At 72.4% G+C, this 110,750-nt stretch carries 109 protein-coding genes, 1 other RNA gene and 5 pseudogenes (2 of these 115 only partly in view); 59 read left to right on the plus strand and 56 right to left on the minus strand.

Annotated elements, in window-relative coordinates:
- Nucleotides 1-353, minus strand: the 5' portion of a protein-coding gene (locus ACH5AO_RS20720; protein ID WP_398926657.1) for an O-methyltransferase. It extends 325 nt beyond the left edge of the window; only the first 353 of its 678 coding nucleotides appear in the window; the start codon lies at nt 351-353; its stop codon lies off the left edge, out of view.
- 77 nt (nt 354-430) lie between these two features.
- The gene (gene proP / locus ACH5AO_RS20725; protein ID WP_398926659.1) at nt 431-1,855 is read right to left on the minus strand and encodes a glycine betaine/L-proline transporter ProP; all 1,425 of its coding nucleotides are present in this window, start codon (nt 1,853-1,855) and stop codon (nt 431-433) included.
- Nucleotides 1,856-2,246: 391 nt separating this feature from the next.
- On the opposite strand from proP, the gene ACH5AO_RS20730 reads away from it, so the two are divergent.
- The 3 genes from ACH5AO_RS20730 to ACH5AO_RS20740 are packed head-to-tail and all read left to right on the plus strand — an operon-like array spanning nt 2,247 to nt 5,188.
- Nucleotides 2,247-4,325, plus strand: coding sequence for a bifunctional glycosyltransferase 87/phosphatase PAP2 family protein (locus tag ACH5AO_RS20730; RefSeq protein WP_398926661.1), 2,079 nt, complete (start codon nt 2,247-2,249; stop codon nt 4,323-4,325).
- A gap of 24 nt (nt 4,326-4,349) precedes the next feature.
- On the plus strand, nt 4,350-4,538 hold the full coding sequence (locus ACH5AO_RS20735; RefSeq protein ID WP_398926663.1) for a DUF397 domain-containing protein: 189 nt from the start codon (nt 4,350-4,352) through the stop codon (nt 4,536-4,538).
- Complete coding sequence (locus ACH5AO_RS20740) at nt 4,535-5,188, plus strand: maleylpyruvate isomerase N-terminal domain-containing protein (protein WP_398926666.1); 654 nt, start codon at nt 4,535-4,537, stop codon at nt 5,186-5,188. The genes ACH5AO_RS20735 and ACH5AO_RS20740 overlap by 4 nt, the downstream gene beginning before the upstream one ends.
- A 100-nt stretch (nt 5,189-5,288) precedes the next feature.
- Here ACH5AO_RS20740 and ACH5AO_RS20745 read toward each other — a convergent pair whose 3' ends face one another.
- The 8 genes and pseudogenes from ACH5AO_RS20745 to ACH5AO_RS20780 all read right to left on the minus strand — a co-directional run bounded on the left by ACH5AO_RS20745 (nt 5,289) and on the right by ACH5AO_RS20780 (nt 14,297).
- On the minus strand, nt 5,289-5,708 hold the full coding sequence (locus ACH5AO_RS20745) for a transglycosylase SLT domain-containing protein (RefSeq protein ID WP_398926668.1): 420 nt from the start codon (nt 5,706-5,708) through the stop codon (nt 5,289-5,291).
- 307 nt (nt 5,709-6,015) lie between these two features.
- Nucleotides 6,016-6,858, minus strand: coding sequence for an ECF transporter S component (locus ACH5AO_RS20750; protein WP_398926670.1), 843 nt, complete (start codon nt 6,856-6,858; stop codon nt 6,016-6,018).
- Nucleotides 6,855-8,534, minus strand: a complete 1,680-nt coding sequence (locus ACH5AO_RS20755; RefSeq protein ID WP_398926672.1) for an ABC transporter ATP-binding protein — start codon at nt 8,532-8,534, stop codon at nt 6,855-6,857. Before ACH5AO_RS20755 ends, ACH5AO_RS20750 begins: the two co-directional genes overlap by 4 nt.
- Nucleotides 8,531-9,763: an energy-coupling factor transporter transmembrane component T gene (locus ACH5AO_RS20760; protein ID WP_398926674.1), complete on the minus strand. Its 1,233-nt coding sequence runs from the start codon at nt 9,761-9,763 to the stop codon at nt 8,531-8,533. Before ACH5AO_RS20760 ends, ACH5AO_RS20755 begins: the two co-directional genes overlap by 4 nt.
- On the minus strand, nt 9,753-10,391 hold the full coding sequence (locus ACH5AO_RS20765) for an SCO2322 family protein (protein ID WP_398926676.1): 639 nt from the start codon (nt 10,389-10,391) through the stop codon (nt 9,753-9,755). The genes ACH5AO_RS20760 and ACH5AO_RS20765 overlap by 11 nt, the downstream gene beginning before the upstream one ends.
- A complete protein-coding gene (locus ACH5AO_RS20770) occupies nt 10,388-11,623 on the minus strand; it encodes a prenyltransferase/squalene oxidase repeat-containing protein (protein WP_398926678.1) in 1,236 nt (411 codons plus the stop codon). Before ACH5AO_RS20770 ends, ACH5AO_RS20765 begins: the two co-directional genes overlap by 4 nt.
- A 468-nt stretch (nt 11,624-12,091) precedes the next feature.
- Nucleotides 12,092-13,284, minus strand: a pseudogene (locus ACH5AO_RS20775) (endo-1,4-beta-xylanase); the annotation flags it as partial.
- Between the two features lie 227 nt (nt 13,285-13,511).
- Entirely contained in the window at nt 13,512-14,297 is a 786-nt protein-coding gene (locus ACH5AO_RS20780) for a TetR family transcriptional regulator (RefSeq protein ID WP_398926681.1), read from the minus strand.
- 206 nt (nt 14,298-14,503) lie between these two features.
- Here ACH5AO_RS20780 and ACH5AO_RS20785 point away from each other — a divergent pair, with 206 nt between their 5' ends.
- The 3 genes from ACH5AO_RS20785 to ACH5AO_RS20795 are packed head-to-tail and all read left to right on the plus strand — an operon-like array spanning nt 14,504 to nt 17,873.
- Nucleotides 14,504-16,018, plus strand: a complete 1,515-nt coding sequence (locus tag ACH5AO_RS20785) for a glycosyltransferase family 4 protein (RefSeq protein ID WP_398926683.1) — start codon at nt 14,504-14,506, stop codon at nt 16,016-16,018.
- Nucleotides 16,012-16,800, plus strand: a complete 789-nt coding sequence (locus ACH5AO_RS20790) for a class I SAM-dependent methyltransferase (protein ID WP_398926685.1) — start codon at nt 16,012-16,014, stop codon at nt 16,798-16,800. Before ACH5AO_RS20785 ends, ACH5AO_RS20790 begins: the two co-directional genes overlap by 7 nt.
- Entirely contained in the window at nt 16,797-17,873 is a 1,077-nt protein-coding gene (locus ACH5AO_RS20795) for a prenyltransferase (protein ID WP_398926687.1), read from the plus strand. Before ACH5AO_RS20790 ends, ACH5AO_RS20795 begins: the two co-directional genes overlap by 4 nt.
- 22 nt (nt 17,874-17,895) lie before the next feature.
- On the opposite strand, the gene ACH5AO_RS20800 is transcribed toward ACH5AO_RS20795, so the two are convergent.
- The 5 genes and pseudogenes from ACH5AO_RS20800 to ACH5AO_RS20820 all read right to left on the minus strand — a co-directional run.
- Entirely contained in the window at nt 17,896-18,189 is a 294-nt protein-coding gene (locus ACH5AO_RS20800; protein WP_398926689.1) for a hypothetical protein, read from the minus strand.
- 246 nt (nt 18,190-18,435) lie between these two features.
- Nucleotides 18,436-19,242 carry a hypothetical protein gene (locus tag ACH5AO_RS20805; RefSeq protein ID WP_398926692.1) on the minus strand — a complete coding sequence of 269 codons (807 nt, stop codon included), beginning with the start codon at nt 19,240-19,242 and terminating at the stop codon, nt 18,436-18,438.
- Between the two features lie 158 nt (nt 19,243-19,400).
- The gene (locus ACH5AO_RS20810; protein ID WP_398926694.1) at nt 19,401-20,351 is read right to left on the minus strand and encodes an N-acetylmuramoyl-L-alanine amidase; all 951 of its coding nucleotides are present in this window, start codon (nt 20,349-20,351) and stop codon (nt 19,401-19,403) included.
- Between the two features lie 9 nt (nt 20,352-20,360).
- Nucleotides 20,361-21,020: a class I SAM-dependent methyltransferase gene (locus tag ACH5AO_RS20815; RefSeq protein WP_398926870.1), complete on the minus strand. Its 660-nt coding sequence runs from the start codon at nt 21,018-21,020 to the stop codon at nt 20,361-20,363.
- 105 nt (nt 21,021-21,125) lie between these two features.
- Nucleotides 21,126-22,855: pseudogene (locus ACH5AO_RS20820) on the minus strand (MFS transporter); the annotation flags it as partial.
- Nucleotides 22,856-23,122: 267 nt separating this feature from the next.
- Between ACH5AO_RS20820 and ACH5AO_RS20825 the strand changes: the two are divergent.
- The 3 genes from ACH5AO_RS20825 to ACH5AO_RS20835 all read left to right on the plus strand — a co-directional run bounded on the left by ACH5AO_RS20825 (nt 23,123) and on the right by ACH5AO_RS20835 (nt 25,241).
- Nucleotides 23,123-23,377, plus strand: coding sequence for a WGxxGxxG family protein (locus tag ACH5AO_RS20825; protein ID WP_398926696.1), 255 nt, complete (start codon nt 23,123-23,125; stop codon nt 23,375-23,377).
- 140 nt (nt 23,378-23,517) lie between these two features.
- Nucleotides 23,518-24,948: an MFS transporter gene (locus ACH5AO_RS20830; protein WP_398926698.1), complete on the plus strand. Its 1,431-nt coding sequence runs from the start codon at nt 23,518-23,520 to the stop codon at nt 24,946-24,948.
- Nucleotides 24,949-25,097: 149 nt separating this feature from the next.
- Nucleotides 25,098-25,241, plus strand: coding sequence for a hypothetical protein (locus ACH5AO_RS20835; RefSeq protein ID WP_398926700.1), 144 nt, complete (start codon nt 25,098-25,100; stop codon nt 25,239-25,241).
- Nucleotides 25,242-25,413: 172 nt separating this feature from the next.
- Here the strand turns inward: ACH5AO_RS20835 and ACH5AO_RS20840 are convergent, their stop codons facing one another.
- Both ACH5AO_RS20840 and ACH5AO_RS20845 read right to left on the minus strand, forming a co-directional pair.
- Complete coding sequence (locus ACH5AO_RS20840) at nt 25,414-25,590, minus strand: hypothetical protein (protein WP_398926702.1); 177 nt, start codon at nt 25,588-25,590, stop codon at nt 25,414-25,416.
- Between the two features lie 828 nt (nt 25,591-26,418).
- Nucleotides 26,419-27,529, minus strand: a pseudogene (locus ACH5AO_RS20845) (hypothetical protein); the annotation flags it as partial.
- 314 nt (nt 27,530-27,843) lie between these two features.
- Between ACH5AO_RS20845 and ACH5AO_RS20850 the strand changes: the two are divergent.
- Genes ACH5AO_RS20850 through ACH5AO_RS20860 form a run of 3 tightly spaced genes read left to right on the plus strand, consistent with a single transcriptional unit; the run spans nt 27,844 to nt 31,073 of the window.
- Entirely contained in the window at nt 27,844-28,701 is an 858-nt protein-coding gene (locus ACH5AO_RS20850) for a Nif3-like dinuclear metal center hexameric protein (protein ID WP_398926704.1), read from the plus strand.
- Nucleotides 28,698-29,441: a zinc ribbon domain-containing protein gene (locus tag ACH5AO_RS20855; protein ID WP_398926871.1), complete on the plus strand. Its 744-nt coding sequence runs from the start codon at nt 28,698-28,700 to the stop codon at nt 29,439-29,441. The genes ACH5AO_RS20850 and ACH5AO_RS20855 overlap by 4 nt, the downstream gene beginning before the upstream one ends.
- Before the next feature lie 18 nt (nt 29,442-29,459).
- A complete protein-coding gene (locus ACH5AO_RS20860) occupies nt 29,460-31,073 on the plus strand; it encodes a bifunctional RNase H/acid phosphatase (RefSeq protein ID WP_398926706.1) in 1,614 nt (537 codons plus the stop codon).
- Here the strand turns inward: ACH5AO_RS20860 and ACH5AO_RS20865 are convergent.
- The 5 genes from ACH5AO_RS20865 to ACH5AO_RS20885 form a co-directional block, all read right to left on the minus strand.
- Nucleotides 31,048-31,710 (minus strand): bifunctional 4-hydroxy-2-oxoglutarate aldolase/2-dehydro-3-deoxy-phosphogluconate aldolase, encoded by a 663-nt coding sequence (locus tag ACH5AO_RS20865; RefSeq protein WP_398926708.1) that lies wholly within the window; start codon nt 31,708-31,710, stop codon nt 31,048-31,050. The genes ACH5AO_RS20860 and ACH5AO_RS20865 overlap by 26 nt on opposite strands.
- 65 nt (nt 31,711-31,775) lie before the next feature.
- Nucleotides 31,776-32,558: a peroxide stress protein YaaA gene (yaaA, locus tag ACH5AO_RS20870; RefSeq protein ID WP_398926710.1), complete on the minus strand. Its 783-nt coding sequence runs from the start codon at nt 32,556-32,558 to the stop codon at nt 31,776-31,778.
- Nucleotides 32,559-32,584: 26 nt separating this feature from the next.
- Nucleotides 32,585-33,238, minus strand: coding sequence for a TetR/AcrR family transcriptional regulator (locus ACH5AO_RS20875; protein ID WP_398926712.1), 654 nt, complete (start codon nt 33,236-33,238; stop codon nt 32,585-32,587).
- Nucleotides 33,207-33,872, minus strand: a complete 666-nt coding sequence (locus ACH5AO_RS20880; RefSeq protein WP_398926714.1) for a hypothetical protein — start codon at nt 33,870-33,872, stop codon at nt 33,207-33,209. The genes ACH5AO_RS20875 and ACH5AO_RS20880 overlap by 32 nt, the downstream gene beginning before the upstream one ends.
- Complete coding sequence (locus tag ACH5AO_RS20885) at nt 33,869-34,624, minus strand: MerR family transcriptional regulator (protein ID WP_398926716.1); 756 nt, start codon at nt 34,622-34,624, stop codon at nt 33,869-33,871. Before ACH5AO_RS20885 ends, ACH5AO_RS20880 begins: the two co-directional genes overlap by 4 nt.
- Before the next feature lie 172 nt (nt 34,625-34,796).
- Between ACH5AO_RS20885 and ACH5AO_RS20890 the strand changes: the two genes are divergently transcribed.
- From ACH5AO_RS20890 to rnpB, 4 genes and pseudogenes are all read left to right on the plus strand, one after another.
- A complete protein-coding gene (locus ACH5AO_RS20890) occupies nt 34,797-35,366 on the plus strand; it encodes a Uma2 family endonuclease (RefSeq protein WP_398926873.1) in 570 nt (189 codons plus the stop codon).
- Nucleotides 35,367-35,389: 23 nt separating this feature from the next.
- Complete coding sequence (locus tag ACH5AO_RS20895; protein WP_398926718.1) at nt 35,390-36,220, plus strand: AraC family transcriptional regulator; 831 nt, start codon at nt 35,390-35,392, stop codon at nt 36,218-36,220.
- A gap of 82 nt (nt 36,221-36,302) precedes the next feature.
- A pseudogene (locus ACH5AO_RS20900) lies at nt 36,303-37,019 on the plus strand (DMT family transporter); the annotation flags it as partial.
- Between the two features lie 115 nt (nt 37,020-37,134).
- Nucleotides 37,135-37,542: RNase P RNA component class A (rnpB, locus tag ACH5AO_RS20905), an RNA gene on the plus strand.
- 201 nt (nt 37,543-37,743) lie between these two features.
- Here the strand turns inward: rnpB and ACH5AO_RS20910 are convergent.
- Entirely contained in the window at nt 37,744-37,890 is a 147-nt protein-coding gene (locus tag ACH5AO_RS20910) for a hypothetical protein (RefSeq protein WP_398926720.1), read from the minus strand.
- A 99-nt stretch (nt 37,891-37,989) separates the two neighbouring features.
- Here ACH5AO_RS20910 and ACH5AO_RS20915 point away from each other — a divergent pair, with 99 nt between their 5' ends.
- From ACH5AO_RS20915 to ACH5AO_RS20940, 6 genes are all read left to right on the plus strand, one after another.
- Nucleotides 37,990-39,042 (plus strand): alpha/beta hydrolase family esterase, encoded by a 1,053-nt coding sequence (locus tag ACH5AO_RS20915; protein ID WP_398926722.1) that lies wholly within the window; start codon nt 37,990-37,992, stop codon nt 39,040-39,042.
- A gap of 373 nt (nt 39,043-39,415) precedes the next feature.
- The gene (locus tag ACH5AO_RS20920; RefSeq protein WP_398926724.1) at nt 39,416-41,218 is read left to right on the plus strand and encodes an ATP-binding protein; all 1,803 of its coding nucleotides are present in this window, start codon (nt 39,416-39,418) and stop codon (nt 41,216-41,218) included.
- 141 nt (nt 41,219-41,359) lie between these two features.
- Nucleotides 41,360-41,779 carry a roadblock/LC7 domain-containing protein gene (locus ACH5AO_RS20925; protein WP_398926725.1) on the plus strand — a complete coding sequence of 140 codons (420 nt, stop codon included), beginning with the start codon at nt 41,360-41,362 and terminating at the stop codon, nt 41,777-41,779.
- A complete protein-coding gene (locus ACH5AO_RS20930) occupies nt 41,776-42,132 on the plus strand; it encodes a DUF742 domain-containing protein (protein WP_398926727.1) in 357 nt (118 codons plus the stop codon). The genes ACH5AO_RS20925 and ACH5AO_RS20930 overlap by 4 nt, the downstream gene beginning before the upstream one ends.
- Complete coding sequence (locus ACH5AO_RS20935; protein ID WP_391789580.1) at nt 42,113-42,730, plus strand: ATP/GTP-binding protein; 618 nt, start codon at nt 42,113-42,115, stop codon at nt 42,728-42,730. The genes ACH5AO_RS20930 and ACH5AO_RS20935 overlap by 20 nt, the downstream gene beginning before the upstream one ends.
- Nucleotides 42,727-44,007: a cytochrome P450 gene (locus tag ACH5AO_RS20940; RefSeq protein WP_398926729.1), complete on the plus strand. Its 1,281-nt coding sequence runs from the start codon at nt 42,727-42,729 to the stop codon at nt 44,005-44,007. Before ACH5AO_RS20935 ends, ACH5AO_RS20940 begins: the two co-directional genes overlap by 4 nt.
- A gap of 149 nt (nt 44,008-44,156) precedes the next feature.
- On the opposite strand, the gene ACH5AO_RS20945 is transcribed toward ACH5AO_RS20940, so the two are convergent.
- Both ACH5AO_RS20945 and ACH5AO_RS20950 read right to left on the minus strand, forming a co-directional pair.
- The gene (locus tag ACH5AO_RS20945; RefSeq protein WP_398926731.1) at nt 44,157-45,383 is read right to left on the minus strand and encodes a cytochrome P450; all 1,227 of its coding nucleotides are present in this window, start codon (nt 45,381-45,383) and stop codon (nt 44,157-44,159) included.
- A 384-nt stretch (nt 45,384-45,767) separates the two neighbouring features.
- On the minus strand, nt 45,768-45,932 hold the full coding sequence (locus tag ACH5AO_RS20950) for a hypothetical protein (RefSeq protein WP_398926733.1): 165 nt from the start codon (nt 45,930-45,932) through the stop codon (nt 45,768-45,770).
- Nucleotides 45,933-46,416: 484 nt separating this feature from the next.
- On the opposite strand from ACH5AO_RS20950, the gene ACH5AO_RS20955 reads away from it, so the two are divergent.
- Both ACH5AO_RS20955 and ACH5AO_RS20960 read left to right on the plus strand, forming a co-directional pair.
- Nucleotides 46,417-46,746, plus strand: coding sequence for a hypothetical protein (locus tag ACH5AO_RS20955; RefSeq protein WP_398926736.1), 330 nt, complete (start codon nt 46,417-46,419; stop codon nt 46,744-46,746).
- Nucleotides 46,743-47,228 carry a hypothetical protein gene (locus ACH5AO_RS20960; protein WP_398926738.1) on the plus strand — a complete coding sequence of 162 codons (486 nt, stop codon included), beginning with the start codon at nt 46,743-46,745 and terminating at the stop codon, nt 47,226-47,228. The genes ACH5AO_RS20955 and ACH5AO_RS20960 overlap by 4 nt, the downstream gene beginning before the upstream one ends.
- A gap of 948 nt (nt 47,229-48,176) precedes the next feature.
- Here the strand turns inward: ACH5AO_RS20960 and ACH5AO_RS20965 are convergent.
- Entirely contained in the window at nt 48,177-49,067 is an 891-nt protein-coding gene (locus tag ACH5AO_RS20965) for a hypothetical protein (RefSeq protein ID WP_398926740.1), read from the minus strand.
- A gap of 662 nt (nt 49,068-49,729) precedes the next feature.
- Between ACH5AO_RS20965 and tgmA the strand changes: the two genes are divergently transcribed.
- The 7 genes from tgmA to ACH5AO_RS21000 all read left to right on the plus strand — a co-directional run bounded on the left by tgmA (nt 49,730) and on the right by ACH5AO_RS21000 (nt 55,715).
- Nucleotides 49,730-50,041: a putative ATP-grasp-modified RiPP gene (gene tgmA / locus ACH5AO_RS20970; RefSeq protein WP_398926742.1), complete on the plus strand. Its 312-nt coding sequence runs from the start codon at nt 49,730-49,732 to the stop codon at nt 50,039-50,041.
- Complete coding sequence (gene tgmB / locus ACH5AO_RS20975; RefSeq protein ID WP_398926744.1) at nt 50,038-50,991, plus strand: ATP-grasp ribosomal peptide maturase; 954 nt, start codon at nt 50,038-50,040, stop codon at nt 50,989-50,991. Before tgmA ends, tgmB begins: the two co-directional genes overlap by 4 nt.
- Nucleotides 50,988-52,124 (plus strand): ATP-grasp peptide maturase system methyltransferase, encoded by a 1,137-nt coding sequence (tgmC, locus tag ACH5AO_RS20980; RefSeq protein WP_398926746.1) that lies wholly within the window; start codon nt 50,988-50,990, stop codon nt 52,122-52,124. The genes tgmB and tgmC overlap by 4 nt, the downstream gene beginning before the upstream one ends.
- 82 nt (nt 52,125-52,206) lie before the next feature.
- Nucleotides 52,207-53,076, plus strand: a complete 870-nt coding sequence (locus tag ACH5AO_RS20985) for a helix-turn-helix domain-containing protein (protein WP_398926748.1) — start codon at nt 52,207-52,209, stop codon at nt 53,074-53,076.
- A complete protein-coding gene (locus ACH5AO_RS20990) occupies nt 53,073-53,273 on the plus strand; it encodes a DUF397 domain-containing protein (RefSeq protein ID WP_398926750.1) in 201 nt (66 codons plus the stop codon). The genes ACH5AO_RS20985 and ACH5AO_RS20990 overlap by 4 nt, the downstream gene beginning before the upstream one ends.
- Before the next feature lie 142 nt (nt 53,274-53,415).
- The gene (locus tag ACH5AO_RS20995) at nt 53,416-54,147 is read left to right on the plus strand and encodes a hypothetical protein (RefSeq protein WP_030859330.1); all 732 of its coding nucleotides are present in this window, start codon (nt 53,416-53,418) and stop codon (nt 54,145-54,147) included.
- Between the two features lie 503 nt (nt 54,148-54,650).
- Complete coding sequence (locus ACH5AO_RS21000; RefSeq protein WP_398926752.1) at nt 54,651-55,715, plus strand: alpha/beta hydrolase; 1,065 nt, start codon at nt 54,651-54,653, stop codon at nt 55,713-55,715.
- Nucleotides 55,716-55,787: 72 nt separating this feature from the next.
- Here the strand turns inward: ACH5AO_RS21000 and ACH5AO_RS21005 are convergent, their stop codons facing one another.
- Nucleotides 55,788-56,504 (minus strand): LysM peptidoglycan-binding domain-containing protein, encoded by a 717-nt coding sequence (locus tag ACH5AO_RS21005; protein WP_398926754.1) that lies wholly within the window; start codon nt 56,502-56,504, stop codon nt 55,788-55,790.
- A gap of 273 nt (nt 56,505-56,777) precedes the next feature.
- Nucleotides 56,778-57,131 carry a MazG-like family protein gene (locus tag ACH5AO_RS21010; RefSeq protein WP_398926756.1) on the minus strand — a complete coding sequence of 118 codons (354 nt, stop codon included), beginning with the start codon at nt 57,129-57,131 and terminating at the stop codon, nt 56,778-56,780.
- 92 nt (nt 57,132-57,223) lie between these two features.
- On the opposite strand from ACH5AO_RS21010, the gene ACH5AO_RS21015 reads away from it, so the two are divergent.
- Nucleotides 57,224-58,213 (plus strand): aldo/keto reductase, encoded by a 990-nt coding sequence (locus tag ACH5AO_RS21015; protein ID WP_398926758.1) that lies wholly within the window; start codon nt 57,224-57,226, stop codon nt 58,211-58,213.
- 242 nt (nt 58,214-58,455) lie between these two features.
- Here ACH5AO_RS21015 and ACH5AO_RS21020 read toward each other — a convergent pair whose 3' ends face one another.
- Both ACH5AO_RS21020 and ACH5AO_RS21025 read right to left on the minus strand, forming a co-directional pair.
- On the minus strand, nt 58,456-59,457 hold the full coding sequence (locus ACH5AO_RS21020) for a Gfo/Idh/MocA family protein (protein ID WP_398926760.1): 1,002 nt from the start codon (nt 59,455-59,457) through the stop codon (nt 58,456-58,458).
- Nucleotides 59,458-59,593: 136 nt separating this feature from the next.
- Nucleotides 59,594-59,815, minus strand: coding sequence for a hypothetical protein (locus ACH5AO_RS21025; protein WP_398926879.1), 222 nt, complete (start codon nt 59,813-59,815; stop codon nt 59,594-59,596).
- On the opposite strand from ACH5AO_RS21025, the gene ACH5AO_RS21030 reads away from it, so the two are divergent.
- The 3 genes from ACH5AO_RS21030 (at nt 59,808) to ACH5AO_RS21040 (ending at nt 63,417) form a co-directional block, all read left to right on the plus strand.
- Complete coding sequence (locus ACH5AO_RS21030) at nt 59,808-61,010, plus strand: multidrug effflux MFS transporter (RefSeq protein ID WP_398926875.1); 1,203 nt, start codon at nt 59,808-59,810, stop codon at nt 61,008-61,010. The genes ACH5AO_RS21025 and ACH5AO_RS21030 overlap by 8 nt on opposite strands.
- Nucleotides 60,980-62,140, plus strand: coding sequence for a serine hydrolase domain-containing protein (locus tag ACH5AO_RS21035; RefSeq protein ID WP_398926877.1), 1,161 nt, complete (start codon nt 60,980-60,982; stop codon nt 62,138-62,140). Before ACH5AO_RS21030 ends, ACH5AO_RS21035 begins: the two co-directional genes overlap by 31 nt.
- Before the next feature lie 272 nt (nt 62,141-62,412).
- Nucleotides 62,413-63,417, plus strand: coding sequence for a small ribosomal subunit Rsm22 family protein (locus tag ACH5AO_RS21040; RefSeq protein ID WP_398926762.1), 1,005 nt, complete (start codon nt 62,413-62,415; stop codon nt 63,415-63,417).
- Here ACH5AO_RS21040 and ACH5AO_RS21045 read toward each other — a convergent pair.
- Nucleotides 63,357-63,605 carry a DUF6243 family protein gene (locus ACH5AO_RS21045; protein WP_398926764.1) on the minus strand — a complete coding sequence of 83 codons (249 nt, stop codon included), beginning with the start codon at nt 63,603-63,605 and terminating at the stop codon, nt 63,357-63,359. The genes ACH5AO_RS21040 and ACH5AO_RS21045 overlap by 61 nt on opposite strands.
- Before the next feature lie 100 nt (nt 63,606-63,705).
- Between ACH5AO_RS21045 and ACH5AO_RS21050 the strand changes: the two genes are divergently transcribed.
- The gene (locus ACH5AO_RS21050; RefSeq protein ID WP_398926766.1) at nt 63,706-64,323 is read left to right on the plus strand and encodes a TetR/AcrR family transcriptional regulator; all 618 of its coding nucleotides are present in this window, start codon (nt 63,706-63,708) and stop codon (nt 64,321-64,323) included.
- Between the two features lie 32 nt (nt 64,324-64,355).
- Here the strand turns inward: ACH5AO_RS21050 and ACH5AO_RS21055 are convergent, their stop codons facing one another.
- Nucleotides 64,356-65,228, minus strand: a complete 873-nt coding sequence (locus ACH5AO_RS21055) for a glycerophosphodiester phosphodiesterase (protein ID WP_398926768.1) — start codon at nt 65,226-65,228, stop codon at nt 64,356-64,358.
- A 221-nt stretch (nt 65,229-65,449) separates the two neighbouring features.
- On the opposite strand from ACH5AO_RS21055, the gene ACH5AO_RS21060 reads away from it, so the two are divergent.
- Nucleotides 65,450-66,187, plus strand: a complete 738-nt coding sequence (locus ACH5AO_RS21060; protein ID WP_398926770.1) for a bifunctional DNA primase/polymerase — start codon at nt 65,450-65,452, stop codon at nt 66,185-66,187.
- Nucleotides 66,188-66,256: 69 nt separating this feature from the next.
- Here the strand turns inward: ACH5AO_RS21060 and ACH5AO_RS21065 are convergent, their stop codons facing one another.
- The 4 genes and pseudogenes from ACH5AO_RS21065 to ACH5AO_RS21080 all read right to left on the minus strand — a co-directional run bounded on the left by ACH5AO_RS21065 (nt 66,257) and on the right by ACH5AO_RS21080 (nt 69,293).
- Nucleotides 66,257-67,243 (minus strand): hypothetical protein, encoded by a 987-nt coding sequence (locus ACH5AO_RS21065; RefSeq protein ID WP_398926772.1) that lies wholly within the window; start codon nt 67,241-67,243, stop codon nt 66,257-66,259.
- A pseudogene (locus ACH5AO_RS21070) lies at nt 67,206-67,349 on the minus strand (iron transporter); the annotation flags it as partial. The gene ACH5AO_RS21065 and the pseudogene ACH5AO_RS21070, both read right to left, overlap by 38 nt.
- On the minus strand, nt 67,348-68,214 hold the full coding sequence (locus ACH5AO_RS21075) for a heme ABC transporter ATP-binding protein (RefSeq protein ID WP_398926774.1): 867 nt from the start codon (nt 68,212-68,214) through the stop codon (nt 67,348-67,350). The gene ACH5AO_RS21075 and the pseudogene ACH5AO_RS21070, both read right to left, overlap by 2 nt.
- Nucleotides 68,211-69,293, minus strand: coding sequence for a FecCD family ABC transporter permease (locus tag ACH5AO_RS21080; protein ID WP_398926776.1), 1,083 nt, complete (start codon nt 69,291-69,293; stop codon nt 68,211-68,213). The genes ACH5AO_RS21075 and ACH5AO_RS21080 overlap by 4 nt, the downstream gene beginning before the upstream one ends.
- Before the next feature lie 462 nt (nt 69,294-69,755).
- Between ACH5AO_RS21080 and ACH5AO_RS21085 the strand changes: the two genes are divergently transcribed.
- Both ACH5AO_RS21085 and ACH5AO_RS21090 read left to right on the plus strand, forming a co-directional pair.
- The gene (locus tag ACH5AO_RS21085) at nt 69,756-70,076 is read left to right on the plus strand and encodes a hypothetical protein (RefSeq protein WP_398926778.1); all 321 of its coding nucleotides are present in this window, start codon (nt 69,756-69,758) and stop codon (nt 70,074-70,076) included.
- A 188-nt stretch (nt 70,077-70,264) separates the two neighbouring features.
- Nucleotides 70,265-70,909 (plus strand): PhzF family phenazine biosynthesis protein, encoded by a 645-nt coding sequence (locus ACH5AO_RS21090; protein WP_398926780.1) that lies wholly within the window; start codon nt 70,265-70,267, stop codon nt 70,907-70,909.
- A gap of 57 nt (nt 70,910-70,966) precedes the next feature.
- Here the strand turns inward: ACH5AO_RS21090 and ACH5AO_RS21095 are convergent, their stop codons facing one another.
- On the minus strand, nt 70,967-71,392 hold the full coding sequence (locus tag ACH5AO_RS21095; RefSeq protein WP_398926782.1) for a hypothetical protein: 426 nt from the start codon (nt 71,390-71,392) through the stop codon (nt 70,967-70,969).
- Nucleotides 71,393-71,401: 9 nt separating this feature from the next.
- On the opposite strand from ACH5AO_RS21095, the gene ACH5AO_RS21100 reads away from it, so the two are divergent.
- Genes ACH5AO_RS21100 through ACH5AO_RS21110 form a run of 3 tightly spaced genes read left to right on the plus strand, consistent with a single transcriptional unit; the run spans nt 71,402 to nt 72,236 of the window.
- Entirely contained in the window at nt 71,402-71,659 is a 258-nt protein-coding gene (locus ACH5AO_RS21100) for a hypothetical protein (RefSeq protein WP_398926784.1), read from the plus strand.
- Nucleotides 71,649-72,038: a hypothetical protein gene (locus ACH5AO_RS21105; protein ID WP_398926786.1), complete on the plus strand. Its 390-nt coding sequence runs from the start codon at nt 71,649-71,651 to the stop codon at nt 72,036-72,038. The genes ACH5AO_RS21100 and ACH5AO_RS21105 overlap by 11 nt, the downstream gene beginning before the upstream one ends.
- A gap of 15 nt (nt 72,039-72,053) precedes the next feature.
- A complete protein-coding gene (locus tag ACH5AO_RS21110; RefSeq protein ID WP_398926788.1) occupies nt 72,054-72,236 on the plus strand; it encodes a hypothetical protein in 183 nt (60 codons plus the stop codon).
- 12 nt (nt 72,237-72,248) lie between these two features.
- Here ACH5AO_RS21110 and ACH5AO_RS21115 read toward each other — a convergent pair whose 3' ends face one another.
- Nucleotides 72,249-72,896 carry a heme oxygenase (biliverdin-producing) gene (locus tag ACH5AO_RS21115; protein WP_398926790.1) on the minus strand — a complete coding sequence of 216 codons (648 nt, stop codon included), beginning with the start codon at nt 72,894-72,896 and terminating at the stop codon, nt 72,249-72,251.
- 140 nt (nt 72,897-73,036) lie between these two features.
- Nucleotides 73,037-73,894, minus strand: coding sequence for a type I methionyl aminopeptidase (map, locus tag ACH5AO_RS21120; protein WP_398926792.1), 858 nt, complete (start codon nt 73,892-73,894; stop codon nt 73,037-73,039).
- An 83-nt stretch (nt 73,895-73,977) separates the two neighbouring features.
- On the opposite strand from map, the gene ACH5AO_RS21125 reads away from it, so the two are divergent.
- A complete protein-coding gene (locus tag ACH5AO_RS21125; protein ID WP_398782171.1) occupies nt 73,978-74,208 on the plus strand; it encodes a hypothetical protein in 231 nt (76 codons plus the stop codon).
- A gap of 19 nt (nt 74,209-74,227) precedes the next feature.
- On the opposite strand, the gene ACH5AO_RS21130 is transcribed toward ACH5AO_RS21125, so the two are convergent.
- Nucleotides 74,228-74,842 carry a hypothetical protein gene (locus ACH5AO_RS21130; RefSeq protein ID WP_398926794.1) on the minus strand — a complete coding sequence of 205 codons (615 nt, stop codon included), beginning with the start codon at nt 74,840-74,842 and terminating at the stop codon, nt 74,228-74,230.
- Nucleotides 74,843-74,982: 140 nt separating this feature from the next.
- Here ACH5AO_RS21130 and npdG point away from each other — a divergent pair, with 140 nt between their 5' ends.
- Both npdG and ACH5AO_RS21140 read left to right on the plus strand, forming a co-directional pair.
- Complete coding sequence (gene npdG, locus ACH5AO_RS21135) at nt 74,983-75,708, plus strand: NADPH-dependent F420 reductase (RefSeq protein ID WP_398926796.1); 726 nt, start codon at nt 74,983-74,985, stop codon at nt 75,706-75,708.
- A gap of 75 nt (nt 75,709-75,783) precedes the next feature.
- A complete protein-coding gene (locus ACH5AO_RS21140; protein ID WP_398926798.1) occupies nt 75,784-75,975 on the plus strand; it encodes a hypothetical protein in 192 nt (63 codons plus the stop codon).
- Here the strand turns inward: ACH5AO_RS21140 and ACH5AO_RS21145 are convergent.
- The gene (locus ACH5AO_RS21145) at nt 75,965-76,765 is read right to left on the minus strand and encodes a site-2 protease family protein (protein ID WP_398926800.1); all 801 of its coding nucleotides are present in this window, start codon (nt 76,763-76,765) and stop codon (nt 75,965-75,967) included. The genes ACH5AO_RS21140 and ACH5AO_RS21145 overlap by 11 nt on opposite strands.
- Before the next feature lie 259 nt (nt 76,766-77,024).
- On the opposite strand from ACH5AO_RS21145, the gene ACH5AO_RS21150 reads away from it, so the two are divergent.
- Complete coding sequence (locus tag ACH5AO_RS21150; RefSeq protein ID WP_398926802.1) at nt 77,025-80,303, plus strand: BTAD domain-containing putative transcriptional regulator; 3,279 nt, start codon at nt 77,025-77,027, stop codon at nt 80,301-80,303.
- On the opposite strand, the gene ACH5AO_RS21155 is transcribed toward ACH5AO_RS21150, so the two are convergent.
- The 3 genes from ACH5AO_RS21155 to panB all read right to left on the minus strand — a co-directional run bounded on the left by ACH5AO_RS21155 (nt 80,304) and on the right by panB (nt 83,315).
- On the minus strand, nt 80,304-81,122 hold the full coding sequence (locus tag ACH5AO_RS21155; RefSeq protein WP_398926804.1) for an ABC transporter permease: 819 nt from the start codon (nt 81,120-81,122) through the stop codon (nt 80,304-80,306).
- Nucleotides 81,119-82,147 (minus strand): ATP-binding cassette domain-containing protein, encoded by a 1,029-nt coding sequence (locus ACH5AO_RS21160; RefSeq protein WP_398926806.1) that lies wholly within the window; start codon nt 82,145-82,147, stop codon nt 81,119-81,121. The genes ACH5AO_RS21155 and ACH5AO_RS21160 overlap by 4 nt, the downstream gene beginning before the upstream one ends.
- Before the next feature lie 289 nt (nt 82,148-82,436).
- Nucleotides 82,437-83,315, minus strand: coding sequence for a 3-methyl-2-oxobutanoate hydroxymethyltransferase (gene panB, locus ACH5AO_RS21165; RefSeq protein ID WP_398926808.1), 879 nt, complete (start codon nt 83,313-83,315; stop codon nt 82,437-82,439).
- 190 nt (nt 83,316-83,505) lie between these two features.
- Here panB and ACH5AO_RS21170 point away from each other — a divergent pair, with 190 nt between their 5' ends.
- The 3 genes from ACH5AO_RS21170 to ACH5AO_RS21180 all read left to right on the plus strand — a co-directional run bounded on the left by ACH5AO_RS21170 (nt 83,506) and on the right by ACH5AO_RS21180 (nt 87,032).
- Nucleotides 83,506-85,095 carry a DHA2 family efflux MFS transporter permease subunit gene (locus tag ACH5AO_RS21170; RefSeq protein ID WP_398926810.1) on the plus strand — a complete coding sequence of 530 codons (1,590 nt, stop codon included), beginning with the start codon at nt 83,506-83,508 and terminating at the stop codon, nt 85,093-85,095.
- A gap of 76 nt (nt 85,096-85,171) precedes the next feature.
- Nucleotides 85,172-85,792 (plus strand): TetR/AcrR family transcriptional regulator, encoded by a 621-nt coding sequence (locus ACH5AO_RS21175; RefSeq protein ID WP_398926812.1) that lies wholly within the window; start codon nt 85,172-85,174, stop codon nt 85,790-85,792.
- Between the two features lie 184 nt (nt 85,793-85,976).
- Entirely contained in the window at nt 85,977-87,032 is a 1,056-nt protein-coding gene (locus ACH5AO_RS21180; protein ID WP_398926814.1) for an endonuclease/exonuclease/phosphatase family protein, read from the plus strand.
- 434 nt (nt 87,033-87,466) lie between these two features.
- Here ACH5AO_RS21180 and ACH5AO_RS21185 read toward each other — a convergent pair whose 3' ends face one another.
- From ACH5AO_RS21185 to ACH5AO_RS21195, 3 genes are read right to left on the minus strand one after another with little or no spacing between them, the layout of a single operon-like run.
- Nucleotides 87,467-89,233 carry an NAD+ synthase gene (locus ACH5AO_RS21185; RefSeq protein ID WP_398926816.1) on the minus strand — a complete coding sequence of 589 codons (1,767 nt, stop codon included), beginning with the start codon at nt 89,231-89,233 and terminating at the stop codon, nt 87,467-87,469.
- A 49-nt stretch (nt 89,234-89,282) separates the two neighbouring features.
- Nucleotides 89,283-89,909, minus strand: coding sequence for a DUF305 domain-containing protein (locus ACH5AO_RS21190; RefSeq protein ID WP_398926818.1), 627 nt, complete (start codon nt 89,907-89,909; stop codon nt 89,283-89,285).
- The gene (locus ACH5AO_RS21195) at nt 89,906-90,574 is read right to left on the minus strand and encodes a DUF3105 domain-containing protein (RefSeq protein WP_398926820.1); all 669 of its coding nucleotides are present in this window, start codon (nt 90,572-90,574) and stop codon (nt 89,906-89,908) included. The genes ACH5AO_RS21190 and ACH5AO_RS21195 overlap by 4 nt, the downstream gene beginning before the upstream one ends.
- A gap of 222 nt (nt 90,575-90,796) precedes the next feature.
- On the opposite strand from ACH5AO_RS21195, the gene ACH5AO_RS21200 reads away from it, so the two are divergent.
- Together ACH5AO_RS21200 and ACH5AO_RS21205 are read left to right on the plus strand one after the other, a co-directional pair.
- A complete protein-coding gene (locus tag ACH5AO_RS21200) occupies nt 90,797-91,240 on the plus strand; it encodes an RrF2 family transcriptional regulator (RefSeq protein WP_398926822.1) in 444 nt (147 codons plus the stop codon).
- Between the two features lie 260 nt (nt 91,241-91,500).
- Nucleotides 91,501-92,862, plus strand: a complete 1,362-nt coding sequence (locus ACH5AO_RS21205) for a glutamine synthetase family protein (RefSeq protein WP_398926824.1) — start codon at nt 91,501-91,503, stop codon at nt 92,860-92,862.
- A 39-nt stretch (nt 92,863-92,901) separates the two neighbouring features.
- On the opposite strand, the gene ACH5AO_RS21210 is transcribed toward ACH5AO_RS21205, so the two are convergent.
- Entirely contained in the window at nt 92,902-93,459 is a 558-nt protein-coding gene (locus ACH5AO_RS21210; protein WP_398926826.1) for a DinB family protein, read from the minus strand.
- A gap of 295 nt (nt 93,460-93,754) precedes the next feature.
- On the opposite strand from ACH5AO_RS21210, the gene ACH5AO_RS21215 reads away from it, so the two are divergent.
- Both ACH5AO_RS21215 and ACH5AO_RS21220 read left to right on the plus strand, forming a co-directional pair.
- A complete protein-coding gene (locus ACH5AO_RS21215; RefSeq protein WP_398926828.1) occupies nt 93,755-95,284 on the plus strand; it encodes a polysaccharide lyase family 1 protein in 1,530 nt (509 codons plus the stop codon).
- A gap of 254 nt (nt 95,285-95,538) precedes the next feature.
- Nucleotides 95,539-95,706, plus strand: a complete 168-nt coding sequence (locus tag ACH5AO_RS21220; protein WP_158801176.1) for a hypothetical protein — start codon at nt 95,539-95,541, stop codon at nt 95,704-95,706.
- Nucleotides 95,707-95,773: 67 nt separating this feature from the next.
- On the opposite strand, the gene ACH5AO_RS21225 is transcribed toward ACH5AO_RS21220, so the two are convergent.
- From ACH5AO_RS21225 to ACH5AO_RS21250, 6 genes are all read right to left on the minus strand, one after another.
- On the minus strand, nt 95,774-96,484 hold the full coding sequence (locus ACH5AO_RS21225) for a DUF3618 domain-containing protein (RefSeq protein WP_398926830.1): 711 nt from the start codon (nt 96,482-96,484) through the stop codon (nt 95,774-95,776).
- Nucleotides 96,460-96,879: a phage holin family protein gene (locus ACH5AO_RS21230; protein WP_398926832.1), complete on the minus strand. Its 420-nt coding sequence runs from the start codon at nt 96,877-96,879 to the stop codon at nt 96,460-96,462. Before ACH5AO_RS21230 ends, ACH5AO_RS21225 begins: the two co-directional genes overlap by 25 nt.
- A gap of 10 nt (nt 96,880-96,889) precedes the next feature.
- The gene (locus ACH5AO_RS21235) at nt 96,890-97,528 is read right to left on the minus strand and encodes a hypothetical protein (RefSeq protein ID WP_398926834.1); all 639 of its coding nucleotides are present in this window, start codon (nt 97,526-97,528) and stop codon (nt 96,890-96,892) included.
- Nucleotides 97,529-97,887: 359 nt separating this feature from the next.
- Entirely contained in the window at nt 97,888-98,328 is a 441-nt protein-coding gene (locus tag ACH5AO_RS21240; protein WP_398926836.1) for a PIN domain-containing protein, read from the minus strand.
- Nucleotides 98,325-98,576 carry a type II toxin-antitoxin system Phd/YefM family antitoxin gene (locus tag ACH5AO_RS21245; protein ID WP_398926838.1) on the minus strand — a complete coding sequence of 84 codons (252 nt, stop codon included), beginning with the start codon at nt 98,574-98,576 and terminating at the stop codon, nt 98,325-98,327. The genes ACH5AO_RS21240 and ACH5AO_RS21245 overlap by 4 nt, the downstream gene beginning before the upstream one ends.
- 17 nt (nt 98,577-98,593) lie before the next feature.
- Nucleotides 98,594-99,034 carry a VOC family protein gene (locus ACH5AO_RS21250; protein WP_398926841.1) on the minus strand — a complete coding sequence of 147 codons (441 nt, stop codon included), beginning with the start codon at nt 99,032-99,034 and terminating at the stop codon, nt 98,594-98,596.
- A 241-nt stretch (nt 99,035-99,275) separates the two neighbouring features.
- Between ACH5AO_RS21250 and ACH5AO_RS21255 the strand changes: the two genes are divergently transcribed.
- Nucleotides 99,276-102,275 carry a bifunctional [glutamine synthetase] adenylyltransferase/[glutamine synthetase]-adenylyl-L-tyrosine phosphorylase gene (locus ACH5AO_RS21255; protein ID WP_398926843.1) on the plus strand — a complete coding sequence of 1,000 codons (3,000 nt, stop codon included), beginning with the start codon at nt 99,276-99,278 and terminating at the stop codon, nt 102,273-102,275.
- A gap of 7 nt (nt 102,276-102,282) precedes the next feature.
- On the opposite strand, the gene ACH5AO_RS21260 is transcribed toward ACH5AO_RS21255, so the two are convergent.
- Nucleotides 102,283-103,152 (minus strand): phosphatase PAP2 family protein, encoded by an 870-nt coding sequence (locus ACH5AO_RS21260; protein WP_398926845.1) that lies wholly within the window; start codon nt 103,150-103,152, stop codon nt 102,283-102,285.
- Nucleotides 103,153-103,271: 119 nt separating this feature from the next.
- Nucleotides 103,272-104,318 (minus strand): LacI family DNA-binding transcriptional regulator, encoded by a 1,047-nt coding sequence (locus ACH5AO_RS21265; protein WP_398926847.1) that lies wholly within the window; start codon nt 104,316-104,318, stop codon nt 103,272-103,274.
- A gap of 432 nt (nt 104,319-104,750) precedes the next feature.
- Between ACH5AO_RS21265 and ACH5AO_RS21270 the strand changes: the two genes are divergently transcribed.
- From ACH5AO_RS21270 to ACH5AO_RS21290, 5 genes are all read left to right on the plus strand, one after another.
- Nucleotides 104,751-106,022 (plus strand): extracellular solute-binding protein, encoded by a 1,272-nt coding sequence (locus ACH5AO_RS21270; protein ID WP_398926849.1) that lies wholly within the window; start codon nt 104,751-104,753, stop codon nt 106,020-106,022.
- Nucleotides 106,023-106,119: 97 nt separating this feature from the next.
- Nucleotides 106,120-107,124, plus strand: a complete 1,005-nt coding sequence (locus ACH5AO_RS21275) for a carbohydrate ABC transporter permease (protein WP_398926851.1) — start codon at nt 106,120-106,122, stop codon at nt 107,122-107,124.
- Between the two features lie 13 nt (nt 107,125-107,137).
- Nucleotides 107,138-108,049 carry a sugar ABC transporter permease gene (locus tag ACH5AO_RS21280; RefSeq protein ID WP_398926853.1) on the plus strand — a complete coding sequence of 304 codons (912 nt, stop codon included), beginning with the start codon at nt 107,138-107,140 and terminating at the stop codon, nt 108,047-108,049.
- A gap of 184 nt (nt 108,050-108,233) precedes the next feature.
- Nucleotides 108,234-109,922: a glycoside hydrolase family 13 protein gene (locus tag ACH5AO_RS21285; RefSeq protein ID WP_398926855.1), complete on the plus strand. Its 1,689-nt coding sequence runs from the start codon at nt 108,234-108,236 to the stop codon at nt 109,920-109,922.
- A 166-nt stretch (nt 109,923-110,088) separates the two neighbouring features.
- Nucleotides 110,089-110,750, plus strand: partial view of an alpha-amylase family protein gene (locus tag ACH5AO_RS21290; RefSeq protein WP_398926857.1) — the start only. The gene runs 712 nt beyond the window's last position; only the first 662 of its 1,374 coding nucleotides appear in the window; it begins with the start codon at nt 110,089-110,091; its stop codon lies beyond the right edge, outside the window.

A 110,750-nucleotide genomic window follows, 5' to 3' on the forward strand; every position in this document is an offset into this window, starting at 1 on the left:
ACCCGTACCTCGACCTGCTTGTCGAGCCCCGCGCGGGCGATGTTGCGGACGGCGACCTCGGCGTGGCCGGGGTCGTACTCCAGGGAGATCAGCCGCCCGTCGGCGGGGAGGGCGCGGCCCAGCCAGATGGTGCTGTAGCCGCCGAGCGTGCCGATCTCCAGGATGTGCCGGGCCCCCTGCAACTGGGCGAGGAGCTGGAGCAGCTTGCCCTGCAGCGGTGAGACGGCGATCGGCGGGAGGCCGGCGGCGTCGCTGTCGCGCAGGGCGGCCGCCAGGGCGTCGTCGGGGGCGTCGGGCAGGAGGCGGCCGGTGAAGTAGTCGTCCACCTCGTGCCAGAGCTGTGACTCGCTCATGCGCCTGTACCTTCCGTACGGCTGTCAGCCAGTCTGGCTGGTGCCGCTGACGAAGATACGCCGTGCCCCTCTCCCCGTCAGGCGTTCTCCCGGTGTGTCCCGGCCGCCCCGGCCTCCAGCGACGGCGCCGACCCCGGCAGCGGGCGGCCCGCCGACTCGGCCATGCGCCACACCGCGAAACCGCCGACCACGGCCGCCGCCATCATGTAGTAGGCGGGCATCATCATGTCGCCGGTCGCGCCGATCAGGGCCGTGACCACCAGCGGGGTGGTGCCGCCGAACAGGGACACCGAGACGTTGAAGCCGATCGACAGCGAGCCGTAACGCACCCGGGTCGGGAACAGCGCGGGCAGCGCGGACGGCATGGCGGCGGTGAAGCACACCAGCAGCAGGCCGAGCGCGCCCATGCCGGCGGCGACCGCGAGCAGACCGCCGTCGCGGATCAGCAGCAGGGCCGGCACGGAGAGCACCAGGAACCCGGCGCAGCCGGCCGCGATCACCGGACGGCGGCCGACCCGGTCGGTCAACGCGCCGGCGAACGGCTGGACGACCATCATCAGCACCATCACGCCGAGCACGACGACCAGGCCGTGCGTGGCGTCGTAACCCAGCTCGCTGGTGAGGTAGCTCGGCATGTACGACAGCAGCATGTAGTCGGTGACGTTGAAGACCAGCACCAGGCCCACGCACAGCAGCAGCGCGCGCCACTGGCCGGTGACCATCTCGCGCAGCGGCACCTTCGGGCGCTCGCTCTCGGCCTTGGCGACCTCGGCCGCGAAGGCCGGGGTCTCCTCCAGGCGCATCCGCAGGTACAGGCCGACGATGCCCATCGGGCCCGCGATCAGGAACGGGATCCGCCAGCCCCAGGAGAGCAGGTCCTCGGAGGAGAGCAGCGCCGTCATCAGGGTGACCAGGCCCGCGCCGGCGATGTACCCGGCGAGGGTGCCGAACTCCAGCCAGCTGCCGAGGAAGCCGCGCCGCTTGTCGGGGGCGTACTCGGCGATGAAGGTGGACGCGCCGGCGTACTCGCCGCCGGTGGAGAAGCCCTGCACCAGACGGGCCGCCAGCAGCAGAATGGGGGCGCCGACGCCGATCGCGGCGTAGGAGGGGATGAGGCCGATGGCGAAGGTGCCCGCCGCCATCATGATCATCGTGAGGGCGAGGACCTTCTGCCGTCCCACGCGGTCGCCGAGCGGGCCGAAGACCATGCCGCCGAGGGGGCGGACCAGGAAGGCCGCGGCGAAGGCGCCGAACGTGGACAGCAGCTGGGCGGTGGGGTTGCCCGAGGGGAAGAAGACCTTGCCCAGCGTGACCGCGATGTAGCTGTAGACACCGAAGTCGAACCATTCCATCGCGTTGCCGAGCGCCGCCGCCTTCACGGCGCGCCGGACGAGCGCGGGATCGGTGACGGTGGGCGCGGTGGGGGCGGAGGTGTGCGCGGTGCCGGATTCCGGCGAGGCCTTCCGCGTGGACGGGGGAGCGGCGACCGTGGCAGTGGTCAAAACTTCGCTCGCCTACCTTTCGACGGGAACAGGGGCGGGTCCGCGCGGCGGCGCTGTCGGGCGGGCCGAAAAGACGACGATAGGCGCACTTGTCCCCTCTACGGGCGGTATGCGAATAGCTGCACACTGCACATAAATGTGCTGTACGCAGGGGCGCAGCCCCGCGCCGGGGCGCTCCGTCCGGTGGTTCGTTGTGACCCTTCTCGCGCCGTTCGCGTACAACGTGATTCCCCACGGACTATCGTCATCCGGACAAAAGCGAGAGGGACGTCAGGTGAAGCCGCGGTTTCCCACGTCCCTCTCCAGGGGTGGCGCGAGCCTCACAGGGGTTCGTGAGGTGAATCCCCACGCACGGGACGCAGAGGCGAAACGGGCGGGAGGCCGATGAGGCGTGGCGAACGCGGACCGCGGTGGGCGACCGGCGGAGGCCCTCGGGGCGACAGCGACAACGGCGGCGACAGCGGCAGAGGCGGGCGGCCCCCGGGCGCGGTTGCGCGCCGCGCGCCTGGCCCTGTGGCTGCTGGCCGCCGTCCTCGCCGTACGCCAGGTCGCCGTCGTCCTCACCACACCGAGCGGGGAACGGCTGACCGCCCTGGAGACCTGGGTGGGCCCCGAGGGCGTCCTGCACGTCAGCGGCTCCCTCTACGACTCCACCCGGTTCACCGGCACCCCCTTCGGCGGGCTCGTCCTCAAACCCCTCACCCGCCCCGCCGAACAGGCCCTCGGCTGGGGCTGGACCTTCGGCACCCTGCTGCTGGTCGTCGCCCTCGGACTGATCGCCGCCCGCGCCCTGCCCCAGCCGGTCGGCCGCCGCACCGCGATCCTCGCCGGACCCGTCGCCATCAGCCTGCTCATGCTGTCCCTGCCGGTGCGCAACACCCTCTGGCTCGGCCAGACCAGCATCATCCCGGTCCTGCTCGTCCTGCTGGGCTGCTTTGTCACCCGCGGCCGGCGCGTCAGCGGCGCACTGATCGGCGTCGCCGCCGCCCTCCAGCCCACCCTCCTCCTCTTCGCCCCGCTGCTGTGGTTCACCGACCGCCGCCGGACCGCCGCCGCCACCGGCGTCACCTTCGCCGCGGCCACCGCGCTCGCCTGGGCCGCGATGCCGCACGACTCCCACACCTACTGGGTCCACCACCTGGCGGGCACCGGCCTCGGCGGCCCCGCAGACGACCTCGCCAACCAGTCCCTGCACGGCGCCCTGCTCCGCCTCGGTCTCCGGGGCCCGCTGGAGACCGGCCTCTTCCTGCTGCTCGGCGCGGCCGTCGCGACCCTCGCCCTGCGCCGCGCGGTGCGCTACGCCCACGACGGCCAGCTCCTGCTCGCGGTCGCCGTCACCGGCTGCGCCGTCGTCGCCGTCTCCCCCACCGCGTGGCAGCACCAGCTGCTGTGGGTGCTGTTCACCGTGGCCGGCCGGGTCGGCGTACGCGCCCGCGACCGCCTGGTGTGGCCCGTCGCCGTCGTCCTGGTGATGACGCTGCCGGCGAGGATGCTGCTGCCGAACGCGGCGCTCCTGCACCCGCTGCGCGACAACGTCGTCCTCCTGGCCGCCCTGGCCGCCGCCACCGCGCTCCCCTTCCTCTTCCGCGGCTCGCCGTCCTTCCGCACGCCGCTCCCGACCCCGTACGCCCCACCCGTCCCGGCCCGCTTCGCGTTCGTCCCGCTGCTGCCGTTCCTGCGCCGGGTGCTCACCCGCCCGAACCTGCTGCTCGAGCTCCTGCTGATCCGCGTCACCTACGCCGCGTACGCCCAGGTCCGCCTCGCCGTGACCGGCGGCAGCAACTCGGCCGGCCGCGACCGGGCCGAGGAACACGGACAGCAGATCCTCGACCTCGAACGCCTGCTCCACCTGGACATCGAGCACGCCGTCAACCACGCCGTGGTGAAGGTCGAATGGCTGCGGGAGTTCTTCGACTTCTACTACACGTCGTTCCACTTCGCCGTCCCGCTGACCGTCCTCGGCCTGCTCTACTGGCGCCGCCCCGTCGACTACCGCTGGGCCCGCGCGAGCCTGGGCTTCGCCACCCTCCTCGCCCTGGTCGGCTTCTGGCTCTACCCGCTCGCCCCGCCCCGCCTCATGCCGGACCACGGCATCATCGACACGGTCCACGGCGTCCAGGACTTCTCCCAGCCCGACTACGGCACGCTCACCCACCTCACCAACCAGTACGCCGCGATGCCGTCCCTGCACTTCGGCTGGTCCCTGTGGTGCGGACTGGTGATCGCGATCATCGCGCCGAGGGTGTGGATGAAGGCGCTGGGCCTCCTCCACCCCCTCTTCACGGCCGCCGCGATCGTCGCCACCGGCAACCACTGGGTGCTGGACGCGGCCGGCGGCGCGGTCGTCGTCGGCGCCGGCTTCGGACTGACGTACCTGTTCCAGGGGCCGCGCGCCCGTACGACGACGGCGGCCGCCGCCGAGGTGGGCAGCGAGCCGCCGGTACCGGCGAAGGACCGCTCTCCGAGCTGATCCGGCGCGTGGGGGAGGAACGCCATGGAGATCGACTGGCGCAAGGCCGGCCACAGCAGTGGCCAGGACGGCAACTGCGTCGAGATCGCCGAGGTTCCCGGCTCCGCCGTCGCGATCCGGGACTCCAAGAACCCGGCGGGCCCGATCCTCATCCTCCGCCCCACCGCCTCCACCGCCTTCCTGACCCGGACGACCACGGATCGGCCGCGATGACCCCCTTCTCGCGCTCCTGGACCGCCCTGCTCGCCGCGGTCGCCGACGTGCCGGACGCGGACTTCGAGCGGCCGTCCGGCTGTGAGGGCTGGCTCGTGCGGGACCTGGTCTGCCACCTGGTCATCGACGCACAGGACGTCCTGATCACGCTGGTCACACCCGCCGACACCGAACCGACGGCGGACGCGACCACGTACTGGGACCTGGTCGATCCTCCGACCGGCGACGACCCACTGGACGCGCTGGTCCCGCGTCTGGCAGCCGCGTACGGCGACCCGGCCCTGCTGAAGTTCCACCTGGACGACGTGGGCTCCGCGGCCGCCCGCGCCGCCGGACTGGCCGACCCGGCGGCCCGCGTCAGCACCCAGGACAAGGTCCTGACCGTCGCTGACTACCTCTCCGCCTACGTCCTGGAATGGACCCTGCACCACCTGGACCTGATCGCCCACCTGCCGACGGCCCCCCGGCCCCCCACCGAGACCCTCGCGGCGGCCCGCGCGGCACTGGAGAAGATCGCCGGCGCGGCGTTCCCCGCCGAGCTGGCCGACACGGACGTGCTCCTGATCGGTACGGGACGCCGTACGGCGACCGCCGAGCAGAGGACGGTACTGGGCGGCCTCGCCGAGAGGATTCCGTTCGTCCTCGGTTGAGTTCCCGCTCGGTCGGGGGTGCCGCACGGCCCCGGAGACGGACGAAGGCGGCGGCCCCGGGGATCGTGGGGTCGCCGCCTTCGGTATGGGGGTGGTGCTGTCAGTACCAGTGGTTGGTCTGCCAGAAGGACCAGGCGTCGCAGGCGCTGCCGTAGCGGTCCTTCATGTAGTCCAGGCCCCACTTGATCTGGGTGGCGGGGTTGGTCCTCCAGTCGGAGCCGGCCGAGGCCATCTTGGAGGCGGGCAGGGCCTGGACCAGGCCGTAGGCGCCGCTGGAGGCGTTGGTGGCGGTGGGGTTCCAGCTGCTCTCGTGCTGGACGATCCTCGAGAAGCACTGGAACTCGGCCGGGTCGCCGATCATCTTCTTCGCGGTCGCCTGGGCCGAGGAGGCGCTCGTCGTGGTCGCGGCCTGGGCGGGCGCGGCGGCGATCAGCGTGCCGCAGGCGGCGGCCGCGAGGGCGGCGCCGGCGAGGGCCTTCTTCGGGGCGGCGACGGTGCGGAGGAGAGAAGCGGCGGACACAGGCGGCCTTTCGGTCGGGAACGGGGAGGTCGCCGTACGCCCGGTGCCGTACGGGATCGCGTGCGGCGGGGGCATGGGGCGGCGCCGCGACCCGTGGGGGACGTCGGCGCCTGGCGACCGCTCCACGGAAACAAATCCCGCTATCACCCGCAAAGGCCCCTTTTACTAAGCGCGGTCGCAGCGGGGACGGGGGCGGGGCGGTGCGCGTGGGAGTGCTCGCGGGGAGTCCGGCTACGGTCCTGCTTCGTATGTGACCCGGGTCATGTGGGGTCCTTCACCCACTCGTGCACGAGGCGCGAGCGGCCGCTCACCGAGGGGCTTCCCCGAATGTGACCGGCGCCTCGAAGGCCGCGCGCCGGGTGGCGCGGCGCAGGGCCTTCAGGACCGGGGTGCCGAGGGTGAGGGTCAGGGCGACCGTGACCAGGGCCCGGCCCAGGTCCCAGCCCAGGGACGTGGCCAGGCAGTAGGCGACGAAGCGGGCCAGGTTGGCGGGGAGCGGCGCGTCCGGGTCGAAGGAGATGTTCGAGGCCAGGGCCGACATGAAGGGCCAGCCCGCCATGTTCATCACCGTGCCGTAGGCGAAGGCCGCCAGGAAGCCGTACACCGCGAGCAGGCAGAGCTCCGCGCGCCCGCGCAGCCGGCCGGCGCCCGGCAGCAGGGCCGCGCCCATCGTGAACCAGCCCATCGACAGCATCTGGAACGGCAGCCAGGGGCCGACCCCGCCGGTGAGCAGGGCGGACGCGAACATCGTCACCGAGCCGAGGACGAAGCCGAAGCCGGGGCCGAGGACCCGGCCGCTGAGGACCATGAGGAAGAACATGGGCTCCAGGCCGGCCGTGCCCGCGCCGATGGGGCGCAGGGCCGCGCCCGTCGCCGCGAGGACGCCGAGCATCGCCACCGCCTTCGGGCCCAGGCCCGATTCCGAGATCGTCGCCCCCACGACCGCCACCAGCAGGACCAGCAGGCCCGCGAAGAGCCACGGCGCGTCCTGGGCGTGGGCGTTCACGGAGGAGTCGGGCGGGGCGAGGAAGGGCCAGCCGACACCCGCCACGCCCACCGCGCTCACCAGGGCGAGGGCCGCCCAGGAACGGGGGCCCAGGCGGACGGCCCGGGTCCGGCGCTGCGGGTGCGTGCTCCGGGCGGCGGTCATCGCAGGGCCTCCCGGACCTGGGAGACCGTGAGCCAGCGCTGCGGGGCGAGGATCTTCGCCACCTGCGGGGCGAAGGACGGGGACGCCACGACCACCTCCGCCGCCGGGCCGTCCGCGATCACCTCGCCCTCGGCGAGCAGCACCACCCGGTGGGCGAGTTCCGCCGCCAGTTCCACGTCGTGCGTGGCCAGGACGATCGCGTGGCCCTCGGCGGCCAGCCCGCGCAGGACCGTCACCAGGCGGGCCTTCGCCGCGTAGTCCAGACCGCGGGTCGGCTCGTCGAGCAGGAGCAGGGGCGGGCGCGCGGTGAGGACGACCGCGAGGGCGAGGGTCAGACGCTGGCCCTCGGACAGGTCGCGGGGGTGGGTGTCGTCGGCCACCGAGGGGAGCAGTTCGGTCAGCAGGGCGCGGCAGGTGCCCGGCTCGGCGCCCGCGTCCCCGTCGGCGGCCGCGCACTCCGCCGCGACCGTGTCGGCGTACAGGAGGTCGCGGGGTTCCTGCGGGACCAGGCCGACGCGGCGGACCAGGTCGCGGGGGCGGGTGCGGTGGGGGACCGCGTCACCGGCGCGGACCGAGCCCGAGGAGGGGGCGACCAGGCCCACGAGCGCGCTGAGCAGCGTCGACTTCCCGGCGCCGTTGCGGCCCATGAGGGCGATCGTCTCGCCGGGGGTGACGGTCAGGTCGACCCCGCGCAGTGCCTGGACGCGGTCGCGGCGGACCGCGAGGGAACGGACCTCGGCCACGGGGGCGGGGGCCGGGGTGTCGGGCTTCCTGCGCGGGAACAGGCGCCTGGGGGCAGAGGCGGGGGTGGGGGTGGGGGCCGGTGTCGGCGGCTCGGGGTCCCGGGTGGGCGGCCGCCTGTCGGTGAGGCGGTCGCGCAGCGGGCCCGCCCTGCGGCGGGCGTCGCGGACCGTCAAGGGAAGGGGGGACCAGCCGGCGAGGCGGCCCAGGTCGACCACGGGGGGACGGACGGGGGAGACCGCCATCACCTCCGGCGGGGCGCCGAGCCACGGCCGCTCGCCGGGGCCCGGCAGCAGCGCCACCTGGTCGGCGTACTGGACGACGCGTTCCAGGCGGTGCTCGGCCATGAGGACGGTGGTGCCGAGGTCGTGGACCAGGCGCTGGAGGACCGCGAGGACCTCCTCCGCCGCCGCGGGGTCGAGCGCGGACGTCGGTTCGTCGAGGACCAGCACCCGGGGGTGCGGGGTGAGGACCGAGCCGATGGCGACGCGCTGCCGCTGGCCGCCGGAGAGGGTGGCGAGGGGACGGTCGCGGAGGCCGGCGAGGCCGAGGAGGTCCAGGGTCTCCTCCACCCGGCGGCGCATCACGGCCGGGGGGAGGCCCAACGACTCCATGCCGTAGGCGAGTTCCTCCTCCACCGTGTCCGTCACGAAGTGGGAGAGCGGGTCCTGTCCCACCGTGCCGACGACGTCGGCGAGTTCGCGCGGCTTGTGGGTGCGGGTGTCGCGGCCCGCGACCGTGACCCTGCCGTGCAGGGTGCCGCCGGTGAAGTGCGGGACCAGGCCGCTCACCGCGCCGAGCACCGTCGACTTGCCGACGCCGGACGGGCCGACGAGGAGGACCAGTTCGCCCTCGGGGACCTCGAAGTCGACGCCCCGGACGGCGGGTTCGGCCGCTCCGTCGTACGTCACCGACACGTTCTCGAAGCGGATCACGTCGTCGGCTCCTTGCGGGTGTCCGTGGCCGCCTCGGGGGCGGGGGCGATGAAGGCGGGGAGCAGGCCGATCAGGACGGCCGCCGCCGGCCACAGGGGGAGGGTGGGCGCGACGAGCGGGACCACGCCGGGGTGCAGGGCCGCCGGGTCGCGGGACGCGGCGAGGGTCAGGAGGGCGGCCACGGCGACTCCGGACGCCGTGACCAGCCAGGCCCGGACGTCCCAGGGGTCCGGGCGGTAGCGGGTGCGCAGGGTGCGCCGGCCGCCGAGCCACAGGCCCGCGAGGGCGGCGGCGACACCGGCGAGGAGGACGGGCAGGCCGTAGGCGCCGCCCTCGGCGGTGAGCAGCCCGTACGTTCCGGCGCAGACGCCGAGCAGGCCGCCGAGGGTGAGGGCGGCGGTGGTACGGCGGACGGCGGGAGGTACCCGGGCGGTACGGCCGTATCCGCGGGCGTCCATCGCGGCGGCGAGGGCGACCGAGCGCTCCAACGCGCCCTCCAGGACCGGCAGACCGACCTGGAGCAGGCCGCGGACGCCGCTGTCGGGCCGGCCCCGCAGACGGCGGGCGGCGCGCAGGCGTTGCACGTCGGCGACGAGGTGGGGGGCGAAGGTCAGCGCCACGACGACCGCCACACCGAGTTCGTACAGGGCACCGGGGAGGGATTTGAGCAGGCGGGAGGGGTTGGCGAGGGCGTTCGCGGCGCCCACGCAGATGAGGAGGGTGGCCAGGCGGAGGGCGTCGTACAGGGCGAAGGCGAGGGCCTCGGCGGTGACCTTGCCGCCCAGGCGGATGCCCTGGGCCCAGTGGGGGAGGGGGACTTCGGGGAGGTGGACGAGCACGTGCGTGCCGGGGATGGGGGAGCCGAGGAGCACGGCGAAGGCGAGGCGGACGAGGACGACGGCGAGGGCGAGTTTGAGGAAGGCGCCGTAGGAGCGGGACCAGGGGGTGTGGGGGCGGCGGGCCGCCACGACGTAGGCGGAGACGGTGAGGAGGAGGGTGAGGAGGAGGGGGTTGGTGGTGCGGGTGGCGGCGGTGCCGAGGGAGAGGGCCCAGAGCCACCAGGCGCCGGGGTGGAGGTGGGGGGTGCGGTGTTGGTGCCGGGCGGGGGTGGGCTGCTCTACCGGCGTTTGCCGGGTGCCTCCCCCACTCTCGGCTTCGCTCGAGCGGGGGGACCCCCATCGCCCACCCGTGCCGCCCCAGCGGCACGATTGCCCGCAGTTACGTGGCACGGCGGCGTACCTGCCAGAGGGCTGCGGCGCCCAGGAGGAGCACTACGGCGATTCCGGCTGCAAGGCCCACGGACGGTCCAGTGTCGGTCGATTCGGCTTTATTCGCCGCGGGTTCGGGGGTTTTGCCCGCCGCGACCTGTTCTCCGCAGCCCTTCTTCGGGTAGCCCGCTATCGCGCACAGCAGGGCGTCGGTGTCGTAGCGGAGGGGTTCGGCGACCGAGGCCAGGGCCTCGGCCGTGGTGGCGTCCTCGGGGACCCGGGCGCAGGCCGTACGGCCCGTCGGCGGGGTCTCGCCGGACGGGGCGTCGGCGGGGGTGCCGAAGTCGATGACCAGGGCCACGCGTTTGCTGCCGTCGGCCGCCGGGGTCTTCGCGCAGATGGTGTCGAAGTCGGCGGTGCCCCGGGGCTTCGCCGCGTCGGCGGAGTTCTCGCTGACGGAGAAGCGGAAGCCGTGGACGTCGCCGTCGGCGGGGCGGACGAGGGACGGGCCCTGGGTGGCGTACGTCCACGCCGTGCCGTTCCGCTCCCAGAAGGACCAGTAGCGGTAGCCGACGGCCTGGGCCTGGCCCGCGCCCGCCGCCAGGGGCAGGAGCGCGGCCAGGAACAGGACGGTGGCCCGGCGGATCACGGCTGCTGCCTCTTCGCGCGGCCGCTGATCAGGAAGCCGATGCCGATACCGGCGACCAGGCAGACGCCGACGAACCACCAGACGCCGAAGCCGGAGTCGGACTCCGACTCGTCCTTCTTCTCGTCGTCCTTCCCGTCCGGCTTCGTCTCCGAGGTCTTCCCGGCGGCGGCCGGGCCCGTCGCGCCGAGCTGCTCCACGAGGTCCGTCCCGCCGAAGGCGCGCGGGTCCGCGCCGGTCGCGTGGGCGGCGAAGATCAGCTGCGCGTAGGCGGCGGGGCCGCTCCGAGCCGCCCAGTCGGCGGCGTTCTCCTCCAGCCAGGCCAGGGACTCGCCGGCCTGCTTCCCGGAGCCCTGCGCGGCGAGTGCGACGACCGCGTCGGCGGTGTTGCCGTAGTCGGGCTGGTCCTCGGCGCCGGGGAGGGCGGAGGTGAGGTGGCCGTTCCCGGCGAGGGCGTCGGCCAGGTACGCGGCGCCGTTGGCGGCGGCCTGCTCGGGGCCGTCGGCCTTCTCGCAGGTGGACGCCTTCGCCTCGCCCTCGCCGGGCTCGACGACCAGGCCCGCGCCCAGCGCACCGAGCACGCCCGCCGCAGTCGCGTCCGCGTTGGCGACCAGTTCGCCCTTCTTGTCCGGCTGGAAGGCGAAGGCGCCCGCGCCGTCGCCCGTGCAGGGGAGCGCCAGCTTCAGCAGGGCGTCGTAGGGGGACTTGCCGTCCTTCTCCACCCCGGCCGGCTTCTCACCGGCGGCGGCGAGCGCGCCGATGACGACGGAGGTGGAGTTGGTGTCGCTGGCGCCGCCCGCCGTGTAGCCCCAGCCGCCGTCCTCGTTCTGTACGGACTTCAGCCAGCCGACGGCCTTCTCGGTGACGTCGTCGTGGCCGCCGAGCGCGGCGAGGGCCTGGACGGCGGCGGCGGTCTGGTTGGTGTCGACCATCGTCTTCGCGTCGCACGCCTCGGTGGTGTCGGCGCGGTACGGGGCGAAGGAACCGTCGGCGCACTGCTGGCCGGCCAGCCAGTCGACGGCCGCCTTCGCGGGCTCGACACCGGCCGTGTGCTGGGCGAGCAGGGCGAGCGACTGGCGCCAGACGCCGTCGTACTGCGGGTCGCCGTCGCCGTACAGGGCGGAGGGGAGCGCCTGGGACGGCGACGGGGACGGGGTGGTGTCGGCGGCGGCCGGGGTGGCGGCGCCGATCACGGCGACGGCGGCCAGGACCGCTGCGCTGCGGCGGACATTCATGATCGGCGGGTGCCTTCTTCCCTGCGGGGAGCCGGGCGGCGCGGGACACCCCGGCGGCTCGGCTCCGTATACCTCGACGGTGCCGCGCGCCGGCGGAGCGCCGGGCACGTGAGCCGGTCACGAACCGTGCGGGGCAGTCCGGCTCACCGTCTTCGGCGGACGGTTCACGAGAGGGGTCTCCCCAGGTCGAGCGAAGCCGAGACTCGGGGAAGGGTCAGCGCCGGAATTGCACCGGCTTCCCCCCGTACGGTGTGATGACGACGCCGACACTCTACCCGCCCGTAGGGAAGGGGCCGGGGGCGGCTTCGGTGAGCAGGGTCACGTGGGAAGCGGTCCGTGGGCCCGTGGGTCCGTGGGTCCGTGGGAAGCGCACCGCACCCGCACCCCCGGGAAGGGGCGCGGGTGCGGGCGGGCCGGGTCAGGACGCCGTGCAGGCGCCGACCTGTGGCGGGGGTGCCGTATCGCCGTGGTGACGTCCACGCTCCAGTCGGTGATCGGCGAACCGCCCGCCGTGATCGTCACCCTGCCGTTGTGACCGTCGCCCCACTGCTCCGCCGTGGTGCAGGTGGCGGTGCAGGGCGCGCCCGGGCCGCCACCGGGGTGCCGCCCAGGGCGTTCAGCACGGCGTCGTAGGCGGGCTTCTTGCCGTAGTCGTTGTCGAACAGCAGGGGGGTGCCGCCCGGCCACTGCGCGTACTTGTCCGGGATGCCCCACACCGTGATGCCGGTGCAGCGCGTCACCGCGAGGCAGGCCCGTACGACCTCGTCGTAGTCGGCGGCCTGCGCCTGGCCGGAGCCCTCGATGTCCAGCTCGGTGATCTGCACGTCGACCCCGAGGTCGGCGAAGCGCTGGAGGTTGGCCCGGAAGTCGGAGGGGACCGGCGAGTTGCTGTTGAAGTGGCCCTGGAAGCCGACGCAGTCGATGGGGACGCCGCGGGACTTGAAGTCGCGGACCATGGTGTAGACGGCGGTGCTCTTCGCGTTGACGCCGTCGGTGTTGTAGTCGTTGTAGCAGAGTCTGGCGGCCGGGTCGGCCGCGCGGGCGGTGCGGAAGGCCTCCTCGATGAAGCCGTCGCCGAGCTTGGACTGGAAGGGCGAGTTGCGCCGGGCGCCGCTGCCGCCGTCCCGGAACGCCTCGTTGACCACGTCCCAGGAGTGGATTCGACCCTTGTAGCGGGTCATGACCTGGGTGATGTGGTTGTTCATCGCCGACCGGAGGTTGGCGGCGCCGAGTCCGGAGACCCAGCTCGGCAGCTGGGAGTGCCAGACCAGGGTGTGGCCGCGGACGTCCATGCCCTGGCTCCGGGCGTGGTCCACGATCTGGTCGGCGCGGCTGAAGAGGAAGGTGCCGCGTCTCGGTTCGACGGCGTCCCACTTCATCTCGTTCTCGGGTGTCACCGAGTTGAACTCGCGGTCGAGCGTGGCCGTGTACGGCGCCTCGTCGAGGTGGTGCGCGGCGACGGCGGCACCGAAGTAGCGGCCCTTCTCGGCCGCCGCCGCACCCAGAGTGTCGGCGGCGTGGGCGGTGGTCCGGGGGAGCGCGGCGAGCGCGGTGACGGTGAGCAGGGCGGTGGTGGTGGCGCCGAGGGCGGCGCGCGGCCGGCCGCGCGCGGGGTCACCGCCTCCGGCTCCCGTTCTCGCTCGCTTTTGGATCATGGGCATGTCATCCCTTCTCCGGTGGGTCCCGTGCTGCGGGTGAGGGGATTGCTGCCGTGCGGTTGAACGAAAGTTTCGGACTCGGTTCCGAATTTCTGCGGAGACGATACGGTCTACTGGAAGGGCGGTCAATCATTCGCGCAGGACGGAAACCGTCGGTGGGTGGGGACTTGTGAAGCGGGAGCTCGTCGGCGGCCTTGGTGGAACGGCGTCGAAAGTTTCGGCTGCGGTTGTCAGCGACTGTCGGCGCTTTCCGGGGTCGTCAGGTCCACCAGGCGGCACACCGTCTCTATGTCGACCCTGACCTGGGCGATGGAGGCGCGGCCCGAGAGCCAGGTGATCAGGGCCGAGTGCCAGGTGTGCTCGATGACCCGGACGGCCGAGAGCTGCTCGGGCGTGGGATCGGTGAGCTCCATGGCGTCCAGGATGATCATCGTGGTCTGCCGCGAGACCTGGTCGACCTCCGGGCTCACGCTGCGGTCCGCGAACGTCAGGGCGCGCACCATCGCGTCGGCCAGGTGCGGCTCCCGCTGGAGCGCGCGGAAGGCCCGCATCAGGGTCTCGGCGACCCGCTCGGCCGGGGTCTCGCCGGCCGGCGGCTTCTTCCGCAGCGTGCCGTGCAGGGTCTCCAGCTGGTCCTGCATGGTCGCGACCAGGAGGTGGATCTTGGACGGGAAGTAGCGGTACAGCGTGCCGAGCGCCACCTGCGAGGACTCCGCGACCTCGCGCATCTGCACCGCGTCGAAGCCGCCCCGGCCGGCCAGCCGCGCGCACGTCCGCAGGATGCGGCGCCGGCGCGCCTCCTGGCGCTCGGTGAGGGGTGAGGCCGGGGCGGGGCGCGCGGTACCGGCCTCCGCCGTCGCCGCCCTGCCCGCCGCCGTCGCCCTGCCTGCCGCCGTCGCCCTGCCCGCCGTCACCGTCCTGCCTATCGCCGCCGCCCTGCCTGCCTTGCCCGCTGCCGCCCTGGTGTCCGCCTCGGCTGCCCTGGCCGCCTCGTTCCTGTTGGCTTCCGTAGGCATGGGTCCCGTCCGTGACAGTCGGTGAGGATGGATGATCAGACAGCATGGCATGCCGCCCGTCGTGGCGTGAATCACCTGATCCGCTGCTGCCCGCACCCCTACCTGCCGGTAGATTCGGATCCTCCGAACGATCAACTCTGAAACTTGTTCTAGATGAGCGTCCCGGCATAATCTCGCGTGACCGTGCAGGGAGAAGGGGGCCCAGAGTGACCGCTGAGGCCAGTCAGGCCGGGCCCTCCCAGGAGCCCGCATCCGACGGCTTGCGACCGCTCCGCATCGCACTCCTCACCTACAAGGGAAACCCGTTCTGCGGCGGGCAGGGCGTCTACGTGCGCCACCTCTCCCGCGAACTCGCCCGCCTCGGACACCGCGTCGAGGTCATCGGCGCCCAGCCCTACCCCATACTCGACGTCCTCGACGAGGGCCATGACGGGCCGAGCCTGACCGAGCTGCCCAGCCTCGACCTCTACCGCCAGCCGGACCCCTTCCGTACCCCGAAGCGCGACGAGTACCGGGACTGGATCGACGCGCTCGAGGTCGGCACGATGTGGACCGGAGGCTTCCCCGAGCCGCTGACGTTCTCCCTGCGCGCCCGCCGCCATCTGCGCGCCCGGCGCGGCGACTTCGACGTCGTCCACGACAACCAGACCCTCGGCTACGGCCTCCTCGGCGACCTCGGCGCCCCCCTGGTGACCACCATCCACCACCCCATCACCGTCGACCGGCGGCTGGAACTGGAAGCCGCCGGGGACTGGCGGCGGCGCTACTCGGTGCGCCGCTGGTACGCCTTCACGCGCATGCAGAAGAAGGTGGCGCGCCGCCTGCCGTCCGTGCTCACCGTCTCCGGCAGCTCCCGCCAGGAGATCGTCGACGACCTCGGCGTACGGCGGGACCGCGTCCACGTCGTCCACATCGGCGCCGACACCGACCTGTTCGCGCCCGATCCGTCGGTGCCGGTCGTACCGGGCCGGATCGTGACCACCTCCAGTGCGGACGTGCCGCTGAAGGGGCTGGTCTTCCTCGTCGAGGCGCTGGCGAAGGTACGCGCCGAACAGCCCGACGCCCACCTCGTCGTGGTCGGCAAGCGGCCCGTGGAGGGGCCCGTCGCGCAGGCGGTGAAACGGTACGGCCTCGAGGACGCCGTCGAGTTCGTCAAGGGCATCTCGGACGCCGAACTCGTCGACCTGGTGCGGTCGGCGCAGGTCGCGTGCGTGCCGTCGCTGTACGAGGGGTTCTCCCTGCCGGCCGCCGAGGCCATGGCCACGGGCACCCCGCTGGTCGCCACCACCGGCGGGGCGATCCCCGAGGTGGCCGGCCGTGACGGGGAGACGTGTCTCGCCGTACCGCCCGGCGACGCGGGGGCGCTGGCCGCCGCGCTGACCCGGCTGCTCGGCGACCCGGAGCTGCGCGCCCGGCTCGGGGCGGCCGGACGGGAGCGGGTGCTACGGCACTTCACCTGGGCGCGCGCGGCCCAGGGAACGGTGGCCCACTACCGCGAGGCGATGGCCCGCGCGGGCCGGGACACGGGCGCCGCCCGGGCCGTCGGCCGCTCCGGGACCCGGCCCGTGGACCGTGCCGCGACCGGGGCAGCCGACCGCCCCGCGACCTCCGACGTCCCGGTCGCCGGGGACGCCGCTCCCGACACCCCCACGGACACGGCCGCCGCCGTGCCCGTGCCCGCAGCCGACACCTCCGACCGCGAAAGCAGGGCCACGTGCTGACCGTCGACTTCTCCCGGTTCCCGCTCGCCCCGGGCGACCGCGTCCTGGACCTCGGCTGCGGGGCCGGCCGGCACGCCTTCGAGTGCTACCGGCGCGGCGCTCAGGTCGTGGCGCTGGACCAGAACGGCGAGGAGATCCGCGAGGTCGCCAAGTGGTTCGCGGCGATGAGGGAGGCCGGGGAGGCACCCGCCGGGGCCACCGCCACCGCCATGGAGGGCGACGCCCTCGCCCTGCCCTTCCCCAACGAGTCCTTCGACGTCGTCATCATCTCCGAGGTGATGGAGCACATCCCCGACGACAAGGGCGTCCTCGCCGAGATGGTGCGCGTGCTCAAGCCCGGCGGCCGGATCGCGATCACCGTGCCGCGCTACGGCCCGGAGAAGGTGTGCTGGACGCTGTCCGACGCCTACCACGAGGTCGAGGGCGGCCACATCCGCATCTACAAGGCCGACGAACTGCTCGCGAAGATCCGCGAGGCGGGCCTGCGCCCGTACGGCACCCACCACGCGCACGCGCTGCACTCGCCGTACTGGTGGCTGAAGTGCGCGTTCGGCGTGGACAACGACAAGGCGCTGCCGGTACGGGCGTACCACAAGCTGCTGGTCTGGGACATCATGAAGAAACCGCTGGCCACCCGGGTCACGGAGCGGGCGCTGAACCCGCTGATCGGCAAGAGCTTCGTGGCGTACGCGACCAAGCCGCACCTGCCGCGCACGGCGGCCGGGGCCGGGACCGAGGCCGGGACCACGACCGGGGCCGAGGCGGAGGCGGACGCCACGTGACGACCCCCCGGACCGAACACCTGGTCCTGCCCGGGGTCCTGACCGCCGGTCAGGCCGCCGAGACCGTCGCCGGCATCCTCGCCGTGCAGCGGGAGGACGGGGCGATCCCCTGGTTCCGGGGGCACCACCTCGACCCGTGGGACCACGTCGAGGCCGCGATGGCCCTGGACACGGCGGGCGAGCACGCCGCCGCCGAACGGGCCTACCTGTGGCTGGCCCGGCACCAGGTGGCGGACGGCTCCTGGTACGCGGCCTACGCCGACGGCGACCCGCTCGACGTCACCGACCGGGGCCGGGAGACCAACTTCGTCGCCTACGTCGCGGTCGGCGTGTGGCACCACTACCTCTCCACCGGCGACGACACGTTCCTGGACCGCATGTGGCCGGTGGTGTACGCGGCGGTGGAGTTCGTGCTGCGGCTCCAGCAGCCCGGCGGGCAGATCGGCTGGCGGCGCGACGACGACGGCACGCCCACCACGGACGCGCTGCTCACCGGCTCCTCCTCCATCCACCACGCGCTGCGCTGCGCGCTGGCCGTCGCCGAGCAGCGCGAGGAGCCGCAGCCGGACTGGGAGTTGGCGGCGGGCGCGCTGCGGCACGCGATCCGGCACCACCCGGAGCGGTTCCTCGACAAGGACCGCTACTCCATGGACTGGTACTACCCGGTGCTCGGCGGCGCGCTCACCGGCGCGGAGGCCAAGGCCCGCATCGAGGAGGGCTGGGACCGCTTCGTCGTCCCCGGACTCGGGGTGCGCTGCGTGGTGCCCAACCCGTGGGTGACCGGCGGCGAGTCGGCCGAACTCGCCCTGGCGCTCTGGGCGGTGGGCGAGTCCGACCGCGCGCTGGAGGTGCTCCAGTCGATCCAGCACCTGCGCGATCCGGAGAGCGGCCTGTACTGGACGGGCTACGTCTTCGACGACGACGCGGTCTGGCCGCGCGAGCTGACCACCTGGACCGCCGGCTCGCTGCTGCTGGCGGTCGCCGCCCTCGGCGGCCACGAGGCCACCTGCGCGGTCTTCGGCGGCGACCTGCTGCCCAGGGGCTTGGACCCGGACTGCTGCTCGCTCGCCTGAACCGGCCCGGAACGGACCCGGGTCAGTGCCGGTGCAGGCGGCCGGCGATGGCGTGGCCGACGAACAGGTAGACGACGGCGGCGAGTCCGTAGCCGGCGACGACCCGGGCCCATTCCTCGTCGAAGGTGAACAGGTCACGCGACCAGGCCGCCAGCCAGTCGGCCGCGTCATGGACGAACCGCACCAGGTCGTTGGCCCGGTTGGCGTCCAGCAGGTACATCAGAATCCAGAGTCCGAGGATGACGGCCATGATGTCCGCGACCACCGCGACGACCGTCCCTGCGGAGTTGGAACCAGTGCGATATCGAGGGGACATACTCTCCGACTGGCCCCGAACGGCCGATTGAAACCCGGAACGTCCGGGGCCGGCGGGGAAGTTCGACGGTGGGTGCGCAGCGGGCGCCACGCTTCCGGGCCGCGCCGCCGGTGGTCCACCGTGAAGAACACCGGGGCGCCGGTCCTCGATCCGCAGCGGCAGCGGCAGCGGGTCGTGCGACGCCGTACGACAGCGGCCCCCCGCCCGGTGGGGCGGGGGGCCGTGACGAGAAAGGGCCGGATCCGGTCAGCCCCGCTGGATGCCCGAGGTGTCCTGGAGGACGCCGCGGCGGCCGTCCTGGGTCTGGGCGACGAGGGCCGGACCGCGCTGCTCGACCGCCAGGTACCAGGTGCCGGGGGCCAGTTCGGCGATCGGCGTGGGCGAGCCGTCCTCCGGGAACAGCGGACGGGGCACCGGCACCGCGAACCAGAACGGCGAGAAGTCCCCGGCGGGCGCCGGAGCGGGCTGACCCGGCTGCGGCTGGCCCGGGTAGGGCTGCTGCGGCTGACCGCCGAACGAGGCCTGCTGCGCACCCGGGTAGCCGTAACCGGAGGGCGGCTGGGCACCGTACGGCTGCGGGGCGGCGGGACGGGCGGCCGGGAGCAGGGCACCCTTGAGAGCGGGCACCAGGGGGGTGGCGACGGCGGCGGCGGCCATGACGAGCGTGCCGACGAGGGCCAGGATCAGACCCGTGCCGGCGCCGATGTCGTCGGAGAAGCCTCCCTCACCGTCGAAACCGCCGGTCGGGTCGAAGATGTTGCCGAGCGCGCACCAGGCGGCGAACACCGTGAAGGCGGTGCCGAACTGGCCGAGGTCGAGACCGGCGACCTTGCGCGGCTGCGGAAGCCCCCGGGCCACGACGACGAGCGCGGCACCGAGGATCCCCGCCAGTACGATGCCGAGCACCACCGGCCCGCTGTCCCACAGGTTGGGGATGTCCGCGCTGTCCGAAACGCCATCGATCGAGTACAGATCGAGGAACGACGCGATGAACAGCAATACCGCTGCTCCGATCACCACGCCGTCGCCTCGAGTGAGGGAGCGGATATTCACTTCAGGTCCTTCGTAGGTCGTCTCGTCGTCGGAAGAGGCGTCGCTGTCACCGTGTGGCCCGAAGGCCCGGGTGTGAAGCGCGGGGATGACCCCTCATCGTGTGGACGACATTATCGTCCGAAGGATCGGGCTGTCCGCCCGGATCAGCGCGCTGATCCCTACCCGCGCAGGAAACTCACGATTCCGTCGGAAATCCCTTGCGCCGCTTTCTGCCGCCAGGCACCACTGGTCAGCAGCGCCGCGTCCTTGCTATCGCGCATGTTGCCGCACTCGATGAACACCTTGGGAACCGTTGACAGATTGAGACCGCCCAGGTCCTTACGCGTGACGAGCCCGGTACCGCCGCCGACGTAGTTGGAGGGCGCGCTGCCGGTGACGCGGACGAAGTTGCCCGCGACGCGCGTACCGAGGTCCTCGGACGGCCCGACGATGGCGCGGGTGTCGGCGGCACCGGCGTGCACGGCGCCGGGCAGGATCACGTGGAAGCCGCGGTTGCCGGTGCCCGAGCCGTCCGCGTGGACCGAGACGACGGCGTCGGCCTTCGCCTTGTTGCCGATCCGGGCCCGCTCGTCCACGCACGGGCCGAACGGCCGGTCCCCGTCCTGGGTCAGCCTCACGGTGGCGCCCTGCTTCTCCAGGAGCGCGCGCATCCGGTGGGCGACGTCGAGGGTGAAGGCGGCCTCGGCGTAACCGTCGTCGGTGGACGTGCCGGTGGTGTCGCACTCCTTGCGGTGGGTCCCGACGTCCACCTGGCGGTTGATCTCGGCGGTGTGCTTGAAGTTCTCCGGGTTGTGCCCGGGGTCGATGACGACGACCTTGCCCCTGAGGGGGCCGCCCGCGGCGGCGGAGGCGCTGGGCTTCTCGTCGGCGGAGCCCGCGGACGGCGCCGGCGACGACGCACGGGACGAGGCGGAAGCGGAAGCAGAGGGGGAGGAAGGGGAAGTGGCGGCGCTCCCCGCCCCTTCGTCGCCCCCGGGCCCGCCCACCGCGGCGTACACGGCCCACCCGAGCAGCGCACTCGGCACCAGTGCGACGAGCGCCACGGTCAGGGGCCCGCGCCGGGGCCGTCGGGGCTGGGGCGGATCGAAACCGGGACCTGTGTACGACACGCAGCCACCCTAGCGGGGTCGGACGCCCGTGCCGGTACGGCGCAGTACGCGCAGGGAACCGGTGGCCGAGACCTCGGTGAACGCGCCGGACGCGAGGGCCCGGAGGTGGACGCGGTACGGCGCCTGGCCGGTGAACTCGTCCACCGGGTCGGGGAAGACGTCGTGGATGACGAGCAGGCCGCCCTCGGCCACGTGCGGGGCCCAGCCCTCGTAGTCGGCGGTGGCGTGTTCGTCGGTGTGACCGCCGTCGATGAAGACGAGGGCGAGCGGGGAGGACCACAGGGCGGCGATCCGGGGGGAGGTGCCGACCAGGGCCACCACGTGGTCCTCCAGGCCCGCCCGGTGCAGGGTGCGGCGGAAGGTGGGGAGGGTGTCCATCACGCCCAGCTCGGGGTCGACCGTCTCCGGGTCGTGGTACTCCCAGCCGGGCTGCTGCTCCTCGCTGCCGCGGTGGTGGTCCACGGTGAGCGCGGTGACACCGGCCGCGCGGGCCGCGTCGGCGAGCAGGATCGTGGAGCGGCCGCAGTAGCTGCCGATCTCCAGGAGCGGCAGCCCGAGACGGCCGGCCTCGGCCGCCGCCGCGTACAGGGCCAGGCCCTCGTCCACGGGCATGAAGCCCTTCGCCGCCTCGAACGCGGCCAGGATCCCGGGCCCGGGTGTCGTCGCCATGGGGCTCGCCTCTTCGGAGGGCGTACGTGTGTGCACGGACCCATGCTGCCGTACTCCCCGCCGGACCGGCCGACAGGGGGTACCGCCGGGTAACAAAGGTCGGGTGGAGACCGTCCCGCCCGGCAGGGACAGGTCCGGGTCGACCGGGCGCCCGTCGCCCCCCGTGGTGGGCCGGGGAGGTGAGTGAGCGGGGCGTGGCCGGGGCGCGCACGGCCAGGACGTACGCGCCCCGGCGGGGACGGCGAGGGTGTGGCCGCCGTCGTGGGCGGAGACGGTGGCACCGGCCCGGCGGCCGTGGCGGTCGGTCAGGGCGACTTCGGCGCGGGCGACGGGGCACCGGTCGCGTCCAGGACCCCGCCGCGGAGGCCGTGCCGGGCCGCCTCCGCGCGCTCCGGGTTCGCGTCCTCCTCGCTGCTCGCCCGCAGGCGCGGGTGGTCCGACGGGCGCCCGCCGGGCAGGAAGAGGGCGAGGGCCAGGCCCACGGCCACCGCCGCCGTCGCGATCAGGAAGGAGATCCGGAAGCCGTGGAGGGTCGGGATCTCCACGCCGCCCACGGTGTCCGCCGTGTTCGCCAGGACCATGCCGATGACGGCGCTCGACACCGACGTGCCGATGGACCGCATCAGGGTGTTGAGGCCGTTCGCCGCGCCGGTCTCCGAGGCCGGGACCGCGCCGATGATCAGCGCGGGCAGGGAGGAGTAGGCGAGGCCGATGCCCGCGCCGATGACCACCGAGGTGACGACGGTCTGCCAGGCGGCGTCCATCAGGCCGAGGCCGCCGCCGTAACCGGCCGCGATGATCAGCAGGCCGAGGATGAGGGTGGTCTTCGGGCCGTACCGGGCGGACAGCCGGGCGTAGACGGGGGCCGTGAACATCATCGTCACGCCCAGCGGGGCCACGCACAGGCCCGCGACCACCATCGACCGGCCGAGCCCGTGGCCGGCGGGGAGCTGGAGCAGCTGGGGGAGGACCAGGGAGACGACGAAGAAGGAGACGCCGACCATGATCGACGCGAGGTTGGTGAGCAGGACCTCGCGGCGGGCGCTGGTGCGCAGGTCCACCAGGGGCGCGGGGACGCGCAGCTCCATCAGGCCCCACAGGAGGAGCACCACGGCCGCCGCGCCGAAGAGGCCCAGCGTGGTGCCGGAGGTCCAGCCCCAGTCGCCGCCCTTGGAGACGGGCAGGAGGAACAGCACCAGCCCGGCGGTCAGGCCCAGCGCGCCCGGCAGGTCGAAGGTGCCCTCGGCGCGCACCGGGGATTCGGGTACGGCGGTCAGGGTGAGCGCGATCGCGAGGACGCCGAGGCCGGCGGCGCCGAAGTAGAGGACGTGCCAGTCGGAGTGCTGGGCGACCAGCGCGGCGGCGGGCAGCGCGAGACCGCCGCCGACGCCTATGGAGGAGCTCATCAGGGCCATCGCCGAGCCGAGCCGCTCGCGGGGCAGCATGTCGCGCATCAGGCCGATGCCGAGCGGGATGGCGCCCATCGCGAAGCCCTGGAGGGTGCGGCCGGTGATCATCAGGAGCAGATCGCTGGTGAACGCGCTGACCAGCGCGCCGAACACCATCACCGCGAGGCTGGTGACCAGCATGCGCCGCTTGCCGTAGAGGTCGCCGAGGCGGCCCATGATCGGGGTGGCCACGGCGCCGGACAGCAGGGTCGAGGTCAGTACCCAGGTCGCGTCGGCGGGGGTGGTGTCCAGCAGGTGCGGCAGGTCCTTGACGACCGGGACCAGCAGGGTCTGCATCACCGCGACGGTGATGCCCGCGAAGGCGAGCACCGGGACCACGGCCCCGCCCGCTCCGCCGGAGGGACGGTCGGTCGTCGTCTGCGTCATGAACGGTGCCTCCAGGGCCGGTCGTGTGCGGGGATACGTGCAGTCCGAACCCCGTACACCGAGGCAACTATTCCGATGCTTCGAGCCACTAACGAATTCTTGACCGTTCCTTTGGTGTCGGCCGACGCCGATCCGTCCGGTTGAAGTTGAGGCGGAAATCAAAAAAATTGCTTTCATTCCTAACGTTCAGGTCTTTTGCGGAAGGAAAAGGGCACTACGGACAGTGCGAAAGCGACTGCTGGGACCACTGAGATGAGGGAGACAGCAATGCGCAAATTCGTAGGCACCGTCGTCATCGGCGTCCTGCTCGCCATCGCCCCGGTCGGCGCGGCGTTCGGCCAGACCACCGAGCAGACGGCCCAGCCGACCACCGCCACGGTCGTACAGGCGCAGGACGACAACGACGACGACGGCGGCAACGGCGGACTGTGGGGCCTGCTCGGCCTGCTGGGACTTGCCGGGCTCATCCCTCGTAAGAACAAGCGCGAACACCGGAACACCAGCGGCGCCACCCGCATGTGACCGCCGGCCTCCGCTCCGACGGGGAACCCCGCCCGCCCCCGGCCGACCGGGGGCGGTGAGTCCGGGCCCGGAGACCAGGTCCGGAGACCGAGTACACGTCGTACGAAAGGCCGATGCCGGGGCGGGGTCCGGTTGAGAGCATGGCGCACATGCTCGAAACCACCGGCACCGCCCGCAGGTCCGCCCGCGCCACCCCGCCCGCGTGGCTGGTGGTGGCGCTCGCCTGTGCCGGGCAGTTCCTCGTCGTCCTCGACATCTCGGTGGTGAACGTCGCCCTGCCGTCCATGCGCGGCGGGCTGGCGCTCGACGAGCAGGGCCTGCAGTGGGTGGTGAACGCGTACTCCATCGCCTTCGCCGGATTCATGCTGCTCGGCGGACGCGCCGGCGACCTCTACGGGCGCAAGCGGATGTTCCTCGTCGGCCTCGGCCTGTTCACGCTGGCCTCGCTGGCGGGCGGACTGGCCCAGGACGGCTGGCAGTTGCTGCTGGCGCGGGCCGTGCAGGGGCTCGGGGCGGCCGTCCTGGCGCCCTCCACGCTCACCCTCGTCACCTCCGCCGTGCCGGAGGGCGCGGCCCGCGCCCGGGCCATAGCGACCTGGACGGCCGTCGGGGCGGGCGGCGGCGCGGCCGGCGGATTCGTCGGCGGGGTGCTCGTGGAGGCGCTGTCGTGGCGGTGGGTGCTGCTGATCAACGTACCCGTCGGAGCGCTCGTGCTGGCCGGGGCCGCCCGGTGGCTGACGGAGAGCCGGGCCGGGGACGGACGGCGGCTCGACCTGCCGGGCGCGCTGCTGGTGACGGCCGGCCTCGCCACCCTCGCGTACGGCATCTCACAGACCGAGTCCGAGGGCTGGACGGCGGCGGCCACGCTGGTGCCGCTGTGCGCGGGGCTTGCCCTCCTCGGCCTGTTCCTCCTCGCCGAGGCACGGGCCAAGGCCCCGCTGATGCCGCTCGGGCTGCTGCGGCTGCGGTCGGTGGCGTCGGCGAACGTGGCGATGCTCATCAGCGGCTCCGCCATGTTCTGCATGTGGTTCTTCATGACCCTGTACGCCCAGAACGTGCTCGGCTACACCCCGCTGGAGGCCGGACTGGCCCTGGTGCCGAGCTCGCTCGCCGTGATCATCGGCTCCAAGCTCGCGCCCCGGCTGATGCGCACGGCGGGACCGCGCACCGTGGCCGTGCTCGGCACGCTGATCGCGACGACCGGCTTCGGCTGGCAGTCGACGATGACCGCCGACGGGGCGTACCTCACCGCGATCATGTTCCCCGGCGTCCTGATGATGCTCGGTGCGGGCGTCGCCGCCACCCCGCTGGCCTCGCTGGCCACGTCCGGCGCTGCACCGGAGGAGGCCGGCCTGGTCTCCGGGCTGGTCAACACCTCCCGCACGATGGGCGGTTCCCTGGGACTCGCGATCATGTCCACGATCGCGGCGGCCCACACGGGCACCACCCGCACCCCGCACTCCCTGACGGAGGGCTACGCCCTGGCCTTCCGCACCAGCACGGCACTGCTGGCGGCCGGCGCGGTGGTGATGTGGCTGTGGCTGCCGAGGGGGACGGGGAAGGAGCACTAGCCGGCGCAAGCCGCGCAGCTGGGCCGCCCGCGAGGACCAGACCCCGCTTCACCGCTTCTCCGGCGACTGGAATCCCCCGCGCGCCGACCCGGGATCCGCCGCGCGCAGGGGTCGAGTGACCCGTTCCGCACGGCCTGTGCGCCTACGGCATGACCCTCAAGGAGGTCGTCGACACCCTGCTCGGCGGTGACGTCACCCGCGTCCGCTCCTGCGCCGCCAGGTTCGCCGAGGCCGTGCACCGGGCGGGACGCCGCGGATCCGGATGCGGTGCGGGGACGGTGCGGTGCGGGTGACCGTCGGTGCTGTCCCGGGGGACTCCCCGGAGCGTGGGAGGAGCCGGGAGTGGGGAGCAGCGAAGCGCCGGTGCTCGCCGACACGACGGTCGGACACGACTGAGCCGGGTCCCGTCCGTCGTCGATGACGGACGGGACCCGGCTCGGTCGTGGAACGGTTCCTGACGTGGGGTCAGGCGGCCGACTCCGTGTACTCGTTGTACTCGTTCGCCCGTTCCGGCCTGCGGTGCCGGCCGCGCGGGGACGCTTCCGCGTCCTGCGTGGAGACCGGCCCCCGGTGCTTGCCGTGTCCGGCAGCGGCCTGCCCGCCCTCGGCGGACTGCGGGTCGTTCGTGCTGATGTCGTTCATCGGAAGGAACTCACCCCGTAAACATGATCTTTCCTACAGCCGGGCGAGTCTAACCGGCACACCACCGCCCGGATCCAGGCGGCCACGCGGACCGCCACTACTTCGTTACAAGCCGCCCCAGAGGTGCCTGCTGGAGGGGGACGGGACGGGGTGCGGCGGGGGCTCCGGGGTCGCCGTGCGCGGGAAGTCCGGCGTGGAACGGGCCAGGGCCGTCGGTCATGTGCTCGGCGGGGGGCGGCAGTTGGCCGTCGGGCAGGTGCGCGGTGCACAGCGGGAGCGGGCCGTCGGCGATGTGTACGACGTACGACGACCGGCCGCCGCTGCCGTCGCCGTCGTCGTGCGTGACCCGGGACGGGAGGGGGCTTCCGGCCATGGGGCCGGTGGTGGTGGCGAGCCGACCCACGGTCATGAACACGGCGGTGGAGGGGGCTCCGCCTGTGGTCGTGGGCGCGGCGGTGGAGGGGGCTCCGCCTGTGGTCGTGGGCGCGGCGGTGGAGGGAGCTCCGCCTGTGGTCGTGGGTGTGGTGGCGGACGGGGTGCGGGCCTCGTCCGCGGGTGCGGTGGTGGTGGCGAGCCGACCCACGGTCATGAGCACGGCGGCGGACGGGGTCCGTCCCTCGGGCATGAGGCCGGCGGGGAAAGCGAGCCTGCCTTCGGTCATGGGCGCGGCGGCGGACGGCATCCGGCCGCCGGCCCCGGATCCCACGGCGGTGGAGAGCCGACTGCCGGACACGGGACCGGACCCATGCCCATGCCCGTGTTCATGTCCATGCCCGTACTCGTACCCGGACGCAGGTCTGGATCCGGGCACGGACCCGGGCACGGCCCCGGCCCCGTGCCCGGCGGACGCCGGGCGGCCCGGAGCCTCCGGAAGGTCCACCACCGGACGGACGTCCAGCCCTTCCCGCCGCCGTTCCTGCCCGGGCGCCCTCAGCCCGGCGACCCCGCACGGCACCGCCCTGGTGGAGTACGGCAGCCGCAGCACCCCGTCCGCGGTCCACAGCCCGGCGCCGGTCAGCCACCCCGCCGGCGCCGGAAAGTGGTGCACCTGCCGCTCCGCCGGCCGCCACACCCCGACCCAGCTGCCGAACGCGCCGTCGACGCGCAGGGCCACCGCGCAGCCCTCCGGCGCCAGCATCTGCCCCGGCTGGATCGCGAACGGCGTGACCGTGCAGTCCGCCAGCCGCAGGCACTCCGGGAAGCGCACCGGCAGCGTGCTGCCCAGCACCCCCCAGCCCAGCCGGTCCCGGCCGGGCGACGGCGCGTCCGAGCGGATCAGCAGCAGCCCGCTGTCCGGGTCGGCGAGCAGCAACCGGTCGTCGCTCCCGGCGGCGATCTGCAGCAGCGGGGACGTCTCACCGCCGCGCTCCAGGTCCACCACGACGGTCTTGGTGCGCCCGCCGGCCTCCCGGTCCAGCGCCAGCATCCGCCCCTCGCGGTCCAGCCACACCCCGCCCGAGCAGCGCCCGGGAACCTCCGCGAGCTGCTCCGGCCCGAACGCGCCGCCCGCCACCAGCCACACCGCCGTCGACCGCCGGCCCACGGCGAGGGCGTACGCCCGCTCCCCGTCCGGCGCGGGCGGCAACAGCCGCAGCCGGGTGCCCTCGTCCGGGCACTCGACCGTGCCCAGCGGCAGCTCGCCGGTGCCGGGGCCGGTCGGGTACAGCAGGGAGAAGGCGTGCCGGCCGCCCACCAGCCGGTGGATGAGGACCCGCCCGTCGTTCAGGGGCTGCACCTCGGTGCCGGGTTTCTCGGGCCGGCTGCCGGGCAGCGGCACCGCGTAGGGCTCGGGGCCGTCCAGGGTCCAGCGCTCCGGGAAGAAGGAGTCGCCGGCGAGGGCGAGGCGTGCGGCGTAGGAACCGTCCGCGGTGATGGTGCAGCCCGCTCGCCCGGTTCCGTCCTCGTGCCCTGCCGCAGGTTCGATGGCACAGACCGTCATCGTTCGGTCACCTCCGGTGACGAAAGTAGGTCGCGTGCGTACGGACGGCGGACCTGTGGGCCCGCACTTCACACGTAAGGGTGCTCCAGGAACGATTCGCCTGAGGGAGAAGCGGACGTGTGCTCCATGGGACCGCGGCGCCGCATCCGACGGGATCACGACGCCGTGCCCGACGGGATTACGGCGCCGTACGCCAGGGGATCGCGGCGCCGTGCGCCAGGGGGCGTGACGCCGCGCTCCGTGGGATCGTGGCGCCGACCGGCGGAAGCGGCGCCGGTTCAGGTGCGCGGGGTGGCCCAGGTAGCCTTGGCGGCGTGCCCCGTCTGTCTGAAGTCATCGCCGCGCTGGAGAACCTGTGGCCCGCCGAGCGGGCCGAGTCCTGGGACGCGGTCGGCACCGTCGTGGGCGACCCCGACCAGGAGGTCACGCGGGTCCTGTTCGCCGTCGACCCGGTCCGGGAGACCGTCGACGAGGCCGTGAAGCTGGACGCCGACCTGCTGGTCACCCACCACCCGCTCTACCTGCGCGGTACGACCACGGTCGCGGCCTCCACCTTCAAGGGCCGCGTGGTGCACACGCTCATCAAGAACGACATCGCGCTGCACGTCGCCCACACCAACGCCGACACCGCCGACCCGGGAGTCTCGGACGCCCTCGCCGGCGCCCTGGACCTGAGGGTCGTACGCCCCCTCGTGCCGGACCCGTCCGACCCGGACGGCCGCCGGGGCCTGGGCCGCGTCTGCGAACTGGACCACCCGCTGACCGTCCGCGACCTCGCCGCCCGCGCCGCCGCACGCCTCCCCGCCACCGCGCAGGGCATCCGCGTCGCCGGCGACCCCGACGCGCTCGTGCGCACGGTCGCCGTCAGCGGAGGCTCCGGCGACAGCCTCTTCGACCACGTACGGGCCGCCGGCGTGGACGCCTTCCTCACCGCGGACCTGCGCCACCACCCGGCCTCCGAGGCCCGCGCCCACAGTCCTCTCGCGCTGCTCGACGCGGCGCACTGGGCCACCGAGTGGCCCTGGTGCGAGCTGGCGGCAGCCCAGCTCGACGAGATCTCCGACCGCCACGGATGGGACCTGCGGGTCCACGTCTCGAGGACGGTCACCGACCCCTGGACCGCCCACGCGGCGTCTCCCGCCACCACCGACACATCTGGAGCCCCCAACTGAACGCCGCGCCCGCCGACCAGATCCGACTCCTCGACGTCCAGGACCTCGACGTCCGCCTCCAGCAGCTCGCGCACAAGCGGAAGTCGCTGCCCGAGCACGCCGAGATCGAGTCGCTGAACCGGGACCTCACCCAGCTGCGGGACCTGCTCGTCGCCGCGCAGACCGAGGAGAGCGACTGCGCCCGCGACCAGACCAAGGCCGAGCAGGACGTCGACCAGGTGCGCCAGCGCGCCGCCCGCGACCAGAAGCGCCTCGACTCCGGTGCCGTCTCCTCGCCCAAGGACCTGGAGAACCTCCAGCGCGAGATCACCTCCCTCGCCAAGCGGCAGGGCGACCTGGAGGACGTCGTCCTGGAGGTCATGGAGCGCCGCGAGTCCGCGCAGGAGCGGGTCGCCGAACTGACCGAGCGGGTCGGCTCCGTGCAGGGGAGGATCGACGACGCCACCGCGCGCCGGGACGCGGCCGTCGAGGAGATCGACGGCGAGGCGGCCTCGGTGACGAAGGAGCGCGAGGTCGTCGCGGCCTCCGTGCCCGCCCCGCTGCTGAGCCTGTACGAGAAGCTGCGCGCGCAGCAGGGCGGCATCGGCGCGGCGAAGCTGTACGCCCGTACCTGCCAGGGCTGCCGCCAGGAGCTCGCCATCACCGAGCTGAACGAGATCCGCTCCGCGGCGCCCGACACGGTGGTGCGCTGCGAGAACTGCCGCCGCATCCTGGTGCGTACGTCCGAGTCGGGGCTGTAGGGATCGCGGGGGGCCGGGGTGCGGGAGTTCATCGTCGAGGCGGACGGCGGGTCGCGGGGCAACCCGGGGCCCGCGGGCTACGGGGCCGTGGTGAGTGACGCGGCGACGGGGGAGACCCTGGTGGAGGCGGCCGAGTACCTCGGTGTCGCCACCAACAACGTCGCCGAGTACCGGGGCCTGCTGGCCGGCCTGCGCGCCGCCCGTGAGCTCGACCCGGAGTCACGGGTCCACGTCCGGATGGACTCCAAGCTCGTCATCGAGCAGATGACGGGCCGCTGGAAGATCAAGCACCCGGCGATGAAGCCGCTCGCGGCGGAAGCGGCGCGGGTCTTCCCGCCGGAGCGGGTCACCTACGAGTGGATCCCGCGCGCACGGAACAAGCACGCCGACCGCCTGGCCAACGAGGCGATGGACGCGGGCAAGCGGGGCGAGGCGTGGTCGGCGGCGGCCTCCCGCGCCGCCCTCGACCTCCCCCGCGCCGAACCGTCGGGCCCACCGGGCGACGCCGCGGCGGGCGCGGCCCGCGTCCGGGCGGCGCTGACATCGGCGTCCGGAGGCTCCGCCGCCGACGCCCGGCCCGCGGAAGCGCCCCCCACGCCCGACGAGACCGCCGGGCCCGGAACCGCGTCCACCGCTTCCGGTGCCACCGTCGCCGGGCCCGACGGCGTACGAGCCGACGCGGAAGCGCGGGCCGCACGGGCGACCGGAACCGGTGCCGCACCCGAGGGTGCCACCGTCACCGGCGCCGCCTCAGGCGCGACCGGGACCGGTGCCGTGACCGCCTCCGGGGCGGCCGGGGCGGGTACCGCGGCTGAGGGCGTGCACGCTTCCGGGGCCGTCGAGGCCGACGAGGATGCGCGGGCGGCCGGAACCGGCACCGCACCCGAGGCCACCACCGTCGCCGAAGCCGAAGCCGAAGCCGCCGGTGCCAAAGCCAAAGCCGACGCCGACGTCCGTGCCGCGCGGGCCGTCGCGGCGCCCACCGCCGGCTGGGCACCCGCCGACCTGGGGCAGCCCGCGACCTTCGTGCTGCTGCGGCACGGCGAGACCCCGCTGACCCCGCAGAAGCGCTTCTCGGGCAGCGGCGGCAGCGACCCCTCCCTCTCCTCCGTAGGCCGGGAACAGGCCGAGAGGGCCGCCGAGTTCCTCGCCCGGCGCGGCACCGTCCAGGCGGTCGTCGCCTCGCCCCTCGCCCGTACCCGCGAGACCGCCGGCATCGTCGCCGCCCGGCTCGGTCTCGACGTGACCGTGGAGGACGGGCTGCGCGAGACGGACTTCGGCGCCTGGGAGGGCCTCACCTTCGGCGAGGTCCGCGAACGCCACCCCGACGACCTGAACGCCTGGCTGTCCTCCCCGGACGCCGAACCCACCGGCGGCGGCGAGAGCTTCGCGGCCACCGCCGCCCGGGTCGCCGCCACCCGCGACCGGCTGACCGCCGAGTACCGCGGCCGTACGGTCCTGCTCGTCACCCACGTGACACCGATCAAGACCCTCGTCCGCCTCGCCCTGGGCGCCCCGCCCGAGTCCCTGTTCCGCATGGAACTCTCGGCGGCCTCGTTCTCCGCCGTGGCGTACTACGCCGACGGCAACGCCAGCGTCCGCCTGTTCAACGACACCTCGCACCTGCGCTGAGCCCCGCCGCCTGACGCGCCAGCGCCTCGACCCGGCCCCAGTCCCCGGCGGCCACCGCGTCCGCCGGAAGCATCCAGCTCCCGCCCACGCACCCCACGTTGGGCAGCGCGAGGTACTCCGGCGCGGAATCGGGGCCGATGCCCCCGGTCGGGCAGAAGCGGGCCTGCGGCAGCGGACCGGCGAGCGACTTCAGATACGCCGTGCCGCCCGCCGCCTGCGCCGGGAAGAACTTCATCTCCCGCACCCCCCGCTCCAGGAGCGCCACCACCTCCGAGGTGGTCGACACCCCCGGCAGGAACGGCACCCCGGACGACCGCATGGCCTCAAGGAGGACGTCCGTCCACCCCGGGCTGACCAGGAACCGCGCCCCGGCCGCCACCGCCTCGTCCACCTGCGCCGGTGTGATCACCGTCCCGGCGCCGACCACGGCGTCCGGCACCTCACCGGCGATCGCCCGGATCGCGTCGAGCGCGGCGGGCGTCCGCAGGGTCACCTCGATCGCGGGCAGCCCCCCGGCCACCAGCGCCCGCGCCAGCGGTACGGCGTCGGAGGCGTCCTCCACGACGACGACGGGCACGACGGGAGCGAGGTCCAGCACGGAGAAGGAGTCCGGGGAGGGGGGCAGGGGAGAGCGCATGACGTCATCCTGCCCGCCCCGATGCGCACCGCGCAAAGGTCATTGCAGATGATGCAATGAGCGAGTCAGTGCACCTCGTCCACCAGCACGTCCAGCGCCCACGGCGCCCCCGCCCTGGCCGGCGCCGCCGCCTCCACCTCGTACCCGAGGTCCCGCAGCGCCTCCACCAGCCCGGCGGGATCCTCCGGCACGGCCCCGGCCGTCAGCAGGCTCCGTACGATCCGCCCCTTGGTCGCCTTGTTGAAGTGGCTGACCACCTTCCGGGTCGGCGCGTGCAGCACCCGTACGGTCGCCGTCCGCGCCGCCACCTCGCCCTTCGGCTTCCAGGCCGCCGCGTACGCCGCCGACCGCAGGTCCAGCACCAGCCCGTCCCCGGCCGCCTCGGGCAGCACCTCGGCCATCGGCGCACGCCAGTGCCGGCTCAGCGCGCCGAGACCGGGCAGCCGCACGCCCATCGAGAGCCGGTAGGAGGGAATCCGGTCGGTGACCCGCACCGCGCCCCACAGCCCGGAGAACACCAGCAGGGACGCCGCCGCCCGCCGCTTCGCCGCCGCGTCCAGGGACGCCAGGTCCAGGGCGTCGTACAGCACCCCGGTGTAGATCTCCCCGGCGGGCCGCGCCCCGGCGGTCCGCAGCTCCGCGTTCTTCGCGACCTCGCCCCGCAGCCCCTCGCTCAGCCCGAGCACCTCGCGCGCCTTGTCCTCGTCGCCGGCGCACAGGTCCACCAGCTCGGCGAGGACGGCCTCCCGCGCGGTGGCCAGCCCCGGCAGCGACAGCGACTCGGACTTCAGCGGGACACCGCGGCCGGAAGCGGCCTTGCCTTCGGACGGCGGCAGCAGGACAAGCACACGTACTCCTTCGATCGGGCTCGAAGTCAGCGTACGGCGTGGGCCAGCCGGTCCAGTTCGGCGCCGTAGAGGACGGCCGGGTCGAAGCCCATGCCCGTGAAGTGCCCCGCCAGCTCCAGCGAGAGCACCCCGTGCAGCCGGGTCCAGAAGGACAGCGCGCGGCGCAGGGCGGCGGGGTCCGCGGGGTGGTCGCCCGCCCACTCCCGGTGTTCGGCGAGGTGGTCGTCGAGGCCGGTGCCGTCGGCCGGGCCCTCGACGAGCCGGGCGGCGTCGAGGAGGACCGCCATGATCTCGCGGGCGATCGCGGTGACGTCGTCGGGGGCGTGGTAGCCGGGGACCGGTGTGCCGTAGACGAGGAAGTAGCGCTGCGGGTCGTCGAGCGCCCACGCGCGCAGCGCGCGCCCCAGCCCGTCCAGGTCCGCGCCGGACGCGGCGGCCGCGCGGAAGGCGTCGGCGAGGCCGCGGTAGGCGTCCCGGATCAGCTCGGTGATCAGCTCGTCACGGCCGGCGAAGTACCGGTACAGCGCGGGCCCGCTCATCCCCATCTGCTTGGCGATGGCGTTCAGCGACAGCCCCGGCGCCCCCGACGTGGCGATCTGCTCCCAGGCGCGCTCCTTGACCTCCGCGCGCACCTGGGCGCGGTACCGCTCACGAGGCGTCTGCGTGCCCTTGGCCACCACGTGCCGTGTCCCTCCGGTAGCTGTCCGGTGAGACGCTATCACCAGGGAGAGGGGGTGCAGCGAGCGCGCGGACGAGGCGTACGAGCCCGTCGGAGTCGTCCGCGTGGAAACGGACCACACGGATCTCGCGGGGACGCCCGAAGAAGGTGGGGTGGCCGACCGGCTCGGCGAGCTCGACCGTGACGTTCGTCTGCGCACCGACGACGAGATCGAGTTCCCCCTCCGCCGCCTCGTGTGTCGTCCGCAGCTCACGCCGGACCGAGGCGATCCGCCCGAGGGGGATCCGCAGGTCGACGTGGACGGCCCGGCGCACCCGCAGTACACCGTCGTCCACCACATGAGGCCGTACGACGGACGCGGCGTGCAGCGCGACGACGAAGACGACGGTGTACACGTCCAGGAAGAGCACCACCGCGTGCACCACCGGCCAGTCGTCCAGCAGCACGGACATCGCCACCGTCTCGACCACGCACACGAACGCGAACCCGTACATCAGGGCCGCCTGCCCCCGCGCGTACCCGAACGCCGTCCCGCCACCGACCCCGTACCTGCGCCGGGCCAACCACAGCCAGAGGCTCATCACCAGCCGCAGCTCGTGCCGGACCAGCGCCCCCACCACCCGTACACCCCTCATGACCGCCCCTCCGTGACGATGCGCAGCATGCGGCGGAACACCTCCGCCTGGGCCGGCGGGAAGTCGGCGTACAGGGCCCGCAGGAAACCGTCGGCCTCATCGAGGCCGGTCCCCTCCGGGACCAGCCCGTCCGGCACGGTCGCGGCGAGCGCCCGGGCCGCCTCCTCCACCCGCGGATCGTCCGGCTCGGCGTCGGCGAGCGCGTCGAGCATCCCGTACAGGGCGCGCGCCCGCTCCGCCCCGCCCGGCGCGCTCACCACCCCGCCGAGCAGCCCCATCAGCCGCTCCCGCTCCTCCGGCGGCGCCGCGGTCTCGATGAGCGCGAGCATCTCGCGGTCCTTGACGGCCATGGGGGAGTCGGACAGGTGGGCCGTGTCCCGGAACAGCGCGGCCAGCTCCGGCGAGACCGGCCCCTCGGCGCTCGGCCCGCCCTCGTCCTCCAGCAGGGTCCGCAGCCGCGCCCGCCGCTCCCGGATCGCGGCCTCCTGCCGCGCCAGGTCCTCGTCCAGCTCCGTCAGCACTTCGACAAGGTCCTTCCCCGCCTCGTCCGCGAGCACGTCCCGCACCTCGGCGAGCCCAAGACCCAGCTCGGTCAGCCGCCTGATCCGCGCCAGCACGACGGCGTGCCGCAGGGTGTAGTCCCGGTACCCGTTCCCCAGCCGCTCCGGCTCCGGCAACAGCCCCGACTGGTGGTAGTGCCGCACCGCCCGCGTGGTGACACCGACGGCCGCGGCGAGTTCTCCGATCCGCATGACCCCAGTAGAAACGTTGACGCCGCGACAGGGTCAAGGCAGTGCTGTGTCGCCTGACGGCGGTCCTGGTCCTGTGCCACGATCGAAGGAACGGTTCCCGATCTCATGGACAGGTGATCAGCCGATGTCCCAGTCTGGCGGGCGACAGAAGGAGGGGCGTGACATGACTGCCATGGCCCATGAGCCGCTCTCGCAGGCGGACGTCCTGCTGGAGGGCTTTCTCGCCCTGGAGACCCCGGAGGGTTTCCGGGCCGAGCTGATCGAGGGGGAGATCGTCGTGACGCCGCCGCCGGACGGGGATCACGAGGACTACATCAACCTGATCATGAAGCAGGTGATCAGGCGGTCCCGTACCGACATGGACTTCTCCGGGAACAAAGGCCTGAAGCTGAAGAGCGGCGGAGCCTGCCCGAAGAACCACGCCATCCCGGACGGCACCTTCGCTCCCACGGCAATGCGCCTCTATCGGGGAGCCGACCCCTGGATGCCCTGCGACGGCGTCGCCATGGTGGCGGAGGTGACATCCGGCAAGCCTCAGGCGGACCGGGAGGCCAAGCGCCGCTGCTACGCCCGCGGAGGCATCCCCCTCTACCTCCTCGTCGACCGCGAAGCCTCCTCGGTCACGCTGTTCAGCGACCCGGAGAAGGACGAGTACCGCGAGCGGTGCACCCGTCCCTTCGGCAAACCGATCACCCTCCCCGCCCCCTTCGAATTCGACCTGGACACCGCCGACTTCCTCTGATCCCCTGGGAGCGGGGGTGCGCGGTGACGGACGTACGGGAAGAGGCCCGCTGGACCAGGGCGCGGCTCGGGCGGTGCGGTCCTCCCCTCGACCTGCTCACCGCCCGCTTCAGCCGACACGAGTACGCCCCGCACGCCCACGACGAGTTCACGGTCGGCGTCACCGTCGGCGGCCTGGAGACCATCGCCTACCGGGGCGGGCGCATCGTGTCCGGGCCGGGCTCGATCGTCGTCCTGGAACCCGGCGAGATGCACACCGGCGGTCCCGCCGCCCCCGACGGCTACTCCTACCGCGCCCTCTACGCCGCCCCCACCCTCCTCACCGACGGCACCCTCGGCGGCCTCCCGCACTTCCGCGAACCCGTCCTCGACGACCCCGAACTGGCCGCCGCCCTGCGCCGCGCCCACACCGACGTGAGCTCCTGCCCGGACCCCCTGGAGGCGGAGTCCCGCATCCCCTGGCTGCTCACCGCCCTCGCCCGCCGCCACTCCACCGCCCGCGCGGACGACACGGCCGTCCCCGGCGCCGGCACCGTCGCCCGCGCCGTCCGCGACCGCCTCGCCGACGAGCTCCTCGCCCCGCCCTCCCTCACCGCCCTCGCCGCCGACCTCGGCCTCTCCCGCTACCAACTCCTGCGCGCCTTCCGTACGACGATGGGGGTACCCCCGTACGCCTGGCTCGCCCAGTACCGGGTGGCCCGGGCCCGCGCCCTCCTGGACGCCGGAGCGCGCCCCGCCGAGGTGGCCGGCCTCGTCGGCTTCGCCGACCAGGCCCACCTGACCCGCTGGTTCCGCCGCGTCCTCGGGGTGACCCCGGCGGTGTACCGCAACAGCGTTCAAGACAGCGCCTGCTGAGCGGGCCGACACTCACCGCATGACTGCACGCGGCTGGGCCCTCTTCTCCCTGATGGGAGTGGTCTGGGGCATCCCCTATCTGATGATCAAAGTGGCGGTGGACGAGGTGTCCCCGTCGACGGTGGTGTTCACGCGCTGCGCCCTCGGCGCCGTCCTCCTGCTCCCCTTCGCCCTGCGCCGACCGGGGCTGGCCCGGAACCTGCGGACGTACTGGAAACCGATGCTGGCGTTCGCGGTCATCGAGATCGTCGGCCCCTGGTACACCCTGACCGACGCCGAACGCCACCTGTCCAGCTCCACGGCGGGCCTGCTGATCGCGGGCGTACCGATCGCCGGCGTCCTGCTGGCCCGCTCCTTCGGCGCCGCGGAGTCGCTGGGCGCCCGCCGGATCACGGGCCTGGCGCTCGGTCTCGGCGGCGTCGGCGTCCTCACCGCCCCCCACCTGACCGGCGGCGACGCCCTCTCCCTGGCGGAGGTCCTGGTGACGGTCGTCGGCTACGCCACGGCGCCCCTGATTGCCGACCGCCACCTCAAGGACGTCCCGACACTGCACCTCATCACGCCCTGCCTGGCCCTGGCCGCCCTGGTCTACGCCCCCGCGGCGATCGCGACCCGCCCGGCCGCCCTGCCCTCCACCGGGGCCCTCGCCGCCCTGGCCGCCCTCGGCGTCGTCTGCACGGCGGTGGCCTTCGTGGCCTTCCTGGAGCTGATCAGGGAGGCGGGCCCGGTCCGCGCGTCGGTGATCACGTACGTCAACCCGGCGATCGCGGTGGCCGCCGGCGCGCTCTTCCTGAACGAACCCCTGACCGCCCCCGTCCTCGCCGCCTTCGCCCTGATCCTCACCGGCTCGGTCCTGGCGACGGCCGCCGCGCCGAGGCCCCGCCCGCGCCCGGTACCATGGGCCACACGGCAGACGAGCCGGGCGGGCGGCCGCGTGGAGTCCCTCACGGGACTTCCCGAGGAACGTCCGGGCTCCACAGGGCAGGGTGGTGGCTAACGGCCACCCGGGGTGACCCGCGGGACAGTGCCACAGAAAACAGACCGCCGGGGACCTCGGTCCCCGGTAAGGGTGAAACGGTGGTGTAAGAGACCACCAGCGCCTGAGGTGACTCAGGCGGCTAGGTAAACCCCACCCGGAGCAAGGTCAAGAGGAGACGCCTCTTCGGAGGTATCTCTGCGCGGACGATCGAGGGCTGCCCGCCCGAGTCCGCGGGTAGACCGCACGAGGCCGGCGGCAACGCCGGCCCTAGATGGATGGCCGTCGCCGGCGGGCCCGCGAGGACCCGCCGGAACAGAACCCGGCGTACAGCCCGACTCGTCTGCCGCCACCTGCGGCTTTGCTTGGGAGAGGGCCTCCGGTTTTTCGGGAGCTTGCGGCGGCGAAGCGGCGGGAAGTCCCTGGGAAGCCCCTGGAGCGGAGGGGCGGATGACGCCCCCGACTCCCGGTGACCCCGGCGTTCCTCGCTCATGGCCACCTCCCCGGAGCCGGCGCGGCGTGGGCGCCGGTGACCCCGGACCGGCGGTCAGCCTTCGCGGGTGCGGAGTCCTTCCAGTACGAGGGTGAGGTAGCGGCGGGCGCCGGCCCTGCGGCCGTCGGTGTCGGTGGCGGGGTGGACGGTCGCCGCGTGGACCACCCCGCACATCAGCGGCAGCAGGTGGGCCTGCGTCACGCCGGCGGAGCGGACCGGGCGGATGGAGGCAGTGCGGCAAATGGAGCGGGAAAGCATCGAGGTGGGCGGCAGGACGCGCACCTACACCGTGGTGGGGCCATGGACGGCAAGCCGTCGCGTGCTCTCGTCCTGGTGTTCCACGGTTCCAGGCAGAACGGGGCGAAGCACCGGAAGTTCCCCGGTGGGGTCTTCGACGCGCCGGCGGACGACGGCGGGGCGGTGGTCGTCTACCTCGACGGTCACCGGGGGCACTGGAACGACGCGCGCCGCCACAGTTCCTTCGCGGCCCGCAAGGAGAACATCGATGACGTCGCCTTCACCCGATCGGTGATCGGAAGACTGACGGACAGTCATCACATCGATCCGCGCCGGGTGTTCGCGGTGGGGTACTCCAACGGCGGGCAGATGGTGATGCGCCTGGCCCACGAGACGCCGGAGCTGGTGGCGGGGGCGGTGGTGATCGCGGCGACCATGCCGGTGCCGGAGGACTTCCTGCCGGCCGACGCGCCGCCCGCCCCGATGCCGGTGATGCTGATCCACGGGACGAAGGACCCGATCATCCGCTATGAAGGCGGCGAGATGAGCTGGTGGGTGCGGACCCTGTTCAGGGGCGGCGGGCGAAGCCTGTCGGTGCCGCGGACCGCGGCCTACTTCGCGGCCCGCAACGGCATCACCGGCGAGCCCGTCAGCGTGTCGCTGCCGAAACGGGCCGGCTCCGACGGCAGGACATGGGTCGAGCGCACCGACCACCGGCAGCCGGAACGGCCACCGGTGGTGCTGTACACGGTGCACGGAGGGGGACATACCATCCCCGGTCCCGCCAAGGGGCCCGCAGTGATCGGCAGGACCAGCCAGGACGTGAACACCGCCGATCTGATCGCGGCGTTCTTCGGCATACGGGACACCCGCTTGACCCCCTCCGGCGTCGCACCGGCGAATCCGAGGCGGCCCGCCGCCGTGACCTGCCCCCCGGTCGTCCCTCGTCCGGTGCTCGGGTCGTCGGGTCGGGCCGCCCGCCGACGGGCCGCCCGCCCCGGCGTCGGCGCCGCCCGCCCCGTCCGCCGCCCTCCGCGGCCGGCCGTCACGGAACCTTCACGATCGGCGGTATTCCCTCACTCCGGCGCCTCGGTCGTCACAGCGTCCCGGGCGTGAGAAGGGCCTGATGTTCGCACAGTTGGCTGAAAATGATTAGCTCGTTCGGGTGATCGGACAGGTGAAACCATGCGACCGAGGTGATGTGACGTCGCGTCAGTGTCGCCCCTGCCCGCGTTTCCGCCCTCCGGCCGGTCCCGCCGGAGTCATCTCGGATATCACAGCGGGGGCGTACGGGCGATGGGTTCGCGACGAACTCGTATTGCTGACGGACTGTGCAACAAGAGGGGTCTTCTCGTACATCAGGGTGATTAATATGAGCCACACGGGGTCGGAAGATCGCCTTCCTGTCGGCTGACCTCCTTCCCGGCCCGCGGCTGCGTCGTACCGCCGCCTCTGATTCCCCTGTTCTCACCGACCGAGGGACCGCTCCATGCCAGTGCCTGCTTCGCCCAGCCAGCACCCGCCGGCGGGGGTGCCGCGCACCTCGTTCGCCGCACGGTCGGCCGTACTGGTGGCGAGCGCCGCCGCCGGCGGCGCGGCGGTCGCCCTGGCGCCGTCCGACGCCACCACGTGGGCCCTGGCCGTGGTGGCGGCCGGCTGGGTGTGCGTGGCCGTCACCGTCCTCGTCGACCACCGGCTCGTCCGCCGGGCCCGCGGCGCGACCGCCGAGCGGGAGTCGGAGAACAGCCGCCTCAAGGCCGAAGCGGCCCGGCTGTCGGCCGAGATGTCCCACCTGGCCGGCGTGACGCTGCCCGCCGTGGCCCAGCGGCTGCGGGAGGGCGCGGGCGCGGACGACGTGCTGGGCAGCGTTCCGCCGCCGTCCGACCCGCAACTGCGGCGACTCACGCACACCCTCGCCGCCATCGTCGAGGAGGACGTGCGCCGGGCGGCCGCCCTGGACGGCGAGTACCGCAGGATGCGGGGCGAGGTGGAGCAGGCGGCCGCCGAGTACGAGCACTTCGTGAAGGAGGCGCTGCCCGCCGCGGTCGCCCGGCTGCGCGAAGGCCGGTCCGCCGACACCGTGCTCGCCGAGACCGACCTGCCCCGGCTGCCCGCGCTGCGCGTCCCGGCCGAATCGTTCATCCGCGAACTCGCCCACAGCGAGCGGCGCGCCGCCGCGGCGCAGGCCGCCTCCGCCAAGGCGCTCAGCCGCGTCCAGGCCAAGGCCGTGCGGATGCTCGCCGACCTGCGGGAGATGCAGGAACGGCACGGCGAGGAGGTCTTCGGCGACCTGCTGAAGCTGGACCACAGCACCTCCCAGCTCGGCCTGATGACCGACCGGCTGGCGCTGCTCATGGGCGGCCGGTCCAGCCGGGCCTGGAACAAGCCGATCGTGATGGAGAGCATCCTGCGCGGCGCCGCCGGCCGCATCGCCTCCTACCAGCGGGTCCGCCTGCACTGCTCCACCCGCGCCGCGGTCTCCGGCTTCGCCGCCGAGGGCGTGATGCACCTGCTCGCCGAGCTGATGGACAACGCCGCGAACTTCTCCCCGCCCATCGACGAGGTGCACGTCTACGTCGAGGACCGCAGCGCCGGCATCGTCGTCACCATCGAGGACAGCGGCCTGAAGATGGCCGACGCGGCGATGCGCCGCGCCGAGGAGGCCGTGACCGGCGGCGTCACCGACCTCGCGTCGCTGCAGGGCACCCGCCTCGGCCTGGCCGTGGTGGGACGGATCGCGGCCAAGTACGGCATCAGCGTCAACTACCGCCCCTCCTCCCGCGGCGGTACCGGCGTCGTCGTCCTGCTGCCGCTGGACCTGCTCGCCCAGCAGCGCGACCTGGTCCCGCACGAGACGGCCCCCCGCCCCGAGGCGACGCCCGACCACGCCGCGCTCGCACCCGCCCCTGCCCCGGCCCCGCTGCCCGGACCCACCGCCCGCCCCGAGGCCGCGGCACCGCCCCCGGCCGCCGGACACGCGGCCGCACGGCCCGAACTGCCCCCGGCCACAGCACGGCCCGAGCTGCCCGAACCGGGACGGCACCGGCGGCCCGACGGCACCACGCCGAACGGTCTGCCGGTCCGCGCCCCCGGCCGCACCATGGCCGAGGCGGAACGCGAACGCGAACAGCGCCAGGCGGCGTCCGCCCAGGCCGGCGACACGGCGTCGACACGGCGCCCGGCACGCGACGCGGGCGCGCGCTTCGGCGCCTTCCACCGCGCGCGGCAGTCCTCGGACGGCACCGCCGGACCGGATGCCCGGCCCGGGTCGCAGCCGCCCGCGGCCCCGTAGTCCCACCCCTTCCCGTACGGGGGCGAGTCCCTTCCCCCGTACGGCGTCCGGGGCGACGGCGCCCCTTCCCGCTCGAGCTCGTGAGATAGGAGGAACGGGCCGGTGACCGGTCAGCCGGACACCACCGTCCCATCACCCATCATGCAGACCACCGACAACAGCCTCACCTGGCTCCTGCAGAACCTCTTGGAGCAGACCCCCGGCGCACGCCACGCCCTGGTCCTGTCCCGGGACGGCCTGAAGCTCTGCTGGAGCGAGCACCTGACGCTCGACCGGGCCGACCAGCTGTCGGCGATCTGCTCCGGCATCCAGGCCCTCGCCCAGGGGGCCTCCATGGAGTTCGGCGACGGCACCGGCGGCGTCCGGCAGTCGATGACCGAGTTCCACGGCGGCCTGCTGTTCATCGTGGAGGCCGGCGAGGGCGCGCACCTCGCCGTCGTCGCCCGGGAGGACGCCGATCCCGGAGTGATCGGCCACCAGATGACGGAGCTGGTCGAGCAGCTCGGCGAGCACCTGCGGGCCGAGCCGCGCAACCAGTCCAGGGGGAGCGGCACGTCGTGACGCGCAAACCCGTCGACACGGGTGACCCGGACCGGCTCTACACCGTCACCGGCGGACGCAGCCGCGCCGACGAGTCCTTCGACCTGGTCACCCTCATCGTCAGCGAGAGCGGTCCGGTGCCGGGGATGCAGTCGGAGCACGCCCGGATCCTGGAGCTGTGCCGGCACCCCGTCGCCGTCGTCGAGATCGCCGCGGAGCTCGGGCTGCCGGTCACGGTGGTGCGGATCCTGCTCGGTGACCTGCTGGACACCGGCCGCATCACCGCCCGCCATCCGCGCGCGGCGCCGTCCGTCGCCTCCCTGCCTGATTCCGCCCTACTCCAAGAGGTGCTCCATGGGCTCCGCAACCTCTGAGCCGCCCTCCCACCGCACACCGCTGAACGACGCCGCGGAGACCGGTCTGAAGATCGTCGTCGTGGGCGGGTTCGGCGTCGGCAAGACGACCCTGGTCCGCTCCGTGAGCGAGATCCGGCCGCTCAACACCGAGGAGGTGATGACCCAGGCCGGCGTGGGCGTCGACGAGACCGGCGCGGTGACGTCGAAGACCACCACGACGGTCGCGTTCGACTTCGGGCGGATCAGCCTCAACGACCGCATGGTGCTGTACCTGTTCGGGGCGCCCGGCCAGGAGCGCTTCTGGTTCCTGTGGGACCGGCTGTTCTCGGGGACGCTGGGCGCCGTGGTCCTCGTGGACACGCGCCGGATGGACGACTCCTGGTACGCGATCGACCGGCTGGAGCACCACCGCACCCCCTTCGTGGTGGCCGTGAACCGGTTCGACGGCGACACCGACCGCTACTCCCTGGACGAGATCCGCCAGGCGCTCGCCCTGCCCGCCCACGTGCCGATGGTCGACTGCGACGCACGGGTCAGGCAGTCCGGCAAGGACGTGCTGATCACCCTGGTGAACCACCTCCACGACATGGCCCTCGCCGAGGAGGCGACACTGTGACCGAGCCAGGAGGCCCCCACGCGCACCCGGCGCCCCCGGCGTCCTCGGCGCCCCCGGGGTGCCCCGCCCACGCCGGCGCGGTGCCCCTGACGGGGCTCGAGTACCAGCAGACGCCGTCGCAGCTCTACCGCGCGCTGCGCAGGGAGCACGGTCCCGTCGCGCCCGTGGTGCTCGACGGCGGCATCCCGGCCTGGCTGGTGCTGGGCTACTCCGAGCTCACGTACGTGACCGGCCACGACGAGCTGTTCGCGCGGGACTCGCGGCGCTGGAACCAGTGGGAGAACATCCCGCCGGACTGGCCGCTGCTGCCCTTCGTCGGCTACCAGCCGTCGGTGCTGTTCACCGAGGGCGAGGAACACCGGCGGCGGGCCGGGGTGATCACCGAGGCACTGGAGGGGGTCGACCAGTTCGAGCTGTCCCACGACTGCCTGCTGATCGCCGACGACCTCATCGGCCGGTTCGCCGGCAGCGGCCACGCGGAGCTGATGGCCGAGTACGCGCACGCCCTGCCGATGCGCGCCGTGGTGCAGCTGTGCGGGATGCCCACCTCGGGCGAGGACACCAGCCGGCTCGTCGACGACCTGCGGATCTCCCTGGACGCCGGGGAGGGCGACGACCCGGTGGCGGCGTACGGGAGGGTCGGCGAGCGGCTGCGGCGGCTGGTGGAGGAGAAGCGGTCCGTCCCCGGCCCGGACATCACCTCGCGCATGCTGACCCACCCGGCCGGTCTGACGGACGAGGAGGTCGTCCAGGACCTGATCTCCGTGATCGCGGCGGCGCAGCAGCCGACGGCGAACTGGATCTGCAACACGCTGCGGCTGCTGCTGACGGACGAGCGGTTCGCCGTGAACGTGTCGGGCGGCCGGCTCAGCGTCGGCGAGGCGCTCAACGAGGTGCTGTGGCTGGACACGCCCACGCAGAACTTCATCGGGCGGTGGGCGGTACGGGACGTCCAGCTCGGCGGCCGGCAGATCCGGGCCGGCGACTGCCTGGTGCTGGGGCTGGCCGCGGCCAACACCGACCCGCAGATCTGGCCGGAGGGGCACGTGGGCGCGGAGAACGCCGCGCACCTGTCGTTCAGCAACGGCGAGCACCGCTGCCCGTACCCGGCCCCGCTGCTGGCGGACGTCATGGCGCGCACGGCGGTCGAGACGCTGCTGGAGCGGCTGCCCGACCTGGTCCTGGCGGTGAACCCGGAGGAACTGACCTGGCGGCCGTCGATCTGGATGCGGGGGCTGTCGGCGCTCCCGGTGCGGTTCACGCCGGTGGTGCGGTAGCGCGGGGTGCCGGGCCCATGACCATGGGCCCGGATCCCGGCGGAGGCGGTGGACGCGTACGAGCCGGTCCGGATCAGCCGCCTAAGGCGATCGCGTACGAGCCGCTACGGATCAGCCGCTCACGGTGATCGCGTACCGGCCGCCACGGATCAGCCGCCCACGGGGGTGAACCGCACCGGCAGGCTCTGCGGTCCGCGCGTGAACACGCCCTGCTCGGCCGGCTCGAACCCGTCGGCGAGACGCACGTCCGGCATGGCGTCGAGGAGCTGGCCGACACCGATCTCCACCTCCGCCTTGGCCAGCAGCGCGCCGACGCAGAAGTGCCGGCCGAGCGCGAACGCGAGGTGGTCGGCGGCGGCGGAGAAGGCCGTCGTGGTGGTCAGGTCGTCGCGGAAGACGTCGAAGCGGTCGGGGTCGGCGTAGCGCCTCTCGTCGCGGTTGGCGGCGCCTATCAGACAGGTGACGGTGGCGCCCGCGGGCACGGTGCCGCCGCTGAGCTCCACCTCCGTCGCCGACTGCCGCATGATCATGTGGACGGGCGGGGTGAACCGCAGGGTCTCGGCGAAGGCCCGCGGGATCAGCGAGCGGTCCGCGCGGACGGCGGCGAGCTGGTCGGGGTGGCGCAGCAGGTTGGCGAAGATGCCGGCGATGGCCTTGTCGGTGGTCTCGCCACCGGCGGCGAGCAGCAGGCTGCAGAACGCCTTGACGTCCTCGTCGCTCATCCGCACCCCGTCGACCTCGGCGGCGCACAGCACGGACAGCAGGTCGTCGCCCGGATTCTCCCGGCGCTCCCGGATGATCGGCAGCATGTACTCGGCGAACTCCAACCGGGTCCGCTCGCCGGCCGCCGTCACCGCGGGGTCGCCCGACAGGTTCCCGAGGAAGGCGATGACGGCCGTGTACCAGCGGTGGAAGCGGGGGTGGTCGGCCTTGTCCAGGCCCAGCATGTCGGCGATGACGTTGACCGGGAAGCGGGTGGCGTAGTCGGCGACCAGGTCGGCGGAGCCGGTGTGCCGGAAGCCGTCGATCAGCTCGCGCGAGTTGCGCTCGATGACCGGCAGGAACTTCCGCTCCAGGTCGCTGCCCCGGAAGGCGGGCGCGACCAGGGCCCGCCGCACGGCGTGCTCCCGCCCGCTGAGCTGGAGGATCGTCTTCCCGTGCACGGGCTCGAGCTGCCAGGCGTAGTTGTCGGTGGTGAACTCGCCCGCCTTGTCCTTGAAGACGCGCTCGACGTCCTCGTAACGCGAGACGATGTAGCTCTTCGTGGCCTCGTGCCAGATGAGGGGCGCGGTCTCCCGCATCACCCGGTAGGCGGGATAGGGGTCGGCCGCGAACTCGGGCGAGAGGATGTCGGGCACCTGCTGGGCGGTGGACATGGAGCTCCCTGCGCTCGTCATTTCATGTACCACGCAAGGTTATTGATCAACCGTCAACCACAACAGGGTGACCAGGGCACCGGCCGGTTCGGGGCGCGACCATTGGCCGAAAACCGTCCCTGGTGACGCCGTTCGGCCTCGGGGCCGATGAATGACAGCTCGCCGCCCCGGTCCGGACGGCCCTGCTCGACAGGTGGCGCACGATCCGCTCGGCGGAAGGACCGAAGGGACCGAGTCCTCCCCGCCACTCCTGTCACAGCCGGTCGCAGTCCCGATGCTCCTGGAGGCAGAGCGCAGGCACCCGTCGTGCTGCGATGTGCCGTGGCCCCGGAGGAGGAACGACCGGCTCCACCCAGCCGCGTGACCGGAGCGGCAGAAGGGAACTCACGCGGTGGAAGCCCAGGCCTCCATCAGCTGTTCGGGTCCGTATGTCGCCGTCAGGCCGTCCATCCTGAACCCGGGGCGGAACACCGCGATCAAGGGAGTGCCCTCGTGGAGGTGACGGTCGAGGGTGGCCGGTTCGGACATGCGGCCTGCGAAGCCTGGCATGGGTCACCCTTCTGGCTTGCTCGTGCCGAACATACTCAAATGGATCATAGTATGGAGAAACGGAGTATCCATTTACTTGCTCGGCGTGACGGGTTCGGTGTGCCCTGCGGACGTCCCGCCGGTGCCGCTTCGGGTATTCGATCGCCCGCCCCTTGCCGACCGCGAGGTGAAGGCGGTGGCCCTCCATGAAGGGCTGTGCACGGTCCCGCGCCGGGCGCTGGACCTGTTCACCGGGTCGGTGGACGGGGAGCGGGGCCGGCATGAACCCGTCGTTTGTACGCGCACGATGCCTCACGCGCCCCGGAGCCCGTCCGCCTGCTCCGGGATCCGGCTGCCGGACTCCTCGGCTGATCAGGGCGGGAACCAGGCGGATGCCGGTAGTCGGGAGCAGTGCGGAACAGGGCTCTGAGGAGAGGGGTGCGGCAGGGTGTCTCCGCCGGCCACCACACTCGCGCAGCCGTCATACGCGTATTACGATGCCTTCATGGCGAGGACGCGTATCAGTATCAGCTTGGAGCAGGCCAAGGCCGAACGCATCAGGCAGCACGCGGAGCGGGCGGGCATGGACGTCTCGGCGTACCTGGTGCATGCCGCGACGCGCCAGATGGCCGAGAGCGATGCCATAGAGGAACAGTTTGCCGAGGTGGACGCGCTCATCGCCCGGGCGGAGCGAGCGGCGGACGGGCTGCCCGTCGAGACCGCCCCGGAGCCGGCCGCGGAGCTGACGGAGCAGGAGCGCCGTGAGGTCGAGGAGGCCTTGGGCCTCGTCCACGGCCGGGACCGACAGGGCCGCCGTCCGGGCCACGCCGCGTGAGCGCACGGGTGCCGGTCTACGACACCGGCATGCTCATCGCGCTCACCGACCGCAAGGCGAAGGCGGTGGCTCTCCACGAGGGACTGCGCACGGCCCCGCACCGGGCGCTGGTGCTCGGACCGGTCCTCGCCCAGGTGTGGCGTCCCCGGCCGGCGCTGGTGCACGCCCTGTCCGGTGTCCTGAAGGACTGCACCGTCCCTCAGGCCCGTACGTCCGAGCCGCCCATGCGGGAGACCAAGGCGGGCCGTCCGGAGTGCCTGGCCTGTGCGACGGGTCCGGATCTCTCGGACTGGCGGCGCGTCGGCACAGCTCTGGGGCGGGCGGCCCTGCCGGCGAAGAAGCGGCCGGACGCGGTGGACGCCTGGGTGACCCTGGCGGCGGCCCGGCACGGGAGCGCGGTCATTTTCACCACCGACCCGGGGGACATCCAGGCCTACCTGGAAGTCCTCGCGCCGACGGACGTGCACGTGGTCGCTGTCTGATGGTCAGGAGTCGCGCCCTGCTCCGACCGGATGGCCGCGCGGAGCGGTGAACGAGCTCCGTCGCCGGGAGCATGGCGTAAAGGCTCGGCTCTGCGCAGACTTGCTCTACGAGCGGGCGCAGAAGGCGATCAGCCGGCAACGGCAACGGCCATCCAGTGCCACGGCTTTCCAGCGCGCCGACCACTGAATTCGCCGAGGGTTCTCCACCCGCTCCGCCACTTCCCACCGCCGTGGTTCCTGCCACGGCAGGAGCAGGTGCACAGAAAGCCCCGGGCGTTCTGGCAGGATGAGTTGCACTTTTCGTACGGGTTGTACTCACGGCCGATGAGGGCGCTCGGGTATCTGTGGAGCAGCTCCCGGCTTATGCGGGGGAAGTGAGCGCTGGCAACCGTCCAGCATCCCTCGCGGCCGTTCCACTGGAACGATCGATCGCTTCCGAGCCAGCTGGAAAGTTTCCGCTCGTGCTCCCACATCGTGTGAGCCGGAAGCCAGACACCGAACCACCCATTGGCGGGCAAGCCGATGGTCGGCAGGTGTTCACCCTGGTAATTCGGCATCCACTCGGGAGGTTTGAGGTACTCGGCCCTCTTCCGTCGGTCACGCCTGTCTTTCTTGCCTCCACTCACGATCCGCCGGCCACGACGAGGTCCGGGCCCCCACTCGACCGACACGAGTGCGGCGAGTTGACCGGAGGCATGGCAGAGGAGATGACTCAACGGCCTGTCATGGGCGACCACACGCCCGCCCTGGTCGACCGTGACGGAGTTACGGCACTTCAAGCACGTGCGGTTGAACCTCCCGCCGCTCACAAGCGCCCCCTGGTTGTGCTGATCACTCTTGTATCCGTTACGGAGTTCTGCCGGCCCCTCGTCGACTATCTTGAACAGAACGTTCCGTATTGACTAGCCCCGATGATCCGGAGCGAGCGGCCCTGCGGAAACCGTTACCTCATGAGGAATGACATTCCTGGCACGGCATGGGCGCGTACTCGTGAGGTGCAAGCCCTGTCGGTAGAGCTTCGTCAGGCTTGGCGCAGGCGGTGGAGCTGCCGTAATCGACTGAGGTGGCGGAGGCGGGGCGCCCGACGCCCATCAGTGCGCCGAGGGGGTAGGCAGGTGAGTTCTCAGACGATGGCGGTGCGTTGCACCTCAACCCTGGCCAAGACGTGGGGGGCGGGCCGAATGCGCGACGACCGGATCTCACGGCCAGAGTGGCCAGGGCGGCGTTGGCGCCGCCACCGATCACAGCGCCGATACCGAACGGCACCACGCGACCGAGAACGATGATTCTCTGCTTGGTCCCGTACTTCGTGACGAAGTTCCTCCCCAAGACGTTGTTGATCCGATGCAACGTCTCGACGGGCACCTTGGCGACCACCTGACGTCCCCAGTGTCGCCCCGTCCGCTCGGCGATCTTGGCGATGGTGGTGGAACCGGCCCCGCCGAGCATGATGCCCATGACGATCGTCTGGTGGCGCTCGATCTCATCGATGGGGACTCCGTGGACTTCGGCGAGCGAAAGCGCGAAGAGGGTGCTCAGCTCAAGAGACGAGAGAGTCTGGCTTGCAGACAGTGCCAGTGCGACTCCTGTGCCGACGCCGGGCGCGGCCGCAATTCCTCCCACTGCGGCACCTGTCCCGGTCAAGGCGCTGACGTACATCCGCTCCAGGGTGTGGATCACCTGTGCCGGTGTCGCCTCCGGGTTCCGATGGCGGGCCCGGGCGATGTTCTTGTGCACTAGTCGGTTTTGGCCGTCAATCGTCTTGTTCAAGAGGTCGAGGACTCGCTGCCCACGTACGTCTGCTTCCGGAACGGGTCCGTCGTGGGCGTCTGTTGCCATGCTTTGAACTCCTTGAATCGTTACGTCCCAGGGGATTCTTCCACTCAAACTGCTGGTTCCGGGACGTTTTGCGATAGCTCCTACCTGCCAGATGGGATGCCATTGCGGTCGGCCCATCGCGTGCGAGGTTGCTGTCAGCCCCCTGGATCTGCGTCGGGCCGGTTGAAATGTGGCGGCTCACCGAGGCATCTGGCCTCAACTCATCGGCAGGGTGGGAAGGCTGTGCTCGGCAGTCGGCCGCGCAGCGAGTGAACCGTGCCCGGCGGTCGTGGTCGGGTCCGTCCGCTGTGCGTGCTCGTGCCGGGGGCATGCAGACGCACTTCGGCCCAGACCGTCTTGCCGCCGGGCGGGTACGGCTCGACGCCCCAGCGGTCGGTGAGGGCGGTCACCAGGAGGAGGCCGCGACCGGACTCGGCGTCCAGGGACGGTCCGCGGCCCGAAGGCGGCGACGGAGATACTCGCTCCAGGCGTCTGTGAGCTGGAGGTCCCCTTGACCTCCCATCTGTGACACGCCCGGCGTCGACGTCGGGTGAGAGGCCGACCAGAGGTGTTGTACGCGTTCGGACGACGTGTGTAGGCGGGGTGGTCCGTTCCCCTCGGTGAGGCGGGGAGTTGGACGGAGCGACCTGTGCACCAGGGAACCCGAAAAGAAGGAGTCACCCGTGTTCGTCCACTCCGACCGCCTCCCGACGGGAACGCCGCTGCCGTCCGGCGTCTTCGCTCCCGCGCCGTGGGGACTGCGGCGCATGGCCCCCTATCCGGCGTTCGCCCCCGGCTACGCCCGCACCGAACTGGACCCGGTGACGCAGACCGCCCGCTACTTCGACGCGGCCGGACAGCCGGTCATGATGCCGGGCCACGGCACCAGTACCGGCACGAACCCGCCCACCAACACCGGTAACTCCTCCGACGGTTCCGGCCCCGGCGGCAGCGGAGGCGGGGACCAGGACACCGGGAACGACAACGACCAGTGACACACACCGGCCCGGTTCTGGTCGTCACCAACCTGGACGACCCCACGACCGACCTGGTGATCGACGAGCTGCACGGCCGGGGTGTCCCGGTCGCGCGGTTCGACTCCGGGGACTTCCCCGCCACCTTGTCGTTCGCGGCCACCATCACCAGCGAGGGCGTCAACGGCACCCTCTCCACGCCCTCGCGCACCACTGAGCTGGAACGAGTGCGATCGCTGTACTACCGCCGCCCCTCCGGCTTCGCCTTTCCGCATCTGGACGAGCAGACAGCCCGATTCGCCGTCACCCAGGCCCGTTACGGCCTCGGAGGCGTCCTGGCGTCCCTGCCGGGCTGTCTGTACGTGAACCATCCGCACCGCATCGGCGACGCCGAGTTCAAGCCCTCCGGCCTGGCCGCCGCGGCTGTCGCCGGCTTCCTGCTCCCGCCGACACTCCTCACGTCCGACCCCGCCGCGGCCCGTTCCTTCATCAGGACCCACGGCCCGGTGATCTACAAGCCGCTGTCCGCGCCCCTGTACCGGAACGCGGACGGGGTCTCGTGCACGGTGAAGGTGGCCGAAGTGGCGGCCGACGAGATCGACGACGCGGTCTCCGGAACGGCCCACCTGTTCCAGCAACGCGTCGACAAGGTCGCGGACGCACGGGTGACCGTCATCGGGGACCAGGTGTTCGGCGTCCGGATCGACTCGGGCCTGCTGGACTGGCGCACCGACTACGGCCGGCTCACCTACACCCCCGTACAGCCCCCGCCCGGCCTGACCACCGCGATGCTCCGCTACCTCGCGCGCTTCGGACTGGTCTTCGGCTGCTTCGATTTCGCCATCGGACGCGAGGGGCGATGGTGGTTCCTGGAGTGCAACCCGTCCGGGCAGTGGGCGTGGCTGGAACCGGAAACGGGCCTGCCCATGGTCGCGGCCATGGCCGACCTACTGGAAAGGAGGACGACGTGACCGATGACCAGGCCCTGCGCCTTCGGCTCGCCGAACGCCTCGTCGCCGGTGGACACCTGCGCACCGCGCCCTGGCGGGAGGCGGTCGAGACGGTCCCCCGGCACGAGTTCCTGCGCGGCGGGTTCTTCGAGCCGGTGGAAGGGTCCGCCCCGACCGCATGGCGGCCGGTCCTGCCGGACGATCCGCGGTGGCTGGAGCGCTGCTACGACGACGACTCCCTGGTGACCCAGATCGCCGGCACCGTCGTGCCGCGCGATGTCCGCGGCGAGATCATGCGCGCACCGACGTCTTCGCGCACCATGCCCTCCCTCGTGGTGCGGATGCTCGAAGACCTCTCGGCGGAGGACGGGAGCCGGGTGCAGGAGATCGGCTCCGGATACTCCACGGGGCTGCTGTGCCACCGGCTCGGCGAGGACCGCGTGACCTCCGTGGAGGTCGACCGGGACGTGTCCGCGTCCACCGGCCTGGCACTCGGCGCCTGCGGCTTCTTCCCCGAACTGGTCGTCGGTGACGGCCTCGCCGGTCACGAGGAGGCCGCCCCCTACGACCGCACCGTCGCGACCTGCGGTGTGATCGACCTGCCGTACGCCTGGGTCCGGCAGACCCGGCCCGGTGGCGTCATCCTCGCCACCCTGTGCGGCTGGCTGTACTCCTCCGAGCTCGCCCGTCTCACCGTCGGCGAGGGCGGCACCGCCCGTGGGCGGTTCCTCGGCGGCCAGATCTCGTTCATGCTCGCCCGCCCCCAACTCCCGCCCCCGCTGGGCAAGCTCCCGGACCTCGACAGCGGGCACGAGCGCCCCGCGCGTCTCGCGATCGACGTCCTGGACGACTGGAACACACGCTTCGTCGCCCAACTCGCGGCCCCCCGTGCCCAGCGCATCAGTCTGGACCGCGACGGCCGGACCGAGCGCGTGCTTCTCGACGTGGACACCGGCGCGTGGGCCGTGCTCCACGAGGATTCCGGGCAGTGGCTGGTCCGGCAGGGCGGACCGGCCCGGCTCTGGGACGACGTGGAGGAGCGGGTCACCCGCTGGCGCGAGGACGGAGCCCCCGGCCTCGAAGAGTTCGAGATCCGCGTGACCCGCGGGGGGCAGACCATCACGTGGCCGGGGGCCGGGCACTCGATCTGGTGAACCGTGGTCGTTCACCGGTTCCCCCGGTGACCGAGCTCTAGCGTTGACGCCAGGTGAGAGGCCGACCGGAGGTGAGCGGGCGATGAGCGATCTGGTGAGTGAGCCGGGGGAGACGACGGCCGGGCAGGGAGGGTCCGAGACGATTTTCCCGGAGCCGGGGACGGGGATCCTGCGGGTGTTCGGGCGGCAGATGAAGCTGTGCCGGATCCGGGCGGGGCTGGAGCGGCCGGAGGTCGGGGCCCGGACGGGGTACTCGCCGTCCACCATCGCGGCCTACGAGCAGGGGCGGCGGATCCCTCCGCCGAGGTTCATCGACGCGGTCGACGAACTGCTCGATGCGGGTGGGCTGTTGAAGGAGATGAAGGAAGAGGTCGCTCGGGCGCAGTATCCGGCGTTCTTCCGCGACGCGGCGCGGTTGGAGGCGGAGGCCGTTGAGCTATGGGTCTACGGGACCCATGCGGTGCCTGGACTGCTGCAGACCGAGGAATACATGCGGGCTGTGTTCGAGATGTGGCGCCCATTGTTGGACGAGGAGGCCGTCCAGCAGCGCATCGCTGCGCGACTGGCCCGGCAGGAGATCTTCGCTCGGAGGCCTGCTCCGCTGGTGAGCTTCGTTGTCGACGAGGCGGTGCTACGGCGGCCGTTGGGAGGGAGCTCCGTCATGCGTGGGCAACTGGAGCAAGTACTGCTCGTCGGCGCGTACCGCAACGTAGAGATCCAGGTCATGCCGCTGGACCGAGAGGACAACGCTGGCGTGGACGGACCGTTCACCGTGCTGCACAGAGACGGTGATGAGCAAGTGGCTTATCTGGAGGCGCAGGGACGGAGCACAATCGTGTCGGAGCGAGCAGAGGTCCGCGGCATCGTGTCGCGTTATGGGATGATCCGAGCGCAAGCTCTCACTCCGCGTGAGTCCTTGGCCTTTATCGAGAAGTCGCTGGGAGAACTATGAGCGTCGAAGAGACCGTCCAGCTCGACTGGTTCAAGAGCAGTTACAGCGGCGGAGCCGGCGGTGAGTGCCTGGAGGTGGCCACCTGCCCGCACACCGTGCACGTGCGGGACTCGAAGGACACCAACCGCCCGGGCATGTCGGTCCGTTCGGAGGCGTGGGCCGCGTTCATCGGGTTCGCCGCCGACCGGATCGGCTGAGTCGTCGCTTTGCGGCTGTGTCCTGTGGCTCCGAGGGGAGTCACAGGGCACAGGCATGTCCGGGGCGGCACGGCGACAAAAAGGGAGTGCGGACGTTCGAGCCGGTGGGATACGTTCCTGCCTGTTCGAAGGGGGGCCTGACATGGCGAAGTTGAACCAGATCATCGCGGTCGAGAAGGGTGTCAAGAGCAAGTCGCTCCAGGACATCAACGCCGCGCACGCCAAGGTGCAGAAGCCGGCGCTGCTGGCCGGTATCTCGCGCACGTACCAGCCGAAGGACGAGGAGGGCGAGCAGTTGCCGCCCGAATCGACGCGGGTGCAGGTGCAGGGCGAGGACGTGCTGCGGGAGATGGCCGCCTCGCTGACGCGGCTGTTCGACGTGACCGCGACGAAGGACTGGGCGAACTGCACGGCCCGCGCGGACGTCACCGTCGACGGACGGACGATCGTCGCCGACGTGCCCGTCAGCTACCTGCTCTTCCTGGAGAAGCAGCTCGCCGACCTGCACACCTTCGTCAAGAAGCTGCCCACCCTCGACGCCGCCGAGTCCTGGTCCCACGACCCGTCCACGGACTGGTGGAAGACCGACCCGGTGCGCACGATCCGTACGAAGAAGGTCCCGCGCAACCACGTCAAGGCGGAGGCGACCGAGAAGCACCCGGCGCAGGTCGAGGTGTACTACGAGGATGTGCCCATCGGGTACTGGACCACGGTGAAGTTCTCCGGGGCGCTTCCCGCGCGGCGGGTGAACGAGCTGGTGGAGCGGGTGGAGAAGCTCCAGCAGGCCGTGAAGTTCGCCCGTGAGGAGGCCAACGGCGCCGAGGTCACCGACCGGCGGGTCGGGGACGCGGTGTTCGGCTACCTGTTCGGCTGACGCCGGACACGGTGGCCGTCATGATCGCCCCCGCGTGCGAGCGCGGGGGTGCGCGACGACGCGGGCCGGAATTGAGGACCGGTTCGCGTCAGGAGCGCAAGCTGACACTGAAGTTCAGCCTGAAGAAGCGGCCCGCCGAAACGGCGGCCGCGGTCAATCTCAGACTCTCGCTCCAGTCTCAGCATCGCCGCCGATCGCCGGATCGACCGGGGACGGACGAACGCCGTCGGATGCGAGTTCGACTCTCGCCTGCGCCTCTTGCCTGGCGCGGTAGTTCAAAGGAAGAACACGACGGCATGATGACTGATCCGTCCTCTTAAACGCCGCCGGCGTGCGCAATTGGGTGGCATCCCCAGGGGCCCGGGAGCTGGATACGACTCCCGGGCTCCGCCACGTCCGGGGACCCGCGGCGGGATCTGTACCGGCCACTACGGGATCACTGTCCGTGCGCATACGGTTCGAATGGGTGAAAATGCTGACGTCCCCAACGTGACGGAGGCCGGATGTCCTGGCACCCTGCGCGGCTGCGGCTGCGACTGCTGCTTCCCCTGGTGATCGCGGGTTTCCTGCTGCCCGCGGAGGGCCCCGTGGCGTACGCCGGCGGGAGCACCCCGGCGCCGGGCCACGGCGCCCGGGTCGTCGCCGAGGAGGACGTGGGCGAGCGCCTGGTCGACCTCACGGTCGACTCGCCCGCCCTGGGGCGCACCGCGAAGGTCCGGCTGCTGACCCCGGACGGCTGGGAGGACCGGCGGCCGGACCGGAGCTGGCCGGTGCTCTACCTCCTGGTCGGCGGCGACGGCAACTACAAGGCCTGGACGGAGGACTACGCCGCCCGCCTCCAGGAGCTGTCCGAACTCCGGGACGTGCTCGTGGTGATGCCCGAGATGCCGCTGTTCGGCTTCTACAGCGACTGGTACAACGACGGCCGGGGCGGCCCGCCCGCCGTGGAGACCTTCCACCTCCGGGAGGTGCGCCCCCTCCTGGAACGCCACTACGGCGCCGGCACCCGTCGCGTGGCCGCGGGCGAGTCGCAGGGCGGATTCGGCGGGCTCTCCTACGCGGGCCGCCACCCCGGGCTGTTCCGGGCGGTGGCGAGCTACAGCGGTTACGTGCACCCCCTGCAGCATCCGCACGCGGTCCGGGCCGGGATGACCGCCCTGGGCCTGGACTGGAAGGCGCTGTGGGGAGACCCGGTCGCCCAGCGCCTGAACTGGGAGGCCCACGACCCGTACCACCTGGCCGACCGGCTGCGCGACACCCCCGTCTACCTCTCCAGCGGCGACGGCAGGGCGGGCGTGCTCGACCCGCCGGGCACGCAGCCCGACCCAGAGGTCCCCGGCCTTGAGGACCCGTCCGACCCGTTCCCCGACGACGTCGTATCGCCCACCGAGGCGATCATGGAGCGCGAGTCCCGCGTCCTGGCCGCACGCCTGGAGTCCGTCGGAACCCCGGTGACGACCCACTTCTACGCGGGCACGCACGACCCGCCCTACTGGGTGAGGGAGTTCCGCAACTCCCTGCCCCTGCTCCTGCACGCCCTGCGCGACGTCACCGGCCACGACGGCTGAACGGCCACGGGCCCGCCCGGGGCGGTGTCCGGTCGTCGGGTCACCTCGTCGGAGGCGACCCGACGAAGTCCGTCACCCCTGGGCGGGCAGGTCCGCCATCGCCTCCGTCAGGCAGGTGATCGGGTCCTCTTCCTCCATGACGCAGGTGACGAGCGGTTCGAGGAGCTCCAGTAGCTCGGAGAGCTCGGAGAGCTCGGGGAGTTCAGGAAGTTCAAGGAGTTCAAGGAGTTCGGGGAGCTCACTGCTGGAGACCCCCTCCGGGAAGTCGAGGTGTTCCAGTAGCAGGGGTACTCGGTCGAGCAGTCCGAGGAAGCAGTCACCGATGTCCTCGGGTGCCTCCGCCTCGGGGCAGAGCGAACCGCCGAGCAGCTGCGGATGCCGGGCCAGGACGCGGTCCAGGGCCGCACGGACGGCCTTCTCGCCGGCCCTCATCACGGCGGGGTCCGGGACGGCCAGCTCGGTCTCGGGGAAGATCCAGTGGCCGATGCCGCTGCCGTCGCGCCCGTGGTCCTGTGCGGCCTGCTCGATCGCCTTGGCGTTGGCCCCGAAGAGGACCCACCATTTCGTTCCGTCGCCGTAGTGGTCGGCGGCGATCTCCCACAGGGTGTTCCCGCTCGCCACGGTGTGGGTCTCGTGGCGCGTCGTCCGGTCCTTCGCGTGCCCGGCCGGCCGGTGCCGCTGGGCCGGGTCCTCCGTGGCCGCCGCCTGACTCGTGGCCAACAGCATCGAGACGGCCGCCAGGCCGCTGATGAGGGGCAGAGCCAGACCGCGGCGGCGTATGTGCCGCATGTGTCGCCTCCCGAGGTGAACGCATACTGTGACAAAGCCTCACGCTAGGTCGCGGTGCGTGGTGCGGCGCGGTCACTGAGCCGGTCGGCCCCGTTCGTCGATTCCCTTCGGGTGAACCTTCGGCCGTTGCCGGGTATCGGCGGCATGGCCCGGACGCAGGCGCTGAGGTTCGGGCCTCTCTTCCGTTCACCCCGATCCCGGTCCCGGTCGGGCCGCCGGCCGGGCGAAGAGGCCGGCGGCCCGAGGGTGTCCAGGCCGGTCCAGGTGTCCGCTTCAGTCGCCGAGCGAGCGTCGCCTCACCCGCTCCAGGTGGCCGGTGAAGACCTCGCGGGCGTCGGGGGTGAGGGTGCGCAGGGCGATCAGCGCCGTGAGGGCGACGTCGCACAGCTCCGCCTGGACGTCGTCCCAGGTGTGCGTGGTGCCCTTGCGCGGGTTCTGGCCGGTCGCGCCGATCACCGCCTCGGCGACCTCGCCGACCTCCTCGGACAGTTTGATGATCCGCAGCAGCAGGCCCTCCCGGCCGTCGGCCGGACGGCTGGCGTCCAGCCAGCCGCACAACTCCTCGACGGAGTCCCAGAGGCCGGCGGCCGGGGAAGGGGGCGGGGACGGAGGCAGGTGGTCGTTCATGGGCGCCGAGCCTGGCACACGCCACTGACAGGCCCCGCCGTCGAACCGGCGGCTTGACTTCGCGCGCGCTCCAACTCCTAGCGTTCCGCGGCATGGAGACCACACGGACACTGGGACGCAGCGGTATCGAGGTCAGCGCCGTCGGGTTCGGCTGCTGGGCGATCGGCGGTGAGTGGCAGGACGCCACCGGACAACCCCTGGGATGGGGCAGGGTCGACGACGAGGAGTCGACGCGGGCGATCCGGCGCGCGCTCGACCTGGGCGTCACCTTCTTCGACACGGCCGACGTCTACGGGACGGGGCACAGCGAGTACGTCCTCGGACGGGCCCTCGGACGGCGCCGGGACGAGGTCGTCGTCGCCACCAAGTGGGGCAACGTCTTCGACCCGGATTCCCGCACCCTCACCGGCGGCGACGACTCCCCGGAACACCTGCGCCGGGCCCTGACCGACTCGCTGCGCCGCCTCGGCACCGACCACGTCGACCTGTACCAGCTCCACCTCGCCGACGCCGACCCCGAGCGGGCCGCCCGGCTGCGGGACGCCTGCGAGGAACTGGTGGCGCAGGGGCTGATCCGGGCCTACGGATGGAGCACCGACGACCCGGACCGCGCCGCCGTGTTCGCGAAGGGGCCGCACTGCACCGCCGTACAGCACGCGCTCAACGTCCTCACGGACGCGCCCGAGATGCTCCGGCTGTGCGAGGAGGCGGACCTCGCCTCCGTCAACCGCAGTCCGCTCGCCATGGGCCTGCTCACCGGGAAGCACTCCGGCCGGCGGACGCTGGAGGCCGGGGACATCCGCAGCCGGCCGCCCGCCTGGCTGCGGGGTTTCGGTGCCGGGTCCGGCGCGGACCCCGAGTGGCTGGCGCGGGTCGACGCGCTGCGGGACGTCCTCACCAGCGACGGCCGCACCCTCGCCCAGGGCGCGCTCGCCTGGCTGTGGGCACGCAGCCCGCGCACGGTGCCGATCCCCGGTTTCCGGTCGGTCGCCCAGGCGGAGGAGAACGCGGGGGCGCTGGAGAAGGGCGCGCTCACCGGCGCGCAACTGGCCGAGGCCGAGCGGATCCTCGCCGCCCGGTAGCGGGCCCGGTCATGGTGTGCGGCGGCCGTTCCACCCACCGGTGCGCACCCGCGCTCCCGCGCGGGTCCACCCCCAACCCGGTGGCGTGGAACGACCGCCGCCTCCCCCCTGGACATGGCCCACGGAAGGCGCTCATTCCAAGTGTGAAGCTTTGGTGTAGGAGAGTTGAGCACAACTCCGCTACCGGCCGCAATGGTGCGGACGTTCAAAATCCGTTTGTGCGAACCGAGTGCGCCGCCCGCTCAGCGGGTCTCGCCGGGGTAGCGGACGCCGACGCGGTCCCGGATCGCGTCGAGGGTCCGCATCACGGCGAGGGTGCCGTCGAGCGGGACCAGCGGGGACTCGGTCTCGCCGGCCCGCAGGGCCCGCATCACCTCGGCGGCCTCGTGCCGGAAGCTGTCGCGGGGGCCGTCGGCCGGGTCGGCCGTGAACTCCTCCGGGTCACGGCCGTCCCGGTGCAGCACGAACCGCTCCGGGAAGAAGAAGCCGGACGGAATGTCGATGCGGCCCCGCGAACCGGTGATCGAGGCGTAGGTCGCCGTACCGCCCACGATGGAGCAGTGCACCGAAGCGAGAGCGCCGCTCTCCCACGAGAGCAGTGCCCCCGTCTGGAGGTCGACACCCTCCTCCGAGAGCATCGCCCGCGCCGTGACGTCCGACGGCTCCCCGAGCAGCAACTGCGCGAATGACACCGGGTACACGCCCAGGTCCAGCAGGGCGCCCCCGCCCAGCGCCGGGTCCCGCAGCCGGTGCGACGCCGGGAACGGGCCCGAGAGGCCGAAGTCCGCCTGCACGTGGCGCACCTCGCCGATCGCGCCGTCCTCGACCAGTGCCTTCAGCCGTCGCACCATCGGATGGCAGTACGTCCACATGGCCTCCATCAGGAAGCGCCCGCCGCCCCGCGCCAGCGCGACCAACTCCTCCGCCTCCCGCACATTCAGCGTGAACGGCTTCTCGCACAGCACGTTCCGCCCGGACTCCAGCATCAGTCCGGCCGCCGCGCGGTGCGCCGTGTGCGGAGTGGCGACGTAGACGACGTCGACCTCCTCGTCGAGCGCCAGCGACTCCCAGTCGCCGTACGCCCGCGGTATCCCGAACCGCTCGGCGAACGCCTTCGCCGTCTCCGCCGACCGCGACGCCACCGCCACGACCTCCGCGTCCGGCACGTCCGCCAGGTCCGCGGTGAACCTCGCGGCGATTCCCCCGGTCGCCAGAATGCCCCAGCGCACCTTCTGCTCCGTCATGCGTCCCACCCTGCTCGTGTCGTTCGTCACATAGTGAACGAATGTCGATGGAAGCGCTCCCATGACATCGCCGTTGACGCCGAGCACTCCGTACGAGCTGAGAGCATAGGGAGCCGATGGCGTGAAAAGGGAGGGGTCACATGCCCGAGGGTGGGGCGTCCATATCGAACTCGGCGACAAATCCGGCGACAAATCCGGCGACAAATCCGGCGACGAATCCGGCAGCGACCTCGGCGGCGAACCCGTCAGCGGACCCGGCACGGAAACAGAACAGGACACCGGACCCGGCCCCGACGGCGGCCGAGGCGACGCTCCGCGCGACCACGACCGCCGGCCGCCGTACCAGCCTGCTGGTCACGCTCGTACTCGGCGGCCTGACCGCCACACCGCCCCTGGCGATGGACATGTACCTCCCCGCCCTGCCGGAGGTCACCCGGTCCCTGCACGCGCCCGCCGCCACCGTCCAGCTCACGCTCACCGCCTGCCTGGCCGGCATGGCGCTCGGGCAGATGGTGGTCGGCCCGATGAGCGACCGGTGGGGCCGCCGCCGGCCGCTGCTCATCGGCCTCGCGGTCTACGTCGTCGCCACCGCGCTGTGCGCCTTCGCGCCCACCGTCGAACTCCTCATCGCCTTCCGGCTGGCGCAGGGCCTCGCGGGCGCGGCCGGGATCGTCATCGCGCGGGCGGTCGCCCGTGACCTGTACGACGGCGTGGCCATGGCCCGCTTCTTCTCGACCCTCATGCTGATCTCCGGGGTCGCACCGATCGTGGCGCCGCTCATCGGCGGGCAGATCCTGCGGGTGACGGACTGGCGGGGCGTGTTCGCCGTCCTGACCGTCGTCGGGGCGCTGCTGACGGCCGTCGTCTGGGCGAAGCTGCCGGAGACGCTGGCGCCCGCCGACCGGCACGGCGGCGGGATCGGCGACGTGCTCGGCTCGATGCGCCGCCTGCTCGCCGACCGTGCCTTCACCGGCTACATGCTCGCCGGCGGTTTCGCCTTCGCGTCGCTCTTCGCGTACGTCGCGGCCTCCCCGTTCGTCATCCAGGAGATCTACGGCGCCTCCCCGCAGACCTTCAGCCTGCTGTTCGGGCTCAACTCCATCGGCCTGATGATCATGGGGCAGGTCAACGGCAAGATCCTGGTCGGCCGGGTCCGGCTGGACAAGGCGCTCGGCCTGGGGCTCGTCGTCGTGGTCGTCGCGTCGGTCGCGCTGCTGCTGATGTCGCTGGGCGTGTTCGGCGAGGCCGGACTGGTGCCCATGGCCGCCGCGCTGTTCGTGCTGATGTCCGCGATGGGCATCACCCTGCCGAACACGCAGACGCTCGCCCTGATGCGCACCCGGCACGCCGCCGGCTCCGCGTCGGCACTGCTCGGCACGAGCTCCTTCCTCATCGGCGCGATCGCCTCCCCGCTGGTCGGGATCGCCGGGGAGGACACCGCCGTCCCGATGGCCGTCGTCCAGCTCGTCGCCGCCCTCGTGGCGCTGGCCTGCTTCCTGGGAATGTGCCGTCCGCGCGACGGATGGGCCGGCGCGAAGGGCGGGGGCATCTGAGCGCGCCCAGACTGCGCCCCGGCACGCCGGAACGGGCCGGGCTCGACGCGCGGGAACTCCGTCACCTGGTCCAGGAGGTCCACGCCCGCACCGACGGCGAACGGCCCTGGGCGGCGGGCGCCGTCGTGGTCGTCGGACGCGGCCCGGTGCTCGCCGTGCGGGAGGCGGCGGGCTGGGCCGTGCGCTACGCGGCGTACGACGAGGAGACGGACACCCCGGTCGAACTGCCGCCGGCCGAACGCGTCCCGATGACCGTGGACACCCCCTTCGACCTGGCGTCCCTGACCAAACTGTTCACCTCGGTGGCGGCGGTGCAGCAGATCGAACGGCGCACGCTGGGCATCGACGCGCGCCTGGGCGCGTACCTGCCGGACTTCACCGGGGCGGCGCGCCACGGGATCACCGTCCGCCAGCTGCTCACCCACACCTCCGGGCTGCGCCCCGAACTCCCGCTGTACGACTGCGCCGACGACGGGGAACGGCTGGCGCTGCTGCGCGCGGAGCGGCCCGTCGGGGTGCCCGGCACGTACTGCTACTCCGACCTCAACATGCTGCTGCTCCAGCACGTCCTGGAACGCGTCACCGGCCGTACGCTCGACGTCCTCGTGCGCGACGGCATCACCCGGCCGCTCGGCATGACGGCGACCGGCTTCGGGCCGTGCCCGTCCGCGGCGGCGACGGAGGACCAGCGGCGGCCGTGGGCCAAGGCGGACCGGGGGATGCTGCGGGGCGAGGTGCACGACGAGAACGCGTGGGCGCTGGGCGGGGTGGCGGGCCACGCGGGGCTGTTCTCCACGGCCGGGGATCTGGCGGTCTTCTGCCGCACGCTGCTGGCGGGCGGCTCGTACGGTCCCGCCCGCATCCTCGGTCCCGACTACGTGGACCTGCTGTTCACCCCGCCCGGTCTGGGCTTCGCCCTGGACCAGCCGTGGTTCATGGGGGAGCTGGCGGGGCGGGGGGCCGCGGGCCACACGGGTTTCACGGGCACGTCCCTGGTCCTGGACCGGGCCACGGACACGTACCTGATCCTGCTGGCCAACACGGTCCATCCGCGCCGGCCGGCTCCGCCGGACAGTACGCCGAGGGCGCGGGCGGCTACGCGGGTGGCGCGGGCGGTGCGGGGGAGATGAGGGGGTGCCCCTCTTTTTGGGCGGGGCCCGGTTTCTTGGGCAGGGCCCGGTGTTCGTGGGGGCCCGGTGCTTTGGGTGGGGCCCGGTGTTCGTGGGGCCGGTGCTTGTGAGGTGCCCTGGGTGGGTGCGGGCGGGGGGTGTTCGCGCAGCCCGGCGCTTACGGGGTGCCGTCGCGCCCACCCGTGCCGCCCCAGCGGCACGACTGCCCGCGGGAGCGAGGGGCGGGCTCGGTGCGGGCCGTGGGGGAGGGGTGGGGCCCGTAGAATCGTCGGGTGAACGTCCCTGCTCCTGCTCCTGCGCCCGCTGCCGAAACCCTGCGCTCCGCCCTTGCCGGGCTGCTCGACGGGATTCCGGCGCGGCAGGCGGCGCAGGCCGTCGAGCGGCTGATCGCCACCTACCGGGGCGCCACCCCGACCGGGGCGCCGATCCTGCGGGACCGGGCCGACGTGGCCGCGTACGCCGCCTACCGGATGCCCGCGACGTTCGAGGCGGTGCGGTCCGCGCTGGAGGCGTTCGCGGACGCCGTGCCCGGATGGGTGCCCGGCGGCCACGTGGACGTCGGCGGCGGAACCGGCGCGGCCGCCTGGGCGGTGAGCGCCACCTGGGACGGGGAGCGTCCCGTGACCGTCCTCGACTGGGCCGAGCCCGCCCTCGCCCTCGGCCGGGAACTCGCCGCCGCCCACCCCGCCCTCCGCGCCGCCCACTGGCAGCGCTCCCGCATCGGACCGGAACTCGACCTCGAGAGCACCGATCTCGTCACCGTCTCCTACGTCCTCAACGAACTCACCGCCCCCGACCGCACCGCCCTCGTCGACGCGGCCGCCGGCGCCGCGCGGGCCGTCGTGATCGTCGAACCCGGCACCCCCGACGGCTACGCCCGCGTCATCGAGGCCCGCGACCGCCTGATCTCCGCCGGCTTCCACGTCGCCGCCCCCTGCCCGCACGGCGCCGCCTGCCCCATCGCCCCCGGCACGGACTGGTGCCACTTCTCCGCGCGGGTCAGCCGTTCCTCCCTGCACCGCCAGATCAAGGGCGGTTCCCTCGCCTACGAGGACGAGAAGTTCAGCTACGTCGCCGCCACCCGCCTCCCGGTCGCCCCGGCCCCCGCCCGCGTCGTCCGCAAGCCGCAGATCCGCAAGGGCCAGGTCCTCCTCGACCTGTGCGAGAAGGACCCGGCCCTGCGCCGCACCACGGTCACCAAGCGCCACGGCGACCTCTACCGGGCCGCCCGGGACACCGACTGGGGCGACCCCTGGCCCCCGCGCGCCGACGTCTGATCCCAGGCCGCGCCGCCGTTCTCCTCCCGCTTCGCCTGCAGCTTGCGCAGCAGCTCCCGCTTCTGCGCCCGCGGGTCGAGCCCGCCCCCGACACGTCCGCCGCGCCCGCCGCCGCGCAGGGCCTCGCGGCCCAGGTGCTGTCGGGTGCCGCCGACGCCCAGCATGTTTCCGGCTCCGCCTCGGGTCATGGTGATCTCCTCCCATCGATACGAGACGTATCGTCTCGCTTTTGACGCTCACCACTGTCCGGCGAGACGCACCGTCTTGTCAACTGGTAAATTCGCTCCCATGGCCGCACACCAGTCCGTCCCCGACGCCACCCGCCGCAGCGAGCGCTCCCGGCGGGCCATCTACGACGCCGCCCTCGCCCTGGTCGTCGAGGCCGGCTACCCGAAGACCACCATCGAGGGCATCGCCTCCCGCGCCGGAGTCGGCAAGCAGACGATCTACCGGTGGTGGCCGTCGAAGGCGGACGTCCTCCTCGAGGCGTTCCTCGACATGGCCGAGCGGGCGGCGACGGCGGCCGGCCAGGTTCCGTACGCCTTCCCGGACACCGGCGACCTCGCCGCCGACCTCAAGCTCGTCCTGCGCGCCACGGTCGACGAACTGCGGGACCCCTCCTTCGAGGCCCCCTCCCGCGCACTGGCCGCCGAGGGCGTCGTCAACGAGGAGCTCGGCCGCAGACTCGTCGCCAGACTCCTGGAACCCCAGCTCCAGCTCTACGTCGACCGCCTGCGTTCCGCCCAGGACGCCGGGGACGTCCGCCCGGACATCGACCCCCGCATCGCCCTGGAACTCTTCGTCTCCCCCCTCGCCCAGCGCTGGCTCCAGTACACAGGCCCGATCACCTACGACTACACCGACACCCTCGTCGACTACGCCCTCAACGGCCTCGCACCCCGCTGACCGCACCGCACCGGGCCGGGCGGCCGGCGCCCTCACCGCCCCGGCGCCGCGCTCACCCTCCCCGGCACCCGTGCCGGATGCCGGGCCAGCCGCCCCGGCGCGTCCGTGATGACGCCGTTGCAGCCCAGCGCCAGGGCGCGGTCGCGCTGGGCCGGGGTGACGACCGTGTGGGCCCACACCCGGGGGATGCCGGAGCGCACCGCGCGCCTCAGGTCGGCGTCCCGCGCCTTGATGTCGACGTCGAGCAGGTCGACGTAGGAGCGCCACCGCCCGGGCCGGTCGGTGCGCAGCTGACGGGCCGAACGCCACAGCTGGGTCAGCAGGCCCAGGCGGTGGACGCGGCGGGCGACCTCGGGATCGTTGGTGTTCACGAATACCGAGCGGGTCAGACCGCGGGCCCGGATCAGCGCGGCCAGCCGCTCCACACCGCGCGGATCCTTCGCCTCCAGCATCAGCACGATCCGCCCGCCGAACCGGTCCAGCACCTCGGCGACCGTCGGCGGCCGCTCCGAGCGCCAGCTCCCCGGCAAGCGGTCGCGCGGACGCAGCCGTACGCCCCGCCACTCCCCGGCGTCCAGGCCGCGCACCTCACCGCCCAGGAAGGTTGTACGGTTCAGGGTCGCGTCGTGGAAGACCACCGGCGTGCCGTCCCGCAGCACCCGCGTGTCGAAGTCCAGCACCTGCGCCGTACCGCGCCGGAACGCCGCCATCAGCCCCGACATGCTGTTCTCCGGCACCTCGCGGGCCCCGCCCCGGTGGGCGGCGTACGGGACGCGGGGCAGCGAGTCCACCGTCAGCGGCCCGGACCCCCACTCCAGCGGGCGGTCGCCGCCGTGGCCCGTGAGGGTCAGCGACACCACGGAAGCCACGGCCGCCAGACCCGTCAACGCGACGCTTGTGACCATGACGACCACGGTAGGTCCGCCGGTCACCGCGGACCGCCCGACGGCACCCGAACCGGTGCACGCCCCTCGTCGCGCGCACCCTTCGTCACCCCCCGTCCCCCCTCGTCTCCTCCGGGTTCCCTCGTCCCACCTGCGCCGATTGTGGGCTCCGGCCCCCCGGGGAGCACGATCGTGGGACCATAGGGCATGCTGTGTGGCACGACGGCGAGGCGAGGGGATAGATGAGCGCGGAGTTCGGCGGCCGGACCGGCCGGCAGGGCAGGCTCTCCCAGTGGCTGCGCGGACGCCGCCCGAAGGAGACCGCCGACGAGGGCGGCCGTGAGGCCCTGCTGCTCGCCGCCGCCGAAGCGGGACTGCCGCTCGCGCCCGCCGCCCACCCCGCCGCCGGATACGGCTGCTCCTGCGACCGCGTGGGCTGTCCCACCCCCGCCCGGCACCCGGTGTCGTTCGCCTGGCAGACGCAGTCCACCACCGACCGCGCCCAGATCGAGCGCTGGGCCCGCCACCAGCCGCAGGCCAACTTCATCACCGCCACCGGCATGGTGCACGACGTCCTCGACGTCCCCCTGGACGCCGGCCACGAGGCGCTCACCCGCCTCCTCGACGCCGGCGTCGAGGTCGGCCCCGTCGCCGAGAGCGACGACGGCCGGATGCTGTTCTTCACCCTCACCCGCGGCACCCCCGAGGACGAGGACGAGTGGTGGCCGTGCGAGCTGGACTGCCACCCGGAGACCATGGACGAGCACCCCGGCCTGCGCTGGCACTGCCGCGGCTCCTACGTCCTCGTACCGCCCGCCCGCCTCCCCGGCGACGACGACCCGTCGGTGCACTGGGTACGCGGCCTCGAGCACCCGCTCCCGGACCCGCTGAGCCTGCTGGAGGTCCTCACCGACTCCTGCGCCCGCCACGCCGACGAACAGCCCGACCACGCGGGCACGGCCTGGCCCCTGCGCCACTGAGCCCGGCGTCCGTATCACTGAGCCCGGTTCCTGCGTGACTGGGCCCGGCGCCCCGGAACCGGAAGGGGCTCACTCGCCCTGCGCCGATGTCAGCCCCTGGATCCGCCCCAGGACCTCCACCTCACCGTCGGCCGGGTCCAGCGCCACCTCGTTGGAGACGAACTCCATCGTCAGCGACTGCCGTATCTCCCCGGTCGTCAGCGCCAGCACGTCCTTGTTCGGCGTCGGCACCGACGCCCCGGCCGCGGCGGTCTGCTTCTCGAAGTGGCGGGTGGTGAAGAACACCAGCGCCCCGCCGTCCTTCGTACGCAGCGCCAGCGGCGCGTAGTCGCCGTCCGTCATCGGCTCGTCGATGTACTGCGTGGCCAGCCCCGGCCGCGACGACTTCTTCTCGCGCTGGGTCCGCCACCCGCTGGTGTGCGGGCCGTCCGAGAAGACGTCCCCGCCGTCCTTGAGGAACGACGTGTACTTCCCGCTCAGTTCGCCCGGTGGCACGGCCACGTCCGACGAGTTGGCGGGCACGGCCTCGGCCCAGCCGTCCTCGTCGGTCTTGAACTCCGGTATGTCCTCCGGGAGAACCAGCGTCAGGTACGCCGCCTCCCAGGTCTCGTCCAGCCCGTCGCGGGTGAACACCAGCAGCCAGCGCGCCTCGCCGCCCTTGTTGCCGGCCGCGTCGGCGAGGAACCAGCGCGGCCAGCCGGCCTTCTTCGGGATGGTGAACTTCGCGTCCGTCAGCTCCAGCGGCGTGTGCGAGGCGTTGCCCTCCGGGTTGTTGGCCTGCCCGGCCTTCAGCCGCGCCTCGTCGATGTCGGCGAGGGCGCCGGTGGTGTGGTCGGCGTCCAGGGAACTGTCGTACGCCTTGTCGGCCTCGTTGTACGCGGCCGTGAACTCCTCGAGCGCCTTGGCGGCTTCGGCACGGGTGGTGGCCGGGAGCACCTCGCGCTCACCGTGCACCACCACACAGCCGCTCGCCGTCACCGACAGGGCGACCACGAGCGCGCACGTGCCGGTCCTGCGGTGCCCGCGGAGCCTTCGCAGGCCGAGATCCCTGGTCATCCGGTTCCTTCCCCTTCCCGGAGGCGAACCCTACCGGGACGGGGAGGAGCGCGAGCGCCGGGACCGGGTACAGCGGCCACACCGTGACCTGGAGGACGGCCGGGTCAGCCGGAGGCCGGTCCGTCCCGCACCGGAAGCACCAGGACCGCCCCCGTCCGCGGATGCGGGAACACCTCCACGGGCTGCTCGTACACCTCCGACAGCAGCCGCTGCGTGAAGACGTCCTCCGGCGGCCCGTCGGCCGCGACCCGGCCCGCGCGCAGGACCGCCACCCGGTGCGCGTGGGCCGCCGCGAGTCCCAGGTCGTGCAGGACGACGACCACCGCGTCACCGGCGTGCGCCCGCTCCCGGCACAGCCGCGGCACCAGCTCCTGGTGCCGCAGGTCGAGCGCGGCGGTCGGTTCGTCGAGCAGGAGGAGGGGCGTGCGCTGGGCCAGCACCCGGGCGAGCGCGACCCGGGCCCGCTCGCCGCCGCTGAGCGCGGAGAAGGGGCGGGCGGCGAAGCCGGTCACCTCGGTGGCGGCCATCGCCCCGGCCACGGCGGCCTCGTCCCCGTACTCGTCCTTGCCGGGCCGGGCGGCGGTGGCCCAGGGCGCCCGGCCCATGCGGACCACCTCCTCGACCGTGAACGGGAAGGAGAGGGACGCGGACTGGGGCAGGACGGCCCGGCGCAGCGCGAGTTCGGGCGCGGACCAGGCGGACGCGGGACGCCCGTGGATCCGCACGGTGCCGGTGGTGGGCGGGAGATCGGCGGCGAGGGCGCTCAACAGGGTGGATTTCCCGGCCCCGTTGGGACCGACGAGGGCGAGGACCTCGCCGGCGCGGACGGTGAGGTCGACACCGGCGAGCACCGTACGGGCGCCGAGCCGTACGGAGAGCCCCTCGGCCTCGGCGAGTACCTCACCGGGCTCGGGGGCGGCCGGCGGGACGGGACGGTTGCGCAGCCGGAGCAGGCCCGGGGAACGGTTCACGCCCAGCCTCCCTGCCTGCGCCGGGTGCGGCGCAGCAGCCAGAAGAAGAACGGGCTGCCGAGCAGCGCCGTGAGGACACCGAGGGGGAGTTCGGCGGGCTCGGCGACGGTACGCGCCGTCAGGTCGGCGGCGAGCAGCACCAGCGCGCCCAGCAGCGCACTGCCCGGGAGCAGGAACCGGTGCCCCGGACCGGCCGCCATCCGCAGCAGGTGCGGCACGACCAGCCCGACGAACCCGATGATCCCCGACACGCTGACGGCCGCCGCCGTCAGCAGCGCGATCACCAGCACCAGCACGATCCGCAGCCGCTCCACGTCCACGCCCAGGTGCCGGGCCGGACGTTCGCCGAGCGCCAGCAGGTCGAGCCGGCGGGCGTACAGGGGCGCGACGGCCAGCCCGAGCGCCGCGCACGGCAGGACGGCGAGCACCTTCGGCCAGGTGGCCTGGGAGAGCGAGCCGAGCTGCCAGAAGGTGATCTGGTTGACGGCGGCGGTGTCCGCGACGAACAGGAACAGCCCGATGAGGGCGCCCGCGAAGGCGTTCACCGCGATCCCGGTGAGGATCAGCGTCACCACCTCCGTACGGCCGCCCGAGCGGGACATCGCGTACACCAGCAGGACGGTGGCGAGCCCGGCGGCGAACGCGAGGACCGGAACCGTCCAGGTGCCGAGGAGATCCAGCCCGAGCGCGATCGCCGCCACCGCGCCCACCGCCGCGCCGGAGGAGACGCCGATGACGCCCGGCTCGGCGAGCGGATTGCCGAACATGCCCTGCATCAGCGCACCGGCGCACCCCAGCGAGGCCCCGACGAGCAGCGCGAGCACGATCCGCGGGAACCGCACGTTCCACAGCACCGACTCGGCGACCCGGTCCAGCTCGGCCCCGCCCAGCCCGATCCGGTGCTGCACCGAGGTGAGGACGTCGCCGACGGGCACGGGGTAGGCGCCGGTACCGGCGGCCACGGGGACGAGGACCAGCAGGGCGGCGACGAGCGAGACGGTCAACAGCCAGGCGGTGGTGTGCCGTCGCCCGGTGACGGGAGGCGCCGGCTCCCGCACGGCCTTCTCCAGGACGGTCACGCGCCACCGCCGTACAGCTGGGTGACGGCGGGCAGTCGCGTGACGGTGGACAGCAGTGCTCCCGCCGGTCGAGTGTGCAGGCGTCGCACGGTCCGTCCGTTCCTTCCGTCCGTGGTGGGTGCTGCCGTGGTGGATGCGGCCCGAGATGAAGCTTAGGTTAGCCTTACCTTTGCTTGCTACCCACTGTCGTCTTCGATGGACCGTCCTCGCAGGCCCGGAGGCCGGCCTCGCGAGTGCGGAAGGCCGGCCGTCGGCCGAGGGCTCCTGGCCGCCTCGGGCGACAGCGTCAGGCCGGACTCGCACTCCAGCATGTGCAACCCGGCCGTGGAGGGGCCCGGTCGTCGGACTCCCGGCCTTCCTCCAGGAAGAAGTCCGCGTCGGTGAGGGTACGGTCAAGCAACTCGCTTCCACGTTCCGGCGTCCCACTGGACGAGGACGGCTGCCGATCACCCGGGAGAGCACGTGACGGAGAAGGACCGGACGACGGACGCGGCGGGGGAGAAGGACCGCGAGAAGTGGATGGCGCGTTTCCAGGTACGGCTGGCCATGCAGCCGGGCGTGGACCGGGCAGTCGTGCTCCGGGCGGTCAAGGAGGTCACGGCGCACTGCGCGGAGACGGGAGAGCACCCGCGGACCGCCTTCGGCGACCCGGACGCCCATGCCGTGCAGGCTGCCGCGCGGCTGGTGCCGACGGACCGGGCGGTGCGTGCGAGGCGGCGCGACGCCGTGGGGGACAAGCTCACCGCCGTACTCAAAAGGGCCGGGGACGTCACCGGTCTGTGACCGGCTGAGGCGACTTCCGTCATGATCCGGCGCACGGGTTCCAGCACGGTTTCCCTCCGCCCGGGCCACCGGGCGGCTCGGGCGACCGGCGGAGCGCCGGAGCCGGTGACACCGGTTCTGCCGGACGGGCGTCGGCGACCCCGCGACCTGGGAGGACCTGGCCGCCCGCGCGATGCTTGAATGCCCCCGTGACTGACTACGACGTGCTGCGCGTCTTCTGCGGACCTCGCGGCGGGTACGGCAATGAACTCGGTGTCGTGCGCGACGGTTCCGTGATGCCCGAGCGGGAGGACCGGCAGGCGTTCGCCGCGAAGCTCGGGTTCAGCGAGACCGTGTTCGTCGACGACCCCGAGCGCGGGGTGATCGACATCTACACCCCCACCCTGCGCCTGCCCTTCGCCGGCCACCCCTGCGTCGGCGCGGGCTGGCTGCTCGACGTGCCCGAGCTGGTCGTCCCCGCCGGGGTGGTGGGCGCCCGGCAGGACGGGGAGTTCTGCTGGATCGAGGCGCGGGCGGAGTGGGCGCCGCCGCGCACCCTGCGCCAGTACGCGAGCGCCGCCGAGGTCGACGACCTGCCCGTGCCGCCGAAGGGGGAGTGGGTCTACGCCTGGGCCTGGCTGGACGAGCCGGCCGGCCGCATCCGAGCCCGCGCCTTCCCCGGCCGCGACGACGGCATCGACGAGGACGAGGCGACGGGCGCCGCGGCCCTTCTCCTCACCGACCGGCTGGGCCGTGCCCTGAACATCACCCAGGGCACGGGCTCCCAGATCCTCACGGCCCCCCAGCCGGAGGGCTGGACGGAGATCGGCGGCCGGGTGTACCTGGAGTGCTGATGGTGCCGGGGCGGAGCCGTTCGCCGGTCCGGGCCCGGACGAGGAGGGCGGCGAGTCTCAGCGATCGACGACCCAGCGTGCGGCCGCAGGCCAGGACCCCGTGCTGACGATGTGCTCCACGAGCCGCAACGCCTCATCGACGGGCACGGTGTCCCGGTCAGGGTACGCGTCGTGCTGCCCGTCGGACAGAACGAACCCGTGGCTGAAACCCTCGGCTCCCGGGTCCACGGCATGCTCGCCGGGATCGCCCTCGCCGTTCAGGAGTATCACCATCGCTCGCTCGGTGTTCGTCACGAAGGCCAGCGACCGGTCGGACGAACTGGTCAGCCACGTCTCGAACCGGCCCCTGTCACATCTCGCCCGAAGCATTGCCGACACCGCTCCGGACGGTACAGGGGTGGTGCTGCCGTCATCGATCACCCAGGACTCGACCATGAGCACGACGATTTCATGTGCTGCATGGCGGGCGCTTCGATTGAACACGGTGAAGCGGTGCGCTCCCCGGTGATGCTCGTCGTCGGCGGCGGAGGGCGGATCCTGATCACCACCCACTCACCGGTCGCGCTGGAGGACGCCCAGGACGCGATGGTGTGCCTGGACACCGTTACTCGATTCGGTGACGGTCATCCGCCCCGGCGGCTGAGCCGGGCGCGGAAGGTGGCGGGGAGCGGTGAGCGCGGGACGTTCGTCACCCCCCTCGAAGTGCGGAAGTACCTCGATCCCCTGGGGCGGTACGCGCGTGGGGCGTAGGTATCTCAGTCTCGCTCTCCTGACGGAGGGAGCCAGTGACCAGTGGTTCCTCGTTCCCCTCGTCGACCGGCTGATCGCCGAACTCGCCCTTGAGGCGCCGGTCGGCTTCGACTGCTCGGGAGTGGTCGCCGGTGAGTGCTTCACCGTGGCGCACCGGGAGCTGGTGGCACGTGAAGTGACCGATCTACTCCGCTACTTCGACATCGTGATGGTCCACCACGACCACAACGAGCGGGGCAAGGTCGATGCCGTCCGTGAGCGGTTTCCCGACGACGCGCACCGCATCGTGGCCCTGGTACCCGTGCCGGAGACCGAGGCGTGGATGCTGGCGGACCCCGAAGCGCTCAGAGAGGCCGCGCCCACGCGTGACGCCGCGTAGGAGCTGCCGTACGACGTGGAGAAGGTCGCCGACCCGAAGGCCGTGCTCAAGGCGGCGCTGGGCGGGCGTCGCGACGCGGAGCGGGACTTCGGCCGGCTGGGGCAGACGGTCGCGCTCGACGCACTGAGCAAGGTGCCCGCGTACCGGCGGTGGACCACTGAGTTGCGCGCGGCGATGGAAGGGCTGCGGTTCCTGTGACGTCCGAGGGCGTCACGCCGACAGAGGGAACTCCTCGCCCAGTGCCCGGAAGACCTCCGTGTTCAGGGCGAACGCCCGCTTGCACTCGCTCACGACGCGCTGCTTCTCCAGGTCGTCGACCGGGACCGCGTCCAGCAGTTCGCGGTAACCCCGCTTGAAGGCCGCCGGGTTGGAGATGCCCTCGAAGACGTAGAAGCGGACGCCGTCGCCCTTGCGCTCGAAGCCCCACGTCCTCTCCACCCTGCCGCGGATGATCTGACCGCCGGAGAGGTCGCCCAGGTAGCGGGTGTAGTGGTGGGCGACGTAGCCGGACGGCCAGGTGCGGGCGCACTCGGCGACGCGGGCCGCGTAGGCGCGGGTGGCGGGGAGAGCGGTCAGGGTCGAGCGCCAGTCGGGGCCGCGCAGGTGGGCCAGGTCCCGCTCCAGGGACGGCAGGCGGAACAGTTCCGGCTGGATGAACGGGCCCGCCACCGGATCCGACGCGAGCCTCGGCGCCCCGGACTCCAGCGCCTCGTACACGAACCACAGCTGCTCGGTGTAGCGCGCGTACGCGTCCACGCCCAGCCGGCCGCCCAGCAGATCGCTCATGAACGTCGACGTCTCCGCCTCCACGTGCTGCTCGTGGGAGGCGGTGCGGATGAGGGTCGAGAAGGAGTCCATGAATCCAGATCTTCTATGGTTAGGCTTACCTAAGTCAATGGGTTGCCGACGGGGTGTCGGTAACGCCCACTCTGCCACGGCACGGAAAAGCCCGCCCTCCGGAAGAGGGCGGGCCGAGGGGACCGGGGGACGCGGAAGGGCTACGGCAGGGTCAGGATGTCCGCGCCCGTCTCCGTCACGACCAGCGTGTGCTCGAACTGGGCCGTGCGCTTGCGGTCCTTCGTCACGACCGTCCAGCCGTCGTCCCACATGTCGTACTCGTGGGTCCCCAGCGTCAGCATCGGCTCGATGGTGAACGTCATCCCCGGCCGCATCACCGTCGTCGCGTGCGGGCTGTCGTAGTGCGGGACGATCAGGCCCGAGTGGAAGGACGTGTTGATGCCGTGGCCGGTGAAGTCGCGGACCACCCCGTAGCCGAACCGCTTCGCGTACGACTCGATCACCCGGCCGATGATGTTGATCTGCCGGCCCGGCCTGACCGCCTTGATCGCGCGGGCGAGGGACTCCCGGGTGCGCTCCACCAGCAGGCGGCTCTCCTCGTCCACCTCCCCGACCAGGTACGTCGCGTTGTTGTCGCCGTGCACCCCGCCGATGTACGCCGTCACGTCCAGGTTGACGATGTCGCCGTCGCGCAGCACCGTCGAGTCCGGGATGCCGTGGCAGATCACCTCGTTGACCGACGTGCACAGCGACTTGGGGAAGCCGCGGTAGCCGAGCGTCGACGGGTAGGCGCCGTGGTCGCACATGTACTCGTGCGCCACCCGGTCCAGTTCGTCCGTCGTCACACCGGGCGCGATCAGCTTCGCGGCCTCCTCCATCGCCCGCGCGGCGATCCGGCCGGCGGTCCGCATCGCCTCGACCGTCTCGGGCGTCTGCACCTCCGGACCGGTGTACGGAGTCGGGGCGGGCTTGCCGACGTACTCGGGACGACGGATGTTCCCGGGCACGGAACGGGTGGGGGACAGCTCCCCAGGGACGAGCAGCGACTGGCCAGACATGCCGGCGAGTCTAATTCAGCGGCGACGGGGGACCATCTTCCTGGCGGGACGGTGAGACGACGCGACGGTGAGAGGAACCGGTCATGCCCCTGTTCAAGAAGCGGACGGTCGGAAAACCGGGCGAGTGGTACTACTGCCTGGAGCACAAGAAGGTCGAGGAGGGCCCCGACTGCCCCGGCAAGGACCGCTTCGGCCCGTACGCGAGCCGCACCGAGGCCGAACACGCCATGGAGACGGCCCGCGAGCGCAACCTCCAGTGGGAGAACGACTCCAGGTGGCGCGACGCCCCCGCGGGCGAGCGGGACGACGGCTGACCCGACCGCGCCGGGGCGGCTACCAGTGCGTCGGCGGCGGGGCCGTCAGCAGGTCGGCCAGCCGCGACAGCCGGTCCCGGAAACGGCGGGGGCCCCGGCGGGCCGGCCGGACGTCCTCTCCGGCTGCCGCGCTGACCAGGTGCTGCACGGTGTCCAGGTCCAGCTCGGAACCGTCGGGCACGGGCAGGACCTCGTGGGCCATCGCCGGGAGCTCACCCTCACCGGGGCCCAGGGACAGCACCGTCGCCCCGGCCCGGCGGGCGTCGCACACCCGGTCGAGGAGCGGGGCGGCCGCCTCACCGGCCGCCTCCCCGGGCGCCACCACCAGCAGCGTCTCACCCCGCCGCGCCGCCGCCAGGCGCCCCAGGCCCACCGCCAGATGCGCGGGGTCCGAGGGACGCGCACCGTGCCGTACGAGCGTGGGGGCCAGCTCCGGCGTGCCCGACCAGGCGGCCTCGTCCACCAGGTGCGCCGCCAGATGCCACGGCTCGTACTCCGGTGTGCCCACGAGCAGCAGCCCGCCCCCGTGCGAGACCACCGACCCGCGCAGCGCCCCCGCGAAGTGCCGGGTGGCGCCCAGCCATTCCGTCCCGGCGAGCACGTCCCGCAACAGCGCGACCCGTACGGCATCCATGCGGCCGCATCCTTCCCCCGACCGGCCCTCCACGTCCCGGTGTTCGAACCGGGTTCGCCCGAACCGGGGACACGGCGCGGGCCGCGTGACCGGGCTCACGCCCGCCGGACGCGGTGCCGCCACGGACGTACAGTCGGGCCATGACCTCCAGTGACAGTGCCAGTGACAGCGCACAGAAGCCCGCGAAGGCCCCCGCCAAGGACCCCTGGGACCTGCCCGACGTCTCCGGGCTCGTCGTCGGCGTGCTCGGCGGCACCGGACCGCAGGGCAAGGGCCTCGCGTACCGGCTCGCCAAGGCCGGCCAGAAGGTGATCATCGGCTCCCGCGCCGCCGAGCGTGCGCGGGCCGCCGCCGAGGAGCTCGGCCACGGCGTCGAGGGCGCCGACAACGCCGAGACCGCCCGGCGCGGCGACATCGTGATCGTCGCCGTGCCGTGGGAGGGCCACGGCACGACGCTGGAATCCCTGCGCGGGGAACTGGCCGGCAAACTCGTCGTGGACTGCGTCAACCCGCTCGGCTTCGACAAGCAGGGCGCCTACGCGCTGAAGCCGGAGGAGGGCAGCGCCGCCCAGCAGGCCGCCGCGCTGCTCCCGGACTCCCGGGTCACCGCCGCCTTCCACCACCTGTCGGCCGTCCTCCTCCAGGACCCGGAGACCGACGAGATCGACACCGATGTGATGGTGCTCGGCGAGGCCCGCGCCGACGTCGAGATCGTGCAGGCGCTCGCCGGGCGCATCCCGGGCATGCGGGGCATCTTCGCCGGACGGCTGCGCAACGCCCACCAGGTGGAGTCGCTGGTCGCCAACCTGATCTCCGTCAACCGCCGCTACAAGGCACACGCCGGGCTCCGCGTCACGGACGTATGAGGCGATGGGGGACACTGGAGGCCGTAGCAGTGCCGCAGCAGTGTCAGCAGTGTCCCCCGACAGGAGCCCCCAGCCATGCCCCGCCTCGCCCTCTACGCCCTCGCCGTCTGCCTCCTCGCCGTCGCCGCGGCCGTCGTCTCCTTCGTGCGGGGCAGCGTGTTCATCGGCATCGTCTGGGTGCTGCTGGCGGGACTGTCGTCCAACATGACCTGGTACTACGCGCGGCGCGGGCGGGCGGCGGCGCGCAGCGGCTCCGTCACGGGCTGACCGAGCAGTACCCGCTGGTCTCCCGCCAGAAGCGGAACAGGTCGTAGCCGCAGTACGTGTCGAACTCGTCGATGCCCAGCGTCCTCAGCAGCGAGTCGACCACGTCGAAGAACGCGCCGTTCACCGACGGCACCCACAGCAGCGCGAACACGAACAGCAGGCCGAACGGAGCGAACGGCTCCACCTGCCGCCGGACCCCGTACGACAGCCAGGGCTCGATCACGCCGTAGCCGTCCAGGCCCGGCACCGGCAGGAAGTTCAGGATCGCGGCCGTCACCTGGAGCAGCGCCAGGAACGCCAGCGCGAACCGGAAGGCGGCCGGCACGCCGTCCAGCGCGCCCAGCCAGAACGGCGCCGTGCACACGACCGCGAACAGCACGTTCGTCAGCGGGCCCGCCGCCGAGATCAGGCTGTGCCGCCACCGCCCCCGGATCCGGCCGCGCTCGATGAACACGGCACCGCCCGGCAGACCGATCCCGCCCATGATGACGAAGACGACCGGGAGCACGACGCTCAGCAGGGCGTGCGTGTACTTCATCGGGTTCAGGGTGAGGTAGCCCTTCGCGCCGACCGATATGTCGCCGCTGTGCAGCGCCGTGCGCGCGTGCGCGTACTCGTGCAGGCACAGGGAGACGATCCAGGCGGCCGTCACGAACAGGAACACGGCGACCCCGGGCTGCTCCGCGAACCCGGTCCAGGTGGCCCACCCGGTGACCGCCGTCACGGCCAGGATCCCCAGGAAGACCGGACTGATCCTCCGGTCGCTGTGACGGGTGGCGGCGGTGGTCATGGGACTCCTCGGACAGCCGGGCGCGGACGGGACCGCCCGACGGTACCGGGCGCACGGTGAAAACGTCTCGCGTCGGCCGCCGGTTCCGCGCAGGGTGGGAACGACCATGACGACCACGACGACCACGCCGGGCTACGACGACCGGGTCGACCGGGCCGGTCACACCGACCACGCGGACTGAGCCGGCCACACCGACCACGCGGACCGGCCCGGCCACGCCGACCGGGCCCCGTGACCTCCGCCACCACCACCGGAGACAATGGACCCCGTGCGCTACCGCATCCTCGGCACCACCCAGGCACTCCGTCCCGACGGCACCGCCGTCCCGGTCGGCGGGGCGCGGCTGCGCGCCCTGCTGACCGTGCTCGCCCTGCGGCCGGGGCGCACCGTGCCCGTGGGCCTGCTGGTCGACGAGGTCTGGGACGGTGACCCGCCGGCCGACGCCACCGGGGCGCTCCAGGCGCTGGTGGGGCGGCTGCGCCGGACGCTCGGCGCGGACCAGATCGCCTCCGTCGACGGCGGCTACCGGCTGACCGCCGCGCCCGACGACATCGACCTGCACCGCTTCGAGCGGCTGGCCGGCGACGGCCTGCGCGCCCTCGCCGACGGCGACCCGGCGAAGGCGGCCGCCGTCCTCGACGACGCCCTCGCCCTGTGGCGCGGCCCCGCCCTCACCGGCCTGCCCGACCGCACCGCGCAGGAGGCCCGCCTGGCGACCCGGCACCTGGACGTGCTGCGCGCCCGGCACACCGCCGCCCTCGCCCTCGGCGACGCCGAGCGGTCCCTGCCCGAGCTGACCGCGCTGTGCGAGGACCACCCCCTCGACGAACCCCTCCAGGCGCTGCGGCTGCGCGCCCTGCGCGCCACGGGCCGCACCGCCGAGGCCTTGGCCGCCTACGAGGACGTACGACGCCTGCTCGCCGACCGCCTCGGCTCCGACCCCGGCGCCGAACTGCGCGCGCTCCACGCCGAGCTGCTGGAACCCGAGCCGGCGCCCACGACCCGGGCCGACGCGCCGCCCGGCAACCTGCGGGCCCGGCTGACCTCGTTCGTCGGCCGGGAGGCCGACATCGAGACCATCCGCGCCGACCTCACCACCGCCCGCCTGGTGACCCTGCTCGGGCCGGGCGGGGCCGGCAAGACCCGGCTGTCGCAGGAGGCCGCCGAGACCGTGCGGCGGACCCTCCCCGACGGCGCGTGGTTCGCCGAACTCGCCCCCGTCGACGACCCCGACGCCGTCCCCGAGGCCGTCCTCACCGCCGTCGGCGCCCGCGAGACCGTGCTCTACGGCGCCGGCGCCGAGAGCATGCGGGCCGTCACCGACCGGCACGACGACCCGGTGGAACGCCTCGCCGAGCACTGCGGACCGCGCCGCATGCTGCTGATCCTGGACAACTGCGAACACGTCGTCGAGGCCGTCGCCCACCTCGCCGAGACGCTGCTGGAACGCTGCCCCCACCTCACCGTCCTCGCCACCAGCCGCGAACCCCTCGGCGTGCGCGGGGAGCTGCTGCGTCCGGTGGAGCCGCTGCCCGAGCCGGTCGCGCTGCGCCTGCTCGCCGACCGGGGCGCCGCCGCCCGCCCCGGCTTCCGCCCCGACGCCGACGCCGGCACCGCGGCGGCCTGCGCGGAGATCTGCCGCCGCCTCGACGGACTGCCCCTGGCCATCGAACTGGCCGCCGCCCGGCTGCGGATGCTCACCCCGCGCCAGATCGCCGACCGGCTCGACGACCGCTTCCGCCTCCTCACCTCCGGCAGCCGCACCGCCCTCCCCAGACAGCAGACCCTGCGGGCCGTCGTCGACTGGTCCTGGGACCTGCTCGACGCCGACGAACGCGACGTACTGGGCCGGCTGTCGGTCTTCGCCGGCGGCTGCGGCCTCGCCGCCGCCGAGGCCGTGTGCGGACCGGCCGCTCTCGAGGCGCTCGGCTCCCTCGTCGACAAGTCCCTGGTGGTGGCCGCCCCTTCGGGCGACGGCGAGATGCGCTACCGGCTCCTGGAGACCGTCGCCGAGTACGCCGGAGAACGCCTCGACGAGTCCGGCCGGCGCGCGGAGGCCGAACGGGCGCACCTGACGTACTTCCGTGAACTCGCCCGCACCACCGAGCCGATGCTGCGCGGCCCGCGCCAGGTGGAGGCGATCGCCCTGCTGGAGCGGGAGTACGAGAACATACGCACGGCCCTGCGCCACGCCCTCGCCCTGCGCGACGAGCAGGAGGCCCTCTGCATCACCCTGTCGCTCGTCTGGTACTGGCAGATGCGCGACCTGCGCATCGAGGCCCGCAACTGGTGCACCGAGGTCATGGCCCTCGCCCCCGACCCGTTCACCGAGCCGTCGCGGCCCGCCGTGCCGCTGTGGGAACGCTGCACCGACGCCCCGCCCCCGATGACCGGCGAACTCCTCGCCGAGGCCCGCCGCGGGGTGCACCTGGCCCACCTGGCCCACATGGACACCGAACTCGACGACTGGCAGACCCCCGAGGCCCAGCACAAACTGCGCCTCGTCGGCGCGACCTACGAGCCGGGCATGCCGCAGGCCTGCCGGCCGCCCGGCCTGCTCTGGATCTTCGCCGTGATGCTGACCGGCGACATGGAACGGCTGCGCCACGTGGTCGACGCGGCGATCCGCACCTGCCGGGAGAACCCCGGATTCGAATGGGAGCTGGCCTCCAACCTCCAACTGCGCGCCAACTTCCTGGCCAACCGCAGCGACTGGGCCGGCGACGCCCGCCGCGACGCCGACGAGGCCCTGGAGATCCACCGCCGGCTCGGCGACACCTGGGGCCTCGCCGAGGCCCACTCCGCGCGCGGCGAGGCCCACGAACGCGTCGGCGCGTACGAGGCCGCGGCCGCGGACTACGAAGCGGCGATCGAGCACGCCGAGCGCCTCGGCGCCCGCGCCCACGTGGCCGTCCTCACCGCCCGGCTGGGCAGCGCGCTGCTGGAGGCGGGCGAGGCGGAGCGCGGTGAGCGGCTGCTGCGCGAGGTCATCGACGACACGCGCGGCCGCCACACCGAGGCCCTGCCCGCCGCCCGGCTCTTCCTGACCGGCTGGCTCTCCACGACCGGGCGCACCGCGGAGGCGCGGGAGCACCTGCGGGCGCTGCGCGAGGAGTTCCGCATCGCGCACTACGTCGTCTTCGACGCGTTCATCCTCGGTGCCGAGGGCTGGCTGGAGGTGGCCGACGGCAACGACGAGCGGGCCCTGACGATCATCCGCGAGGCGATCCGGCAGGCGGGCGACCCGCTGGCCGCCGCCATGGCACCCCACATGCGTTCGGCGTACGTCACCACGGGCGCCGTCGCCCTCGCCGGAGTCGACGGCGGGCGGCGCGCGGCGGACGCGGCCCGCTGCCTCGGCGCGGCCGACTCCTGGCTGCCGCCCGAGCACCACGCCGGGCAGGTGGAACGCGAGGTCCGGGCACGCGCCGAGGCGCGGGTCCGGGCGGTGCTCGGCGACGCGGCGTACGACACCGCGTACGCCGAGGGCGCCGGCCTCTCCCCGGAGGAGGCCGCCGCCCTGCTCGAACCGGCGTGATCAGCTCTTCGTACGGAACTTGTGGATCGCGACCGGCGCCATCACCGCCGTGATCCCCACCGACCAGGCCAGCGTCAGCCACAGGTCGTGGGCGACCGGGCCGCCCACCATCAGCCCGCGCGCGGCGTCCGCCAGCGCGGACAGCGGGTTGACCTCGGTGAAGGACTCCAGCCAGCCCGGCATCGACTGGGTCGGCGCGAAGATCGACGAGCCGAACTGCAGCGGCATCAGCACCAGGAAGCCCATCGCCTGCACCGACTGCGCGTTCTTCATCACCACGCCCAGCGTGAGGAAGATCCACATCAGGGCCGAGCCGAACACCGCGGACAGCCCCACGGCCGCGAACAGCCCCGGCCAGTTGGTGATGTCGAAGCCGACCAGCACACCGACGACCATCAGGATGGCGGTGGCGATCAGCATCCGCACCATCTCGACGGAGATCTTGGCGAACAGCACCGAGCCGCGCCCGATCGGCAGCGACCGGAAACGGTCCATGACCCCGGTGTTGAAGTCCTGGTTGAAGCCGGTGCCCACTCCCTGGGCCATGTTCATGCCCATCATGGCCATCAGTCCGGGCACGATGTACTGCACGTACGCCTCCTGCCCGCCGCCCAGCGACTGCCCGATCGAGCCGCCGAAGACGTACACGAACAGCAGGGTGAAGACGATCGGGAACAGCACGGCGTCGAACATCGACTCCGGGTCCTGCCGTATCCACAGCAGATTGCGGCGCACCAGGGCACCGGTGTGGCGCAGATGCCCGCGCAGCGGGATGCGCGCGTCCGCGCGAAGGTCCGTCGTGACGGTGGTGGCGCTCATACGGCGACGACCTCCTCGTGGGTCCCGGCGGGCACGGTGTCCTGCGGGGCACCGGCGCGGTGGCCGGTGAGGGACAGGAACACCTCGTCCAGGCTGGGCAGTTCGGTGGTGATGGAGCTGAGCGTGATGCCGCGCTCGGTGACCGCGCCGACCACGGCGGTCAGCTGCTCGTCACTGAGCACCGGGACGAGCACGGCACCCCGCTCGGTGTCCACGGTGGTCGTGGCGAGCCCGGTGACGCCCAGCGCGTCGAGGGCGTCCGCCAGCGGGCGCAGCCGCAGCGGATCGGCCGGGCGGATCCGCAGCGTACGGCCGCCGACCTTGGCCTTCAGCTCCTCGATGCCGCCGCTCGCGATGACCTTGCCCCGGTCCACGACGGTCAGCTCGGAGGCGAGCTGTTCGGCCTCCTCCATGTACTGGGTGGTCAGCAGCACCGTCACCCCGTCCCCGACCAGCCGCTTGACCTCGTCCCACACCTCGTTGCGGGTACGGGGATCCAGTCCCGTGGTCGGCTCGTCCAGGTACAGCACGGCCGGCCGGCCGATCATCGAGGCGGCCAGGTCCAGGCGCCGCCGCATGCCGCCGGAGTAGGTGGCCGCCGGGCGCCGGGCCGCCTCGGTGAGCGAGAACCGCTCCAGCAGCTCGTCGGCGCGGGACCGGGCCTCCTTGCGGGACAGGTCGAGCAGCCGCCCGATCAGATACAGGTTCTCCCAGCCCGGAAGCTTCTCGTCCACGGAGGCGTACTGTCCGGTCAGCCCGATCACCCGGCGCAGCTGCCTCGGCTGACGGACCACGTCGTACCCGGCGACGACGGCGTGTCCGGCGGTCGGCGTGAGCAGGGTGGACAGGATCCGCACCAGCGTGGTCTTCCCGGCCCCGTTCGGCCCGAGCACCCCCATCACGGTGCCCTCACGCACATCCAGGTCGACCCCGTCCAGCGCCTTGGTCTCCCCGTAGTGCTTGACCAGCCCCCGCACGGTGACGGCGCTCCCCGCGCCCCCCAGGTCATTGTCGTTTCGCTTCATGCCCCCGACTCTGCCGCCCCCCACCGACAAACCCCCGACATCCCACCGACAGCCCCGCGATCCGCGGGCAGCCGTGCCTCCCCCAGTGCCTCAAGGGCCTGGGAGGTACCCCCAGGGCGATGGGGGTACCTCCCGCTCGAGCGGAGCCGAGAGTGGGGGAGGCACCCCGCAAACGCCGGGCTGCGCGAACACCCCCCGCCCAGCCCGAACATGCGCCGGCCCCGCCGACGGGGGAAGATCGACGGGGCCGGCCGGTGGTGCGACAGTGGCTCAGCGACAGCGCGAACGCTCAGTGCACGGAATGTGCTTCCTCCGGAAACGTCCCGCCGACCACATCCTCGGCGAACGCCTTCACCGCCCCGCTCATGACCTCACGCAGATCCGCGTACCGCTTGACGAACTTGGGCACACGCCCGCCCGTCAGCCCCAGCATGTCGGTCCACACCAGCACCTGCGCGTCCGTCTCCGGCCCGGCCCCGATCCCGACGGTCGGGATGTGCAGCGTCCGCGTCACCTCGGCCGCCAGCTCCGCCGGCACCAGCTCCAGCACCACCGCGAACGCCCCCGCGTCCTGCACGGCCTTGGCGTCCCGCAGCAGCTGCTGCGCCGCCTCCTCGCCCCGCCCCTGCACGCGGTAGCCCATCGCGTTCACCGACTGCGGCGTCAGCCCGATGTGGGCCATCACCGGGATCCCGGACTCCACCAGCAGCTCGATCTGCCGGTGCGACCGCTCGCCGCCCTCCAGCTTCACCGCGCCGACACCGGCCTCCTTCACCAGCCGGGTCGCCGAGCGCAGCGCCTGCACCGGACCCTCCTGGTAGGAGCCGAAGGGCAGGTCGCCCACGATCAGGGCGCGCGAGGTGCCCCGGACGACCGCCGCCGACAGCATGGTCATCTCGTCGAGGGTGACGGGCACGGTGGTCTCGTACCCGAGGTGGCAGTTGCCGGCCGAGTCGCCGACGAGCATCACCGGGATGCCGGCCTCGTCGAACACGGACGCGGTCATCGCGTCGTACGCGGTGAGCATGGGCCACTTCTCGCCGCGCTCCTTGGCGGCGGCGATGTCACGGACCGTGATACGGCGCGTGCCCTTGCCCCCGTACAGCGTCGCTCCGCCGGAGGGGGAACCGGACGTCGTCCCGGTCTGGGCAGCCGAGAGCTGCGTCATTGAACCGTCTCCCAACACGTCATCTCGAGGCGCCCTGACGGCGTCCCCGGACCACGTCCATGGTGGCACCTCGCCCGGACGAGGGCCAGAGGTCTCCCTGTGAGTTCCGCCGTGCGATATTCCGGTGAGAACCGGTCGAAACGCTTCGATACGAGACGGTCCCGTATCGAAAATGGCTAATCTGGACCGTATGACTTCTCCCCCCACCCCTGTCCGCCGGGTTCCGGAGGCCGTGCACCGGCGTCGATGGGCGATCCTCGGCGTGCTGATGCTGAGCCTGCTGATCGTCGTGCTCGACAACTCGATCCTGAACGTCGCCATCAAGACGATCTCCACCCCCGCCCCCACCGGCCTGGGCGCCACCCAGAGCGAGCTGGAGTGGGCGATCAACGCCTACACGCTCGTCTTCGCCGGCCTGCTCTTCAGCGCGGGGCTGCTGGGCGACCGGCTCGGCCGCAAGAAGATGCTGATCGGCGGCCTCGTCGCGTTCGGCACCGGCTCGGCGCTCGCCGCGTTCTCCGGCTCACCGGCCGAGCTGATCGGCTTCCGCGCGGTGATGGGGCTGGGTGCCGCACTTGTCATGCCGGCCACCCTCGCGGTCCTGATGAACGTGTTCGAACGCGACGAACAGCCCAAGGCCATCGGCGTCTGGACGGGCGGCGTGGGCCTGGCCATCGCCATCGGCCCGATCACCGGCGGCATCCTCCTGGACCACTTCTGGTGGGGCTCGGTCTTCCTCGTCAACGTGCCCATCGTGGTCCTCGCCGTCACCCTGATGCTGTGGCTGGTCCCCGACTCCCGCGACCCGAACCCGGGCCGGATCGACCCCGTCGGCGTCGTCCTGTCCGTGGCCGGACTGGTCCTGCTGGTCTACGGCATCATCAAGGGCGGCCAGCTCGCCGACTTCACCGACGTCACGGTGGTGTCGACGATCGGCGCAGGCCTCGCCGTACTCGCCGCGTTCGTGGCGTTCGAGAAGCGCAGCGACCACCCGTCCGTCGACGTCACCCACTTCAGGAACAAGGTGTTCTCCGCCGCGATCGCCTCGGTCGCGCTGGTCTTCTTCGCGCTGATGGGCGTGACGTTCTTCGCGGTGTTCTACCTCCAGAGCGTGCGCGGCCACTCGCCGCTGGAGACCGGGCTGCTGATGCTGCCGCTGGCCGCCACACAGATGATCTTCGCGCCCCAGGCCCGCCTCCTGGTGGACCGCTTCGGCGACAAGGCCACCACGGCCACCGGCCTGGTGGTGCTCGCGGGGACACTGGCCGCGTTCGCGACCCTGGACGCGGACACGCCGATCTGGACGCTGGAAGTCGTCTTCTTCCTCATGGGCACCGGCATGGCGTACGTCATGACCCCGGTCAGCGTCGTCATCATGCAGGCCCTGCCGCGCGAGAAGGCCGGCTCCGCCTCCGCCCTGAGCAACACCTTCCGCCAGGTCGGCGGCGCCCTCGGCATCGCCGTACTCGGCTCGGTGCTCTCCACCGCCTACCGCGACGGCATCGAGGACGACCTCGGCCCGCTGCCGCCCGGCACACGGCACGCCGCCGGCGAGTCCATCGAGGCCACCCTGGCCGTGGCGGACCGGCTGGGCGCGCGCGGCGAGGCCCTGGCCGACGCGGCCGACGACGCGTTCCTGCACGCGATGCACACCACGGCGCTGTGGGGAGCGGGCATCACGGTGCTGTGCGCGATCGTCGCCGTGGTGTTCCTGCCCGGCCGCACGCCGACGCCCGAAGAGGGCGAGAGGAAGCGGGAACCGGCCACGGCGGCGGACTGAGAACCCCCGGGCGGTGGACCGTTCCCCACCACCCACGGGGGAGAACCGTCCCAGCCCACCGAAAGGACCCGACGACGTGAGCCCGGCCGGCACCCACCCCCGGCAGGACGGCCCCGCACGGGGACGTCCCCGCAGCGCGGCGGTCGAACGCGCCGTCATCGAGGGGGTGATGGAACTCCTGGAGGACGGCGTGCCCCTCGCCGAACTCTCCATCGAGCGCATCGCCCGCACCGCCGGCGTCGGCAAGGCCACCATCTACCGCCGCTGGAGCGGCAAGGAACAGCTCCTCGTCGACGTCATGCGCGCCGCCGAGCCCCCGGACCCCCAACTCCCCGGCACATCCCTCCGCGACGACCTCGTGGTCCTGCTGGAGTCCCTGCGCCGACGGGGCCTGGCGGGCCGCACCTCGGCGATCCTGTACAACGTGCGCGCCCAGATGAAGAGCAGCCCCGGCCTCTGGGCCGCCTACCACGACACCGTCATCGTGCCGCGCCGCAGACTCGGCCTGGAGGCGCTGCGCCGGGGCCGGGATACCGGCGAACTGCGCGCCGACGTCGACATGGAACTCCTCAACGACATCGTCGTGGGCCCCCTCCTCGTCCGCACCGTCCTGCGCCCCGACGCCGACCTCCCGGACGACCTCGCCGAGCAGGTGGTCGACATCCTCCTCGAGGGCCTGCGCCCCGTCAGCGGCTGACCGCGAGGTGCGCGTTTCGTCACAGAGGGCGCTTTCACCACCCCCGTCCGGAACTCCTCCCGCGTCCCCGCGCGTCCTCGCCCCCGTACGGCCGTCGCGGGGCGGCAGGAACGGAACCGATCATCCCCTAGGGTCTTTACGGACACGGGGTGACGGCGTGCACGGCAGGTTGTGAGGCGACGGTATGGCGCAGCAGGCGTACATGACGGAGACGGACAACGGCGGTTCGGGGTCCGGGCCGAAGCCGACCCGGTTCCGGCGCCTGCGCGAACGCCTCACCAGAGGCTGGCGCGGCGACCGCCGCATCTGGCGCCGCGGCCTCGTCCTGGCCGCCTGCGCGATCCTGCTGGCGCTGGTCCTGCTGGCCCACACCCGCATCCCGAACGCGATCGGCAACCTGGGCAGCCTGGTGGACACCTTCCTGCCCTGGCTGGGGCTGCTGATCCCCGTGCTGCTCGTCCTCGGCCTGATCCGCAGGTCGGCGACGGCGCTGATCGCGACGGTCCTGCCGGTGGCCGTCTGGCTGAACCTCTTCGGCGGCCTGCTCACCGACAAGACCGACACCGGCGGCGGCGACCTCACGGTGGCCACGCACAACGTCAACGCCGACAACCCGGACCCCTCCGCCACCGCCCGCGACGTGGCCGCCTCGGGCGCGGACGTGCTGGCCCTCGAGGAACTGAAGGCCTCGGCGGTCCCGACGTACGAGCGGGCCCTGAAGGCGACGTACGAGTACCACGAGGTGGTCGGCACCGTCGGCCTGTGGAGCAAGTACCCCCTGAGCGACGTGAAGGCGGTCGACATCCGCCTCGGCTGGAAGCGCGCGATGCGCGCCACGGTGGACGCGCCGGCCGGTCGGGTGGCCGTCTACGTCGCCCATCTCCCCTCCGTCCGGGTGAAGCTGGAGGCCGGCTTCACGGCCCGCCAGCGGGACAAGAGCGCCGACGCGCTGGGCGAGGCCATCGCCGACGAGCCGCTGGCGAACATCGTCCTGCTCGGCGACCTGAACGGCACGATGAACGACCGAGCGCTGAACGCCGTCACCTCCCAGATGCGCTCCACGCAGGGCGCCGTGGGCAGCGGCTTCGGCTTCAGCTGGCCGGCGTCGTTCCCGATGGCGCGGATCGACCAGATCCTGGTCAAGGGCGCCGAACCGGAGAGCTCCTGGACCCTCCCGGCCACGGCGAGCGACCACCTGCCCATCGCGGCCCGCGTGCGGGTCACCCCACAGGACGACTGAGAACCACAGCTCAGCCGCCCTCCCCTCACCCGCACGCCATTCGACGGACATACCGGGCCCACGAGACTTCGCTCCGCGCGGGTGCCCGGCGCTGCCGGGGCCGGTGTTCTGCGGGTGCTCCGCGTCGGTGTGGGCCGGGGGGTGTTCGCGCGGCCCGGCGCTTGCGGGGTGCCTCCCCCATCTCGGCTCCGCTCGAGCGGGAGGTACCCCCACCGCCCACCCTCCCCCACCCTCGGCTGCGCTCGGGCGGGGGGACCCCCATCGCCCTGGGGGTACCTCCCAGGCCCTTAAGGCACTGGGGGAGGCACGACTGCCCGCGGGAACGGCGGCATGCGCCACGCCCGCCCCACCGAAGCCGCACAGGCGCCGCAGGCACAAGACCCGCACCCCCGCCGGACGGAACCCCGCTGCCGCAGGCACTCCACCGACGCGCGTCAGACGCGCACTCCTTCGCGCCAGCCGTTCGTGATCGGCAGCCGCCGATCCTTCCCGAAGCCCTTCGGGGAGATCTTCGTCCCCGGCGGGTACTGCCGCCGCTTGTACTCCGCCCGGTCCACCATCCGCAGCGTCTTCGTCACCAGCTCCGCGTCGAACCCGGCCGCGACGATCTCGTCCGCCCCCCGGTCCTGGTCCACGTACAGCGCCAGGATCGCGTCCAGCACCGGATAGTCCGGCAGCGAGTCCGTGTCCACCTGCCCCGGCCGCAGCTCCGCGCTCGGCGGCTTCGTGATCGAGTTCTCCGGGATCGGCGGCGTCTGCCCCCGCTCCGCCGCCGCCCGGTTGCGCCACTCGGCCAACCGGAACACCGACGTCTTGTACACGTCCTTGATCGGCCCGTACGCCCCCACGGAGTCCCCGTACAGCGTCGAGTACCCCACCGCCAGCTCCGACTTGTTCCCCGGCGCCAGCACGATGTGCCCCTCCTGGTTGGAGATCGCCATCAGCAGCGTCCCCCGCAGCCGCGACTGCAGGTTCTCCTCCGCCAGCCCCGTCAGCCCCAACGCCCCCATGTACGCGTCGAACATCGGCTCGATCGGAACCGTCCGGTAGTTCAGCCCCGTCCGCCGCGCCAGCTCCGCCGCGTCGTCCTTCGAGTGCTCGGACGAGTACTTCGACGGCATCGACACGCCGTACACGTTCTCCGCGCCCACCGCGTCGCACGCGATCGCGGCGACCAGCGCCGAGTCGATCCCCCCGGACAACCCGATCAGCACCGACCGGAACCCGTTCTTCGCGACGTACGCCCGCAGCCCGACCACCAGCGCGGAGTACACCTCCTCGTCGTCGTCGAGCCGCTCGGCGTACCCCCCGGACGACGAGGCGTCGTACGCGGGCACGGGCGCCTCCGACAGCACGACCCGGTCGATCCGCAGCCCGTCGTCGACGACCCCCGTCGGCGCGTCGGCCGCCGCCTCCGCCGCCGGGAGCTCGAGGTCGACCACGACGCAGGCCTCGGCGAACTGCGGCGCGCGCGTCACGACCTCGCCGTCACGGTCCACCACGATCGAGTCCCCGTCGAAGACCAGCTCGTCCTGCCCGCCCATCATCGCGAGGTACGCGGTCGTGCACCCGGCCTCCTGTGCCCGCTTGCGCACCAGCTCCAGCCGGGTGTCGTCCTTGTCCCGCTCGTACGGCGAGGCGTTGATCGACAGCAGCAGTCCGGCCCGCGCGGACCGCGCCGCCGGCACCCGCCCCCCGTCCTGCCACAGGTCCTCGCAGATGGCGAGGGCGACGTCGACCCCGCGCACCCGCACCACCGGCATGGTGTCGCCGGGCACGAAGTACCGGAACTCGTCGAAGACGCCGTAGTTCGGCAGGTGGTGCTTGGCGTAGCTCAGCACCACCTCACCCCCGTACAGCACGGCGCCCGCGTTCTGCGGCGCACCGGCCGGCTGCCCGTACTTCGGCTGGGCGGCGGCGCTGCGGTCGAGGTACCCGACGACCACCGGAAGGTCCCCGAACCCCTCCTCGGCGAGCCGCGCGGCCAGTGCGCGCAGCGCAGCCCGCGAGGCCTCCACGAAGGACGACCGCAGGGCGAGGTCCTCGACGGGGTACCCGGTCAGCGCCATCTCGGGGAACGCCACGAGGTGCGCTCCCTGCTCGGCGGAGTGCCGGGTCCAGCGGACGATCGTGTCGGCGTTGCCGGCGAGGTCGCCGACGCTCGAGTCGATCTGATTCAGGGCGAGACGTAGTTGAGGCACGGGCCCAGTGTAATCGTCAAAGCGACGCGATGTCCCGGAGCCCCGTCCGCTACGGCCGGGCCGCCGCCCCCCGCTCCTCCAGCATCCCCGCCATCAGCGCGATCTCGGACTCCTGCCCCTCCACCATCGTCCGGGCGAGCCGCTTCTCGGCCCCCACCTCGCACGCCCGGACGCACGCCTGGGCCATGTGCACCCCGCCCTTGTGGTGGTCCGTCATGAGTTGCAGGTAGAAGACCTCCGCCCGCTCCCCGCCGAGCGACCCCAGCCGCTTCATCTCGCTGTCGGTCGCCATCCCCGGCATCAGCGCCCCGTCCTCGCCGGAGGCCGTGTCCCCCATCCCCATCCAGGTCATGGGCGGATCCGCGGACACCTTGGGCAGCTCCCACAGGTCGAGCCAGCCCAGCAGCATGCCCCGCTGGTTGGCCTGCGTCTGGGCGATGTCGTAGGCGAGCCGCCGGACCTCCTCGTCGTCCGTGCGGTCCCGCACGATGTACGACATCTCGACGGCCTGCTGGTGGTGCACGGCCATGTCCCGGGCGAACCCGGCGTCCGCGGACCTCGCGGACGGGACCGTGGGGTCCGCGGAGCCCTCGTCCCCGGCCACCGCGTAGGTGATCGCCCCGGCCGCGACCAGTGCCAGGGCCGCGGCCCCCGCGATCAGTCCCGCCTGCCTCACTCGGACAGCCCGTTGGTGCAGGCGGCCCCCGGCTCGGGTGTCTGCTTCCCCTGGACGAACTTCTCGAAGAACGCGTCCACGTTCGGATCCTCCGCCCCGGTCACCGTCCGCTGGTGTCCCCAGGCGGACAGCATGATCGGGTCCTTCTGGCCGTCCACCGGGCTCATCAGCGTGTACGGCGTCTTCTTCACCTTCGCCGCGAGCGCCTCGACGTCCGCCTCGTCGGCCGAGGAGTTGTACGTCACCCACACGGCGCCGTGCTCCAGCGAGTGCACGGCGTTGGTGTTGTCGATCTCGTCGGTGTAGACGTCCCCGTCGCAGTTCATCCACACCGGGTTGTGGTCACCGCCGACCGGGGGCGAGACGGGGTAGTCGACGGACTTGGTCACGTGGGTGCGCCCCAGTTCGCCCTTCCACTTCCGCACGCCGTCGGCATCCGTGACGAACGTACCCGAGCCCTTCGAGTCGGCGGCCGTGCTGCCGCCGCCGTCGTCGTCCGACTGGGACTGGACGAGCACCACACTGCCGGCGACGAGTCCGGCGACGACCACCACGGCGGCGGCGATGACGAGGAGCCGGTTGCGGCGCTCGCGGGCCTTCTCGGCGCGCCGCATCTCCTCTATCCGCGCCGAACGTGACGCGCTGCTCTTCTTGGCGGAGCCCATGGGAGTGCCCTTCGGGAGAGGAAGAGTGTGACGAACGGATCAACTGATCGTAATGGGGAGGGCGGGGCGAACCGTAGGGGACGCGGGAATCCGGCCCGGACCGTCGTGGGTGGGGCGCGGCAGCAGGCCGGCACGGTCATCGAGGACCTGCGCACCCCCTCCGCACGCGTTCTTCACGCCGAATATTTGAATCCCGAATGCGCATTACATACGCTGCGTGGTATGCGGCTCCTCCGCTCCACCGACCTGGCCCTCCGGGTCCTCATGCGCCTCGCCGTGGCCGGCGACTCCAACCCGACGACGCGCGACGTCTCGGAAGCCATGGACGTGCCCTACACCCACGCCGCGAAGGTCGTCGCCGAGCTCCAGCGCATGGGCCTGCTCACGGCCCGTCGCGGCAGGGGAGGCGGCCTCGCGCTCACGGAGGAGGGCCGCACCGCCTCGGTGGGCGCCCTGGTCCGGGCCTTCGAGGGCGAGGGAGACGTCGTCGACTGCGAGGGCACCGCCACCTCGTCCCCCTGTCCGCTGAGCTCGGCCTGCCGGCTGCGCGGCGCCCTGCGCCGGGCCCAGGAGGCGTTCTTCGCCTCGCTGGACCCGGTCACGGTGGCGGACATCGTCACGTCCCCCACGGGCCCCCTCCTGCTGGGTATCTCCCCGAGGCCGTGAGCCCGCCGGGCTCACGGCCCGCCGGCCGTGAGCCGTCGGTCGCGAGCCGCCCGTTACGGATGCCGGCCCGAACGGGCAAGATGGGCCCCGGAGCGGTACACCTGTCGTGTGCGAGGCGTTCAGGCCGCGGCAAGCCGGCCGATCGAGGTCGGCAACGCGTATGAAACGCTGGTGTGGTGGGATGCTCGGGACGCCCGGCCGCCCCCCGGGGCCGTGGGAACGGACAGGCGGCCCGACCGGCAAGGATGGGGAAGCGGAAGATGGACAAGCAACAGGAGTTTGTGCTCCGGACGTTGGAGGAGCGCGACATCCGGTTCGTGCGCCTGTGGTTCACCGACGTGCTGGGCTTCCTCAAGTCGGTGGCCGTCGCCCCCGCCGAGCTCGAACAGGCATTCGATGAGGGGATCGGCTTCGACGGCTCCGCCATCGAGGGCTTCGCCCGGGTGTACGAGTCCGACATGATCGCCAAGCCGGACCCGTCGACGTTCCAGATCCTCCCCTGGCGCGCCGAGGCCCCCGGCACGGCCCGTATGTTCTGCGACATCCTCATGCCGGACGGCTCCCCGTCCTTCGCGGACCCGCGCTACGTCCTCAAGCGCGCGCTCGCCCGCACCTCCGACCTGGGCTTCACCTTCTACACCCACCCGGAGATCGAGTTCTTCCTGCTGAAGGACAAGCCGCTGGACGGCAGCCGCCCGACGCCCGCGGACAACTCCGGCTACTTCGACCACACCCCGCAGAACGTCGGCATGGACTTCCGCCGCCAGGCGATCACCATGCTGGAGTCGATGGGCATCTCGGTGGAGTTCTCCCACCACGAGGGCGCCCCCGGCCAGCAGGAGATCGACCTGCGGTACGCGGACGCGCTCTCCACGGCCGACAACGTCATGACGTTCCGCCTGGTCATGAAGCAGGTGGCCCTGGAGCAGGGCGTCCAGGCGACCTTCATGCCGAAGCCGTTCTCCGAATACCCCGGCTCCGGCATGCACACCCACCTGTCCCTCTTCGAGGGCGACCGCAACGCGTTCTACGAGTCCGGCGCGGAGTACCAGCTCTCCAAGGTCGGCCGCTCCTTCATCGCGGGCCTGCTGCGGCACGCGGCGGAGGTGTCCGCGGTCACCAACCAGTGGGTCAACTCCTACAAGCGCATCTGGGGCGGCACGGAGCGCACGGCCGGCGCCGGCGGCGAGGCCCCGTCGTACATCTGCTGGGGCCACAACAACCGCTCGGCGCTGGTCCGCGTGCCCATGTACAAGCCCGGCAAGACCGGCTCGGCGCGCGTGGAGGTCCGCTCCATCGACTCCGGCGCCAACCCGTACCTGACCTACGCCGTCCTGCTGGCCGCCGGCCTGAAGGGCATCGAGGAGGGCTACGAGCTCCCGCCGGGCGCCGAGGACGACGTGTGGGCCCTGTCCGACGCGGAACGCCGCGCGCTGGGCATCGAGCCGCTGCCGCAGAACCTGGGCGAGGCCCTGACCCTGATGGAGCGCAGCGACCTGGTCGCCGAGACCCTCGGCGAGCACGTCTTCGACTTCTTCCTGCGCAACAAGCGCCAGGAGTGGGAGGAGTACCGCTCCGAGGTCACGGCCTTCGAGCTGCGCAAGAACCTGCCGGTGCTGTAGGCGCGGTTCGGAGCGGATCTCTCGCCTGCGTCCCGGCGGTCAGCCCATGCTCTTCGCGCCGTCCAGGGACTCACGGACGATGTCGGCGTGGCCGGCGTGCTGGGCGGTCTCGGCGATGATGTGCAGCAGCGTCCTGCGGGCCGACCACGTCGCGCCGGGCTCGAACCACGGGGCCTTCGGCAGCGGCCACGCGGCCTCCAGGTCGGGCAGGCCGGCGACCAGGTCGTCGGTCCGGCGGGCCACGTCGGCGTACTCGGCCAGCACGCCGGCCAGTGTCTCGCCGGGCAGCATCCGGAACTCGTCGGCCCGCCGGGCCCAGTCCTCCTCGGTCATGGCCGTGAAGTCCCCCATCGCCGAGGGGCCGTTCAGGATGAAGTCCGCCCAGTTCCGCTCGACCGAGGTGACGTGCTTGATCAGACCGCCCAGGCAGAGCTCGCCGGCGGTGGTCCGCAGCCCGGCCTGCTCGTCCGTGAGGTCACGGGTGGTGAAGCGCAGGAAGTGCCGGTGCTTGGCCAGTGTCTCCAGCAGGTCGGCGCGCTCACCGGTGACGGCCGGGGCTCCGGCCGGTTCCTGGGTGGCCGGTTCGTTCACAGTCATGATCTCCGCCTTCCGGGTGCTTCCGTCGGTCGGGGACCACGCTAGGAGCCATTGAGGTCAGGTCTTGTCCTAGAAGGCGCGGAGACGGCGGACCGCACTGAATCGGAAGGCTTCGTTCCGTAACTGCGCGGAACCTTGCCAGTCCCTCGGGCGTGCCCCTACTGTCGACGACGGATCAGAAGAAAGCGCTTTCCCGCCGATGGGTCCGGCCCACCCCTGCCCTCCCTCATCGGTCCAACTGTCATGCCCATGACATTCATCCGGTGCGATTCGGAGTACGAAAGGCGAGACGAGAATGAGACGATCAGCCGCCGTACGACTCTCCGCTCTCCTGGCCACGGGCGCCCTCGCGGCGGCGACCGGCATGGCCCTGTCCACCTCCACGGCGTCCGCCGCCACCGGCGGCGTCACCGGTTACGCGACCCAGAACGGCGGGACCACCGGCGGCGCGGGCGGCCAGACGGTCCGCGCCACCACCGGCACCGCGATCCACCAGGCCCTGTGCAACCGGGCCAGCAGCTCGACCCCGATCACCATCCAGGTCGAGGGCACCATCAACCACGGCAACACCGCCAAGGTGTCCGGCGACAGCTGCAACACCGCCGCCGGTGTCATCGAGCTCAAGCAGATCAGCAACGTCACGATCGTCGGTGTCGGCAACGGCGCCGTCTTCGACCAACTGGGCATCCACATCCGGGAGTCCAGCAACATCATCATCCAGAACGTGACGATCCGGAACGTCAAGAAGTCGGGCTCGCCCACGTCGAACGGCGGGGACGCCATCGGCATGGAAAGCGGTGTCCGCAACGTCTGGGTCGACCACACCACCCTGGAGGCGTCCGGCGGTGAGTCGGAGGGCTACGACGGCCTCTTCGACATGAAGGACAACACCCAGTACGTGACACTGTCCTACAGCATCCTGCGCAACTCCGGCCGAGGCGGCCTCATCGGCTCCAGCGAGAGCGACACATCGAACGGCTACGTCACGTTCCACCACAACCTGTACGAGAACATCGACTCCCGTACGCCCCTGCTGCGCGGCGGCATCTCGCACATCTACAACAACCACTACAGGAACCTGAACGAGTCCGGCATCAACTCCCGTGCCGGAGCCCGCGCGAAGGTGGACAACAACTACTTCGAGGACTCCAAGGACGTCCTCGGCACCTTCTACACCGACCAGGCCGGCTACTGGCAGGTCAGCGGCAACATCTTCGACAACGTGACCTGGTCCGAGCGGGAGGGCGACCACAACCCCGCCGGCCCGAACCCGACGTCGAACACCTCGGTCGGCATCCCGTACGCGTACACCCTCGACGCGGCCACCTGCGTGCCGAGCGTGGTGAGCCAGACGGCGGGCGCCAACAAGGGCCTGAAGGTCTCGGACGGCAGCTGCACCCCGCAGAGCCCGGACCCGACCGACCCCGACCCGACGGACCCGGACCCGACGGACCCGCCCACCGGCACCAACCTCAGCATCGGCGCGGGCGCCGACGGCTCCTCCAAGGCCTCCGGGACGAGCTACGGCAACGTCGTCGACGGCAGCACGAGCACGTACTGGTCGCCGTCCGGCTCGACCGGCTCCGTCTCGGTCAAGTGGGGCTCGGCCACCACGGTCTCCAAGATCAACATTCGTGAGGCGTCGGGCTCGGGCACCATCGGCTCCTACCGCGTCATCAACCACGACACGGGCGCCGTCCTGGCCTCCGGCAGCGGAACGGGCGTCATCGGCTTCTCCGCCACCTCCCTGAAAAAGATCACCTTCGAGATCACCAGCGCCTCGGGCACCCCGAGGATCGCCGAATTCGAGACGTACGCGAGCTGACACATGCCGGGGGCCGCCCTCGCGGTGGCCCCCGGGCCTCTCGGTCGGCGTGACGCGTCACGAAACGGGCCCACGTCGCCGCCGTGAGGGTGGGACGGGGGCGCCGGGAGTCCTGGGGCCCTGGACACGGACGGAGCCGGGAGACGGGGCGAACGGGCTCCGGAACACGCCGACCGGTGACGTTCGCAGGCGTCCGATGTCAGTGGCGTGCCCTACATTGCGGTGGACCGAGCGAGCGGGAACGAGGAGAAGCCATGGCCGGGATCACGATAGAGATCGCACCCCCGGACGATCCCCACTGGGACAAGGCCTGGCCGGTCGCACTGGCGACGGGGGAGTACCTGTCGAAGGTGCTGGGGGTGCCGGTGACCGTGAGCGACAACTGCGGGAGCGCGCACGACTTCCAGCCGGAGAGCGGCTGACGGACCGGACGGCCGAAGCCCTGCCTCCGTGCCCGTGCGGGCGCCGGAGGCAGGGCCGCCGCGTCGCTCACCCGGGTCCGGAGCGGCGGCCGGCCTCGTCCTTGAGGGCGCGGCCGGATTCCTTGGCCTGGTCGGTGACCTGGCCGGCCTGGTCGCGGGCCTCGTCCTGGGTGGTGCGGGCCGCCTGCTGCGCGGTGTCCTTCACCTCCGCGGCCGCGCTCTGCGCGGCCTCCCTGGCGTCCTCCTTCAGGTGCTGCGCGGACTCGGTGGCGGCCTGCCTGACCGGCTCCAGCGCCTCGGCGCCGCGCTCCATCAGCTCGGACGCCTTCTGCTGCTCCTTCTCGGAGGCGGGCACCATCGAGGCGGCCAGCAGGCCGACGCCGAAGGCGACCAGGCCGGCGGCGATCGGGTTGCCCTGTGTCTGGCGGCGGGCCATCTCGGGCGTCTGCTGGACGGCCTGTTCCGCCTGACCGGCGACCTCGCGCGCCGAGTCGGCCGCGCGTTCGGCGCCCTCCTGCACCGAGCCGGCCGCCGAGCCCGCCGCCGACTGCACCGAGCCGACCGCCGACCGGGCGGTGTCGGCGACACCGTGCGCCGTGTACGAGGCGGTGCCCATGACGCGGTCACGGACGCCCGACACCGTGCGGCGCATCCTCGCCTTGCGGCGGCGGGCCATGCGGCGCGGGCTGGCCCGGTCGGCGAGCCGGTCCACGTCCGCGGACAGCTGATTGCGGGTGGCCGCTATCTCGGCCCTCATTTGGTCGGGTGACGTGCCCATTCCGCGTCCTCCTTCAAGGTCTGGACGGTGCGCTCGGGCTTCGGCGAGACGGTGCGCATCCTCGCGCGGCCCTTCTGGTACAGCACGGCCGCGGCGACGGCCCACAGCGCGGCGACGATCAGCGCGGCCCAGCCGTCGTCCATCGCGTCGGCCAGACCGAACATGGCCGCCAGCGACAGGAACAGCAGGACCATGTAGCCGGCGAAGCCGGCACCGCCGTACATGCCGGCCGCCTTGCCCGCCTTGGTTCCTTCCTCCTTGACCTCGGCCTTGGCCAGCTCCACCTCCTGACGGAAGAGGACCTGGAGGTCGGAGGTCACCCGGGACAGCAGCTCACCCGCGGACCGTTCCCCTTCGTACGGCTCGGTCGAGCGGGCCCGGGACAGTGGCGACATCGTGGCCATCTCACGCCTCCGGGAAGGGGCGGCCCGGCGTGCCGAGGCTCGGCGGAGCGGACGGCGCGGGCGGTGCGGTCCCCGGCGGGGGAGCGGCCGGCAGGGCCTCGGAGGCCGGGGCCGGGGTGACCCGCCGCTGCCCGTCCCCGTCCCCGCCGGCCCGGGACGCCGTCTGCGTCACCTTCGCCAGGCGGCCGACGGCCAGTCCGGTCAGCAGCGCGCCGCCGAGGAAGGCGCCGGGGCGGCGCCGGGCGAAGCCCTGGAGGTCGGCGACGAGGCCTTCGACCCCCTGCCGCTCCAGATAGTCGGCCATCCGCTGTCCCTTGTCGCCGGCCCTGGCCGCCAGACCCCGGGCGGGCGAATCGTGCTCGGCGTGCGCGGCCAGGTTCGAGAAGTCGTTCGCCCACTGCCGCAGCGTGCCGGCCGCCCGCCGGGTCTGCCCGTCGGCCTCGTCGATCGCGCGGGTGCGCAGGTCCTCGATGACCGTGCCGGCCTGCTGCCGCGCCTCACCCACGACGGTCCGGGCCTGTTCCGCCGCGGTCCCCGCGACCTGGCCGGCGGCCTGCCTGGCCTGTCCGGCCGTCGCGGAGGTCTCTGCCTTGACCTTGTCTCCGGTGCTCCCGGATCCGGTTCGTACGGACTCACTCATCGGCGACTTCCCCTCATCGGATGTGCTGGGTGCGGCTCCTGCTCCCTGCGGGCCGGCCGGTGCATGCCGGAGGCCTGCGCCGGTCAGCACACGAAGCCGCCCTTAACACAACGGGTCGCCATTTGTCCTGGAATGACACGTGATGAAGGGATCGGATATCGGGAGTGGGGGTGGGCAGCACCCGTCTGCCTCCCGCAGGGGAGTGCCGGAGACGGAGACGATCCGCGAGGGCGTCCCACCGGACCGCCTCGGCATATCGCGTCCGGGAGGAGCGCGAGCGCCGGCACCGGGACGACGTGACGTGACCGAGATCTCCGCCTCCGGACGGCGACGCCTTCGGCACCGTCGTCCGGGGAGCGCTACAGATCGTCGGGCAGGAGCCGGAACGCCTTGTGTCCGGTCAGCGGTCGGATCATGCGGAAGCGCAGGTCCGAGGTGAACATGACGCCGGTGTGGTAGGCCGCGGCCAGGGCGACGTTCATCGCGTCCGTGAGCCCGACGCCCTTGCCCCCGTCCGTGTACCCCTCCGCGACGGCGATGGCGGAACTCAGGTGGGCGCTCAAGGGCGGTACTTCGAACCGGCGGGTGGCCACATTGCGTTCCACGAACCGGGCGGCCACGAGGGCCTTCTCGGCGCCGGCCCTGGTGGCGATGAGGCAGTCCAGTTCGGCCAGGACCATGGGAGAGATGACGAGGTGGCTGATGGAGGCCAGGGACTTCCTGTGTGCCTCATGGCCGGACAGCCTGGGGTCCAGCAGGCGGTACAGCGCGTTCGTGTCGGCGATGGCGATGAGGCTCACGTTCCCATCCCCTTGAGCGTTTCCTCGATCTCGTCGTCGTCGAGGTCGGGCAGCCCCAGGTCGGGAAGGTCGAGATCCCCCATGGGGTCCGTGGGGTAGGCGGGGACGTCTTCCTCCGTGATCGGTATCACGCGGGCGACGGCGACACCGTTCTTGGTGACCGTGACGGTCTCTCCGCGCGCAGCCGCGGCGAGAATCCGGGAAGACCTCTGATTGAATTCACGGGCCGTAGTCTCTATGTAGTACAAGTTACTACTTGTGTGTTCTACGCCCCCGCGAGATCCCCCAGCACCTTGTGCAGCGGTTCCGCCGCCCGCCGCTGGTACTCCTGGACCGACCAGCCGTTGCCGTCCGGGTCCGTGAAGTACATGAAGGTCGCGCCGTCCGCGTCGGCGTACCGGACCGGTTCGGAGACGTCCAGGCCCCGGGCGGTCAGTTCCGCGTGGGCCGCCCCGATGTCGGCGACGCAGAGCTGGAGCCCCTGGTAGGAACCGGGGACCGGGGTGGGGCCGGGGCTCATCTCCCAGATGCTGTCGCCCAGCGCGATCGAGCAGCCGGAGCCGGGCGGGGTGAGCTGGACGATGCGCATGCCCGGCATGACCTCCTGGTCGATGTCGACGTGGAAGCCGACCTTGTCCCGGTAGAAGTCCCTGGCGCGGTCGATGTCGCTCACCGGGAGCGGGATCACTTCGAGGGTCATGTCCATGGAACAGCGACTCCTTCGTCGGCGTATCGGCTGCGCGTCGCCCGGACCGTCACCCGGTCCGGCGGGACGGCTGCCCCCACCGAATCCGAAAAACGTCCGCCGCGCCACCGAAACGCCGACACCGGCATGTCTCACCGCGCCCCGGGCCAGGGTCCCGTACTCCGGATAGGGTCATGTCCGTACGACCCTGATCCGGGGCATGTGCGGCGGGCACAGCCACGAGGCACGAGGGAGGCCGGGGATGACGTCGGCGCCGGGGCGCAGGAGCAGTACCTTCACGCGACTGCTGCGGCACGGCTTCACCGATCCGTCCGCCGCCGAGCGGCTGCTCGACAGCGCCGGACTCACGCTCGTGCGCAACGACCCCGTGCTGCTGGACGCCCTCGGCGCCACCGCCGACCCCGACCTCGCGCTCCAGGGACTCGTACGGCTGCTGGAGGCACAGGACGGAGCCACCGCCCGCCAGGAACTGCTGGACACGCTGATAGCCGCCAAGCCGCTGCGGGACCGGCTGCTCGGCGTGCTCGGCGCGTCCGAGGCGCTCGCCGACCACCTGGCCCGGCACCCCGGCGACTGGCAGACCCTCGTCACCTACGAGCCGCGCGACCTGCACCCGGGCCTCGAGGAGTTCGAACGGGGCCTCGCCGGGGCCGACGACCCGGTCTCGCTGCGCGTCGCCTACCGGCGCTGCCTGCTGTCCATCGCCGCCCGTGACGTCTGCGGCACCATCGAGGTCGCCCAGACCGCCGCCGAGCTCGCCGACCTCGCCACCGCCACCCTGCGCGCCGCCCTCACCCTCGCCCGGGCCGCCGCGCCCGAGGACGCCGCCCTGTGCCGGCTCGCGGTGATCGCGCTGGGCAAGTGCGGCGGACACGAGCTGAACTACGTCTCCGACGTCGACGTCGTCTTCGTCGGCGAGGCGGTGGACGGAGCCGACGAGGACAAGGCGCTGCGCGCCGCGACCCGGCTCGCCGCGCACCTGATGCGGATCTGCTCCGAGACCACCGTCGAGGGCTCCATCTGGCCCGTCGACGCCAACCTGCGCCCCGAGGGCCGCAACGGACCGCTGGTGCGCACCCTCGCCTCCCACCTCGCCTACTACCAGCGCTGGGCCAAGACCTGGGAGTTCCAGGCGCTGCTCAAGGCCCGCCCGGTCGCCGGCGACCCCGCGCTCGGCGAGGAGTACGTCGCCGCGCTCCAGCCGCTGGTGTGGCAGGCCGCCGAGCGGGAGAACTTCGTCGCCGACGTGCAGAAGATGCGCCGCCGGGTGGTGGAGAACATCCCCGCCGCCGAGATCGACCGCCAGCTGAAACTGGGCCCGGGCGGCCTCAGGGACGTCGAGTTCGCGGTGCAGCTGCTCCAGCTGGTGCACGGCCGCTCCGACGCCTCGCTGCGCAGCGGCACCACCCTCGACGCGCTGAAGGCCCTCGCCGCCGGCGGCTACGTCGGCCGCGCGGACGCCGCCCAGCTCGACGACGCCTACCGCTTCCTGCGCTCCATGGAGCACCGCATCCAGCTCCACCGGCTGCGCCGCACCCACCTCGTCCCCGAGGACGAGGCCGACCTGCGCCGCCTGGGCCGCTCCCTGGAGCTGCGCACCGACCCGGTCGCCACCCTGCTCAGGGAGTGGAAGCGGCACGCCTCCGTCGTACGGCGGCTGCACGAGAAGCTGTTCTACCGGCCACTGCTGGACGCCGTCGCCGCGCTCGCCCCCGGCGAGGCCCGGCTCAGCGCCGAGGCCGCGCGGGAGCGGCTGATCGCGCTCGGGTACGCCGATCCGGCCGCCGCGCTGCGCCACCTGGAGGCGCTGGCGTCCGGTGTCACCCGCAAGGCCGCCATCCAGCGCACCCTGCTGCCGGTGCTGCTCGGCTGGTTCGCGGACTCCGCCGACCCGGACGCCGGCCTGCTCGCCTTCCGCAAGGTCTCCGACGCGCTCGGCAAGACGCCCTGGTACCTGCGGCTGCTGCGCGACGAGGGCGCCGCCGCCGAGAACCTGGCCCGCGTACTGTCGGCCGGACGGCTCGCCCCCGACCTGCTGATGCGCGCCCCCGAGGCGGTGGCGCTGCTCGGTGACGGGGGCGGCGGGCTCGAACCGCGCTCCCGCGCCCATCTGGAGCAGGAGATGCTCGCCGCCGTCCGCCGCGCCGACAACGCCGTCCAGGGCGTCACGGCCGCCCGCGGGGTGCGCCGCCGCGAACTGTTCCGCACGTCCGCCGCCGACATCGTCGGCTCCTACGGCACCGAGTCGCAGCCCGCCGAGGCCGACCAGGGCGCCCTGGTGGACCTGGTGGGCGGCGCGGTGTCCGACCTGACGGCCGCCACCCTCGCCGGCACGCTCCGCGCGGTGGTCCGCGAGGGCTGGGGGGACACCCTCCCCACCCGGTTCGCGATCATCGGCATGGGCCGCTTCGGCGGGCACGAGCTGGGCTACGGCTCCGACGCGGACGTCCTGTTCGTACACGAACCGCGCGACGGCGTGGACGAGCGGGAGGCCGCGGAGGCTGCCAACAAGGTGGTCGCCGAGATGCGCCGCCTGCTGCAGGTACCGAGCGCCGACCCGCCCCTGATCGTCGACGCCGACCTGCGCCCGGAGGGCAAGTCGGGGCCGCTGGTGCGCACCCTCAGGTCGTACGAGGCGTACTACCGCCGCTGGTCGCTGGCGTGGGAGCGGCACGCGCTGCTGCGCGCCGAGCCCGTCGCCGGGGACGAGGACCTGGGCCGCCGCTTCACCGAGCTGATCGACCCGCTGCGCTATCCGGCCGCCGGGCTCGGCGAGGAGGCCGTCCGGGAGATCCGGCGGCTGAAGGCCCGCATGGAGTCCGAGCGGCTGCCGCGCGGCGCAGACCCCAAGCTGCACGCCAAGCTCGGTCCGGGCGGACTGTCCGACGTGGAGTGGACCGTGCAGCTGCTCCAGCTGCGGCACGGCGCGCGGGAGCCGGGCCTGCGCACCACCCGCACGCGGCAGGCGCTGGCCGCCGCCCGCGCGGCCGGACTGATCTCCGAGGACGACGCCGCCGTCCTCGACGAGGCCTGGGTGCTCGCCACCCGCGTGCGCAACGCGGTGATGCTGGTCCGGGGCCGGGCCGGGGACACCTTCCCCACCGTGCCCCGCGAACTGGGCGCCGTCGGCCGCTACCTGGGCTACGGCCCCGGTCACGCCGGCGACATGCTCGACGCGTACCGGCGTACGGCCCGGCGGGCGCGAAGTGTGGTGGAGGAGCTGTTCTACGGGGGGTCGTGACCCCGGGTCATCCCTGCTTCGGCACCGGAACCCGGGCGGGCCCCGGTTCCTCCGGTACGGCCGGCCGCCGCGGCAGGGCGTACGGCTGCCGGCCGTACCAGACCAGGGCGACGCCGTAGCCGAAGGCCAGGCAGAGGACGCCGCCCACCGCGTCCAGCCAGAAGTGGTTGGCGGTGGCGACGATGACCACCAGCGTGGCCACCGGGTATATCAGGCCCAGCACCCGCACCCACGGGACGGCGGCCAGCGCGAAGATCGTCAGACCGCACCAGAGCGACCAGCCGATGTGCATCGACGGCATCGCGGCGTACTGGTTCGACATGTTCTTCAGGTCGCCGGAGGCCATCGACCCCCACGTGTGGTGGACCAGGACGGTGTCGACGAAGTCCTGGCCGTTCATCAGCCGGGGCGGGGCGAGCGGATACAGGTAGTAGCCGACGAGGGCGATGCCCGTGGTGGTGAAGAGGACCAGGCGGGTCGCCGCATAGCGGCCGGGATGACCACGGTAGAGCCACACCAGGACACCCAGCGTCACCACGAAGTGCAGGGTGGCGTAGTAGTAGTTCATGCCGACGACGAGCCAGGTCACCGAGTTCACGGCATGGTTGACGGACTCCTCGACGGCGAGGCCCAGCTGCTGCTCGAGCCGCCAGATCCAGTCGGCGTTGCGCAGCGCCTCGGCCCGCTGTTCCGGCACGGCGTTGCGCACGAGCGAGTACGTCCAGTAACTCACCGCGATCAGCAGGATCTCGAACCACAGTCGGGGCCGGCGTGGTACGCGCAGCCGGCGCAGGCGGTCCGGCCCCGTCTCCTCCGCGACGGGGCGCGCTGCGGCCTCTTCCCGGCCTTCCAGCGTTGTCACCGTCGTGTCACCCATGGGCCAGAGTCTGCCAGAAAAGAACCTCCGGTCAGATCATCCTCCGGTCGGGTCCGACCCGCACGCGCTCCCCCGGGGGCAGGCCCGCTCCTTCCTCCTGTGGCAGTGCGCCCAAGGCCCTACTCTCCACCCTGGGGACGATTCCGGTCCCCAGGGGCCGAAGCGGTCGAACCGCGCACCACCAGTTCCGGCATGAACACGAACTCGCTGTGCGGCGCGGGCGTCCCGCCGATCTCCTCCAGCAGCGTGCGCACCGCGGCCTGGCCCATCGCCGGGACCGGCTTGCGGACCGTGGTCAGCGGCGGGTCGGTGAAGGCGATCAGCGGGGAGTCGTCGAAGCCGACCACCGAGATGTCCTTCGGCACGTCCAGACCGCGCTGCCGGGCCGCCCGTATCGCACCCAGCGCCATCATGTCGCTCGCGCACACCACCGCCGTGCAGTCGCGGTCCATCAGCGCGGTGGCGGCGGCCTGGCCGCCCTCCAGCGTGTACAGCGAGTGCTGGACCAGCTCCGTCTCGACCGTCTCGGCGCTCAGCCCCAGTTGCTCCTGCACGCTGCGCACGAAGCCCTCGATCTTGCGCTGCACCGGCACGAACCGCTTCGGCCCGAGCGCCAGCCCGATCCGGGTGTGGCCGAGGGAGACGAGGTGGGTGACGGCGAGCGCCATCGCGGCCCGGTCGTCGGGGGAGATGAACGGCGCCTGCACCTTCGGCGAGAAACCGTCCACGAGCACGAACGGCACGCCCTGCGCCCGCAGCCGCTCGTAGCGCTGGGTGTCGGCGGTGGTGTCGGCGTGCAGCCCGGAGACGTAGATGATGCCGGCCACGCCGCGGTCCACGAGCATCTCGGTGAGCTCGTCCTCCGTCGACCCGCCCGGGGTCTGGGTGGCGAGCACCGGCGTGTAGCCCTGGCGGGTCAGCGCCTGCCCGATGACCTGGGCCAGCGCCGGGAAGATCGGGTTCTCCAGCTCCGGGGTGATCAGACCGACCAGGCCCTCGCTGCGCTGCCGCAGCCGCACCGGACGCTCGTAGCCGAGGACGTCGAGGGCGGCGAGCACGGACTGGCGGGTGGTGGCGGCGACGCCCGGCTTGCCGTTGAGGACGCGGCTGACGGTCGCCTCGCTCACCCCCGCCTGGGCAGCGATATCGGCAAGGCGTGTGGTCACAGGAGGGGACTGTAGCCGCCGGTTCTCCCCTTGCGCACCGATCGGACGCCTGGTGCGCGCGGCGCGCGCCGTCGAACGGCCCGCTGCGGGCTGCTGGGTCATCGCGGTCCTCAAGTCGTGGTCGGCGTCCGGTCCGCAAGCGATGATTCCCCCGGCGGCAACGGATGGCAAGTGCTTGCAGAGTCTTGCACAACCGTCCGAACCCCCGTCGTACGGGCGGAAACCCGGGTCGCCGGGCGGTCGGGAACAGGTCACGGCGGCATAACTCTCGGCGGTGCTTGCAAAACTTTTCTGCAAGGTCTTTCGGAAAAGTTCCGGCGCTGTTACGTTCACGTCGCCCGGCGGCGGCAACGGCGCGGTCGGCAAGTTCGCAGGACGGCATGACGGGGCCGCACCTGCACCACACGGGCTTTCACCCTCAAGGAGAACCTCATGCGGCGTGGCATAGCGGCCACCGCGCTGGTGGCGTCCCTCGCCCTCGCGGCGACGGCCTGCGGCGGAGACAGCGACAGCGGCGACTCGGCCGGCGGCCCGGTCACCATCACCTGGTGGGACACCTCCAACGCGACCAACGAGGCACCGACCTACCAGGCCCTGGTCAAGGAGTTCGAGGCCGCCCACAAGGACATCAAGGTCGAGTACGTCAACGTCCCCTTCGACCAGGCGCAGAACAAGTTCGACACCGCCGCCGGTTCCAAGGGCGCCCCCGACGTGCTGCGCTCCGAGGTCGGCTGGACCCCCGCCTTCGCCAAGAACAGCTTCCTCCTCCCGCTGGACGGCACCGAGGCCCTCGCCGAGCAGGACAAGTTCAAGCCCAACCTGATCGAGCAGGCCAAGTACGAGGGCAAGACCTACGGCGTCCCGCTGGTCACCGACACCCTCGCCTTCGTCTACAACAAGGCCCTGTTCGAGAAGGCCGGCGTCGAGGCCCCCAAGACCTGGGACGACCTGAAGAAGGCCGCCGCCACCATCAAGGACAAGACCGGCGTCGACGGCTACTGGGGCTCCACCGCGGGCTACTACGCCCAGCCGTTCCTGTACGGCGAGGGCACCGACATGGTCGACGCCGACGCCAAGAAGGTCACCGTGAGGTCGGCCGAGGCCCAGAAGGCGTACGGCGCCTGGCTGGACCTCTTCGACGGCAAGGGCCTGCACAAGGCCGACGTGACCGCCGACGCCTACGCGCACATCCAGGACGCGTTCATCAACGGCAAGGTCGCCTCGATCATCCAGGGCCCGTGGGAGATCACCAACTTCTACAAGGGTTCCGCGTTCAAGGACAAGAACAACCTCGGCATCGTCACCGTCCCGGCCGGCTCCACCGGCACGGCGGGCGCCCCGACCGGCGGCCACAACCTCTCCGTCTACGCCGGCTCCAGCGAGGACAAGCAGGCCGCCGCGCTGAAGTTCGTGAAGTTCATGACCTCGGCCAAGGCGCAGGAGACCATCGCGCTGAAGAACTCCACGCTGCCCACCCGCGACGACGCCTACACCGACCGGGTCAAGGCCGACCCGGGCATCGCCGGCTACCAGACGGTCCTCTCCGCCGCCCAGCCGCGCCCGGCCCTGCCCGAGTACAGCTCGCTGTGGGGTCCGCTGGACGACGAGCTCCCGCAGATCGCGAGCGGCAAGGAGTCCCTGGACAAGGGCCTCGGTGACGCGGAGACCGCGATCGCCAAGCTGGTGCCGGACTTCAGCAAGTAACGCCCGCGTGGCCGCCGGACCCGCTTCCAGGAGGGGAGGGTCCGGCGGCCGCCGGCCTGTGTGCCGTACCCCTTGACCATCCAGAAGGTGCCGAACCATGACAGTCGCCATCGACCGCGCGACCGGCAAGCGCCGCGGTGACCGCGCGCCCCGCCCCGGGCCGGCCGGACGCCTGAAGCGCAGTTTCCAGAAGCACTGGTACGCCTACGCCATGATCGCGCCGGTGGCCCTCGTGCTCGGCGTCATCGTGCTGTACCCCCTGGTGTACGGCTTCTACCTCACCCTCACCGACGCGGACAGCCTGAACTCGGCCCGCACCATCGGCGTCAACGAGATCGAGGCCACCTACAAGTTCGTCGGCATCGACAACTACGCCGACATCCTGTGGGGCGAGACCGCCTACGACCGCTTCTGGTCCAAGTTCCTCTGGACGATCGTGTGGACGGCCGCCTGCGTCGGCCTGCACTACGGCATCGGCCTGGGCCTGGCCCTGCTGCTCAACCAGAAGCTGCGCGGCCGCACCTTCTACCGGCTGGTCCTGATCCTGCCGTGGGCCGTGCCGACCTTCGTCACCGTCTTCGGCTGGCGCTTCATGCTCGCCGACGCCGGCATCGTCAACACCGCCCTGGACTCCCTCGGCCTGCCCACCCCGGCGTGGCTGGAGGACACCTTCTGGCAGCGGTTCGCCGCGATCATGGTGAACACCTGGTGCGGCGTGCCGTTCATGATGGTCTCCCTGCTCGGCGGGCTGCAGTCCATCGACGCCAGCCTGTACGAGGCGGCCGAGATGGACGGCGCGAACGCCTGGCAGCGGTTCCGCCACGTCACCCTGCCCGGCCTGCGCTCGGTCAGCTCCACCGTGGTCCTGCTCGGCGTCATCTGGACCTTCAACCAGTTCGCCGTCATCTTCCTGCTGTTCGGCAACACCGCCCCGGAGGCACAGATCCTCGTGACCTGGGCCTACCAGCTCGGCTTCGGGCAGCAGCCGCGCGAGTTCGCCGAGTCCGCGGCCTACGGCATGCTGCTGCTGGCCATCCTCGTCGTCTTCACCTCCTTCTACCGCCGCTGGCTGAACCGCGATGAGCGGCAGCTCGCGATCTGAGGCAGGAGTCCCCATGAGCACATCCACCGTCACCCCCACTGCTCCGGCGGACCGGCCTGCCGACGACAAGCCCCCGGCCCGCGCGTCGCGCCGACGCGGCGAGAGCGGCCCCCTGGCCCGTCTCACCACGCACGGCGTGCTGACCGTGGCGAGCCTGATCGCGCTGTTCCCGGTCGCCTGGCTGGTCTTCCTCTCCCTCGGCCCCGACAAGGACGACTATCTGCGCCCCGGCGGCATCTGGGGCAAGATGACGCTCGACAACTACGCGTTCGTGCTGCAGCACACGAACTTCTTCGACTGGCTGAAGAGCTCGCTGATCGTCTCGCTCGGCACCACGGTCATCGGCGTCCTGGTCGCCGCCACCACCGGCTACGCGGTCTCCCGCATGCGCTTCCCCGGCTACCGGAAGTTCATGTGGGTGCTGCTGCTCACCCAGATGTTCCCGGTGGCCGTCCTGATGGTCCCGATGTACCAGATCCTCTCGGACCTTCAGCTCGTCGACAGCTACCTCGGACTCGTCCTCGTCTACTGCTCGACGGCGGTTCCGTACTGCGCCTGGCTGATGAAGGGCTATTTCGACACCATTCCGTTCGAGATCGACGAAGCTGGAAGGGTCGACGGGCTGACCCCCTTCGGCACGTTCGCACGGCTGATCCTGCCGCTCTCCAAGCCCGGGCTGGCGGTCGCCGCGTTCTACAGCTTCATCACCGCGTTCGGCGAAGTCGCCTTCGCCACGACGTTCATGCTCGACGACGAGAAGTACACCCTCGCCGTCGGTCTGCAGAGCTTCGTCAGCGAGCACGACGCACAGCGCAACCTCATGGCCGCCACCGCGGTCCTGATCGCGATACCGGTCTCCGCGTTCTTCTACCTCGTGCAGAAGAACCTGGTGGCCGGCCTCACCGCCGGCGGCACGAAGGGCTGACCCCCTCCGTGGAACGACTCCCGCGCGCCTGACGTGCGCGGGTAGGCGGCCGCGGGTGTCCTCCCCCACTCTCGGCTTCGCTCGAGCGGGGGGACCCCCAGACCCCGCCGACCCCCGCGGCCGCCTCGTCTCCCCGCCGCCCGCCCTCACTCGCTTACCCGCCCGCACTCGTATCAAGGACGACATGAGCCAGCAGCACTCCGCCGCCCCGACCCCCACGACCGACGCGGCCGTCGCCACCGTCGCACGGCGTCGCGACTGGTGGCGGGACGCGGTCATCTACCAGGTGTACCCGCGCAGCTTCGCCGACAGCAACGGCGACGGCATGGGCGACCTGGAAGGCATCCGCTCCCGCCTGCCGTACCTGCGCGACCTCGGCGTGGACGCCGTGTGGCTCAGCCCCTTCTACGCCTCCCCGCAGGCCGACGCCGGCTACGACGTCGCCGACTACCGCGCCGTCGACCCCATGTTCGGCACCCTGCTCGACGCGGACGCGCTGATCCGCGACGCCCACGGCCTCGGCCTCCGGATCATCGTCGACCTGGTCCCGAACCACTCCTCCGACCAGCACGAATGGTTCAAGCGCGCCCTCGCCGAGGGCCCCGGCTCGCCCTCCCGCGACCGCTACCACTTCCGCCCCGGCAAGGGCGCGAACGGCGAGCTGCCGCCCAACGACTGGGAGTCGATCTTCGGCGGCCCGGCCTGGACCCGCGTCACCGAGCCCGACGGCACGCCCGGCGAGTGGTACCTGCACCTGTTCGCGCCCGAGCAGCCCGACTTCAACTGGGAGCACCCGGCGGTCGGTGACGAGTTCCGCTCCATCCTCCGCTTCTGGCTGGACATGGGCGTGGACGGCTTCCGCATCGACGTCGCCCACGGCATGGTGAAGGCGGAAGGCCTCCCCGACCTTGGATCCCACGAGCAGCTCAAGCTGTTGGGTAACGATGTCATGCCGTTCTTCGACCAGGACGGCGTCCACGACATCTACCGTCAGTGGCGGCTCATCCTCGACGAGTACAGCGGCGAGCGTATCTTCGTCGCCGAGGCCTGGACACCGACCGTCGAGCGCACCGCGAACTACGTCCGCCCCGACGAACTGCACCAGGCGTTCAACTTCCAGTACCTGGGCACCCACTGGGACGCGTCGGAACTGCGCGAGGTCATCGACCGCACCCTGGACGCCATGCGCCCGGTGGGCGCCCCCGCCACCTGGGTCCTGTCCAACCACGACGTCACCCGGCACGCCACCCGCTTCGCCAACCCGGCCGGCCTGGGCACCCAGATCCGTCTGGCCGGCGACCGCGAACTGGGCCTGCGCCGGGCGCGCGCGGCCACCCTGCTGATGCTGGCACTGCCCGGTTCGGCGTACGTCTACCAGGGCGAGGAGCTCGGCCTGCCGGACGTCGTGGACCTGCCGGACGAGGTGCGTCAGGACCCGGCGTACTTCCGGGGCGCGGGCCAGGACGGCTTCCGCGACGGTTGCCGCGTGCCGATCCCGTGGACGCGCACGGGTTCCTCGTACGGCTTCGGCGACGGCGGGAGCTGGCTGCCGCAGCCGGAGGAGTGGGGCGGGCTGAGCGTCGAGGCGCAGACCGGTGACCCCGGCTCGACCCTGGAGCTGTACCGCTCCGCGCTCGCCGTGCGCCGGGAGCAGGCCGACCTGGGCGCCGGCGACGCGGTGGAGTGGCTGCGCGCCCCCGAGGGCGTCCTCGCCTTCCGGCGCGGCGACTTCGTGTGCGTCGCCAACACCACGGGGGAGTCGGTGACCACCCCGTCGTACGGCCGTGTCCTGCTCGCCAGCGGTGAGGTGGAGGAGACGGCCGGCGAGGCGAAGGTGCCCGCCGACACCACCGTGTGGTGGACCACGGGCTGAGGGCCGGCTCGCAACTTTTTTCGTTCAAGTCGGTACGGCCCGCTGCCCTTTCGGGTGGCGGGCCTCTAACATCTGCGTTGCCGCAAGGTTGCTGAAGCTTTCTGCAAGAAGATTCAGCCTGCTCGAGCGGTATCCCCACACCCTTCGATGAAGAAGGTAATCCCACATGGCACGCAGAACCCTCGCCGTGGCCGCCGCGCTCGCGGCTGCCACGGTTGTCATGACCCCGACCGGGGCGCAGGCGTCCCCGCCCGGAAACAAGGACGTCACCGCCGTCCTGTTCGAGTGGAACTTCGCCTCGGTCGCCCGCGAGTGCACCACCACCCTCGGCCCCGCCGGATACGGATACGTCCAGGTCTCCCCGCCCGCCGAGCACATACAGGGCTCGCAGTGGTGGACGTCGTACCAGCCGGTCAGCTACCGGATCGCCGGACGGCTCGGCGACCGCGCCGCCTTCAAGAGCATGGTCGACACGTGTCACGCGGCCGGCGTGAAGGTCGTCGCCGACACGGTCATCAACCACATGTCCGCGGGCAGCGGCACCGGCACCGGCGGCTCGTCGTACATGAAGTACGACTACCCCGGCCTGTACTCCTCGTACGACTTCGACAACTGCACCTCACAGATCAACAACTACGGCGACCGCTGGAACGTCCAGAACTGCGAGCTGGTCGGCCTCGCCGACCTCGACACCGGCGAGGAGTACGTCCGCGGCGCCATCGCCCGGTACATGAACGACCTGCTGTCGCTGGGCGTGGACGGATTCCGCATCGACGCCGCCAAGCACATGCCGGCCGCAGACCTGGCCAACATCAAGTCCCGGCTGAG

The organism is Streptomyces sp. NPDC018964, from assembly GCF_044390325.1.
GTDB lineage: Bacteria > Actinomycetota > Actinomycetes > Streptomycetales > Streptomycetaceae > Streptomyces.

Excerpts from the sequence above, each read along its gene's own strand:
- ACH5AO_RS21065 (WP_398926772.1), bottom strand. The coding sequence starts at position 67,243 with ATGACCAGGGATCTCGGCCTGCGAAGGCTCCGCGGGCACCGCAGGACC.
- ACH5AO_RS20920 (WP_398926724.1), top strand. The coding sequence starts at position 39,416 with ATGCCAGTGCCTGCTTCGCCCAGCCAGCACCCGCCGGCGGGGGTGCCG.
- ACH5AO_RS21005 (WP_398926754.1), bottom strand. The coding sequence starts at position 56,504 with ATGCGGCACATACGCCGCCGCGGTCTGGCTCTGCCCCTCATCAGCGGC.
- ACH5AO_RS21060 (WP_398926770.1), top strand. The coding sequence starts at position 65,450 with ATGAGCGCGGAGTTCGGCGGCCGGACCGGCCGGCAGGGCAGGCTCTCC.
- ACH5AO_RS21255 (WP_398926843.1), top strand. The coding sequence starts at position 99,276 with ATGACGTCGGCGCCGGGGCGCAGGAGCAGTACCTTCACGCGACTGCTG.
- ACH5AO_RS21160 (WP_398926806.1), bottom strand. The coding sequence starts at position 82,147 with ATGAAGCGAAACGACAATGACCTGGGGGGCGCGGGGAGCGCCGTCACC.
- ACH5AO_RS20965 (WP_398926740.1), bottom strand. The coding sequence starts at position 49,067 with ATGGCAACAGACGCCCACGACGGACCCGTTCCGGAAGCAGACGTACGT.
- ACH5AO_RS21010 (WP_398926756.1), bottom strand. The coding sequence starts at position 57,131 with ATGAACGACCACCTGCCTCCGTCCCCGCCCCCTTCCCCGGCCGCCGGC.
- ACH5AO_RS21205 (WP_398926824.1), top strand. The coding sequence starts at position 91,501 with ATGGACAAGCAACAGGAGTTTGTGCTCCGGACGTTGGAGGAGCGCGAC.
- ACH5AO_RS21275 (WP_398926851.1), top strand. The coding sequence starts at position 106,120 with ATGACAGTCGCCATCGACCGCGCGACCGGCAAGCGCCGCGGTGACCGC.
- ACH5AO_RS20750 (WP_398926670.1), bottom strand. The coding sequence starts at position 6,858 with ATGACCGCCGCCCGGAGCACGCACCCGCAGCGCCGGACCCGGGCCGTC.
- panB (WP_398926808.1), bottom strand. The coding sequence starts at position 83,315 with ATGACGCAGCTCTCGGCTGCCCAGACCGGGACGACGTCCGGTTCCCCC.
- ACH5AO_RS20865 (WP_398926708.1), bottom strand. The coding sequence starts at position 31,710 with ATGCGCTCTCCCCTGCCCCCCTCCCCGGACTCCTTCTCCGTGCTGGAC.
- ACH5AO_RS20990 (WP_398926750.1), top strand. The coding sequence starts at position 53,073 with ATGAGCGTCGAAGAGACCGTCCAGCTCGACTGGTTCAAGAGCAGTTAC.
- ACH5AO_RS20780 (WP_398926681.1), bottom strand. The coding sequence starts at position 14,297 with ATGCCTACGGAAGCCAACAGGAACGAGGCGGCCAGGGCAGCCGAGGCG.
- ACH5AO_RS20925 (WP_398926725.1), top strand. The coding sequence starts at position 41,360 with ATGCAGACCACCGACAACAGCCTCACCTGGCTCCTGCAGAACCTCTTG.
- ACH5AO_RS21145 (WP_398926800.1), bottom strand. The coding sequence starts at position 76,765 with ATGACCACCGCCGCCACCCGTCACAGCGACCGGAGGATCAGTCCGGTC.
- ACH5AO_RS21000 (WP_398926752.1), top strand. The coding sequence starts at position 54,651 with ATGTCCTGGCACCCTGCGCGGCTGCGGCTGCGACTGCTGCTTCCCCTG.
- ACH5AO_RS20825 (WP_398926696.1), top strand. The coding sequence starts at position 23,123 with ATGCGCAAATTCGTAGGCACCGTCGTCATCGGCGTCCTGCTCGCCATC.
- ACH5AO_RS20735 (WP_398926663.1), top strand. The coding sequence starts at position 4,350 with ATGGAGATCGACTGGCGCAAGGCCGGCCACAGCAGTGGCCAGGACGGC.
- ACH5AO_RS21215 (WP_398926828.1), top strand. The coding sequence starts at position 93,755 with ATGAGACGATCAGCCGCCGTACGACTCTCCGCTCTCCTGGCCACGGGC.
- ACH5AO_RS20885 (WP_398926716.1), bottom strand. The coding sequence starts at position 34,624 with ATGCGGATCGGAGAACTCGCCGCGGCCGTCGGTGTCACCACGCGGGCG.
- ACH5AO_RS20740 (WP_398926666.1), top strand. The coding sequence starts at position 4,535 with ATGACCCCCTTCTCGCGCTCCTGGACCGCCCTGCTCGCCGCGGTCGCC.
- ACH5AO_RS21280 (WP_398926853.1), top strand. The coding sequence starts at position 107,138 with ATGAGCACATCCACCGTCACCCCCACTGCTCCGGCGGACCGGCCTGCC.
- ACH5AO_RS21180 (WP_398926814.1), top strand. The coding sequence starts at position 85,977 with ATGGCGCAGCAGGCGTACATGACGGAGACGGACAACGGCGGTTCGGGG.
- ACH5AO_RS21235 (WP_398926834.1), bottom strand. The coding sequence starts at position 97,528 with ATGAGTGAGTCCGTACGAACCGGATCCGGGAGCACCGGAGACAAGGTC.
- ACH5AO_RS21195 (WP_398926820.1), bottom strand. The coding sequence starts at position 90,574 with ATGGGCTCCGCCAAGAAGAGCAGCGCGTCACGTTCGGCGCGGATAGAG.
- ACH5AO_RS21225 (WP_398926830.1), bottom strand. The coding sequence starts at position 96,484 with ATGGGCACGTCACCCGACCAAATGAGGGCCGAGATAGCGGCCACCCGC.
- ACH5AO_RS20835 (WP_398926700.1), top strand. The coding sequence starts at position 25,098 with ATGACCCTCAAGGAGGTCGTCGACACCCTGCTCGGCGGTGACGTCACC.
- ACH5AO_RS21230 (WP_398926832.1), bottom strand. The coding sequence starts at position 96,879 with ATGTCGCCACTGTCCCGGGCCCGCTCGACCGAGCCGTACGAAGGGGAA.
- ACH5AO_RS21270 (WP_398926849.1), top strand. The coding sequence starts at position 104,751 with ATGCGGCGTGGCATAGCGGCCACCGCGCTGGTGGCGTCCCTCGCCCTC.
- ACH5AO_RS20830 (WP_398926698.1), top strand. The coding sequence starts at position 23,518 with ATGGCGCACATGCTCGAAACCACCGGCACCGCCCGCAGGTCCGCCCGC.
- ACH5AO_RS20800 (WP_398926689.1), bottom strand. The coding sequence starts at position 18,189 with ATGTCCCCTCGATATCGCACTGGTTCCAACTCCGCAGGGACGGTCGTC.
- ACH5AO_RS20890 (WP_398926873.1), top strand. The coding sequence starts at position 34,797 with ATGGCCCATGAGCCGCTCTCGCAGGCGGACGTCCTGCTGGAGGGCTTT.
- ACH5AO_RS21115 (WP_398926790.1), bottom strand. The coding sequence starts at position 72,896 with ATGGACTCCTTCTCGACCCTCATCCGCACCGCCTCCCACGAGCAGCAC.
- ACH5AO_RS21155 (WP_398926804.1), bottom strand. The coding sequence starts at position 81,122 with ATGAGCGCCACCACCGTCACGACGGACCTTCGCGCGGACGCGCGCATC.
- ACH5AO_RS21220 (WP_158801176.1), top strand. The coding sequence starts at position 95,539 with ATGGCCGGGATCACGATAGAGATCGCACCCCCGGACGATCCCCACTGG.
- ACH5AO_RS21260 (WP_398926845.1), bottom strand. The coding sequence starts at position 103,152 with ATGGGTGACACGACGGTGACAACGCTGGAAGGCCGGGAAGAGGCCGCA.
- ACH5AO_RS20880 (WP_398926714.1), bottom strand. The coding sequence starts at position 33,872 with ATGAGGGGTGTACGGGTGGTGGGGGCGCTGGTCCGGCACGAGCTGCGG.
- ACH5AO_RS20955 (WP_398926736.1), top strand. The coding sequence starts at position 46,417 with ATGGCGAGGACGCGTATCAGTATCAGCTTGGAGCAGGCCAAGGCCGAA.
- ACH5AO_RS21250 (WP_398926841.1), bottom strand. The coding sequence starts at position 99,034 with ATGGACATGACCCTCGAAGTGATCCCGCTCCCGGTGAGCGACATCGAC.
- ACH5AO_RS20815 (WP_398926870.1), bottom strand. The coding sequence starts at position 21,020 with ATGGCGACGACACCCGGGCCCGGGATCCTGGCCGCGTTCGAGGCGGCG.
- ACH5AO_RS21210 (WP_398926826.1), bottom strand. The coding sequence starts at position 93,459 with ATGACTGTGAACGAACCGGCCACCCAGGAACCGGCCGGAGCCCCGGCC.
- ACH5AO_RS21140 (WP_398926798.1), top strand. The coding sequence starts at position 75,784 with ATGCCCCGCCTCGCCCTCTACGCCCTCGCCGTCTGCCTCCTCGCCGTC.
- ACH5AO_RS21170 (WP_398926810.1), top strand. The coding sequence starts at position 83,506 with ATGACTTCTCCCCCCACCCCTGTCCGCCGGGTTCCGGAGGCCGTGCAC.
- ACH5AO_RS20945 (WP_398926731.1), bottom strand. The coding sequence starts at position 45,383 with ATGTCCACCGCCCAGCAGGTGCCCGACATCCTCTCGCCCGAGTTCGCG.
- ACH5AO_RS21285 (WP_398926855.1), top strand. The coding sequence starts at position 108,234 with ATGAGCCAGCAGCACTCCGCCGCCCCGACCCCCACGACCGACGCGGCC.
- ACH5AO_RS20995 (WP_030859330.1), top strand. The coding sequence starts at position 53,416 with ATGGCGAAGTTGAACCAGATCATCGCGGTCGAGAAGGGTGTCAAGAGC.
- ACH5AO_RS21015 (WP_398926758.1), top strand. The coding sequence starts at position 57,224 with ATGGAGACCACACGGACACTGGGACGCAGCGGTATCGAGGTCAGCGCC.
- ACH5AO_RS20915 (WP_398926722.1), top strand. The coding sequence starts at position 37,990 with ATGGACGGCAAGCCGTCGCGTGCTCTCGTCCTGGTGTTCCACGGTTCC.
- ACH5AO_RS20950 (WP_398926733.1), bottom strand. The coding sequence starts at position 45,932 with ATGCCAGGCTTCGCAGGCCGCATGTCCGAACCGGCCACCCTCGACCGT.
- ACH5AO_RS21020 (WP_398926760.1), bottom strand. The coding sequence starts at position 59,457 with ATGACGGAGCAGAAGGTGCGCTGGGGCATTCTGGCGACCGGGGGAATC.
- ACH5AO_RS20935 (WP_391789580.1), top strand. The coding sequence starts at position 42,113 with ATGGGCTCCGCAACCTCTGAGCCGCCCTCCCACCGCACACCGCTGAAC.
- ACH5AO_RS21055 (WP_398926768.1), bottom strand. The coding sequence starts at position 65,228 with ATGGTCACAAGCGTCGCGTTGACGGGTCTGGCGGCCGTGGCTTCCGTG.
- ACH5AO_RS20840 (WP_398926702.1), bottom strand. The coding sequence starts at position 25,590 with ATGAACGACATCAGCACGAACGACCCGCAGTCCGCCGAGGGCGGGCAG.
- ACH5AO_RS20770 (WP_398926678.1), bottom strand. The coding sequence starts at position 11,623 with ATGAATGTCCGCCGCAGCGCAGCGGTCCTGGCCGCCGTCGCCGTGATC.
- ACH5AO_RS20985 (WP_398926748.1), top strand. The coding sequence starts at position 52,207 with ATGAGCGATCTGGTGAGTGAGCCGGGGGAGACGACGGCCGGGCAGGGA.
- npdG (WP_398926796.1), top strand. The coding sequence starts at position 74,983 with ATGACCTCCAGTGACAGTGCCAGTGACAGCGCACAGAAGCCCGCGAAG.
- ACH5AO_RS21130 (WP_398926794.1), bottom strand. The coding sequence starts at position 74,842 with ATGGATGCCGTACGGGTCGCGCTGTTGCGGGACGTGCTCGCCGGGACG.
- ACH5AO_RS21200 (WP_398926822.1), top strand. The coding sequence starts at position 90,797 with ATGCGGCTCCTCCGCTCCACCGACCTGGCCCTCCGGGTCCTCATGCGC.
- ACH5AO_RS21035 (WP_398926877.1), top strand. The coding sequence starts at position 60,980 with ATGGGCCGGCGCGAAGGGCGGGGGCATCTGAGCGCGCCCAGACTGCGC.
- ACH5AO_RS21150 (WP_398926802.1), top strand. The coding sequence starts at position 77,025 with ATGGACCCCGTGCGCTACCGCATCCTCGGCACCACCCAGGCACTCCGT.
- map (WP_398926792.1), bottom strand. The coding sequence starts at position 73,894 with ATGTCTGGCCAGTCGCTGCTCGTCCCTGGGGAGCTGTCCCCCACCCGT.
- ACH5AO_RS21045 (WP_398926764.1), bottom strand. The coding sequence starts at position 63,605 with ATGACCCGAGGCGGAGCCGGAAACATGCTGGGCGTCGGCGGCACCCGA.
- ACH5AO_RS21050 (WP_398926766.1), top strand. The coding sequence starts at position 63,706 with ATGGCCGCACACCAGTCCGTCCCCGACGCCACCCGCCGCAGCGAGCGC.
- ACH5AO_RS21125 (WP_398782171.1), top strand. The coding sequence starts at position 73,978 with ATGCCCCTGTTCAAGAAGCGGACGGTCGGAAAACCGGGCGAGTGGTAC.